The organism is Cohnella herbarum (assembly GCF_012849095.1).
Classification (GTDB): domain Bacteria; phylum Bacillota; class Bacilli; order Paenibacillales; family Paenibacillaceae; genus Cohnella; species Cohnella herbarum.
The window spans coordinates 1,326,446-1,441,788 of record NZ_CP051680.1 but is presented as its reverse complement, the minus strand read 5'-3'; the positions used below and the strand labels follow the sequence as shown (position 1 = coordinate 1,441,788).

Below are 115,343 nucleotides of genomic sequence, written 5' to 3'. Positions count from 1 at the left end.
AGGAATCGGTCGTTCAGTTGATTCTGGAGGAGGAGTAGAGATGATATACGTAAACGAAGTGGCGTATTCGTACGATAACGTTCCCGTTCTAGAAAATGTATCGTTAGAGGAGAAGGAGCCGGTGATCGCGGGGCTGTGGGGGCGCAACGGGGCTGGTAAAACAACTCTAATGAGACTGTTGGCCGGTCATCAACGGCCTCACGGCGGAACGGTTCAAGTTATGGGCTCGGCGCCTTACGGTAACCCGGCGGCAGTTCGGCATGTTTGCTATATGCAGGAGGATCATCCGTTCAGCCCGATATGGACGGTGCAGGATGCGCTTCGTTTCGGTCGATATTTTAATGCCAACTGGGATCAAGCTACGGCAGACCGCCTGGTCGAAACTTTCAGATTGGATCGCAAGAAGAGAGTTCCCAAACTGTCCAAAGGGATGAAATCTGCACTTCAGTTTATTATCGGTTTATCTAGCCACGCCGACGTCACGATACTCGATGAGCCGACGAACGGCTTGGATGCCGGGATTCGCAGGAAGCTGTATGAGGCATTAAGGGAAAGCCATGAGGATTCACCTCGTCTCATTCTGATTTCGACGCATCATATCGAAGAAGTCCAAACGCTCTGCGAATCGTTGATCGTTATGCACAAGGGCAAGTTGCTGCGTCATCAACAGATCGATGAATTCCGTGAGCAAGGCATATGGTTGGCTGGTGAACGAAGCGCGGTGACAAGCGTTATTGACGGTCATAAAGTGCTGGAGCAAAGCACGATGGGATCGAAAATCAGGGTGATGCTCGATGCCCCCTATTCGAAGCACTGGAAAGAGCAAGCGCAAGTTAAGGGACTTTCCATTGAAAAAGCGGACTTACAAAATTATTTGCTGAATATAACGGAAGATGCGGAGGTAAACATATGAACTCACAGAGCGCGGTATTCCGATTAATGTACGAGGATGTGATCTGGTATTTCGTCAAACTTATGCTTCTGTTCATTACCGTTCCGTTGACGATCGTATGGATTATCGCCGGATTGGTCTTTAATCTCGATCGAGAAACGCTAGCTGCGATATCCGGACCTGCGTACTTCTTTATCGCCGGTTTCGGGCTCTTCGGATTCAAGTCCCTCTTTCCGATAACGATCGGAATGGGAAGCACGCGCGAGCAATTTCTTAAAGCTTATTACAGCGTGGGCATAGGGGGCGTTATTTTCAGCGTCTTGTGTTTGAACGTCTGCCAATACGCGCTAGTCACGATCTATCAATGGAATTCGGTAGAAGCCGGCATTCTGCATGCCGGAAGGTTGTTTCTGGATGAGTACGATTTCTTAGACTATTTGTGGATCGATCTGATGGTAGGTATTGCAAGCTTCAGTCTTACTTTTTTCGGCAATGCCATCTTTTATCGGGTAGGGTTTATTCGCTGCGTCATCATGTTGATGATCGTAACGGTCGTAGGCATATTTCTATATTATGGAGGCGTTATTTCCGCGCTGTCTGACTCAATGTCTGACATCAAGATGAGTGCGATGGCGATCGTTTCATGCGTCGGAGCAGTGAGTCTGGCTGCTTTATTCGCCACTTATCCGATGCTGCGCCATGCGCCATTGCATCCGATGCCCAGAAAAGGATAATGAATATGTGGATGGACAGCTATCAACAATGCATAGCGTCCGGATCGGGTGAACACCGGAATTCGAGAAGCGCAAACGGCAGAGATGCCGTTTTTTGCTGTTTAGGAAACTTTACGAATCCAGAAACAAGGATAACACGGATGAACTTCACTCTCCATTTTCCTTGTAGCTGGCCCCGAACTAATGGCGTGTCGACGTAACCAGGACATAAAGCGTTCACTGTAATTCCGTAGGCGGCTGCTTCCAACGCGGCGACTTTAGATAAGCCGATCACGCCATGTTTAGCGCTGTTGTATGCCGCTTTACCGGCAAAACCGACCAATCCGTTGATGGAGGCGATATTAAGGATGCGACCATAGTTTTGTCGCTTCATGATAGGAAGCGAATGTTTGATCGCTATGAAGGGCGCCGTCAGCATGATCTTAAGCATCATTTCGAATTTATCCGTAGGAAAATCCTCGATCGGGGCAACATGCTGTAACCCTGCGATATGAAATCCGATACCCTGTGCGGTACCCGTAACGATGACAACGCGATCGGTGAATATGCTCTGTAGCTCCTTATTCATGTAGATTAATAGGATTCCAATAGAATAGAGTCGGACAAGATCAGCGGGGGCTCAGTTGCCCGTTGGATATCCTCGATCGAATACCCTTTAGCGACTTCAACAAGAAGCATTCCATTCGGCGTGATATCGATGACGGCCCGTTCCGTGATGATCCGATGCACGACTTGTTTGCCAGTCAGCGGTAAGGTGCAAGCTTTTAATAGTTTCGATTGTCCGGCTTTGTTGACATGGTCCATAATCACAACGATTCGTTTGGCTCCATGCACGAGGTCCATGGCGCCGCCCATTCCTTTGACCATCTTGCCGGGTATCATCCAGTTGGCCAAATCTCCGGATTCGGATACTTCCATTCCGCCTAGAATGGCCAGATCGATATGGCCTCCGCGAATCATGGCGAATGAATCCGAGCTACTGAAATAGGAGGCTCCCGCGATGGCGGTGACGGTTTCCTTACCCGCATTAATGAGATCCGGATCGACGAGGTCAATGGGGGGGAAAGGGCCAATGCCAAGAAGGCCGTTTTCCGATTGGAGCACAACCTGTTTATCCGGCGAAATAAAATTCGCTACTAATGTTGGAATGCCAATTCCAAGATTCACATAGTAACCGCTCTGTATTTCTTTTTCCGCGCGCCTCGCAATTCGTTCTCGAATCGACATTTGCTCACTCAACGTATCTTCACCTTTCTATAGTTAGTCGTTATATCGTCGTTAGTCGTTCAATTCGTTTCTCTTGGACGCCCACAATCAATTGATTCACATATATACCTGGCGTATGGATGGATTCCGGATCCAAATCACCGACCTCTACGAGTTGCTCCACCTCTGCAATCGTTATCTTGCCTGCGGTCGCCATAATCGGATTAAAATTGCGGGCTGTTTTGTTGAACATCAGATTTCCCATGCGATCTGCTCTAAACGCGCGTATCAGGCTGAAATCCGCGGTTAAGGCGTGTTCGAATATATATTCTTTACCGTCGAAAACGCGTGTTTCCCTTCCTTCGGCAAGCGGGGTTCCGACTCCTGCCGGCGTATAGAATGCTGGAATTCCTGCGCCGCCCGCCCTGATTCTCTCAGCTAGCGTACCTTGCGGAACCAATTCCGCTTCAATCTCGCCAGCCAATACTTGGCGTTCGAATTCCTTGTTCTCCCCGACGTAAGAGGCGATGATCCGTTTAATCTGTTTATTTCTCAACAGCAGTCCGAGTCCCCAATCGTCGACCCCGCAATTGTTGGATATAATGGTCAAGTTGCGCGTCCCTAGATCGGCCAAAGCTGCGATTAAATTTTCCGGAATGCCTACGAGACCGAAGCCACCTACCATGAGCGTTGCGCCATCAGGGATCGCGTTCACGGCATCTGTGAACGACGTCAACAGTTCTTTCATGAGAAACCGTCTCCTTTCTTAGATACGTCGAATATTAGGCGACTAACAACGCTCCACTACGGTTGCGATTCCTTGACCGCCGCCAATGCATAAGGTCGCCAAACCATATCGGGAGCCTCTACGATGTAATTCATGCAATAAAGTGATCAAGACGCGAGCCCCGCTAGCTCCGATCGGGTGACCTAATGCAATAGCTCCTCCATTGACGTTCATCCTATTCGGGTCAAAGTCGAAGCTCTTGACGTAAGCCAATGATTGGGCGGCAAAAGCTTCGTTCACCTCAAGCAGATCCATATCTTGAATGAAGAGACCTGCTTTACTGAGCGCCCTTTCTGTTGCGGGGACTGGACCTAAACCCATCATCGCGGGATCAACTCCTGCGGAAGCATGAGCGCGGATTATGGCAAGCGGTTCGATTCCCAGCGCAGTCGCTCGTCTTTCCGACATAAGAATGAGAGCTGCCGCACCGTCGTTAATGCCGGAAGAGTTGCCGGCCGTAACAAGTCCATCTGGCTTAAAAGCTGGGCGTAGTTTGGATAGGACTTCGATCGTCGTGTCCGGACGCGGACTTTCATCTCTAGTAACGGGAATTGATGCGCCTTTTCTCTGAGGAATATCTATAGGAACGATTTCATCAACAAATCGTCCTGCGCTAATGGCTTCCGTAGCTTTACGCTGGCTGTCTACTGCGTATTGATCGAGCTCTTCTCGGGTAAAACCATATTTCGCGCAGATGTTCTCCGCAGTAATCCCCATGTGGTAATCATTCGTTGCGCACCAAAGCCCATCGCGGATCATCGAGTCCGTGATAGCCTGGTCTCCCATGCGGAAACCGGAACGGGCGCCTTGCAGGAGGTAAGGGGAGGCGGTCATGTTTTCCATGCCTCCGGCTACGACAATCTCGCTTTCCCCGGTCAGGATCGCATTGAAAGCCAAATGAACGGCCTTCATTCCTGAGCCGCAAACTTTATTAATCGTCATGGCGGGGATTTCTACGGGAAGCCCGGCGGAGAGGGCGGCTTGCCTGGCGGGATTCTGACCAAGTCCCGCTTGAAGCACGTTGCCCATAATGACTTCATTGACTTGTTTAGGGTCGATCCCCGCACGACTGATCGCCTCGGCGATAGCAACTGAACCTAAGCGGACGGCAGAAACATCCTTAAATATGCCGTTAAAGCTGCCGACCGGCGTTCTTACCGCGCTGGCAATGACGACGGAATTGGCTATCATAACGTTCAAACCTCCTCAATTCTCTTCTTAAAGCTGACCAACTGATCTATGCTGTTTTTCATTTTCTCCGCTGTAGAGCTTGGATCCTCGTAACGGTAGTACCCGTATCCGCTCTTCACTCCGAGTTCTCCATCAGCCACTTTTGTCAGCAACGATTCGGGTGCAAGCGTGTTCGTACTCAGCTCGGGAAACAGGTGACCGGTAACCTTAGCCCATACATCCAGTCCGCCGAGATCCGCAATCTCGAAAGGGCCCTTGAATGCCCATCGCAGTCCGAGTCCCTCTTTAACAACGGTGTCAATCTGGCCAGGGTCGGCAATGCCATTCTCGACTAGGTACAAGGCTTCTCTTATAAGCGCGGCTTGAAGACGATTCGCAACAAAACCGGGAACATCCCTGTTCAGTACAACCGGAGTTTTGCCGCAATGAATTAATAGAGCAGTAAGCTCGTTTCCAATTTGCGGTGAAGTCGTCGGTAAAGTTACGATTTCGACCAACGGGATTAGATTAGCCGGGTTAAAAAAGTGGGTAATGACGATCCGATCCGAGAAAGGCAAATTTTCCGCCAAAGTCTGCAGAGATATGGTGGAGGTATTAGAGGCGACGATTGCGCGATCAGAGATTATTTCCGCCAACTGTCGGAACACTTCGCGCTTGATCTCCAGTTGTTCAGGGACGGCTTCTACGATCAAGTCGGCATTTGCAACCGCTTTCTCTAAATCGTTATAAAAATGAATTCTCGCATCTAATGAAGGAAATGTTCTTCCCGCCGGTTCGTACAGGGCTACCTTAAAGCCATGCTCTGCGAATAATAGCGCAATTCCGCTTCCCATGGTGCCGGATCCCAGAACAGCAATGTTTTTGATCATATTTACCTCCTCGATAAATGAGCTATCTCTATTACTAATATACACACCGCATATTTATAGGTAAAATACATATATAGAATATTATATATTCCAATTATCTATATATAAGGACGCGATAACGCGATGGATTTACGTCAGCTTAGTTATTTTCTGGAAGTGGCGAATCAGGAGAGTTTCTCTAAGGCGAGTCAAACGATTCATGTGACCCAACCTACGCTTAGCAAGATGGTAAAAAGCTTGGAGGAAGAGCTGGGCGTATTGCTAATCAATCGTTCCACGCGTCGAGTCGACCTGACCGAAGCGGGTAAAGTCGTTCAAGCTCATGCGCAAACGATCTTGAATGCTAAGCAAAATCTGTTGTCTGCCGTTGCGGATTTGACCGAAATGAGAAAAGGGCAATTTTCGTTAGGACTACCGCCAGTCATCGGAGCGAGTTTTTTCCCGAAGGTCATCTCAAAATTTCATCAGTTGCACCCGGATATCGATATCCAACTCGTCGAGGAAGGGGGCAAGCGGATTGAGCAGCTATTAATAGAGGGTTCATTAGATCTTGGGGTTGTCGTGCTTCCCGTAGACGAGGAGCTGTTCGAGGTAGTTCCGATCGTAAAGAGGCATCTAAACTTGGTCGTTCCCACATCCCATCCCCTAAGCGGGAGTAATGAGGTACGTCTATCCGAGCTTAGGAACGAATTTTTTATTCTCTTTCGCCAAGAGTTCAATTTGCACGACAGGGTGAAGGAGGCATGCATTCGGGAAGGGTTCGAGCCGCAGGTCGCATACGAAAGCTCGCAATGGGATTTTATCTACGAATTAATCCGCGCGGACGAGGGAATATCCCTACTTCCGGAAACGATATGCGCCAAATTCGATGCAGCCAATGTACATGTCATTCGTAAGATCGAACCGAACATCCATTGGGATTTAGCGATTATTTGGAAGAAAAACGGCTATGTCTCCCATGCGGCATCAGGTTGGATCGAGTTTGTTCGGAGGGAGCTAGGAACGGAGAGAGCCTGAGGGAAGCATGTATTCGAATAAAGGAGATTGATTACTCGCTTGGCGGTTTCCGCTTGAAAATCGTTTGATCAAATGCAACTCCAATAGCTACTCCAATGGCAATACCGATAGCTAGATTATCCATCATTAAGCCGATCGCAACCCCGAACGCTATACCTGAAGCCATACCGTTATATCTTCTTTTGTTATTTTTCTTTTTGTCCACCTTTGACACCCCTTGAAAGCAATAATCCTCTCATACGTAAGATTTACGGGTAGGTTTCACCCCATATTGACATGGAAAAACATCTATTATTCACGGTACCAAAACAAAGAATAAGGAGAAACCTTCCCATTGAATTAAAGCGGAGTTTTTTTTATAATATCCGTATCGTAAGAGCGAAGGAAGTGGTATGGATGGCAATTAAAGATTGTCGGAATAGATCAGCTCATGCAAAGCCTGTTTTAGAGGCGATACTTTGCATGGGCGGTCAGAACTAAAATCGCCCCGGTAAGCAATCATCGTTTCTAATACTTGGCTTTGCACCTTATCTCATTATTTAATAAATAAGGGGCTGAACCAAGATGTGTAAACCATTTATTAGAAACCATCAATATAACGTTATCAAAAAGCAAGCAGGAATTATGCAAAATGCTCTCAGAACGATAGCGGATCCTAAAGTTTTGGAATCGGTCAGATTTGGTACGGAATCCAAAATCGTTGAAATGTTTCCGGATGTTACGGACGTTCGAAAACAAATGTTGGAAGAAATATCCACTTTGAAAACGACTGAAGATTTTCAGAAATATTTGAGAGAGTTTGAACCGTATTTGTTGGAATTTCCGCAAGTAACAGCCAAGCAGATTCAGCAACTATTTCCTAAGAATAAGAAACTAAAGATACCCGATTTATCCGCAATAGACAATCGTTATTTAACCTATCTGAGTTGGAGCGATATTTCAACGAATAAAATGTTCCTGGTCTATCAACTAAACGGGCAATTCATTGGCGTAGAAGGCAAATATACGCCCACAAACAAGAAAGGCTTTTGTTTTTTATGTAATCGGCATGAAGAACTTTCCTTTTTTTCGGCGATATCCAAAAAAAGACCGGCTAATTCTTCGCCTGATTACTACAAAGCGGTTGGTAACTATTTGTGCTTAGATAGTCATGAATGTAATAAGAACATCACGGATATTGCTTCTTTAGAAAAATTTATTGATACTGTTATAAGATAGAGATTAAACGGGTTTTTTAACAGGCCGAGCCTGTCGTTGAGCAACAGCATCCTGCATGATGTCGGGATTCTTTATCTACGGATCTCTCATAGGAACGAATCAAGAGGACAGCGATTATTCGCTGTCCTCTTGGCGTCTGCGGAACCGGTGAATCTTGCGAACGGAAGATAAGAGTTCTATAGAAAGTGACATATACGCTCTAATTGCCCTTTTGTATACTGGGAAACGGAAGGCTTGGAAGCAAGAATGGATCGCGCTAAAACCATTATTGAGGAGAGGTGTCCATGATGAGCGTTTCAAAGCATGGAGGCAAAAACCATCCGTTCGCGGCGCTTGTTGCCAGAGTATTCACGGTCTTATTAGCTTTCGTATTGATCGCAGCTAACGCAGGCAACGTAAGCCGTATTTTCACGCAACCGCCAACGGCTTATGCCCAACAGGCTACACTCGAACAGACGATCAGCGATTTCGAAGGAAACGAGGAGGGCTGGATTTTCCATAACGGACCGGAATTCCCCGGAGCGACCGGCAGTTTGGTCGCGGAAACGAACGATTCCTACGAAGGAACGAAATCCGGCAAACTGACGGGAGACTTCTCCGGCGGAGGCAACTACGTCTCGATGTACCAGGATCTGCCCGACGTAGACATGCAGGAGCTTCGGTTCTGGATCAAGACGGAAGACTTGGCTTGGCTGGCGCTCCGGCTGACCGACAGCACCGGCCAGATCCATCAGCAGGAGATCGATATTACACCCGGTTCGAATTGGCAGGAGATCGTGATCACGGATCTTGCCGGCGGAAGCGGACCCGGAACGTACCACTGGGGCGGAGCGGAAGACGGCTTGTGGCACGGCCCCGCTATCCGCGTAGGCTTGAATCTCGAGTACGGGGCTTTCGTGAACGAGTCGACGACCGGAACGTTACTGGTCGACGCGGTGACCGTGACCGTCCCTGACGGCCCGGCCGGGCCGTACTACGACGACGTGATCATTAGCGATTATGAAGAGAACGGCGTGGGCTGGGCGTTCCATAACGGTCCCGAGTTCCCGGGAGCGACGGGGACTCTTACCCGGGATACGAACGAGCATCATAACGGAGCCGCCGCCGGGAAGCTGACTGGGAATTTCTCTAACGGCGGGGTCTACGTCTCGATGAACAAGGAATTGCCGGACATCGACATGGAGGAGCTCAGCTTCTGGGTGAAAACGCAGGATCTGAACGCCATCGCGCTAAGGTTGTTCGACGAGACCGGACAGATTCATCAGCAGCGAATCGAGATTCAGCCTAACGGCAACTGGCAAGAGATCGTCGTCACGCATCTCGCCGGGCTGCCCGGACCGGGCACCTACCATTGGGGCGGAGCGGAAGACGGACTGTGGCACGGTCCGGCCATCCGCATGGACGTGTTGATGGAAGCGTCGGATTTGGTAGGGACGCAAACTAGCGGAACGCTCTGGATCGACGACGTGATCGCCAATGTGCCTAGGCCGACGATCCGCATCGCGCAGGACCGTCTCGGCAATGCGTTCGGAACGGCCGAGGCGATAGCCTTCCGGGTCGATCTGGCGCAAGACGCCGATCTGGTCTGGTCGGCGACCGACTTCTGGGGCCGGCGCGTAGCGGGCGCGAGCGCGCAGACGATCGACGGTTCGGCGCAGCTTCAGGTACCGCAGCTGGGAAGCGGGTATTACCGCCTTAAAGTCGAGGCAACCTCGGGGGGACAGCCGGTCGACACGGCCGAGACGACGTTCTCCGTACTGTCTCCCGTCGACATGAGCCAGATCGCAAGTTCCTCCTTCGGGGTAGCGACTCACTTCGCGCATGGCTGGAATCCCGATATGATTCCCCTGATCGCGAACGCAGGCTCGAAAAACTACCGCGACGAGATGTATTGGAGCCGCATGGAGCCGAGCGCGGGCGTCTACGAGACGCCGGAGGACTACACGGAATATTACGAGACCGCGGCGGACAACGACTTGGAGCCGCTGATGATCTTGTCGTTCAACAACGCGAATCACGACGGAGGAGCGACGCCGTATACGAACGCCGGCAGGCAAGCGTTCGCCGACTACGGCAACGCGCTGCTGAACGATTTTCCCGCCACCAAGTGGGTGGAGGTCTATAACGAATTCAATATCATGGGCGATTACGGAGACGGACCGGCGGATAACCTGCCCTCCTACTACTACGAGTTGCTGAAGACCAGCTACCAAACGATCAAAGCCGAGAACCCGAACACGATCGTTATCGGCGGGGTAGTCGCGCACAACGACTGGAGCTGGATGGAGGAATTGTTCCAGCTCGGCGGGCTTCAATACATGGACATTCTGTCCGTGCATCCTTATAACTATCCCGTCTCTCCGGAAGGAATGGAAGCGGAGCTGAAGCAGCTCGACACCCTCGTGAAGCAGTACAACAACGGGCAATCCAAGCCGATCTGGGGAACGGAGACCGGATGGCCGACTCAATTGGACGCGAGAGGCGTGAGCGAATCCACGCAAGCGGCTAACGTCGTGCGCGCCAACGTCACCCAACTGGCGGCGGGAGTCCAGAAAGTGTACTGGTACGACTTCATGAACGACGGAACGGACCCGACCGTTAACGAACAAAATTTCGGCTTGATCCGAAACGCGAAGGATGCGCTCGGCAAGTACGCGCCCAAACCGGGATATGTCGCTTACGGCGTCATGACCCGCAAGCTGGAAGGCAAGGCGTACGATCACAAGGAGACCGTCGGAACCGATATTTACAGCTATATCTTCGGTACCGGCAGCGGCCGGCAACGCGTTCTCTGGTCTTCCGTACCGAAGCAAGTCGCGATCCAGACGAGCAGCCCTATCGTAATTACGGACGTGATGGGCGAGACGACCACCTTGAATCCGAACAACGGGTACGCGTATTTGACGGTCACGGGAGCCCCGATCTACATGAACGCAAGCTCGACTACCGTCATCGCGAACAATCGGTTTACGCTCTCCGGCGGTGAGGCCGTTAAAGGAGAACCGGCGGTTCTGACGCTGTCCGTCAATAACACGGTTCCGGGCAGCCAAGCGATCAGCGGAACCGTCGAGGTTCAGGGAACGTCGGTAGCGATCAACGTCGGAGCCGGGCAACAGCAGCAGTACCAGATCTCGGTTCCGGCCTTGAGCAACGATCAGACGCTGTTCGGAATCGTGAAGGCCGGAGGGCAAGCGATCGCGAAGCTGTCCGCCGACGTTAGACTGGTGGATCCGATCGCATTCAGCGCTAAACATGTCCTGACGGGAAGCGGGGACGCGGTCCGCATCGGGGTCGTCAACCGAAGCTCGTCGGCTTATACGCTGGACGAAGTGGACTGGGAGATCGGCAGCCAGACGGGGACTTTGAACGCGGCGTTGACCGTAGCCGCCCATTCTTCGGGCAGCTTCGACTTGCCGGTCACGGGGCTGACGGCCGGGACGCCTTACGCGACGAAGTTGTCGTTCGTGGCTAACGGATCGGTTGCTTACCGGTACGAAGGCACGTTGATCGGCCGGAATCCTTCCGCCATGAAGAACGCGCCGAACCGGACCGTTACGGTCGACGGCACGGCGGATGCCAATCCGGGCACGCGGATCGCCAATCTGGCGACCGATGGCAACAACTTGATTACGTCCTACGGCGGAAGCTCGGATCTGAACGGCGACATCTGGTTGAACTGGGATCAGAACAACGTCTATCTTACGGCTAAGATTCATGACAACGTCTTCTCGCAGACGAGTCAAGCGGGCGCGATCTGGCAAGGCGACAGCTTGCAGTTCAGCATCGCCCAAGGCACGCCGGGAGAAAGCGAATTCTGGCACGAGTTCGGAGCCGCATTGACGCCGCAGGGACCTCAAGTGTTCCGTTGGTTAGGTACGGCCGGGTATGCTTCGGGATTGGTCAGCAATGGAAACGTAGCGATTACGCGCAACGAGACCACGAAGACGACCCTGTACGAAATCGCCCTGCCGTGGACGGAATTGACGCCGGTGGCCTCGGGCGACGGCATGCTTAGCGTCTCCCTGCTCGTGAACGACAACGACGGTACGGGACGCAAGGGTTACATCGAGTGGGGAAGCGGCATCGGAGACGAGAAAGACAGCGCACTCTTCCGTTCGATCAAGCTCGTCCCGTAATCGGTATCGATCCGCGAAGTCGCAGCCCAAAGCCGGTATCCGGCTTTGGGTTGCCCTTTTAATACGATGGTTTGAGAGAAGGAGAGACTCCGATGAAACGAATGCGGATATGGTGCGGAGGCATCATCGAAGAAACGAATACTTTCAGTCCATTGAAGTGCGCGATGGACGACTTTCGCCGATTCCACTTCGCCTTGGGCGACGAAATTCTGCAAATCGGATTCGAACATGAATTGAAGGGATTTCTCGAGGCGACGGTTGCCGATTCGTCGGTCGAAGTCTTATGCGGCCTGTCGGCGAATGCCGTCTCGTCGGGAACGATGAAGGCATCGGCATGGGAAGAGTTGCTCCGAATCTTCCGAGAAAGCGCGCGATCGGCCTCGGAAGCGGACGGCGCTTATCTGGCCTTACACGGGGCGATGGCGGCGGACGGTTGCGAGGACGCCTGCGGGGCGCTGATCGAAGCATTGAGGGAGAGTCTCGGTCCGGATAAGCCGCTCGTGATCTCGCTGGATCTGCATGCGAACGTTACGCGGAAAATGGTCGAGAGGGTACAGGGCATTGTCGGCTACAGGACGTTTCCTCATACCGATCACCGAGAGACTGGGCAACGCTCAGCCCGACTGCTGTTAAGTATAGTTCGCGACGGGGCGCCGTATCCTTCGATCGCCCTACGGAAAATCCCGATGATCGTGCCTGCCGAGAACAGCCAAACGTCCAGCGGCCCGTTCGCGGAGTTGTGGGCGGAGGCGGAGAAGGGGGAGCGGCGGGGAGACGCGATCGTGACTTCGTTGTTCCCCGTGCAACCGTGGCTGGACCTGACGGACTTGGGCTGCAGCGTCGTCGTGGTCGGTCGGGACGCCGAAGCGACGTTGGCGGAGGCCGATCGGCTGGCCGAGTTGTTCTGGGCGAAGCGTCATGCGTTCTCGGTCGAGTTGCGCACCGTTCGCGAGATCGTCTCGCTTGCATCGGAGGGCGAAGGGGGAGGCAAGCCCTTCGTGATATCCGATTCCGCGGACAGCCCGGGCGCCGGATCGGCCGGAGACAGCAATTACGTGCTGAAGCAACTGCTGGCGACGAATGCGCAAGATCGTCTGAATTGCCTGCTGACTATGGTCGATGCGCCGGCGGTGGCCCGCTCGATCGAAGCGGGGGTTGGCCGATCCGTCGAGTTAGAGGTGGGCTACACGTTAACGAAGGGCAGCGCTTACGGAGCGCCGATCCGAATAGAGGGCACGGTTCGCCGCATCGGGGACGGGAAATTTCGATTCTCCGGAGGGTCCGTCAAAGGGGCGACCGGCAACATGGGGCGCTGCGCCGTGCTTCAGATCGGGCGAATCTCCCTGCTCATCTGCGAGCATCCGACCTTCACGGGCGATCCCGCGCTCTATCGTTCGATGGGGCTCGAGCCGCTGGAAGCGGATCTCGTCCTGGTGAAGTCGGCGAATCAATTCCGGGCGGAGTACGAGACTCTCACTCCGAACATCTACATTCTGGATACACCGGGAGCGAGCACCGCCGACGTCAGGCGATTGGAGTATCGGAACCTTCCGCGCCCCTTTTACCCTTTTGACGACAACTTCGAGTGGAGGAATCTATCATGACGGAACCGATCGGGAGAGAGACGGGCGACGATCGCCGCAGCCAGAAGGTGCGCAAGATCAGCTTCGAGGGCGACGCGCTGCGCATGTCGATGGATTGGACGGTCGAGGATCTGGATAAGATCCAAGTTCTCGTCGAGAGCACGGCGGGAGACAGTCATCCCAGCTCCTATCATCTGGGAGAGCTTGTCGACGAGATCGAGAAAGGCGTTTTCCAACTGGGCGGCAAACCGGCCGTCTACACGACGACGGACATTTGCGACGGCGTCGCCCAAGCGCATAACGGGATGCATTACTCCTTGCCGTCCCGCGACATGATCGCTTCGATGGTGGAGGTTCACGCGCTCGCGACGCCTTTCGACGCGATGGTGCTTTCCTCGGCCGGAGACAAGGCCGTACCTGCCCATCTGATGGCGATGGCCCGGCTGGACATCCCGGCGATCCACGTGCCGGGCGGCGCGATGGGAGCGGGACCCTGCCTGCGCTCCAACGAAGAGCTGTGGCATATGAGCGTCGAAGTGGACAAGGGCCAGATGACGAAAGAGGAATTTCTTGCTTTCCAGAGGGCTTGCTGTCCGACTTGCGGCGCCTGCCAATACATGGGGACGGCCGCTACGATGCAGGTCGTTGCCGAGGCGCTCGGGCTGGCGCTGCCGTGGTCCGCGCTCATTCCGGCGACGAACGCGGAAATTCGCCGCAACGCCCGGGCCGCGGGCCAACAAGTAATGCGGTTAGCCGAAGCGGGAATCCGGCCTTCGGATATTCTGACGATGGAAGCGTTCGAGAACGCGATCATGATCCATTCCGCCGTCGGAGGCTCGCTCAACGCGGTGATGCATATGATCGCGATCGCGAGAGAAGCGGGGATCGAGCTCGACGCGGAACGTTTCGACCGGATTCACCGTCATATTCCGGTATTGGTCGACACGAAGACGGCCGGACACTATCCGACCGAGCTGTTCTGGTATGCCGGAGGCGTCCCCGGACTGATGAACGAGCTTCGCGAGTTCCTCCATCTGGACGTCATGACGGTCACGGGCCGGACGCTCGGGGCCAATCTGGAAGACTATCGCCGAAGCGAAATGCCGAAATTCGCCGAGATGTTCCTGGCGAATTACAAGCTGAACCGGCGTGACGTCGTGTATCCCTTGAGCAAACCGCTCAAGAACGAAGGCTCGCTCGCCCTGCTGAAGGGCAGCCTCGCACCTTCGGGCGCCACGGTGAAGAAGAGCGCGGTCGCCGCCGAAATGCAGACGCATCAAGGTCCGGCCAAAGTATTCGACAGCGAGAGGGAAGCGGTGGATGCTCTGTTGGCGAAGACTATTCGTCCCGGCGACGTCGTTATCATTCGTTATCAAGGGCCGAAAGCGGTCGGAATGCCGGAGATGTTCTTCATGTCGGAGCTGATCGCTTCCGATCCCGAACTGTCCCGGACGACCGCGCTCGTCACGGATGGGAGATTCTCGGGAGCGACGCGGGGGCCGTGCGTCGGTTACTTAGGCCCCGAGGCGATCGACGGCGGACCGATCGCGCATATCGCCGACGGCGATCTCGTCCTTATCGACATTCCGAATCGGAAGATCGACATTGTCGGCATCGCGGGCGAACGGAAGTCCTCCGAAGAAGTCAAAGAGGAGTTCGAGAGGCGCCGTGCGACCTGGCAACCCCCGAGTTCTCGCATACTGGAGCGCTCAGTCAATATACGAGGCTTGCTCGTCCGGCGCTGGAAGGCGCTTCGGTCTCGCCGGGGAGGGTTCGGAGATGAGGCTGCACGGAAGAACGGCGATCGTCACCGGCGCGGCCCGGTCGATCGGGGCCGCCGTCGCCGCGAGATACGCCGCGGAAGGCGCTAACGTCGTCATCGCGGATATCGATGTCGACGAAGCGGAGCGGGTCGCGGCCTCGATCCGCGCGTTGGGCGGCGAGGCGATCGCGATCGGGACGGATGTCTCCGACAAGGGGCAAGTCGAGCGGATGGTCGAGACGACCGTCCGGCGATTCGGAACCGTCGACATTCTCGTCAACAACGCGGGCATCGATCCGAGGCGAGACTGGCTGGAGATGACCGGCGAGGAATGGGATCGCGTCATGGGCGTGAACGCGAAGTCGCAATTATTTTGCGCGCAAGCGGTATTCCCTCATATGAGGGAACGAGGACGCGGGAAGATCGTGAACGTCTCTTCGGTTACTTTTTACACCGGTCAGACCGGTTTCGTACACTACGTGGCTTCCAAGGGGGCCATTATCGGATTTACGAGGGCGCTCGCGCGCGAGGTCGGGGGGCACGGCATCACCGTGAATGGCATCGCTCCGGGAGCCGTGCTGACGGAGACGGAAGGCGAGGACGAGACGGATTACGATCCGATCGAAACCGAACGCGAGATGAAAGGCTTGCAGAGCATCGGCAGACGCCAGACGGCGGGCGACCTGGAGGGAGCCTTCGTGTTTCTGGCTTCGGAGGACAGCGATTTTATTACGGGACAGACGCTGAACGTCAACGGCGGTTGGATCCTGAATTAAGGGGCGGATGACAAATGGATATTCAAATTCGGCCGGACCGCAAGAGCGGGCCTCTGAAGAAGCTGCACGGCGTGAACAACGGACCGGTCAGCTTCGGCTCGCTGATCGACGTAACGGAACATTTTCGCAACGCGGCATTCCCGCTGATCAGACTGCATGACGTGAATTGGCCTCATGCCTGGGAAGTGGACATTCATACGATTTTCCCCGATTTCGGCCGCGACCCGGAAGATCCGGCTAGCTACGACTTCGAGAGAACGGATACGTATATCGCGTCCATTCTCGAGACGGGAGCGAAGATCGTCTACCGGCTGGGAGAAAGCATCGAGCATACCAAGAAGAAATACTACGTGCATCCGCCCGCGGATTACGAGAAATGGGCGAAAGTATGCGTGGGCATCATCCGGCATTATAACGAAGGATGGGCGAACGGCTTTCATTACGGGATTCGGTATTGGGAAATCTGGAACGAGCCGGACAATCCCGACAACCAGGTGATGTGGACGGGAACGCCCGAGCAATATTACGACCTATACCGCGTCGCCTCGCTCGCGATCAAGCGTCATGATGCGACGCTTAAGGTCGGAGGACATGCGGCCACGATGGTCAACCCTTCGTTCACCCAAGCGTTCATCGCGTATTGCCGGGAACATGTTCTTCCGCTCGACTTTTTCACGTGGCATACGTACGCAGGAGATCCGGAAGCGGTAGCGGCGAACGCGCGACTGGTGAATCGATGGCTGGAAGACGCCGGATACTTCGATATGGAGTGTCACTTGAACGAATGGGGGTTCTTCAAGTCCGCCGGGGAGCAGCTGTGGAAACCCGTGGGGGCGGAGCAGCGGCATACGACTTTCGAACGGATCAAGACCGAGGAAGGCGCTTCGTTCGCGGCGGCGCTGTTCGCTCTGCTCCAGGATTGTCCGGTGCACGAAGCCAACTACTACGACGCTCAGCCCCATAACTTGTTCTGCGGACTCTTCGACCGTTACGGCGTGCCGACCAAAGTGTACGACGTGTTCCGTAAGTTCAACGAGTTGTGCGGTTACGCGCAACGAATCGAAACGGAAATAGAAGAGGGGGCGTCCGGGGTATACGCGCTCGCCGCGACCAGCGACAGCGGAAACTCGGCGCTGTGGATCAGCAATTTCGGCGGAGAGAGCAGGGAGTACCGAATCTCTTGGCCGGGGCTCGATTCGCGGCGGGGAGAGTGGCTGCTATTGGATAAGGAGCGGCGGTTCGACGGTCTGGAAGCCTCCGCCATCGCAAGCGAAGAGGACGGCGCGGTTACTGTATTCCTGCCGAAACATTCCGTGTTGTTCGCCAAGTTCGATTAACGCCGGGGGAGCGACGCAGACATGGACGATATTGTAATCAGAGAATTGGAGCCGGGGGACGGCAAGGTTCTTGCCGATTACTTCCGGCTATTGTCCGAAGAAACGAGAGGGTTCTTCCCCGGGTATCCGTTCACGGACGAGGAATCGCTTCGAATCGCCAAGGAAGAATCCGGTCATTCGGATTTTAAACGTTATCTGGCGATCTCGGGGACCGACGGGGATGGCGGCGGGAAGCCGCGAGCGGTCGGCACCGTCTGGTTCTGGAGTTGGAATCGCGCAATCCCTTGGCTTGGCATCTCAATCGCGGACGATTATCAGGGCAGGGGATTAGGGAAAAGAATGATGAAGCATGCGATTGCCCAAGCGCGCGAGTCCGACAAGGGCGGCATTTTGCTTACGACGCATAGGGATAACTTCAGGGGGCGCGCGCTGTACGCAAGATGCGGTTTCGAAGAAATTGGCCATGACGATCGTGGAGAAATTTTGATGCTCCTTTCCTACTAGAAGAACTGCTGGAGTTAAGAAATCGATACATCCGAGCCTGAAAATTTTGTCGAATACGGGAAGCCTGACAGAGTACAATGAGGATATAGTTGTTAGAGAAAAGGAAGCGATGCCGTTGAATCTCGAAGAAAAAGTAACTTCAATCCGACTTTTTCCTAAGCTGCTCCTCAGTTTTCTGCTCGTTCTTGCTCCCCTGTACGTCATCGGAGTACAGATCAATCTATCCGGTTCCAAGAACGTTAAGCAGGAAATAGAGGACTCGTTGTCATCCCGCGCCGGTCTGTACATGGAAATGCTAGACAACGACTTGGAATCGGTCCTCTTCTCGTTACAGGACTTCATCGTCGACGACGACGCCCTTGGATTGGGAATGGCCGTCAGCATTATGTCCGATATCGAGAAGACTCAAGCGATTCTGCGCTTGAAGGAGAGAATGGACAACTTGGCTCGTTCAAGCAATTTCATCAAGGAAGCGGCGATTTTCATACCGCTTATCGACCGTACCATCTCGTCGAAAGCCGATGCGATTACAGATTTCGACCGGGAACAATTCCAAGGGTTGCTACAGGAAATCAAACCTCGCGATATGCCCTTCTTGGAGTGGAAAGATCGGCTGTTCATTCCTCTCGTCTATCCGCCGGTGTCCATGGGCAAGAATCCCGTTTTCACCGTTATGGTAGAGATTTCTAAACCGGAGCTTGATTCGACGTTAGCCCGGTTTTCGAATAAAGGCGGGGGAGTCATGCTCGTCGGCTTGTCAACGGATCGGGTTATTGCGAGCGCTTTCGATATTCCGGACGAATTATTCGAGAAACGCTCGGACTTGATGAAGGAATCGAAGAAAAACGCTTTACAGACCGTGTCGATCGAGGGCGATTCCTATTTGGTGGCACGGGAGGATTCGGACGCTTCGGAGATGAGCTTGATCATGTACGTTCCGGCCAAAAACGTAAATCCGGCTCTCCGAACCCATAGTTACTGGTTAATCGTCCTGTCGATCGCATCGGCGATCATCGTGATCGTGTTCTCTATCGGGATTTACCGAATGATTCATAGACCGCTGATTCGTCTGCTGCATTCGTTCCGCCGCATCGAGAAAGGGGAACTGAATCTGACTCTCCAATACCCGCATAAGGACGAGTTCGGTTATCTGTACGGAAGATTTAACGCGATGGCCAAGCAATTGAACATCCTGGTCCACGAGGTCTACGAACAAAAATATCGGGCGCAATTGTCCGAGTTGCGTCATCTGCAGTCGCAGATCAACCCTCATTTTCTCTATAATACTTATTTTATTTTGTACCGGATGGCGCAATTAGAAGATAACGAGAACGTCATTCGGCTTACCAAACATTTAGGGGAATATTTTCAATTTATCACTCGCGACGGCGCGGATGAAGTGCCTCTCGGGAAGGAAGCCCACCATGCCAGAACCTATATGGAAATCCAGATCATCCGTTTCTCCCGCAGAATCGAGGCAAACTTCGGAAAGGTACCGGAGGGTCTCGAGAATATGCTTGTGCCGCGACTTATCCTTCAACCCATTATTGAGAACGCATACAATCATTCGCTCGAGAAAAGACCGAAGGACGGGTGGTTGAACGTGGAGATGGACGTATACGGGGATCATCTCGTTATCTCGGTAGAAGACAACGGGCAAGAGTTGACTCCGGACAAGCTGGAGGAGATGCGAAATAAGCTTCAATCGCAAGACGAACCGGGCGAAAGCACGGGCATGCTCAACGTTCATCGCAGGCTTAAGATCAAATACGGCGAGTCGGGCGGACTTCGCCTAGGAGCAGGGGAGAGGGGCGGTTTGAAAGTGGAAATCGTGATTCCGATTCGAGAGGTGGGCCTATGAACCGACTGCTTATCGTGGACGACGAGCCATATACGGTTGACGGGTTATACGAGATGCTCTCCAATATCGAAGATTTAGAACTCGATCTCTATAGCGATTATTCCGCCGAAGATGCCATGCATCGGTTAAGCCGATCGAAAATGGACATCGTGCTCAGCGACATTCGCATGCCCGGCATGGACGGGTTGGAATTGCAGCGATGGATTCGGAACCGTTGGCCGAGATGCAAGATTATCTTTCTGACCGGCATCGGGGATATTTCCTATCTGCAGCAAGCGGTACGGGCAGGCGGGATCGATTATATTCTGAAAACGGAGGGCGATGAGGCCATCGTTCACGCGATTCGCATCGCCATCGCCGCGTTGGAAGAGGAGGCAAAGAACGATCAGTTCATGCTTCGGGCGAAAGAGCAAGTTCGTCAAGAACTGCTTCTACTAAGAAGGGAATGGTTCGCGAGCTTGACCGACTTCGCTTGTAATCCGCTCGTCTTCACGGAAACCCGTTTCCGGGAACTGGAGTTATCGGTGTCCCCGGTCGATCGCGTGCTGCTCGTGCTGGGCAGAGTGGACCGATGGCCGGAGAATACGACAACGTCGGGTAAAACGCTGCTGATCTATGCGATCCAGAACATCGCGGAAGAGTATTTGGGACAAACGCGGTTTCAGTCGATCGTGCTAAACGATTCGCAATTCGTATGGCTTATCCAACCTGGAGATTCAGAGGAGGGTCCGGGACTTGCTCGTACCTGGGAGGAGACTCTGACCTTCGCGGCGGGTACGTTGGACAGCATTCAATCCACGACGAAGGCACTTCTTCGCTTGCCGCTGTCTCTCGTTACGACCGGAGAGCCCTCAGGTTGGGAGGAAACTCACCTAACCTACAACAGGGTCAAGAAGAACCTTATTCTTGGATTCGGGACGGGCACCGAGATGTTGATTCTAAGATGCGACGCCGGTGAATCGCCGGAATATACTCACTCGCTGTCGATACGGAAGCTCGCGGAATTGGAGACGGCTCTGGAGACCGGCCGCAAGGACGAATTCAACGAAAAGCTGGATGTCGTTTTCTCTATGCTCCCGAGCGCGTTCGGACTTTACGCCCAGACGTATTATTCCGTGGCCTCATTGCTTCTCGGACATTTAACGAAAGTTTCCAACGGAATGACCGGCAACGAAGCGATCATGGCCAAGCTTATGAATCTTGGTCACCATGTTCAGAAGGATTCCGCGCTGCAAGTGCTGAAAGACGCGGCTGCAGGCTTGTTCTCCGGAAGAATGACGACGCTTGACGAACGAACGAATCGCATCGTTAACAAGCTGAATCAACACGTTCGCGAGCATCTGGACGGCGACTTGTCGCTCGATCGGCTTTCGGAGCTCGTCCATCTTAATTCATCCTACTTATCGACGATGTACAAACAATATACCGGTTTCAATTTATCGGATTATATCTCGGCTCTTCGAGTCGAGAAGGCCAAGGAAATGCTGGAGGATTCCTCTTGGAAAATTCACGAGATATCAGTGAACGTGGGCTTTGGAACGGCGGGTTATTTTACGCGTTTCTTCAAGAAATTTACCGGTCTTACGCCTCAAGAATACCGCAACGGACACGCGAAATGGACCGGCAATGAACCGGCTAATAAGTGACAAACGAAAGAGAAGCTTTCTAGAAGAAGTGAAATATACGGAGTTCCCGAGGGAGTTTATACTGAAAACGAAAATCAAAACTTATGGAAATCAGGGGAGGAAAAGCTTTGATTCAAACCTCGAAAATCAAGTTGTCTTATGCACTGCTGGCGATGACTGTCGTCCTATCCGCTTGCTCGGGAGGAAACAATGCCAAGCAAGGGAATGGGGAATCTTCGTCGCCATCTTCATCGCCTTCGGCAGTGGCATCCGCTTCAAGCGCCGCCGCTTCGCCATCTGCGACGAGCACCGAATCGGAAGCCGACCTGCAGTTCGGCAAGTACGATCCGCCAATCGAAGTGTCGACGGTTCGTTCAGTCGGCAGCGGCGTTCGGTTTCAGGAGGGTCAGTCCTGGGAGGATAACGTGTGGACGCGCAAGCTTATGGACTCCTTGGGCATCAAGCTCAAGCACCAGTGGGTCGTCAATACGGACCAAGGCACGGAGAAGATGAACATTTCCATCGCCTCCGGGAACCTTCCGGATTTCTTCTCCGTCAACGCGACGCAGCTCAACCAGCTGGTGGAAGCCGGACAGATCATGGATATGACCGATATCTATCAGAAATACGCATCGTCGGCCTTCAAAAAATATACGGAGAGCGTCACTAACGGTCTTGAGACTTCCACGTTCGACGGCAAGATGATGGCGCTTCCTACCGGATCGGCGACGAGCGACAACGCTCCCTTGCTCTGGATTCGGAGAGATTGGCTTAAGAAGCTGAATTTACCCGAGCCCAAGACGATGGCCGACGTGTTGGCCATCTCCGAAGCCTTCACGAACCAGGATCCAGACGGCAATAACAAGAAAGACTCCTACGGTCTGGCCGTGAACAAGACGCTGCTGATGTATGAAGACGGGCAGGCATTCGGCTCGTTGGAAGGCTTCTTTAACGGCTATCACGCCTATCCGCAAGGCTGGATAAAAGGCGAAGACGGCATGCTGGTCTACGGCAGCATTCAACCTGAAATGAAGCAAGCCCTTGCTGCATTGCAGCAAATGTACAAAAACGGCCAGATCGACAAAGAATTCGGAGTGAAAGGAGACGCGAAGGTGCTGGAGCTCGCCAGCGCGGGCAAGCTAGGCATGGCCTACGGTCCGATGTTCTTCTCGCTGACTCTGCTGGATAGCCGCAAGAACGATCCGAACGCCGATTGGCAGGCGTATCCGCTTGTTTCCATCGACGATAAACCGGCCTATTCCCAGACGAAGGCGAACGCGATCAGCGATTACTACGTCATCAATAAAAATGCCAAAAATCCGGAAGCGATGTTCAAGATGATCAACGTCTCCGTCGATTTGGACATCAACCCGAACGTGACCCAAGAAGAGTACCAAGCGTTGACTTACGAAGACGACATCGAGCTCTGGCAGTACTTCCCGTTCTCCGTCGTCAATCCGAACAAAAACCTGGAAGTTCACAAGAAAGTCGTCGCAGCTCTGGATAGCAAAGACACGACGGGATTGAACCAGGAGCAGGTGGACGCCTATAACAACAGCTTGGCGATGGAAGAGGGCAAAGGAGATGCGACCAATTGGGGCATGAGTAAGGTGTTCGGTAGAGAGGGCTCCTACTCGGTCATCGACAAGCTCCTGTCTGCGAATTTATTCAAACCGAGCGAATTCATTAAGTCGCCGACCGAGACGATGACGATCAAGAACGCGACGCTGCAGAAGCTGCAGATCCAGACGTTCACAAAGATCATCATGGGCGCTTCCCTGGACTCGTTCGACAAGTTCGTTGAAGATTGGAAGAAGCTCGGAGGCGATCAGATCACCGCCGAAGTTAACGAAGCGATGCAATAGAGACGAAGAGTCGACCGTCGGTCGGCAATGGAAAGGCGGGGCGGTCAAGGGATGTCCCTTGCCGCCCCGAGCTTTATCGAATGCCGGCTCGATGGGGAAGGAGAGCGGTTAGAAATGAAGATCAGATGGACTAGGAAAATAGGAAGTTTACGAACCCTTCCCTTACATCTCATGATTTTGCCTGGTTTGGCTCTAGTATTGATCTATAGCTACGGTCCCATGATCGGAATCGCCATGGCGTTCGAGAGATATATTCCGACGCGAGGGATCGCGGGCTCAGAATGGATCGGCTGGGATAACTTCCGATACCTGCTCGATATGCCGGATTCCATGGACATTCTAAGGAATACGATCATCATCTCGTTCATGAAGATCGTGGCGGGTTTGTTCGTTCCGATTATCGTAGCGCTGTTGCTAAACGAAGTGAGGAAGGAAAGTTTTAAGCGCGGAATTCAGACGATGATTTATTTGCCGCATTTCCTCTCGTGGATTATTCTTGGCGGCGTGTTGATCGACATCCTCTCACCCACGAACGGGTTCGTGAACGATATTCTGGGCTGGTTCGGGATCGAACCGATCTATTTTCTAGGCAGCAACAGTTGGTTCCGTATCGTGTTGGTTACTTCGGACGTATGGAAGGAATTTGGTTTTAATACAATCGTTTATTTGGCCGCCCTGACGGGAATCAATCCGAGCCTCTATGAGGCCGCAATCATGGACGGAGCCAATCGCTGGAAGCAGGCTTTTCACGTAACGCTGCCCGGCATGCTCCCGATTATCGTACTGCTGGCGGTTCTCAGTCTGGGCAACGTCTTGAACGCGGGCTTCGATCAAGTATTTAATCTCTACAGTCCCCAAGTGTACGAAACAGGAGATATCATCGATACTTTCGTCTATCGAGTCGGTTTGGTAGAGACGCAATACGGCGTAGCTACGGCGGCCGGGTTGTTCAAATCCGTCGTATCGTGCTTCTTCGTCATCGCGGCGTACGTGATGGCGTACCGCATCGCCAACTATAGAATTTTCTAAAGGGAGCAACAATCCTATGGTAGAACGCTACTCCCGCGGCAGAGTCGCTTTCGTCGCGTTTAACTATATCTTTTTGACCTTGATGGCTGCGATTTGCTTAATGCCATTAATTCATGTGCTGGCTGTTTCATTCAGTTCAAGCCAGGCCGCGGCAGCCGGATACGTCAAGCTGTGGCCCGTTCAGTTCACTTTCAGAAGCTACGAATTCGTAAGCAGCAAAAAAGAATTTCTCGATTCGATGTTGATCACGTTGCAACGGGTCGGCATCGGCGTGTCTCTGAACATGCTGCTCACAGTTCTTATCGCCTATCCATTATCCAAGGAGACGTCAGCTTTCCGTTCCAGAACGGTTTACGCATGGATATTCGTTTTTACGATTTTATTCGGCGGCGGACTGATCCCCTTATACATGATGGTGAAAGACACGATGATCTTGGATTCGATCTGGGCTCTCGTGCTGCCCGGAGCCGTTCCCGTCTTCAACGTTATCCTTATGCTGAATTTTTTCCGCGGGTTGCCGAAGGATTTGGAAGAAGCGGCCTATATCGACGGAGCGGGGCACCTGACCGTACTGTGGAAGATATACATCCCTCTCTCCATGGCCTCACTGGCGACAGTAACATTATTCTCGACCGTCGGCCATTGGAATGCCTGGTTCGACGGCTTGATCTTCATGAACTCTCCTGCGGATTATCCTTTGCAGAGCTATCTTCAGACGGTCGTTATCCAGCAAGATCTTAGCATGTTCTCGGTCAAGAGCATGGAACGATACTCGGAAATCAACGATCAAACGGCCAAATCGGCCCAGATCTTCCTGGGCGCGCTTCCGATATTGCTGCTATATCCATTCCTGCAGCGTTTCTTTATTAAAGGAATAGTACTGGGCAGCGTTAAAGAGTGAGGCAAGGCGAACTTCACGGATAAAACTCAAAATGGCGAGGAGTTGCAATATGGGCTTACATGTTTATGATATGAGATGCGAATATCGACGTAATCCCCTTGGTTTGGACGATCGGAAGCCTCGAATCAGTTGGAAGCTGTCGTCGGGAGCCAGAGGCTTAATGCAAACGGCTTACCGGATCCAGGTTGCCGCGGAAAGCCGTTTCGATCATCCGATATGGGATACGGGAATCGTTTCTAGCGATCATTCCGTTCTTGTTCCATACGAGGGGGCGGAACTAGCTTCGCGGACGCGATATTATTATCGGGTTCGCGTATGGGATAACGCGGAACGGGAATCGGAATGGAGCGAGACGGCGTACTGGGAGACGGCGCTGCTAGATTCCGAAGATTGGAAGGCGTCATGGATCGCGCCGGATCGCGAAGACGAAGAGCTTCCGGAAGAGATCGACTACTTGCGTAAGGAATTCCGATCTCGAGAAACCCTAACGTCGGCAAGAATCTATGCGACCGCTTTGGGTGTCTATAAGTTATACGTAAACGGTCAACCAGCCGACGATGCCGTATTAACGCCGGGCTGGACGAGTTATCGTAAGCGGCTGCAATATCAAACGTTCGATGTCACCGAGCTTATCCAGGAGGAGAACAACGCCATCGGAGTCATGCTCGGCAACGGGTGGTACGCGGGGGATCTGGGCTGGATGGACGGCCGTCGGTTCTATGGAAATCGACGTGCTTTGCTTCTTCAACTTCACTTGACTTATGAAGACGGGAGCGAGGAGATCGTCAGATCGGACGAATCCTGGACAAGCGGCTCAGGCGCGCTTCGTATGTCGGAGTTATATCATGGCGAAGTTTATGATGCGCGGTTGGAGCAGGATGATTGGCATCGTCCGGGGTTCTCGGCTAGGGGATGGCGGTCTGTTCGATTGACTAACGAGCTCCATGGAACTCTAGTCGCGCAGCAAGGGGAACCGGTAAGGATCATCCAGCAACTCGAGCCCGCTTCGATCTTCACGACCCCTCGAGGAGAAGTCGTACTCGACATAGGTCAAAATCTGGTCGGGTGGATGCGATTCAAGATCGAATCGGATGCCGGCAAGACGATTATCGTTCGGCATGCCGAGGTGCTCGATGCGGATGGCAACTTTCATACGGCCAACCTTAGAACAGCGAAACAGACCATTCATTACATTTGCAAGGGGGGCGGAGAAGAAACTTACGAGCCGATCTTCAGCTTTCAAGGATTTCGCTATGTACACGTCGAAGGCCTGACAGCCGAAGAAGCGGCAGGCCGATTCACGGCGTGCGTTCTTCACACCGATATGGAGCATACAGGCGCCTTTCGCAGTTCCGACCCCTTACTAAATCAGCTTCAATCGAATATCGTCTGGGGACAGAAGGGGAACTTCTTGGAAGTCCCGACCGATTGTCCGCAACGAGACGAGAGGTTAGGCTGGACCGGCGACGCTCAGGCGTTTGTTAGAACGGCGGCGTATAACTTCAACGTCGCTCCGTTCTTCGCGAAATGGCTAAAGGATTTAGCGGCCGATCAACGGCCGGACGGCGGCGTTCCGCACGTCGTTCCGGATTTGCCCTTCTGCGGCTACGATTCCTCCGCTTGGTCGGATGCGGCGGTTATCGTGCCTTGGACGATGTATTTGTGCTATGGAGACAAGCGATTGTTGGAAACCCAGTACGAGAGCATGAGAAGTTGGGTCGAATTTATTAGGGCGCAAGGTTCCGACGAATATTTGTGGAATACGGGCTTTCACTTCGGCGATTGGCTCGCGCTAGACGGGCCGGGCGATCAGGTCGCGGGCGCCACGACCAAGGAGTTGATCGCGACCGCTTTCTACGCTTATTCGACCGGGCTGCTCGCGGAAGCGGCGGAAGCTCTTGGCAAGTCAGACGACTTGCGGACTTACGCGAATTTACGAACGAAGATCGGCGAAGCCTTCCGGCGGGAATTCGTCACTCCGAGCGGCAGAGTCGCATGTCCGACTCAGACGGCGTACGCGCTGGCGCTCATGTTCGACCTCTTGGAAGAGAAGGACCGTCCGCGGACCGCGCAGATGCTAGCCGACCACATCCGAGAAAGCGGGGAGCAGTTGACGACTGGGTTCATCGGTACGCCATACCTATGCCACGTGCTGACCCGCTTCGGGTATAATGATCTTGCATACCGTCTTGCGCTGCGGCGGGAATACCCTTCTTGGTTATATTCCGTTACCCAGGGAGCGACGACCATCTGGGAGCATTGGGACGGCATTAAGCAAGACGGTTCCTTCTGGAAAGACGAAATGAACTCATTCAATCATTACGCCTTCGGGGCGATCGGGGATTGGCTGTACCGGGTCGTCGCGGGGATCGATACCGATCCGAGCGGGCCGGGCTACAAGAAGATCGTGATCAAGCCTCAGATCGGAGAGGGATTGACGGAAGCGGAAGCCGTGTACCAATCGCTATACGGGGAAATCCGATCCGCATGGCTTCTCGAAACAGGGGATCGTATGCAGGTCGTCGTCAAGGTGCCGCCGAATACGACGGCTGAAGTGTGGCTGCCAAATGCCGAACCGGAGTCCATACGGGAGTCGGGATTGACGATCGAACGGGTAGAAGGTATTCTAACGGTTGATTCGATCGAGACGGACGTTCGCTTAGTGATCGGATCCGGAACCTATCTATTTAAATTTGACAGAGTAAGCAACTAAAAGTTCGAGTTCGAAAAGTCCGGTATTGTAGCACCGAGGAAGGGGCGTAATTGTGATGATCGTCGGCAGTGTTCGCGAGATGTTCCGGTATCCCGTCAAATCTTTTGCGGGGGAACGGCTGGAATCGGAATGCAACATTGAACAATACGGGCTATTCGGCGATCGCCTCCATGCTTTCGTTGACGAGAAGAAGGAAGGCTGGAATAGCTTTATTACCGCGAGGGGAATCCCCGCGATGTTGAACTACCGCGCGATCATCGAGGAGAATAGCTTCGAAGAAGGGGAGCCATGCGTTGTAGTGACGGCTCCGGACGGGAAGCAATATCGTTGGGACGAAGAACTTCTTCAGGAAATACAGCGATTAGCTCGCGTGAAAATAAGCATGAAGAAATATAAGACGGGAAGCGGAGAGGGGACCGGGATCGACGACAGCCATATTCTGATCGTAACGGATCGTTCGCTTCTCCATCTCGAAGCGCTATGGGGGAAGGAGCTGGATCCGCGCCGATTCAGAGCGAATCTCATCGTATCGCTTAACGATCAAGAGGGGGGAGAAGCAGAATGGATCGGCAAGCAGTTGATCATCGGAAGCGCAGAGTTTCGGATCGATAAGGGCTGCGAGCGCTGCTCGATGATTACATTACATCCGGATTCGCTGGAACGGGATTCTTCGTTGCTGAAAGTCGTCAACAATGAATTGCAACTCACCTTCGGCGTATATGCTTCTGTCGTAAGAACGGGTGTAATCGCGATTGGGGACGAGGTTCGGATGACGAATCCGTAATATAAGCGAACAATAGGCATAGCAAACCCCATAAGCCGAGGCTAAGGAATTCATTCCTGAGCCTTGGCTTGTTATGTTGCTTCTCTTAGAAACTTTGATCCCACTCCGCATATAGCGCGCTTTTTTTTGTTTTAAGCATGCAGCAGTACAAGCTTTGTAACTGCAATGACTTTTAAGCTAATGGTAGGATAGTGGGATCATTGCGCGAATACTTCAGATATGGGATATTTGCGAAGTTCGTAGATAAAACGTTAAGTGAAAGACTCGGAGTGCAAAGGAAAAAATATGAAAAACAATATCGCCTCAATATCTTTGTTCATTTTATTGCTAGAGATCTTTTTTTGGGTGTATTCTTCGGAAATTTGGAGCACATTTTTTATTATTATGATTATTGGAATACCAATTTTTATTACAGGACTGTTTATTGGGGTTGTCCATGATATTTTGTGGATCAAGATAAGAAAATCAAATTCTTTAAAGTACGTATTCTCAAATATATACTATATAGTAGCAGGTGGATTATCTGGGTACATCTGGATCTTGTATGTGGCAAGTAAATATATTTCAAATCATTTAACATTTATCAGCACAATTATTGTAATTGCAATTATCATATGTAACATCAGATATTTAATAAATAAACTGACTCATATGAAGTTCGAAATAACTTAGTTGAAAGCAAGCCAAGATGTTGAGTCCATCACCTAACACAATATTCGGGCAGCGGGCCATGCGGCCCTTGATCTGCCCGAAGTGATTTCGAGGAAGTGAGTCAGGCAGATACATCCATTCCCCTAAGATAAGAGCTATCTAAGGGGAATGGCCGTCGCGAATACGACAACGTTAGATGAAATTATTGCAAAGAGTGGTGATGAAATGCTTTTATTTTCAGATTCAATTTCAAACATGTTCATTAGATTATATTGTGATGAATATTCAATTATTGAGTTTGAAAAAGAAGTATATTCAAATTCAACCTTAGAAACAGAATTAAAAAATGATTATTTAGATCTAATATCCTTTGATTTCAAAAGCAAGGATGCAAAGTATAGATTAAAGAAATTAATTAAGAATATATACCGAAATCATCAAAAGTACATAGAGGTAGAGATTGTTTATTGGCTTGTGATTAGAATGACAAACGATGAATATGGCCTAATAAATGGATGTGAAAGGCTTGCCAGATTAGCCAGGAACGATGAGTTTGATTACATGTTTATACCTAAAGAATATGTTGGACTAGAAAGTCTAATGGAAGATTTAGGATTTTACTATAATCCTAATGATCAAAATGATATTTGTGAAAAGACAAGATTAATTGAGGAATATAAGATACAGATTAAAGAACTCAATACAGAATTTTTACGTAAGCTAATTCGAAGAGGGCAATAACTTCATCTAACACCATATTCACGCATCGGGGCATTCGCCCCTCGGTCCGGCTGGCGCTGAAGGGGAATCGACTGGAGCGAACTCAAATTACAGGGAAGCGGAATCAACCGGACACATCCAATCCCCTAAGCTAGGAGCTATCTAAGGGGATTGGACGTCGCAAATACCAGAACGTTATATGAAAGAACCGAAGAGCTAAGGTTTATGGGCGAATGGTTAGTATCTCTTAAAGAAGAAAGTAAAGTAGTCGCGAGAGATTCCGAGCAAATGGGTAACCCCATTCGACGCCAAGGCCACTGAATAATAGTGCTTTAAAGGAAAGTCTACTGTTCTTGGCAAAAGACGACTCCTTTCATTTTTTTGAAGGAGTCGTCTTTTGTGTCTCCCAAGTTTCATTTCACAAAATAAATGTTAGTGGTGAAACCGAAGTGATGTCTTTGTAACCTTAGCTTTTCAGTGAGGCCTTCGGTTTCGCTTTGATGTCTATGGTTTGACCAAGAACATCGGCGCCCTTCTCAGCGGTAATATCGAAATGATAGATCGTTCCGCTTTTCAATTTATTGAACGTGTAGCTGACTTCTTGTCTCTTTATACTCTGTGATTTGATGGTTACCGGTTTCTCGTAAATCGGTTCACCTTTTTTATCGATTTTATACCACCATTGGATTTTATATACAGTCGGCACCTTTGTTCCTTCTAGTTTATTGAACGTCAACTGGACAGATCCGTTCCCAACAACCGTCTTGACATCAATTATGACCGGAATAATATCCGGGGTGCTGACAGCAGTGCCTACAACCGAATACTCTCCTTCTTTTATGGTGACTACACCTATAATGTATCTCGTCTTATTGGTCAATTTCGTAAAAGTATAGGTCACGATATCGGACTCGATTGTATCTGTTGAGAGAATGATTGGAGTGGGAACTTCAGATTTTCCTTCGGCTTTAATCCTTAGAGTGAATGTATCTGGAACGATGCCGGAATCTAATGTTTTTGGAAAAGAAATGGTGAGTTGAGAATCGCCTGGCGACACGATTACTTCCCATTTGGCGTTCACGCTCTCCGGCTTGCTAACGTTGTCTGTATCGGATTCAGCGAAAACCTGCGTAGTCATCGGCAATAGCATCAAGATAGCCAGCAGTAGACTGCGTGTATTGCGAAATATTTTCATTGAGATCTTCCTTTCGTGTGTAAGGATAAGTGAAGCATGACTCTAAAAGTATACATGATTCAATAGATATCTGGAAACATTTTGATGTAAATGATGTATAAGTAAATAGAGAAGGGAGCCTCACTCTCGGGAGCCACTGCTTTTTTTGGATTATGATTTATATAGGGAAAATTTTTAAAAGCTATATTAATACCTACAAAGAATGGGTTTTTAATGAGATCAAAGACATAATTCTTTCTAGGCGGATTAGGTCGGAAAGAGACATTTTCAGAACAGATCAGAAATTGATCTTATTTAAGTTGGATTAAAGAGCGGATGAGATCAAAAACGATTGATTTTATTACAAGAACTTCATATAACACTATATTCACGCTTCGGCAGACAAGCTGCCTCGGTCCGTCTGCAGTTAGAAGTGGTTTGGTGGATGCATTTGGCAGTAGCAAAGAAGCGGAATCAGCCGGATATATCCTTCCCCCTTAAGATAAGAGCTATCTAAGGGGGAAGGGCGTCGTGAATACAAGAACGTTAGACAATCATTGCAAGTAAAGGAGAAGGAAATGCATATAAGAGGAGTAATTCTAGAAGGTTATTCGAATGCGGGAAAGACTTCTGTCTTAAAGGCATTAAAACAATATCAATCCCAAGATGAAACTGCAGAAAGAAGTATAGTTATTCTTGGCGAACACTACTCTCAAGTGTTGAATAACAAACATGGAAAATATGAAAGACTTTCTCAAGAAGAGCATATTAATATACTTAAGGAACGTGTAGATATGCTAAAGCAGCTTAACAAATGGGCGGTTCAGCTTGGTCCAGCGTCTAGACAATCTAGAGGATTATTATATGTGTTCGAAAGATTCCATTTGAATCATAGAGTTGCATTTCCTGACCTGGTTAATGATGAATTAATTGAAATAGAAGACGAACTTGTTTCACTAAGTGCAAAGTGTGTACTACTAACGATCTCGCCGGAAATTGTAGAAGAAAGAATCAAAAGTAGACGACCAGAAGAATGGATTAACAAAACCGGAGAAGAAGTGAGTGCATCAATCAGTGAATTATTAGAAGTTCAAAAAAATATTAGATATCAAGCTACACTGTCAAAAGTACCGACATTAGAAATTAATACAGATAATAAAGACTGGAACAACTATGTAAGAGTTATTATGGAGGACAATGACTTCGTCTAACACCATATTCACGCATCGGGGCATCCGCCCCTCGGTCCGGCAGAAGTTGAAGCGGATTCGATTGGAGTAACTCAGATACAGGGAAGCAGATTCAGCCGGACACATCCAACCGACTAAGCGCATCACGCTCGGCGACTTCGTCGCCTTAAGTCGGTGGGACGTCGTGAACTCAAGAACGTTATCAGAAATTGATGCAAAATGAAAGGGAGATGAAGAGATGAAAGCAAAAGTAAAACAGATTGAATCGTTTATATTCCCATCACTAACCCGTATGTGTCTTCAGAATGGTATCAGAGGAACCTTGGGCTTGAGTTAAGAAATCCAGTGACAGAAGATCAAGTGCAATTAAGAGTAGGAGAGAATCAAGCGATATTTTTGATTAAGACCAAGGAGAAAACTACCCTGAACTACATTGAAGTGGGTGGGTCAGAAATGTCTGCACTTACACTTGAAGTCACAGACATAGAAGAAGTTTATAACAATATGAGAAGTAATGATGTAAGAATTGAAGGCATTAATGAAACAGAAGATTGTGGGGATTACTTTGATGTATTTGATCCTGATGGAAATAAGATATCCATTTGGGGCGGATGGAAATAACACTAGTACGACTTTTCGAAGAAGGCATCAACATCACATAAACCATATTCACGCATCGGCAGACGAGCTGCCTCGGTCCGGACCGGAGTTAGAAGTGGAATCGATGATAAAATTGGCAGTAGCAGGGAAGCTGAATCAGCCGGATGCGGATCATACGGTCCATGATCTGCATGGGGCATTTTGAAGATGATCAATAAGTCAGACAGTCAGATACATCCATTCCCCTAAGAGAAGAGCTATCTATGGACGTCGTGAATACAAGAACGTTAGACGAAATGACCTTAAAGCGAGGTAATACCAATGAGTTTTCCAATACTTGAAACCGAAAGATTAATACTTCGACAATTACGACACGAGGATGCAGTTGATTTGTTTGACTACTTCTCAAAGGATGAAGTGACTGAATTTTATGATTTGGATAGTTTCACAGAATTGAAACAAGCTGAAGAATTAATAGAAAATTGGAATGAGAAATTTAATAATTCCCTCACAATAAGATGGGGAATAGCGCTTAAATCTGAAGGTCGAATTATCGGAACATGTGGTTTTCATAAGTGGGTAAAGAAACATTTTAAGGCTGAGATTGGATATGAATTATCACCAAGATATTGGCGTCAGGGTTATATGAAAGAAGCAATAGATACAGTAATGAAATATGGATTTGAAGTCTTAGAATTAAATCGAATCGAAGCGTTGATTCACAGTGGAAATACTAGCTCCCAAAAAGTTTTGGAAAAAACAGGATTTAAGGAAGAGGGATTATTAAAGGAATATTTTTATGAGAAGAAGAGATTTATAGATGCAGTAATCTTTTCGAAACTTAAGAAGGATAATAACAACGCAAGATAGCGAATCAATGATGAAGGGCACTTCGTCTAACACCATATTCGCGCTGCGGGCCGTTGGCCCTTGATCTGCCCGAGGTATTTCGAGGTACGACAACGTTAGAAGACATTACCGAAACTTTTTTTTGAAAGTAGGAGTTCAATGAATTTAGCGGAAATCCAAATCAATAATACAATTAAAGAATATGAAGTCCCGAATTTACGAGAATCAGTAGGTTGGGAACGAAGAGATAGTGACTATCCGTTATTGTTTGAAAGAATCTTGTTCTGGGGCAGTTTAAGAGATGAAGATGAGAGTCTGATTGCTTTCGGTTACATAACAGGCCCTGGAATTGAACACGGATATCTAGAGGATGTTATTGTTCACCCAAATAACCAAGCAAGAGGCATAGGAAAGAGACTAGTTAAAGCATTGTTACAAGAAGCTGAAATACGAGGGATTTCAATTATTACAGTGACATTCCAAGAAAAACACAGATCATTTTATGAGGATTGTGGTTTCACATCATGTTCAGGTGGTGTTTGGCGAAGGGAATAACATCATTTTATATAACACCATTTCACGCATCTCGCATTCGGTTCGGACGGAGTTAGATGTGGATCGAAGAGGCATTTTAAGAGGCGAGTAAATATAAGCAGGCGAACACATCCGCACCACCTAACCGCGTTGCGACCGGTTGTTCGGACCATAAGGGAGTTGGAGGATGAGTTTTGAAGAGAAAAAGTGTTCTTTACGTAGTTACTTTACTTCTAGGCCTATTGATGATATCTGATAATCATCTTGATCATTCTTATGGAGATTACCTATTTAAGTTTATTGGCTTGTCCCCATGGACAGATAGGGATGAAACAGGGATTCATTTGCCTGCTATACTTGGGTTTTCCTTGCTACTAATTGGTGTGTCAGGAACAGTGAGAACATATCGTCCCCGATATCCAAAGATATTAAGTAGTGTTATTATAGGTTGCATTGTATTTGTTTTGATTTGTCCAATAGCAAGCGAGAAAGCTATGTTTTTACTGAAGCATAATTCTAAGGGAATCAATTCTTTAGACTTCTCAATAAAAGATAGTAAGTGCTACGTTCAGACTATTGAATCAGCTGTTAAAGCTAATTGCTCATTTACAATTTATAATTATGGAACCGAAGAGGATGTATTGATCAAACCTATATTAATAGATAGGTATCCAGATATTGAAATTGATTTTAAAGATAGTGTTGTTAGCATAGCTCCTCATAGAAAACACTTATTTAATGTTCAATTTGATGGGACGCAAAGAAACGGAACAGGACTTGCGGGGACATTGAATAAAGTCGGTATAGAACTAGAAGTTGCTGGAATAAGGAAGAAGTTTGAATAGTATTTCAATGCATATGGGGCCAGTAGAGAGGGACGATATTAGCTTGTTTATATCCCTATTATTTCGGGGTTTCTTATCGGGATATCTTGGTTTATTAGTAGCATTTATATCATTTTTAAATCACGTAGAAAGTAGTCCGAAGTGTATTATAGACCGTATTTTACTCCTCCCCTCTAAAAGGACAAAAAGCAGCCAATCAAAATGGCTGCTTTTTGTTATGCAATAAACGATAAAAATGAAAAATCGGTAAAGATGTTGACGTAGCCTCTCGTTTCCATTATGCTAATCGTAATATTTACGATTAAAGTAAATTAGTAACTGCTATTTACAGGAGGATACGACATGACAAGAAAAACGATTGGTTTATTAATGGCATTAATGGTTTCGATTGTACTGCTTGCAGCCTGCGGCAACGACAAGGCTGAGACAACGAGTCCAGCGGATCAAAGAAAGGAGCTGGTGTATGCCACTTCAAAAGATATTAACGATATGAACCCCCATCTATACACCGGCTCCTTGCCAGCTCAGGGAATGGTGTATGAGTCACTGGTTGAAAATACGGAAGATGGAATCAAGCCTTTGTTGGCCGAATCATGGAAGGTTTCCGACGATGGAAAAATATATACCTTTCATCTACGTAAAGACGTGAAATTTCATGATGGGGAGCCATTCAACGCCGAAGCCGTGAAAAAAAATATCGAAGCCGTGCAAAGCAACGCAAGCAAACATACTTGGATCAAGCTATCGACGAAGATCGCGAGTCTCCAAGCAATCGATGAGTATACGTTTGAATTGGTACTATCGGAGCCGTATTATCCGACATTGCTTGAACTGTCGATGACAAGACCTTACGTATTCATCTCTCCCAAAGATTTTATGAACGGAGGAACGAAGGATGGCGTGAACGGTTACGACGGAACGGGACCCTATAAGCTAACCGAACATAAATCCGATCAATATGCCGTATTTGAAGCCAATGAAAACTATTGGGGCGGCGCGCCGAAAGTGAGTAAGGTTACGGCAAAAGTGCTTCCTGCGGGAGAAACGACATTATTGGCCCTACAAAAGGGAGAGGTCGACTTTATATTCACCGATGATCGAGGCGCAGACAGCATTGACGTGGAAGCGATGAATAAGTTAGTCGAAACGGGTGAATATCAACTGGTTAGAAGTAAAGCCATGAATACGAAAATGATCGTGGCCAATAGCAGCCAAGCGGATAGTCCTATACATAAGACCGCTGTTCGCGAAGCAATCTGGTATTCGATTGACAGGGAAACGATCAGTAAGCAAATTTTTAACGGAACAGAAACGGAAGCCGACACCCTGTTCTCCTCTAACGTTAATTATGCCAACGTGGCGTTGAAGAAACGTGGCTATGATCTAGAAAAAGCGAAAGAGATATTGGAAGAAGCCGGATGGAAACTAGAAAAAGGCGGCGAAGTCAGAATAAAAGACGGAAGCAAATTAATGATTAAGCTTTACTATGACGTCAACTCGTCCTCCCAGAAAACGCAAGCGGAATTCATCCAAAGCACAGTAAAAAAGATAGGGATCGAGCTGAAGCTTGTCGGAGAAGAGTCTTCGTCTATTGCGAATAGAAGATCGACGGGAGATTACGAGTTGCTGTTCAATCAAACATGGGGACTCGCTTATGATCCGCAAAGCACAATCGCCGCCTTTACTTCCGAATCGGCTTATCTCCATACGACCAAGGGCATTGCAAAAGCGAATGAACTCTACGAGAAAATTAATCAGGTTATGGTGACGATGGAAGAGGCAGGTCGTAAATCTCTATATGCGGATATTCTGACAATCGTCCATGATGAAGCCGTGTTTATTCCCATCACTAATGGTAACGTCACCGTTGTAGCCCCGGAAAACTTGCATGGCATCTCGTTTAAGCAAACGCAATATGAGTTGCCATTCGAGCGATTGTACTTCGAATAGCCATGAGCAGTTATATTTTGAAAAGAATATTGATGTCAATTCCTTTGCTTATAACGATATCGTTTATTACGTTTGTCTTTATCAATCTATCTCCCATAGATCCGGTCGAAGTGGTATTGCATGCGCAAGGTGTACCGAATATAACAGCTGAATTGATCGCGGAAACGAAAGCGATGCTGGGGATGAATCAACCCTTTATGCTCCGCTATCTGAATTGGCTCGTTGCCTGCTTGCAGTTTGATTTCGGACACTCGTACGTTACGGGGAAACCGGTCTGGTCATTACTCGGTCCGGCTTTTCTCAATACGTTAAAACTAACCTCGGTTTCAGTTATCGCCATTATCGCGCTGTCGGTAGTATTAGGCGTCATCAGCGCATGGAGAGAAGGAAAAATGATGGATAAGTCGATTAGAGGCGTCTCCTTTTTCCTGACTTCCATGCCATCCTACTGGCTTGCGGCGCTAATGGTCTGGTTTCTATCCGTGAAGCTGGATTTATTGCCGACAAGTGGCATGGACTCGTTGAAGAGTTATGTTCTACCGGTCGTTGTGATCACGATCAGTTTTGCAGGCGTTTACTTCCGAATCGTTAGAAGTTCGATGATAAGCAACATGAATGAAGACTATGTATTGTACGGTAGAGCATGCGGTTTGCCAGAGAGAAAAATAACGTTACATATTTTAAGAAATTCATTGCAAGTCGCGATTTCCGTATTTGGCATGGCAATCCCTATCATCTTGGGAAGTACGGTCGTCGTGGAGAACATTTTTGCCTGGCCGGGGTTAGGAACGCTGAGCGTTAAATCCATTTTAAGCCGGGATTTCCCGATCATTCAGGCGTATGTCCTTGTACTGGCAGTAACATTTGTACTGTTTAATACGGTTTCTGACATTCTCAATGCCGCGATGAACCCCAAGTTAAGGAAGGATCTCTAAATGAAACTGCTCATTCATGTATGGAAAGATAGGTTAGCCGCTACATCGTTATTTATTATTGCGGCAACTCTTGTTGTCGGGTTATTTGCCCCCTTTTTTGCGCCTCATGATCCCGAAGCAGTCCATATGGAGCTCCGCTTTGCATCCTCATCATGGGAGTACCTATTAGGTAATGACCATCTGGGGAGATGTATGTTGTCAAGATTAATTTATGGCATCCGTCCAAGCGTGCTTTGGGTGTTGGTTGCTTTGGTTTTATCGGTAGGGATTGGAGCAATTTTAGGCTTTATCGCGGGCTATTTTAGAGGGAAAACGGATGCCTTGGTTATGAGGGTTTGCGATGTGATGCTTTCTTTCCCTGGATATGTTATGACGTTGGCCGTGATCGGCATTCTGGGCGTTGGTCTTGAGAATATAATGATCGCGTTCGTATTGATGAAATGGGCATGGTTTGCCCGCATCATCCGAACGTCTGTCATGCAATATGCCGAAGCCGACTACGTGAAGTTTTCCAAGGCGCTCGGTGTCGGCAACTTCAAAATAATGATCAGGCATATCGTTCCTGTCTCTTTTCCGGACATTGCGGTCATTTCCAGCAGCTCCTTCGGTTCAATGATTTTGCAATTATCGGGCTTTTCCTTCCTCGGTTTAGGTATTCAAGCGCCGAATGCGGAGTGGGGTATGATGTTAAATGAGGCAAGAGCAGTCATGTTTTCAAGGCCGGAACTCATGTTAGCACCCGGATTAACGATCATTATCGTCGTATCGGCTATCAACTTTTTGTCTGATTCGCTTCAAGTTGCTTTAGATCCGAAATTAATAACTTCCCGGAATAAGCGGCGAGGACAACCCTATGCAACGGCAGCGAATCTACGAGGGAAAGAGGCGGCGTAATCCATTGGAAAATATTATAGAAGTGGCAAATTTGAAGATTTGGGATAGCCGCACCGGCAACGTGATGATTCAGAATAGTTCATTTGCTGTCAAAAAGGGAAGCTGTCTGGCTATTGTTGGAGAAAGCGGGAGCGGCAAGTCGCTGACCTGCAGGGCCATTATGAGATTAAATAAAGCAGGGCTTCGACAATCCGGGGATATTCTGCTGGACGGAATGAATTTAAGCGAGCTTTCCGAAAAAGAAATGCGAAAAAAAAGAGGAAAGCAGCTATGTATGATCTTGCAAAACGGCATGCGCGCCTTTGATCCCTCTTGTGTAATTGGGGTTCATCTAAAGGAAACGCTCGCCTGCCATTTCGGCTGGAGCCGTGACGAAATCACCGCCAGAATGAAGATGGCGATGGAAAGCGTGTTGCTGAAAGACCCGATCGCTGTGATGAATCAGTATCCGCATCAATTATCTGGAGGTATGCTGCAACGGGTGATGATTGCGCTTGCCATCGTATTGGAGCCCGACATCGTGATCGCCGACGAGCCGACGACAGCGCTCGATACGATCTCGCAATTCGAGGTCGTGGAACAGTTCATCCGGTTGCGCGAAAAAATGGGCGGCTCGATGATTTTTGTTTCTCACGATTTGGGTGTTGTCCAAAAAATAGCGGATGACGTTCTGGTCATGAAAGAAGGGGACATTGTAGAAAGAGGGACAACCCGGGCCATTTTCACTGAGCCTCAGCACGAATATACCCAGTATTTAGTTTCTACAAAGCTTGCACTCCATCATCATTTCGAGATCGTTATGGGAGGCGTTAGCGTTGCTGAGCATTGATCGCGTTGAGAAATCCTATAAAAAAGGCGGAATGTTTTCCCGCGAAAGACAGAAGGTATTGAAAAACGTTAGCTTCGAATTCCGACAAGGGGAATGTTTGGGCATTATCGGAGAAAGCGGAAGCGGTAAATCTACTCTGGGACGATTGTTGTTAGGGATTGAAAAGCCAGATCGCGGAACCATTCTGTTTGAGGGAAAGAGCATAGAGGATCGCAAAGCGAGATTCGGAAATATAAGCGCCGTTTTTCAAGATTATACTTCCTCCATCAATCCGTATTATACCGTGGAGCAAGCCATGTTGGAGCCCTTGAAGCTGCAAGGAATGGTTAAACGGGAAGCTCTAAGCAAGATTGATCTGTTATTGAATCAAGTCGGGCTGAACCCGTCCTACCGAATCAAATACCCTCATGAGTTATCGGGCGGCGAGGCTCAACGAGTGTGCATAGCAAGAGCCGTTTCCTCGAAACCGAAATGTATTTTATTGGATGAAGCGGTCAGCTCATTGGATGGAACCGTTCAAATCCAGGTGCTTGAGTTACTGAAAAGCCTGCGAAAAATCTACAATATGGGCTATATTTTCATCACCCATGATATTAAGGCCGCTGCCTATATTTGCGACAGGGTCATGATCGTTAGAGACGGTCAAATCGAAGAAATAGTCGCGATTGCACAATTAAAGGACGTTCAGTCCGAGTATGCTAGAAAATTGCTGAAAATGATCATTACTTAACGATAGGCAAAAGGCGTTGTCAGAGAAAGTAGAGGAAGGAGCTAGCGTTTTGAGAGGAGCTTTGTCTTGGCCTTTTTTGCGATTATATTTATTAACGCTTTTGTATTTTAGCGCCAACTCGATTTTGAATGTCATTATTCCATTAAAAGTCGAATCTCTTGGAGCAACCAATACGACGATCGGAATTATCATGGGGGCATATCTGTTTACAACCATGCTATTTCGGCCGTGGGCAGGCCAAATGATTCACAAACACGGGCCGATTAAAGTTTTACGCACGATTCTTGTGATCAATGGCTTTGCTCTCATCTTCTACGCTTTTTCCGGTTTAGGGGGTTATTTCGCTGCCCGTATGCTACAAGGGGTTTGTACTGCGTTCTTTTCGATGGCCTTACAACTGGGCATTATAGATGCGCTTCCGGACAAGGAGCGTTCGCAAGGGATCTCGATGTATTCCTTATGTGCTTCCATGCCAGGAATTATAGGGCCCTTGCTGGCTATAGGAATGTGGCAAACAGGGGATATGAATGTTTTTACGCTAGCTATGGTCGGTATTGCCATTCTTACAGGGGTTGTGGGCTATAGCGCCAAAATGGACAAAAAAGAGATTGATCCTATCTCGGGTCAGGCGGGGCAGAGTGGGGCGATGCTGCAGTCGTTCGGCCAACTGGTCAAAAACCCGCATTTATTCAAATGCAGCGTTTTGATGCTGAGCGCTTCCCTAGTTTTTGGAGCGGCAACCACCTTCGTACCGTTATTCGCTGCGCAAATAGAAAGCGGTAATGCGGCCATTTATCTCATGCTGCAAGCGGGGACCGTAGTCATTAGCCGGTTTGTGTTGAGGAAGAAAATCCCATCTGACGGCAGGTGGCATTCTGCTTATATCATGTCGGTGATGCTTATATTAGCCGTAGCATCGCAATGCGTAAGTTATTCCGTAACGGGCGGAGCTATGTATTTTTATGTTGGCGCTTGCTTAATGGGGATCGCTCAGGCACTGCTTTATCCTACTTTGACAACCTATTTGACTTTTGTATTGCCGCAGTTGAATCGTAACGTGCTAATTGGTTTATTTATTGCCATGGCTGATTTGGGAGTTTCGCTGGGCGGGGTCATAATGGGACCGGTCGCTGACCAATTCTCTTATTCATTTATGTATAGGATTTGCGCAATCTTAAGCGCTTTGATGATGCTCTTTGCCTATGATCGACGTAAGATTTTTGTTGAGACAAGATAAGAGCCGATAACATTCAAGCTATTTTGCAAATTGTATATATCTCATCATTTCCGATATGCCATTCATTTGCTTCTCCAATTGCTCATTCAGCTTCTGAAGCGCCGCTTTGAAGGAGCGTTCAATCGTAGTTAGATCATGCGTCTCTAAAGCTTCAAGCAATTGTTTCATGCTTTCAATGAAAAAGACTGTTTTTCTTAAACTGCTTAGCACGATAATCTTTTTTAATTCCCGCGATGTAAAAACTCTATATCCGTTTTCCGGATTCCGCTTAGAACGAATAAGCTCCTCCTTTTCCCAATGTCGAATAGCGGACGGGTTAACGCCTGCTATTACGGCTACCTCCCCGATTTTCATTTCATCCGTGATCCGAACATTCCTATACATGGTGAAATCAGTTTGATGAATGAGGTTCATAATTTCCTCGACTCGTTGCTTCTCTAACTGAATGTTGTACTGTTGTAAATTGATCATCCAAAGCGCTTGTTCTACGTGCCCTTTTTTCAATAAGTTCATGACTTCGTAGGCGATAGGCAGATCGAATCCTCTGATCAAGGACCGTAAAGCAAGGAAAGCTTGAACATGCACGGGAGAATAATATCTTCTATTACTGGCTGTCCGAGGTACGTCAGGCACCAACTCGAGATTTTCATATCTTCGCAACGTCGTGGTGCTGACATGAAGTCTCTTGGCCACCTGCTTCGGCGTAAAGATTTTGTTCATCTGCGACACCTTCCTTAAAGTCAAACTCTAAAGTACTGCAACAATATTATAATAATCAATGGGCCTCCACACAAGGATTCGTAGTCTATCAAATGAAATCTTGCATGAATGTTATATGATCGAAGTTGGGATGAACAATCTAGGAGGATAACTTAATGGAAAAGGGGCATTTTGCTTTAGCGTACCGGAATCTACAACCCGGCGATTTCTTTACGTACGGCACGTATACGCAGTCTGTGGGCGGTAAAGATCAGGCTATTAAATGGCGTGTTCTTAAAAATTCAGGAAACGAGTTGTTTGTTTTGAGCGAGCATATTTTGGACTGCAAGAGGTATCACGGTAAGAGCGTGGATCTGAAGTGGCGCGATTGCATGGAAATTACTTGGGTTGACAGCGATTTGCGCGAGTGGCTGAATGATGAATTTTATAACGCCGCATTTAATGCCGCGGAAAAGCAATTAATAAAGTCGACTCATTGCACGGACAACGGAGAGGGCTGCCCGGATACGGATGACAAGGTCTTTCTGCTTAGCGTTGCCGAGATCAAAGATTTATCCGACATCCATGGCAAGGATTTGCGGCGCGCTGTCGGAACCGATTATGCCAAGACGAGAAAGTCCGATGGATGCAGCTTATATGTATATAATAAAACGAACAAAGACAACTATGTCATCCTAGACGGCGAAGAAGTCGGCTGTTCCTGGTGGTGGCTGCGAAAACAAGGAAACAAGCCTTCGCGAGCGTTTTTTGTCGGCCCGAGTCGCAGCATTCGCAGTTATGGGAATAACAGTATAGACGGTTACGGCGTGCGTCCTGCTTTAATTCTGATTCTTCCACGAGATGAGAAAACAGTGGAATATGGTGCATGAATATATATCATAAACTAGGACGGTGTCCTAAAGATACCATTGCGGCGGGTTGGCGTCGTACCGTCGGTTTTAAATCGGACGGTACGGTGGTTACTGCGGGGCATAGTGAATATGGTCAATGCGATGTGAGTGGCTGGCTTGGCATTTCAAGACACCGTCGAAATGGATGAAACCTATTTCTGTTCTCTGAAAAAGGGAAACAGCTATCATAGTCGTTTGAACCGTTGAATTGACCGTTTTAATGGCGTAGCTACCAAGTAATTGAAACATTATTTGGCTTGGTTCCGTTACTTAAATTAGTTCAACAAATGGAGGTGATTTTATGAAATTAACGATTACACCTTTAGCTCTGTTATTAGTCGTTATGCTTATTTTTTTCGGATGTAGTAAAGCTGTACCTGAACCTGATTTAGCTACAAAAAAACTTAATGAGTTATACCCTGGTGATATTCAGAAAGTTGATTACATCGAGATTCGCAGTGGCTCAACAGGTCAACTCAAATCGTTTAAGGACCAGGAGCAGATACAAGATTGGATTAATAAAGTTCGTAAACAAATATTAATTCCCGACCCCAATCAGGAAGGTAGAACTGGATTCCTATACGGGATTTCTTTGTTCGAGAATAAGGAGTTAAAGCTAGGTTTTACCAACAATAATATTTCAGGCAAATATTATCTTCATAATGAAGAATTAGTAAATGAAATTCAAGTTCTTTTCGAAAGTACACAATAGCAATACGGGAACCAACTTTTTAGCTGCATATCAAAAGACAGGGTCGAGGAGTAACTGCATTTCTGCATTTGTTTTCAGGAAGGATGCCCTCCATTTGGCAATTAAATGTATTTCTGTAGTAATTTTATCCCGTTGATTCCCTCCACGGGTTCAAGCGGCCTCAATAAATGTATTTATGCAGGTAATCTCCCTTTTCGGGTCGAGGAGAAAAAAATAAATGCACTTTTACAGGTATTTCTTGATCGGGTGTAACGGCGTCGATCCCAAGCCGACTTCTCCGCAATAAGTGCTATCGATGACTCGTGTTGGGATTTCCCCCAGGAATATCTTTACACGATATTGCTGGCGCGGGATCGAGAAGACTCAGGAGGGACTTTATCTTCCACGGTCCCGCGGTCATCGGTAGGCCGGCGCAGACGCCGGTCCTTCTCAGCTCCGATCCGGCTTTCCCGTCGGAAATGGACGGTCGCGTTAATCTCTCCGCCCAACAGCAGGATAATCGAACTCCAATACAGCCAAACGAGGAGCACGATAATGCCTCCCAGGCTGCCATACGTTTTCGCGTAGTTTCCGAATTGGTTCACATAGAAAGAAAAGAGAAGGGACGACACAACCCACCCCGCCGTCGCGAAGATCGAACCGGGTATTGCGCCGCGCCAAGATAGCTTGCGGTTCGGCATCATCCGATAGAATAGCAGGAACGATAGGAACATGGCCGCGAGCGGCACGGCGAACTTGACCGTATCCCAAAGCCACGGGAACGCCTCGGGATAGCGAAGCTTTCGAAAAAGGTATTCGCCGACGTATTTGCCCATCACAAGCGTCAGCATGCTGGACAGAACGACCACCCCTAGGGCGAGCGTTGCCGCAACGGACATCGCACGGACCTTCCAGAATGGACGCGTTTCGTCTTCGTCGTAAGCTTTGTTAAGCGCTTTGATCATGGCGTTGACGCCGTTGGAGGCGGCCCATATCGTCCCTAGCATTCCGATCGATAGCAAGGCGCCGTTCCGGTCGGCGGTCACCTCGGTCACGACTCCGCGCACAACTTCCCCGGATGCGGCGGGAAGGGCGAGCAGCAGATCGGCCATCAATTCGTCCGGATTAATCCGAGCGAATCCGATCAGGCTGACGAGGAAGATCAAGAAAGGGAAAAAGGCGAGCAGTAAGTAATAAGTCAACTGGGCTCCGAGCGAGGTTACGTCGTCCGCGCGGAATCGTGCGTACAGATCACGTGCGAAATCTAGCTTTCCTGTAGATGGTTTCATATCGCAATGCCTCCTTCGGCGCATGATCGGCCGGTCCTTTTAGACCCTTTTTACCCGCCAGCTTCATACGCGAAGCATCGCACCGATTCCAACCTGCAGCCTTCCCTAGTTTCCATCTACAGCTAACGATCAGAAAAATGTCGCATAACGGTTATTTATTATCGCTTTCTATTTTGCCTGAGTAACACATCCGCTTCATCGCACCTACAATATGAGGAGTCTAGAAATCTAAAGAGGTGAGTCAATGGCAGTCGTAAAAGCCAGGAAACAGGATATTGATATGTTGGCAAGGTTGCTTCGAGCCGAAGCTGAGACCGAAGGCGAAACGGGCATGCTCCTTGTTGGAAATGTTGGCATCAACCGGATTAGAGCGAATTGCTCCGACTTTAAAGGACTCCGGACAATTCCCCAGATGATCAACCAGCCGCATGCGTTCGAAGCATTGCAACATGGCATGTACTATCAAAACGCAAGAGATAGGGAACGCCGTCTAGCGCAACGGGCCGTGAATGGAGAGCGGAATTGGCCAGCCAAATACTCCCTATGGTATTTCCGTCCAGGCACGTTCGAAAATCCCGGTCCCTGTCCGCCAACATGGTATAATCAGCCGCAGGCAGGACGATGGAAGAAGCACTGTTTTTATGAACCGACCGCCGAAGAATGCGAAAATGTATACAATACGTTTTAATTTAATTACCACATAGAGCTCAGGATCTCTTAATCTGATTTGTCACGGCCATGTGTCGGTCGACAAGAACTCTATCTCATGAAGTGCCGCGTAAATCGCGGCTTCTTTGGGTTCAGACAGAAGTTAAAAAAAGGAAAAAACGGTGGAGCGGAGAATACGTTGTTGTCGGGATTGAAATTGAATTAACGGGAACGAGAGCACAAAATCAGGCTGCCGATTGGCGGCCTGTTTCATTACGAAATAACTCGATTCAAGCCGAAACGAAAAAAATCACTTCGCGGGGTTGACCTGGAGTCGACTCCAGCATGTAGAATGCGAAATGAAGGAGGTGATCTCGTTGTACACGATTGGTCAAGTCGTAGAGATGACGGGGTTCGGACACGATACGCTCAGGTATTACGAGAAAATCGGGCTGCTCATGCCGCAACGCAAACGGCCGAGAGGAGCGCGGGTGTTTAACGACGACGATCTCCGATTGTTGTCCGGACTGAAATGCTTGAAACGGCTGGGATTGTCTTTGGAAGAAATCAAGACGTTCACGAGCACGAAACGTTGTGTAACCGATCGCTTGTCGATGAATGACGGAGACGAAGCCGTTCTCCGAGAACGGATCGTCCTGCTGAAGGACAACTTGGTCCGGATGGAGACGCAGCGCCGCGAACTCGACGAACTGATCGATCGGACGAAAAACAACATTCGAATGTACAACGAACTGTTGGACGGGACGCCGTAAACGTTATCGAAAGTTCCGGTGTACGAGCCTCAAAAGAAGGAGATGCGAGCATGGACATTGCTATTATTGGGTCGGGACACATCGGAGGAACGTTAGGGAAAGCATGGGCGGCGAAAGGGCACATGATCTCGTTCGGTTCGCGGAATCCGCAAAGCGAACGGATGATTGCGCTGATAGAGTCGATCGGTCCAAACGCCACGGCTGCGTCCGTTAAGGAAGCGACCGCTTTCGGCGAAATTGTCGTATTGGCCGTTCCCGGCTCGGAAATCGAGCGCGTGCTGGAGGAGGCGGGAGACCTGGGACGGAAAATCGTCGTCAATGCGACGATTTTGTTCGACGGGCGGTCGGCGGACGCGGAAGTGCGGAGACTCGCGATTGGCGCTCGCGTCGTGCGGGCTTTCCATACGTCGACGTGGGAGGCGCTCGCAAACCCGCGGTTCGGCGAGGCGAACGCCACGCTCTTCATTAACGGGGAGGACGAAGAAGCCAAGCAAACCGTCTTCCTGCTGGGGGCAGAAGCCGGATTCGACATGGTGGACACGGAAGGTGCAGAAGCGATGGGCGAGATCGAGAAGGCGCTCGGTTCGTTCTGGACCGCGCTCTCGCCGCGGTTCGGCCGCGACTACGCGATCCGGGTGCTTCGAAGGGAAGAAGTGAAGTCGTCTTAAACCGAGGCCGTGAGGTACAACGGGCCGTCGCGATCGTTCGGTTGCGAGGGTCCGTTTTTGTTGCAGCGAAGCGGCACGATTTGAGCGGCTTTGTAAAGCGGGCGAGCGGTTTGGAGTTTGCTCGGAGACGGACACACCTGATCAAATAGAATAATCGTAAGGGAACCGCGTAAACCGCGGGTTTTTTATTGCCGAAAAGGCATTCTGAGTTGGCTTCGCTGGCGAAAGATTGACAAAACGATGAAACACGAGATATATTTACACAGTAATTTAGTAAATTAGTACGTATAGTTATTTAGTAAATTAGTAAGTTAGTAAACAGATAAGGGGGGTGAGGACATCGCATTCTCGCTTTGTCCGTTCTGGTCTGTCCATCCATGAACATTTTCGCGAAGTTAAAAAATTTTAGAGGATATGGGGTATTAAAATGTTTTCCAATCGTTATATTCGAACTATTATCTTCTCCCGTGTGCTGCTGCAGTTGGGAATTTGGATCCGAAATTATGCCGTATTACTTTATGTTACTGATCTGACGAATAATAATCCTGTTTATATATCGCTGATTTCGGTTGCGGAATTCGCTCCGATCTTTCTATTCGGTCTTATTGGCGGAACGTTAGCCGACCGATGGCGGCCGAAGCGGACAATGGTACGGAGCGATCTGTTGTCTTCCTTGTCCGTTGTGGCCGTACTTCTTGCCATCATGAATGGTGGATGGGTCGCACTTCTCATCGGATCGTTCGTTTCCGCCAGCCTGTCACAATTTTCTCAGCCTTCGGCCATGAAATTGTATAAGCGCCATGTGCCAGGCGAACAATTGCAGGGCGCGATGGCGATGTCCCAAACTCTTATCGCTGTCTTTATGGTTTTGGGTCCGGTCATCGGTACGTTTATTTTCATACAGTTTGGAATTAAAGTATCTCTGATCCTGACGGCAGTTCTGTTCCTAGGTTCTTCATTTATATTATCATCGCTACCTCGAGACGCGGAGGAAGCGAAGTCTGGCGATGCCGGCAGCTTCATGAAGGAGCTGAAGGCCGGGTTGCGCTATATCGGGTCCAATCAATCCTTAAAAACACTCAGCTTGACCTTCTCGGCTGTCGGATTGGCTTCAGGATTGACTCAGCCGCTACAGATCTTTCTTGTCATCGAGAAATTGGGACAGGACAAACAATTTCTGCAGTGGTTGGTTATGGCGAACGGGGCAGCCATGTTGGTTGGCGGAATAGCCATAATGGGGATAGCCAAAAAGGTGAAACCGCAGCGGTTGCTCATGTTTGGCTTGCTTGTCACCGCCGTCTGCACGATCGGAATAGGTGCGTCTACGATGATTTGGCTGACCATCGTTCTCTTGGTGACCAGCGGTTTATTTTACCCTTGTATTCAAGGCGGAATCCAGACGCTGATTGTACGGAACACAGATGGAGCATTTATTGGCCGGGTATCCGGGGCGATAACGCCTGTATTTATGGGAATGATGGTGATTGGCATGTTCATTTCCGGCTATTTGAAGGATATGCTTTCCTTACTGGCGGTGTATGCGGCAAGCGGTGGTTTGATTGTTATCGGTGCGCTTTTACTAATCCCTCTTATTATTGAGAAAAGAAGCAAAACGGAGAGAGGTCATGCATCATGACCGATGAGTTGTTATTTTCCCTGTTGAACGAACTGCTCGATACGAGTCTTGATCGCATCGCGGACGGAACGGAACTGATCCAAGATCTGTTCCTCCGTCCCGGTCGATTTAGCGGGGTCGTCGAAACCCCAATGCCATTTCGTGACGTTTCGATTGGATATAACAGGGCAATGCTCATCGGCATGTCCGCACAACGTAATAACGTAAGTCGCCCGATTTAGAGTCTCCGGGTCAATGACGTTCGAGGTATTCGATGAGATATCGACGTCAACCTCAGCCATGACTTTAACCGCTCTCGGGTTCAGCCCATGCGCTTCAAGTCCTGCGCTTTTCACTTCGTAAAGATGACTGCCGATTGCATTGAGAAATCCGTCCGCCATTTGACTCCGGCAGGAGTTGCCCGTACATAGAAAGTACACAAGCGGTTTTATCATTTTCTCAGATCTCCTTTAATTAACTACATTAATTGATAAAAATAAGCCAGAAATAAAGGCTGGTCAGCGTGATGCAGAGGACGGGGACAGTGAGAACAATACCTACTTTGAAATAATACCCCCAGCTGATTTTGACGCCTTTGGACGACAGGACATGCAGCCATAACAAAGTAGCCAAAGAACCGATCGGCGTAATTTTGGGACCCAAGTCTGAGCCGATGACATTCGCATAGATAAAAGCTTCTCGAACAAGCCCTGTTGCATGGGTACCTTGGATAGCGAGCGCATTGATCATTACCGTCGGCATATTGTTCATGGTCGAAGAGAGAAGAGCCGCGATAAATCCAGCACCAAACGTAGCCGCGAATCCCCCCTGATCTCCGACCCATTCGAACAGCTTTCCAAGTTCATCCGTAAGACCAACGTTGCGTAGGCCGTAAACCACGACGTACATGCCGATGGAAAAAACGACAATAGCCCATGGCGCGCCTTTCACGAGATTCCAGCTATGAATACATTTACTTTGCCTCGCAAATATAAGAAAGATGATCGCGGCTACTCCGGCAATAATGGAAACAGGAACATTGATAACTTCGCTCATCAAATAGGCAATCAACAATACAGCCAAAATGCCCCAAGCAATCCGAAATAATCGTTTGTCTCTAATAGCTTCCTTTGGCTGTTTTAGCTGCGCAAGGCCGTATTGCTTTGGAATGCTTTTTCTAAACATCAGGTACAAAACCAGTAAGCTTGAAGCAATTGCAAAGATCGTCGGGACGATCATACGACCGGCATATTCGGCAAATCCGATGCCAAAGAAATCCGAAGATAAGATGTTCACCAAGTTGCTAACGACGAGAGGCAGGGAGGCGGTATCCGAAATAAACCCGCTTGCCATAACATAGGGGAGAATCATTCGTTCATCGAATTTCAGAGCTCTGACCATGGACAAAACGATCGGAGTTAGAATTAGCGCAGCTCCATCGTTAGCAAAAAAAGCCGCTACCGCAGCGCTAAGCAAAATGACGTAAACGAACATTAGGTTTCCGTTGCCTTTGGCAAACCGGGCCATATGAAGCGCCGCCCATTCGAAAAACCCGATCACGTCCAAAACTAACGAAATTAATATAACGGCAACGAAAGTAAGCGTAGCGTTCCAAACGATCTGAGTAACTGCCCAAACATCATTCAAATTCACGACTCCGAAGATCAATGCAAGGATAGCGCCTACGCATGCAGACCATCCGATGTTAAGACCGCGAGGCTGCCAAATCACAAAAATCAAAGTAACGATGAAAATTCCTAAAGCAACGATCATGAACCCACCCCTAAGTTGTCCCAAATTGATGGATATTGTATGCTTGAAAAAAGTCTATCACTTAAAGTTAACTTGAAGTCAAGGGGGGATTCCCATGTTATCCATCGGGAAGGTCGCTGAAAAGAGCGGTACAACGACATCGGCAATACGGTATTATGAACAGATCGGATTGCTTCAGCCGCCACGTCGCAAGAACGGTAAGAGGGTGTATGAAGTTGAGATTTTTGGGAGGATCGACACGATAAAGCTTGCACAGAGCGCGGGGTTTCAAATCCAAGAGATCAAGCAGTTGTTGGATGGCTTTGATTCGCAAGTTGCACCTTCCGAGAGGTGGAGGCTGATGGCTTTGAGGAAACAGGACGAACTCGAAGCGAAAATCCAACAAATGACCCGTATGAAAACCATTCTGGCAAACAGCGTAAAATGCGACTGTTTGTCTTGGGAACAATGTTTTCAAGATAATATCAAGGTAAATTGAATATCTCTGAGCTAACCGGCTATCAAGATCTTGTAGCAATGAAATGAATTCTGTACGGAATCTTCGAGTTAAGCAGCGAGAACGTCAGCGATGCAATCCGTTCGTGTTGGAATGCTGTAACTCGTAGAGACGTAACATAGATAGATTGTCAAAAGCCGCCTCTAAGGAAGTTTGAGGGCGGCTTCTTTTTCATGCGTTAGACCTAATAGCCGTTACTTATTTGATTCTCTAAGTATCCAAATCGTAAATCCATTCATAACTTATTTTAGGCACTTACCCAGTAATAAGTATGAAGTGTATCGATCGAGAGGTGCAAATGATTATGGAAAACGAAACTCGGAATGGAAATATTCCGCAGCCGATAAGGAATGATGGTGCGGGTTGGTACGATTTGGGACCACGGGACGTTATGCGAGACATGGAGAACCCTGACATGCTAGTATCGCCTGTTACCGATGCCGGTTCGTTGCCCAATATGAAATTCTCGTTCTCCGACACTCATATGCAGTTAAATCATGGCGGGTGGTCGCGGGAAGTGACGGTTAGAGAGCTTCCGATCGCAACCACGATTGCCGGGGTGAATATGGCTTTAACTCCCGGCGGTGTGCGTGAGTTACATTGGCATCAGCAAGCGGAATGGGCTATCATGCTTGTGGGGCGAGCGCGCATTACATCCGTTGACCAGAATGGAAGGAACTTCATTGCTGACGTAGGTGTTGGCGACTTGTGGTACTTCCCGCCAGGAATTCCGCATTCTATTCAAGGGTTGGAAGAAGGGAGCGAATTTTTGCTTGTCTTCCCTGACGGTAATTTCTCCGACCTCAATACTTTGACTATCTCCGATTGGTTCGCACATACGCCAAAGGACGTACTATCCGCGAATTTCGGAGTGCCAACAAGCGCTTTTGCCCATATTCCGAATCATCAGCTATACATTTATCAGGGTACCGTCCCGGGTCCAATCGAAAGTCAGAAGGTTGCAGACCCGCAAGGCACCATACCCTTATCCTTTACGCATCGACTACTCGCACAGAAGCCGATTGTAACTCCGGGCGGAACCGTGCGTATAGTCGATTCCACCAACTTTCCGATTTCCACTCAAATTGCCGCATCGTTGTTGGAAATCAAACCGGGAGCAATGAGAGAAATGCATTGGCATCCCAATAATGATGAATGGCAATATTATATCTCGGGTACGGCGCGTATGACGGTATTCGCCGCCAATGGCACTGCTCGCACTTTCGATTATCGGGCTGGGGATGTCGGTTATGTACCGTTTGCTAATGGTCACTATATTCAGAATACCGGTGATAAAACCCTATGGGTTATGGAGATTTTTAAGAGTGACCGCTTCGAAGATGTTTCGCTTAGTCAGTGGATGGCGCTTACCCCTCATCAAATCGTACAGAGTAACCTTAATGTAGGACCGGAATTAATGAACGCATTGCGAAAGGAAAAATCGTTTATAGTAAAACATCCTGGCTATTCTTATTACCCACGAACGGATAGATAAATTTAACATTTAAATAACAACACAGGCTGACGAACAGACAGTCTGTGTTTCTTTCGAATGAACGTTGTGAATCGGAGGACCATTAAGCTACGAACGGGCACGTTAGCGTAACTATTGGAAGGATTCTACGTTTAATATGTAAAGTTAATTATAACAGGGGGGATTTTAAGTTAAACAGAAACAGGTTACTAAATTGAGGGTGACGGTAGTGAAAAATGTTAAATGGCTTTTCATTCTCATTGTCATTTTGTTAGTCGCATGCGAGAAAAAAGGCATTATAGACGAGATGACACCAGAGCAACCTCCAGTCATCGAAGCAACAGATCAGATGTTTACCATCGACTATTCGGCAGACGGGATGGCAAGAACGAAATTGGAGTATATTACGAATGAGAATAGAAAACTAGTCATTGATCCTAATTTTTATCAATATAACGAATTCAGACGTGGTGATGTGATCTATTACTTATCTCCTTCTCTTAGCAATAACTCTGATTCGATTCCTAAACCTCCTAAAAGTAACATCGCCAGAGTTATTGGTCTTCCTGGAGAGACAATAAAAATCAAGAAGGGTCAAATTTACATAGATGAAAAAAAACTCAACACTTTCTACGGAAAAGCATTAAGTTGGGGACTGGATGAAAAACAATATTTCAAAGTCATGAACAAACCTGGATCTGGCGTATGTGATGAAGCTTGTGAGAAAACTATGAAGGATTTTTTCAATACGAATATGGCAAGTACCCAAGTCCCCGCCAATCATCTGTTTGTGCTAGGCGATACTTGGTTTAGAAGCATTGATAGTCAATTTTTCGGTGCATTAGATCAGGGGAATGTGGTAGGTAAAGTACTCGGCTATGAACAATCAAAATAATAAGCTAACGATTATGTACCAATTATCTGGGTAAGTTACACATGAGGAGGGATGTAGCAATGACTATATTAAATTTGTCGGACAACGATTACGATAAGTTGGTTTCCGAACAAGATGCCGTCTTGGTGGAGTTTTGGGCGGAATGGTGTTCGCTCTGTAAACAAATGAAGCCGATTCTAGAGGACATCGATCAAGCTTATGCAGGTAAAGTAACGGTGGCCATGGTGGATGTAGCGACGGAAACGAAAGTGACAGAGCAAATGGGAGTCATGAGTTTACCAGCGCTGTTTATTTATAAGAAGGGGCAACTAGTCGGGAAAGTGACAGGATTCGTACCCAAAGAAACGTTAACAGGCGCCATCAATCAGCTCATCCCGTAGGAGGGCATGTCAATGGCTTATATCCCGGCAACGATTGCCTCCTTGTCAAGGGCAAGACCGGAATAATCCGGTTTGGCGTCGAGCTTATCCAACATAAGCAATCAGAATTTTGCTTCGTATAGGGTTAGGGGGTATAATGGAGCGTAAGGGGAGGGGATAAGCCATGGAAAAGGAATTAACGGTTGAATCCGCTGGACATGAACATCATCACCGCCATCAACATAGCCATCACTCCGAGAAGACCAAGATAAACCTGACCAGCCGCCTGAACCGAATTGAAGGGCAAATTCGAGGGATCAAAGGTTTAATCGAAAAAGATACGTACTGCGATGACGTCCTCAATCAAATCGCTTCGGTGCAATCAGCTCTCAACGGCGTAGGAAAATTACTTCTCGAGAACCATATGAAAAGCTGTGTCGTTGAAAAAATTCAATCGGGCGAGCATGCAGTCATCGATGAATTGCTGACGACGATAAATAAACTAATGAAATGATAATCGGAGCAAATGTGCTTATGTACATTTGCTTTTATATTATGAATTATCTTCGCTTGACACAATATAGGGTACGGGGGTATATTATATTCATGGACATTATCATTAACGACAAAGGACGTGTTTGAACTTGACTCTTCGCAAATTAGCCTTAGCAACTCCATTGGCGGTAGGTGGAACGACGTATCAACCGGAGCAATTAACCGTCATTGGTTCTATAGTTCATCCAGGCACTGCAATCGAAATGACACCATTCAAACAGCTTTACGTATTCGTGGATGAATCTAAGTTTTCAGAAGCGGAGGAAGAGTTGGCCAAGGCAGGTTTAAGAGTGTTACCAACAGGTTCTACCACAAAAAACTTGCAAGCATGCAATTTCTGTAAAGGTCATGAAGAAGCCGGTTTGTCGTTCGCGCTTCGGTTGGATGAAGCGATCTCCGGAATGGAAGTTCCGGTTCCGATAAAGATCGGGTATGCAGGTTGCGCTCTGGGAACAAGCGAACCGCTTACCAAGGACATTTCCGTTGTCAAAATGAGGGATGTATATGACCTCTATGTCGGGGGAGACGTTAAAGGAATAAAAGCAAAATTGGCCAAGTTATTTATGTCAGGAATCCGGGAGGAACGGGTCATTCCGATAATTCTAGAGATAATCGACTACTATCGGACGCATGCCAAAGGAAAAGAAAAGTTTACCAAATATATCGATCGAATCAATCTTAAGGAAGTCATTAATGGATAGTTTTTATTTTGCCCCTTTTATACATTAGGGGGGTATAGTAAGAAGATTTTGATTACAATTAACAAAATAACAAAATGAATGATATGGAGGAATTAAAAATGAAAAACGTACTGTTAAATGTTGAAGGAATGACTTGCGGTCATTGTGTTCGTACTATTGAAGGAGCAGTCCAAGCTCTCGATGCAAAAGCAACTGTTGATCTAGACGCAGGCTTGGTTGAAGTGGTATATGACGACAGTAATATCTCATTGGACGCCATTGTCGAAACGATTGAGGAACAGGGTTACGATGTGTTGAAATGAAAAAGTCACATCGTTAAGATGGAATACGACAGAGGAATAGGTGATGATTATGAGTAGTCCTAATCAAGCAGTACCAACCCAACAAGCGACACTACAGATCACTGGCATGACTTGCGCAGCATGTGCCAACCGTATAGAGAAAGGCCTGAATAAGCTGGAAGGCGTTGCACAAGCGAACGTTAACTTCGCCATGGAACAAGCATCCGTCAACTTTGACCCTTCTCAAGTCAACATGTCCCAATTGGAACAGAAAATACAAGACTTAGGATATGGTACGGTAAAGGAGTCCATTGACTTCGATATTGTAGGCATGACCTGCGCAGCATGCGCCACGCGTATCGAGAAAGGCCTTAACAAAATGAGTGGAGTAAAAGCCACTGTGAACTTAGCTTTGGAGACGGCACATGTGGAATATATTCCATCCATGACAAGTGCTGAGGATATGATCAGGAAAGTCGAACAGATCGGCTACAAAGCTAAACCGAAGAGCGAGCAGACGAAAGAAACCGATCATAAGAAAAAAGAAGTCCGCAGCCTGCAGATTCGGTTGATTGTATCGGCTATTCTCTCATTGCCGCTTCTATGGGCAATGGTTGGACATTTTTCGTTTACGTCATGGATATGGGTGCCGGAGATTTTCATGAATCCTTGGTTTCAATTGATATTAGCCACCCCGGTACAGTTCATTATCGGCAGTCGATTCTATGTCGGAGCCTACAAGGCTCTGCGCAACGGCAGTGCGAATATGGATGTATTGGTTGCGCTCGGCACATCTGCCGCTTACTTCTATAGCGTTTACTTAACAATCGAATCGTTAAATGCATCCGCGCATCATCAGGTTGAGATGTATTATGAGACGAGTGCTGTGCTGATCACATTAATCTTGTTGGGTAAATTATTCGAGACGCTGGCGAAAGGCCGGTCTTCCGAAGCGATCAAAGCATTGATGGGCTTACAAGCCAAGTCGGCTATCGTCATACGGAATGGTCAGGAAATGAGTATTCCGGTTGAAGACGTAGTAGCTGGAGATATATTCCTAGTTAAACCTGGAGAGAAAGTACCTGTCGATGGCGAAGTGCTTGAAGGGTTATCGGCAATCGACGAATCGATGCTAACCGGCGAAAGCATCCCGGTAGATAAGAAGACAGGAGATCAAGTCATCGGAGCAACGCTGAACAAAAACGGCGTGCTTAAAGTACGGGCGACCAAAGTCGGCAAAGAAACGGCGCTTTCCCAAATCATCAAAGTCGTTGAGGAAGCGCAAGGCTCGAAAGCGCCGATTCAAAGGGTAGCCGACGTGATTTCGGGGATATTCGTCCCGATCGTCGTAGGGATTGCGGTCGTCACTTTCTTGATCTGGTACTTCGCCGTCGATGCAGGCAATTTCGCAGAGGCGTTGGAGAAGGCAATTGCCGTTCTGGTTATCGCATGCCCTTGCGCGCTAGGTCTTGCTACGCCGACATCGATCATGGCCGGTTCGGGTCGATCCGCTGAACTCGGTATTTTGTTCAAAGGCGGCGAACATTTAGAATCCACGCATCGCATTAACACCATAGTATTGGATAAAACGGGAACGGTAACGAAAGGCAAGCCGGAATTGACGGATGTTCGGATTGAGCAAGGCTTTGATCGGGAACAGCTCTTGTCCTGGGTTGCCGCAGCGGAGAAAAATTCGGAGCATCCACTAGCGGAAGCGATCGTGGCTGGCATTCAAGAGCTAGGTATTTCTCTTCCGTCGACCGATTCCTTTCAAGCGATACCTGGATTTGGCGTTGAAGCTACGGTCGAAGGGAACGAATTGTTAATTGGAACCCGAAAGTTATTGGCGAAAACCAATGTGAACGCGGAGGCCGCTTTCGAGGAAATGAGCCGACTGGAGTCGGTTGGAAAAACAGCGATGCTGGTTGCGGTTAACGGAAAGTACGCGGGTATGGTAGCCGTAGCGGACACGATTAAAGATACGTCGAAGCAGGCGGTTGCCAGATTAAAGCAGCTCGGCTTGGAAGTCGTGATGATGACGGGCGACAATGAACGTACCGCTAAAGCCATTGCGAGTCAAGTTGGAATCGACCATGTGTTGGCGGAAGTGCTGCCGGACGGTAAAGCCAACGAGGTCAAGCGATTGCAAGAAAGCGGGAAAAAAGTCGCGATGGTTGGAGATGGAATTAACGATGCGCCGGCATTGGCCATTGCGGATATCGGGATGGCGATCGGAACGGGAACCGACGTGGCCATGGAAGCCGCGGATGTTACTTTAATGCGCGGGGACTTGAACAGTATTCCGGACGCGATCTCGATGAGTAAAAAAACGATGGTCAACATTAAGCAAAACTTGTTCTGGGCGCTTGCTTATAATGTGATCGGCATCCCGATCGCGGCGCTTGGATTCCTTGCACCATGGCTCGCCGGAGCAGCTATGGCTTTAAGCTCCGTCTCCGTTGTGCTGAATGCGCTACGTCTACAAAGAGCAAAAGTATAAAGTTATTGATATCATGGAGGCTAATATGAAAAGAATCTATTTGATCGGATTGCTAGCGGCACTAGTTCTTGTTGCCGCTTGCGGCAAACAAAATAAACAAGATACAGATAATCATAGTGCTCATGGAGGAAATTCTCAAGCAGCATCGCCCGCTGTATCCAGTGCCGAAGAGCACGGCGAAGCTCATGGAGAAGAACATGCCGGGGAGACGAAGAAGCTAGAGACGAATGCCGTTTGGAAATGGTCTGAAGAAAAGCCGAGATCCGGAGAGAATACCTTAATAACCGTACAAATTCAAGATACGGACGGGAAAGCCATCGAGGATTTCGATATTAATCACGAGAAGAAGCTTCATCTGATCGCGGTTAGCAAAGATTTATCTTACTTTGACCACATCCATCCGGAGTACAAAGGGAATGGGCAATTCGAAATCACGACGGCGTTCCCTTCCGGTGGTGATTATAAGTTATTCGCCGACTATATTCCTACCGGCGGATCCGCCACTACGAAGTCCGAGTGGATCAAAGTAGAAGGGCGAGCGGCTGAACAAGTTCCTATTGAGCCATCGGATGAACATTCCGTGATCGTGGACGGGGTAGAAATCTCGCTCGTCAACAATCATCCGGAAGCCGGCAAAGAAATGATGTTGAACTTCAAACTTTCGGATGCGAAGTCCAAAGAGCCGATAACGGATCTAGAGCCTTACCTAGGCGCTGTTGGGCACGTTGTGATCCTAAGCGAAGATACAGAGCAGTATTTGCATGTACACCCGATGGAGGAAAAAGCGAAAGGCCCGGATGCGAAATTCATGACGACGTTCCCGAATACCGGCGTATATAAGATCTGGGGACAATTTCAACGAAACGGTAAAACTTTTATCAGTCCCTTTGTAGTTGAAGTGAAATAAAGTAATCTTATGGCCGCGATGATGCAGACTGGAAATGACCGTTAACGGGAAGCAAGATAGTTGAATAAGGATACAACGGCAGCTGACCTGAAAATCAGCTGCCGTTTTCTTTTAAGCATAGCAAGATGAAAGAATTCAGATCTGGATCTTGTGTGTTATTTCCATATGTGTTATACATGTAATATAACAATATGTTATATATGTAATATAACAAACAACAAAAGAAGGCGGGTGGATCGATATGAAACGGCTTCATAAGGAGGGATATTCTTGTTCATTGAGCTCGATCTACAATCGGAAACCCCGATTTACGCACAACTGGTTGACCAAATCGTCGAGGGGATCGCCTCCGGTGCCTTGAAGCCGGGGGATCCGCTTCCGTCGATCCGGAACTTGGCGGAGGACTTGGGGATCAATCTCCATACCGTTAACAAAGCCTACAATTTGCTCAAGCAGGAGGGCTTTCTTCAAGTGCACCGGAAAAAGGGCGTTATCGTTCAGCCCGACGGGATGCCCGGCGTGACGGAGGCGTTCGAGGAGAAGCTCAGGCAGCAACTGCGTTCTCTTGCCGCGGCAGCTGCGGTACGAGGCATGACGGAAGAAACGTTCGCGCAGGAGAGCAGGTCGGTGTACCGGGATACCATTACCAATCGGGGAGGGGAACAGCGTTGACTGTACTGGAAACAATCATGATATCCAGCTTTTATTTGTTTATTGCGTTGTTGATCAGCATACAGGCTTATATTGGCCTGCGGACTTTGCTGTTCGGCATCGCTCTGCCGGCGGAGGCCATGCAAGATACGGCCGTCCGAGGCATTCGCAGGAATTACGTCCTGCTTACCGGCGGTTCTGCGATCTTCATCGGAGCAGCTTGCTTTATATTGACGCGTCATCAAACGACGAGTTGGAGTATCCGGTGGTGGGCGGCAGCCATCTTGCTTTTAATGATTGTGTCGGTCTTCGCAGTTCGGATCAGCCGGATGTCCGCGCAACGCCTGAAAGCGGCCAGAGGCTGGCAGGTTGCCGTGCAAACAAAGCGCGCAGCAAGTCTTATGGTCGGCCGAACGCATCGTTCAGCGTTTGGCTCTTGGTGGTATTTGGCGCATGTCGCCGTAATGGTGCTATGTATCATCTTTGCCGTTGCGAGATGGAACGAGATCCCGCAGTCAGTCGCGATACATATGGGTCCGAATGACTTTCCGGATCAGTTCACTAACAAATCCGTACGAACCGTGTTCATGATGAACATCGTGCAAGCGCTGATGATCGCGTTATTCGCCGGCTATAATCTGATGATTAGCCGTGCCAGGACATCGCTGGATCCCCAGTACCGGGATGCTTCGTTGCGTAAACAGTTGAAGCTCAAGAAAATCCATTCGATTACGGCTTGGGGGATATCTCTGCTGGGGATTGCAAACTTAGGGTTGTTGCAAGCCGTAATGTTGTACGGTTGGAAGCTTAATCTGCTCTTACGCTACAACATCTCGTTTATGGCGGCGTTCTTCTTGACGCTGATCGGCGTCTTGCTTTACCTGCGGTTCAGAGGCCTTGATCAGCACCGGGACATTCCGTCGCAGGAGGAGCGGCATTGGAAATGGCTCGGCAGCATTTACGCCAACCCCGAAGACCCAGCGTTATTCGTTCCGGATAGATACGGATTCGGATGGACGATTAATATGGCAAATCCGCGCGGTAAGATCATAGCCTCTACGACGATCGCCGTTCTGATGACCGCCATTCTCGTACCCATTTTCAATTTTCGATAATTAAGGCATTCTTCGGAGGGAGAGTTTAAATGATGGAAAGCCGATGGATAATAGGAGCTGTGCTAGCTTTGTGTCTGCTGATAACCCCTTGCGACGACAACAAGGCAGCGGCAATGGATTCACATTCGAATAAGGTTGCAATCACCTACGAAACAACCCGGAAAACGGCTAAGGAGAAGGCAGATCTCCTTACGAAAGCTTACGGCACGAATAGTGTACAGTACGCCCTTATCGATCATGGCAACATCGTTGTATCCGGCCAATCCGGCAACAATGATGAGCAAGGACAGAAGCCGCTCACGAAAGACACGATGTACGGAATCGGTTCGACAAGTAAAATGTTTACCGCGGTTGCCGTCATGCAGTTGGTCGACCAGGGGAAGATCGATCTCGATACGCCGGTCGTCCAGTATATCCCCGAGTTTACGATGAAGGATGAACGCTACAAGCAGATTACTCCACGCATGCTGCTGAATCATTCTTCCGGTCTGAACGGATCGTCGATGACGAACGCCTTTTTATTCGAAGATAACGATACTTACGCTCACGACACACTGCTGAAACAATTGGCCGGTCAGACCTTAAAGGCAGATCCGGGCGCTTATTCGGTTTACTGTAATGACGGATTTACGCTGGCCCTGATTCTGATCGAGAGAGTCGGCGGCATGGACTTTACCTCTTATATCCATCGATATATTACGGAACCTCTGGGTATGACCAATACGAAGACGCCGCTCGATTCTCCTGACACATCGAAGATGGCGGGACTCTATCATCCTACTTATACAGGACAACTTCCCAACGAGACGGCTAACGTGATCGGAGCGGGAGGCATTTATTCCACGGCGGAAGATTTGGCCCGATTCTCGCAAGTTTTCACGGGGGAAGCGGAAGAAGTCTTATCCGTCAAATCGGTTACGGCTATGGCCCAAGACGAATATAAGACGCCTTTGTGGCCTGCCGATGCGGATAACTTATTCGAATACGGTCTCGGCTGGGACAGCGTCAATCTGTATCCCTTCAGCGAATATGGGATTAAAGCGCTGACCAAAGGCGGGGACACGCTTTTCTATCACTCGGTGCTCGTTGTGCTTCCCGAACAGGAAATGGCGGTAGCTGTCGTCTCTTCTGGCGGGAGCAGTACGATCGACTGGCTTCTGGCAAACGAAATCCTGCTTCAAGCGCTGAAGGAGAATCGGACAATTGCCGAATTCAAGCCTGAGAAATCGTACGGCGCGCCGGCAAAGACTGAAATGCCGGAGTCCATGCTGCAGTATTCGGGAATCTATGGCGCGACAAGTTCAACGATAAACATCAAGATTACCGAAGGCGGCGTCATGTCCATCACTTCTGAGCTGGCACCCGGTAATCCAGCCCAGATCTACGAGTATTCGGCGGACGGCACGTTCCGGAGCGCGGATGGGAATGTGATGATCAGCTTCGTGACGGAGAAGAACGGCCGTACCTACTTATGGCTTCGCCAATACGCTTCATTGCCGGCTCTTGGACAGATCGCTATGTCGGAGTACAACGCCGAGAAGCTACAGCCTAAAGATCTTCCGTCAGAGACGAAAAAAGCATGGATTCAGCGCGACGGCAAGAAGTATTATCTGCTGAACGAGAAGTATACGTCGCTTATTTATTTGGTGTTGCCGCCCATCCAATTGAACGTGTCGAAACAATTGCCGGGGTACGTGTTGGATAAGCGAATAACGGGCCCGAATACGGCCGTCTCCGAATTGCAAATTCCGGGACAGAGTGGGCGGGATCTCTCGGGGTATACGTTTTTTATGCAGGATGGCGTTGAGTACTTGAATCTTGGCGGAAGCATCTTAGTAAACGAGGACGCCTTGAAGCCTATCTACGTCGCTAAGAAGTCAATCGTTACGATACCGTCGAGCGGATACGCCAAATGGTATACGATAAGCGACAAAAACGGGGGCAAAATCGTTAAGGTGAATATGTCCTCGAACGCCTCCTTCACCGTGTATGATGCGAAGGGAACATGCACCTACTTCAGCGTCATCGGAGGCAAGGATCAGGTCGAACTGCCCGCGGGAGGATCGATAGTTTTCGCTGGGGATGCCGGCACGAAGTTCGAGATTTCCGCGCAGTAACGACGCAATAGGCATTTCATAACTGGCCAAGAATAGTTCAATATGCAACCCTAACGAAGCTGCCGGAATGATCGGCGGCTTCGTTGCAATAACGGGCGGCTAACGCAATTGGCAAGAGAATATGACCCTGGCGTCAACAATTAATTATTAATCAACGAAACGAAGGGTGCTATACTGAAAAAAATAAGAATTTAATTTCGCTACACGGGGGGATAGAATACAATGGATTTGGAAAAAATCAGAAAAACTTAGGATGTTCTGCGCGAATATGCTCGCGACCCTAGTAAGTTAGCGTAGGAGTCATGAACATTGACCCCTAACAAGACGCGGAAATCGCGGCTTTTTCTATTTATGGGATCTATCGGAGGAATGGTTTATGAAAATTATCGTCGCCGGAGCTACTGGAGCTGTCGGACGTTTCTTGCTTCCAAAGCTGATTCGTGCAGGTCATGAAGTAATTGGAATCACGCAAAGCGAGAGTAAGAAATCCATTATCGAGAATACGGGAGCAAGAGCCTTAATCGCTGATGTCTTTGATCGCGAGGCAATACGATCAGCATTAGATGAATCTCAACCCGAGGTTGTCATTCATCAATTGACTTCTTTGAGTAATCGCAATTTTTCGGATAATACAAGGATACGCAGAGAAGGAACGCAAAATCTAGTAGATGCCGCCCTTTCGGCTGGTGTCAACCGCATCATCGCCCAAAGCATTTCGTGGGCATATGAACCGGGCAAGGGACCGGCAACCGAAGATGTATCCTTACACGTAGCAGCCGAAGAGCCCCGGAAATCGACAATTGACGGCATATTAGCATTGGAAAGTGCCGTTACAAAATTACCGCAATATGTAATTTTACGTTATGGAATGTTCTATGGTCCAGGCACTTGGTACGAGCATAATGGATTTATGGCACATCAAATTCATCAAAGACAGGTTCCTGCAACCGAAGGGGTCACTTCTTTTCTTCATGTGGAGGATGCCGCTGAAGCAGTGCTTTTCGCCTTACAATGGCCATCTGGACCCGTGAACATCGTGGACGACGAACCGGCAAGAGGAATGGACTGGCTCCCGGTTTATGCGCAAGCCATAGGAGCACCTATCCCTGAAACTCTTTCGAATAGTAACGCTTGGGAGCGAGGGGCATCGAACAAGAAAGCCCGGCAGGAATACGGCTGGAAACCGCTATACCCGACTTGGCGGACGGGATTTACCGATAGTCTGAATCAGATCTATAAGTAACTAGAACGAGGCTGCCGGCAAGTATAGGCAGCCTCGTTGCACTAACGGGAAAGAGTGTTGGAATTATGGATTAACTCTACCTACGATTAACCCATTATTCTAAAAATAGTTATTAGTCTAGCTAATAGCGGCTATTAGTCCATGCCTATAATAAGAAACTTACGTACACTGAACCATCTTAATAGGGAGGTGTGAACGTTGAGCTGTCTGGATAGAAAAAAACGGTGTAAAAAGAAAACCGTAATTGTTTGCCATCCAAAAAGAAAAAAAACGAAGCGTTGTTTGCGAGTTGTTAAAAAAATAGTTATTAAAAAAATTGTACGGGTGCCGCAAAAAGGCCAGCAATTGCTTCAAGGACTTGCAGGGGCAATTGCAGAAGCTGGACCTCAAGGACTTGCAGGAGCGCTTGGACCCCAAGGAGTAGCAGGTCTTGTAGGAGCGATTGGCACACTTGGACCTCAAGGACTTGCAGGAGCGCTTGGACCCCAAGGAGTAGCAGGCCTTGTAGGAGCGATTGGCACACTTGGACCTCAAGGATTTGCAGGAGCACTTGGGCCCCAAGGACTAGCAGGACTTGCAGGTGCGATTGGCGCACTTGGACCTGAAGGGCTTGTAGGAGCGCTTGGACCCCAAGGACTAGCAGGACTAGCAGGTGCGATTGGAGCAACTGGACTGGCAGGAGCAACGGGACCAGCGGGACCAGCGGGATCTGCTGGGATGGCAGGTGGAGTAAAAGGCTTCGCGGATTTTTTTGCTTTAATGCCTCCTAATAATGCTGCAACTGTTGCTCCCAACACGGACGTAAGTTTTCCCCAAGATGGTCCGATCAGCGGGGCTGAAATTACCCGTGTAAATGCAAGCTCGTTTAACTTGGCAACAATTGGCACTTACCAGGTTTTGTTTCAGGTAGGTGTAAACGAACCTGGCCAACTTATTTTAACGCTCAATGGCGCTGACCTTGCTTATACGGTGGTCGGGCGGGCAACAGGTACTTCTCAAATAGTAGGAATAGCTCTTGTGCAAACAACGGTCATTAATTCAGTGCTCACAGTTCGAAATCCTGCTGGTAATGCCGCGGCACTCACGATCACTCCATTAGCCGGAGGAACAAGATCGGTTTCCGCACACCTTGTTATTACACAGATTGCATAGAGGGAAAGAAATAAAGTATCTAGGTTAGATGTTTCAACTGACGGGACACGATAGCGCTATAAGTAACGAGAACGAGGCTACCGGCATGTATCGGTAGCCTCGTTGCTCTAACGGGCAGCGAAGTTGTCAACTGATAAGGTGAACGGCATCACAAATAGTATAATTTATATTGATACAATACATGGCTACTTCTCTAATAATTAATGTAGTATGGTTTTACAGTCTTAAAAATGAAAATACTATCATGGAATTTCCATAGAAAGGAGACTCAACCGTGAATGAAAAAACCTCTACATTCGTCTAACCTCGTCATTAGAAGCGCAGTTGCTGACGACTTCGACATGCTGCGGGGACGACGAGATATTGCCTTTCACGCGCGTCGCTGTTGTTGAGGGGAGGGTCGTCGGCTTTGGTTCAGCACGTCCTGTCGACGACTTCCTCGAACTCGAGGATCTGTTCACAGATCCTGATTGGATGCGCCAAGGCGCCGCGAATGCACCTCGATGTTACGAGTGCTCGACCTTGAAATCACTAGAGATAGAACTAAGATATTGTCCATCTCGAAAGATATGGTGTATGGTTAGTTTCAATATGGAAGCCCGTAATGGAGTGTGATTCGCATCCATCTTAAGTTTAGGGACATGCCCTCAAACGTAAATTGTATCTGTGCATCATTCTGTTTATCGTGGTGCCTCTCATCATAACCGGATTTTATTTGAACAACCAAGTTGCTAGCTTAACCCTAAACAAGTCAAGCGACATCGCTTTGCAGACGTTGAAACAAACGAGGCAAAATTTTGATTCCCTGCTCGCGGACACGAACGATCTCTCTCTCCGGATTCTTTCGAACGCCCAAATTCAAAAATTCGTCAAAGAGGATTACAACAAAGCGCTGGATTACGATAGATATTACAAGGACATTTTCTCGTGGTTGAATGATCTTAAAGGATCCAAAACGGTTTTCGATACGATAAGCATTATCCATGACCATAAAGTCATTTTTCAAATGGGAACTCTCGATTCCAGCGTGAATTCCGAGCATGTGAAGCGAGCTTTGGAATTAAAAGGGAAGATTTATTGGGCCGTCGAAGGGGACAAACTGTATTCCTACCGGAGAATAATGGACTTCAATAAATACGGAAACGACCTCGGCGTCGTTAAAATCAATATTTCGGAGGAGGCCGTCTATCATTTTTACAAGGGTGTAAACTCTTATGATGGATCAAATCTGTATTTGGTAGATTCCGGTGGAAAAGTTTTGTCTGCATCGTTGAAAAATAAGATCGGGCAACAATACGAGCCGTTCGATGATATGAAAATAAAGATTTCAAATCGAAGCGAAGGTTTCTTTAGCGAAAATATCGGAAACAAGAACAATATCGTTTTGTTTTATAGAATAGCTCCTACGAATTGGTTCCTCGTTCAGACGATACCGGAAAGCTCGTTTACGCCGCTGAAAACAACCATCAATACCGTGCTCCTCATCGCGATCGCGCTCTGTATTCTTTTTGGTTTTCTGTTTTCGCTTATTCAACACAGTTATTTGATTAAGCCATTGGGCAAGCTGCGGACGGAAATGGCCAAATTGAGAATGGGCAATTTCAATATTCATCTCAATACGGAATCCAAAGACGAGATCGGGGAAATCAATCAAGGATTTATCCGAATGACGCAGCAGCTCAAAGAAACGATCGATGACGTTTATATTAGCAAAATCAAACAAAGGGAAGCCGAATTAACCGCATTGCAGGCACAGATTAATCCGCATTTTTTGTACAACACTCTAGATTCCATACATTGGTTGGCCATGAAACATAGAAATTACGACGTCAGCGAGCAGATTGAAGCTCTTTCCGAAATATTCAAACACGTCCTGAATAAAGGACAGCCGATCGTCACGATCAGCGAAGAACTTGAATTCCTTGAAAATTATATGTTTATACAGAAAGCCAAGTATGGACAACGGATCCGATTAATGATTAGCGCGGACCCGACGTTAATGGACTATAAAACTCCTAAACTCATTTTGCAGCCGTTAGTCGAAAACGCTATTCTGCATGGGCTGGAAGAAAAATTGGAAGGCGGCACGATTGATGTTCGGATAGATATAATCGACCGCAATGTCCGATTCGTCGTATCGGATGACGGGATCGGGACGGATCAAAACCGGATCAACCGAATGATGAGAGACGGAGATGAAATACAAGACGTGTTTGCTTTGAAAAATATCGATGATCGAATAAAGCTGAATTACGGACGGGAGTACGGCTTGCAATTTCGCAGCCAAGAACGGGAGGGTACAGTCGTCGAAGTGCTGATTCCGATGATCATATAAGGGCGATAAGGGGTGGGAGCTATGAAATTGTTGATCGCGGATGACGACCGGCAAATTCGGGAAGGCATTAAGGATGGAATCGATTGGTTTGCCATTGGAATCGATGAAGTCATTACGGCTTCTAACGGGCTGGAGGCACTCGACATTTTCGCCGAATCTCTTCCCGAGATCGTAGTAACGGACGTTAAAATGCCCGGGATGGACGGCTTGGAATTGCTCAAGCGGGTGAAAGAAATCAGGCCGACGACAAAAGTCGTTATTTTAAGTGGGTATAACGATTTTAAGTATTTGAAGAAAGCCGTTCAACTGGACGCGGTCGATTACGAAATGAAGCCGGTCCGGGCCATTAATCTCATCCAGCTCATTAAGAAAATCAAAGAAGATATTATCCGCGAGAAGGTTTCGGAGGAAACGTTCAATAAGTATCGGGAATCGTATAAAGATCTCTTTCTGGATCAGCTTTTCAGCGGTCAAATTAACGATAGGCTGATTATTGTTGAGGGGCTAATGAAATATTATCGGTTTGATGCGAAAGGGCCTTTGGTATGCGTAAGTTTCGAATTGGACCGGGCTGCCGATGATTTGGAAAAGGGGCATCCGGCCATGGACAGGCTTCAGGAATTTCTGGAAAATCGAGATTTGGAAGCCAAGTCGCTAGCATTCAGGACGAAAGCGGGAGAAATAATCGCCCTTCTCAAATTGGAAACCTCCTCTTATCTTTATTACCGGCACATTATCCATGATATGAAGAATAGATTTACGACTTGGATTCGCGAAATGGCAGCGACGCACGGAGTTCATGCATCGGCAGGCATAAGCGCGATAGGGAGTGCGTCCGAATTCCCCGTACTACTCGCGCAAGCGCATGAAGCGCTCGCTTTGAAGCTGTATTCCGCCAAAAGCTCCGTCCATGACTACGAGGAATCGACTAAGCTTGAGAATTTGCCAATAGCGGGTCTTCTCGAGAACGAGGAGTTCAACTCTCATATTCAGTTCGCCCGGTATGACGGCCTGTCCGAAATGATCGGTATGGACTTCGATCAAATAACCGCTGAGAGGAAATACAGCCGTAGAAGTCTGCTCGCATACTGCAAAAGTTTGATTCAACTGCTCGCAATATCGTCAAGCGAACCGTCCGCGGAGCTGTCGGAATTTCTTTGGAGTAAATCCGAGCGGCTCGAAGAGAGTTCGTCTTTCCACGACGTTGGCGACTACAGGGATTTCGTGCTTTCCGTGTATAAGGAGGCTTGCGATCAATTTTTAAGGACCAAGAATGCTAACTTAAGCGCGATAATCGTTCGCGCCGAGGACTATATTCGAAAACACTATGCGCAGGAAATATCCGTTGAGAGGGTAGCGGAGTACGTAGGCAAGACACCGAATTATTTTAGCCATCTCTTTAAGAAAGAAATGGGCGTTTCGTTCCGTGAATTCGTGAACCGGCTCAGAATCTCGAAGGCGAAAGATCGGATCTATCATTCGAACGATCGCATTTACGAGATTAGCGAACAGGTCGGATTTTCGGATTACGCATACTTTACCCAAGTGTTCAGGAAGCTGGAAGGCTGTCCTCCGACAGCCCTTAGGAAGAAGCCGGCCGAGGGAACAAAGGAATAAAAATCGAAGATTAACTAAACATTTCGTAGTTTTTTAAAATAGTGGCGACCGCAAGATGACCGTATAATGTGATTTGTAACGAAGCGCGCTCGTTACGGATGCCAATACGGTTTTTTATTTTCATGAATATATCAGGAGGTCATAGAATGGCGATTTATAAAAAAGCGGCCCTATTACTGACGGTGGCCATTTGCATGACAATGTTGTTGGCTGCATGCGGCAGTTCGGATTCAGGCTCTAACGGGAGTCCGTCCGCCGGAAATGAAAATTCCTCTTCTTCGCCCGTTCAATCGAATAATCAGGAGCCTGGGGAGAAAATCAAGCTTACGCTAATGATCGCTCCCGTAGACGATCCAAATGGAAAGAAAGAAGAAGAAATGGTTGCCGAGCACTTTAAGGATAAATACGACATTACGTTTAAACCTTGGGATTCAAGCGCGGAGAAAACATTGAAAACGACGATTGCCGCCAATGAGCCGATCGACGTAGCCATGTATTGGCCGGCTGCCATGGAAACGTTCGTGGATTCCGATATGGCATTGGACTTTACTCCGTATCTGGATGAGAACGGCGCGGAATGGAGAAATACTTTCGTCGGGAATGCGTTGTCTGCGGGCGCTTATGGGGGGAAAGTATACGCGGTTCCTTACGCGGCGGTCTACCCGATACTGGAAGTGAATAAAGACATCACCGACAAAGCCGGCGTCACGTTCCCCGACGGACCTCTGAGTTGGGAAGATTTTATGGCGGCGCTGGAAACGATTCAATCGAAAACGGGAATTACTCCTCTCGGTTTGTATAAAGATTGGGGACCGTGGGTGTCGAGAAATAATCTGATTACGATTTGGCCGGACGAGGCTAAGAGGAGCGAGTTTGCGTCAGGACAAATCCCTTTTACAGATCCTCTAGTATTGAAAGCGTTCGATGCTTCGAAAGAACTGTACGACAAATACGTTTATCCGGGCAAAGGCGCTCTGTCCACGACATTGGAACAAGTTAACATCGCCTTTAAGGCGGGTAAAGTAGCGATCAAAGCAAACGTAAACATCCTTGCCGCTCAATCGGTGAAAGAATCGGGCTTGAAAAATATTCAAATCGTGAGCTGGCCGAATATGGGATTGAATTATGTATTAGGAGGATCAAATGGTTATATGATTCCGGCTAACGTCCCCCATCCGGAAGCATCCATTGAAATCGTTAAATATTTGACCAGCGCCGAGGTGCTGCAGAAACGCGTGGACACCGGAGCGCCGGTAACGATAAACGGAGTCAAATCCGACGACCCGAACTTTGCTCTGTATGCCAAAGATATTGCCAACATTCAACCCGAGGAGATTATACATCTGTCGCCGAAGATTAGCGATATTCTGAACACGAAGATGCCTGCCAACTATATTTTCAGCGGAAAATCTTCATTGGACGAATTGGAAAAGTTAAGGGTAGAAGCGACGAAATGAGCGTGCGCGAAATGAATATGGCCAAGCAAAAGCCGTTATTGAACGTTCGAACCAAATGGCTGGGGATTGCCTTTCTCGTACCGGCTCTGCTATTCATTATATTTACGATGCTCGTTCCGATCGGATGGAACGCGGTGATGTCCTTCACGACTTGGAACGGGATGGGCGACATGAAAGCCGCCGGATGGAATAATTACTTAGAGCTATTCCAAGATCCGGTTACGTTAAAAGGATTTTATTATTCGGTTTTCATTGCCGTGATCTCGACGGGGATTGCGGTATTGACGGGACTGCTGCTCGCATTGTTGATTAATAAAACGGGGCGAAGAGAGGGGGCGTTCTATCGGCTCGTTTTCTTTGCTCCGGCCATGATGCCATTTGTAGTGATCGGCTTGCTTTTCTCGTTCATTTTGAGCCCGGATACGGGTTTGTTGAACCGAATCTTTCAAGCCATCGGCCTTCAGAGCCTTGAGCATGCTTGGCTGTCGGAGCCGGGCATCGTACTCTGGACGATCGCCGTTGTAGGCGGTTGGAGGTTTTCCGGATTCGCGATGATGTTGATGTATACCGCGATCGTTACGCTTCCGGCTTCGATGTTCGAAGCCGCGAAGTTGGAAGGGATGAGCTATTATAAGCAAATTCGTCTGATTATTATTCCCCTGATCATGCCGACGATAAGTTTGGTCACTATGCTCATGCTTATTATTTCCTTTAAGACCTATGATGTCGTGTGGGCTATGACCAAGGGAGGGCCGGGCGATTTCTCCAGAACGGTGCCCGTCCGGATGCTGGATGTGGCTTTCCGTTATAACGAATTCGGTTACGCGGCTGCCATCTCGGTTATGTTGACTTTGTTGGTGTCATTGATTATCTATTTGTCTCAGAAGCTGACAAGAGGGAGCGTATATGAATATTAGAAAACTAGATTCGGGACTGCTAATTCGTCTATTCCTAGTCTCGTTTACGATCGTTAATATCTATCCGCTCTTATTTACCTTTTTTACCTCATTCAAAACTTCCGAAGAGTTTTTTGCGGATATTTGGGCGTTGCCGCAACAATGGTTGTTCGACAACTATAAGCAAGCTTTCGAGGTCGGCCGATTAGGCGAATACTTCTACAATAGCGTCGTAATCGCGCTTGTCTCACTAGTATTAGTCACCGTTATGGGGACATTCGCGGCTTACGCGCTTGCAAGACTTCATGTTCCGTTTAGCGGAGCTATCGTCGGGTTACTGCTAGTCATTCAAATTTTGCCGACGGAGTCCATGGTCTTGCCTTTGTATATGATGATGTCGAAGCTGAAACTGCTGGGCGTTACCTATGTTCCGATCACGTCCGCTTATATAGGCTGGTTGCTTCCAGGAACGATCGTCATTTTGCGCAATTTCTTTCTTTCCGTTCCGTCGGAACTGTTGGAGTCCGCGAGAATAGACGGAAGCAGTGAACTCCATACGATGTTCCGAATCGTATTTCCGTTATCGGGAGGGGCTATCGCTACTTGTACCGTATTGAATTTTTGCTTCGTATGGGGCGAACTGCTATGGGCTCAAATTTCGACGTTGACGACGGAGAAGGGGATTCCGATTACGGTTGGCCTTCTTAACTTTCAAGGTCAATACGCTACGAATTGGGGACTCATGACGGCGGCGATCTGCATGATCTTGATTCCGCTTGTTCTCCTCTTCGTTTTCCTGCAGAAATACTTTGTTCAGGGACTGACATCGGGAGCGATTAAGGGATGACAAAGAGCCTTGGGAAATGCGGAGGTGATGGTGAATGATGAATGCAGTTACGATCCCGCTGTATGATCATAACGAATATGTTCGACTAGAGGCGTATCTGTTGCATAGCTCCGATGAGTTTCAATTAGGTCGGAACCGTCCTGCCGTCATTGTTTGTCCGGGCGGCGGATATCTCTGCACATCCGACAGGGAGGCGGAGCCGGTTGCCTTGCGATTTGCCGCCCAGGGGTATCAAGTTTTCGTATTGAGGTATACGACTTATTTCAAGGAATACGTACCCGATCTTAATGAAAGACCTCCGGGAAATCCTCATTCGGTTTTTCCGCAGCCTCTATATGATCTGGCGCTCGCGTTACTTATTGTGAGGCGTGACTCCGCGAAGTGGCGCGTTGATCCAGATCGAATTACGATCGTCGGCTTCTCCGCCGGCGGTCATCTGGCCGCGTGTTTGGGTGTTCATTGGGCTGACGATTTCCTTTATGAGAGATTTAATGTTGATAGAGGGCTTTTGCGGCCTGACGCTCTAATTCTCGGTTATCCTCTCGTTGATCATTCGCTTGCGATGGAAGCGGAGAAAGATGAGCCATTCAGAGAGCTGGTCTATCAAGCCCACTTCGGACATTCCAATCCAACGCCGGAAGAACGGAAGGCTAGAAGTCCCGTTCATTTCGTGACTTCCCGAACGCCGCCCACTTTCCTATGGCACACCGCGGACGATGATCTTGTCGATGCTCGCAACTCTATGAAGTGGGCGCTCGCTCTAGCCGAGAATAAGGTTCCGTACGAACTGCATATATTCGAAAGCGGCGTTCATGGGTTGTCCTTGGCAGATGAAACCTCGGCGGCCGAAGAAGCGCATATGAATGCCAGCTGCCGCATTTGGTTTGAACTGGCCTTATCTTGGCTGAGAAGAAAGGATAAAATTCTAAGATGAATCATAGCCGATTTAGTCGGATACAAACGTTTATTGAGCAGCGTATTCAAGATCGGAAGCTGGCGGGTGCTGCATCGCTAGTTGCGCGGAATGGCCGAATTGTACATTGTAAGGTGCAGGGCTTCGCCGATGTTGAAACAGGGAAGCTATTAGAACGGGACGCGATCTTCCGGCTTGCTTCGATGACCAAGCCGATTATTGGAGTTGCCGCGATGATGCTAGTGGAAGAAGGCAAAATTAAGCTAAGCGACCCGCTCGGCAAGTTTATTCCCGAATTCGACAGAGGGATTACCATTCACCACCTGCTTACCCATAGCTGCGGATTGGGGCAAGGGCCGATCGGATTCCAAGAGATGCTTATGCCCGGGCTCGGGGATACTTTGGCCATCCATATTCCTAAGTGGGCGAAGGTGCCTCTGGATTTTCAACCGGGATCGCAAACGGGATACAGCCCAATCGCCGCCTTCGATATTCTGGGAAGAGTGATCGAGATTACTTCGGGGATACCGTTAGATCAATACTTGCATCAGTTTCTTTTTCAACCTTTGGGCATGAAAGACACCACTTTTGTACCAACGGATAAACAATGGCAGCGAGTCGTTACGATGTATGAAGGTACGGATCAGGGGCTTGTGAAGTTTAAGGACCAGAAAATATTTTTCCATCCTCGATATTTTTCCGGAGCAGCCGGTTTGTTCGGTACTCTGGATGACTATTGCCGATTCGCGCAGATGCTGGCAAACGGAGGGGAATTGGGCGGATACCGGATTCTAAGCGAGATGTCCGTGCGCATTATGGGGACAGCGCAGTTGGCGGATACAATCGAGGGTTTCCCGCGAGGGCAAGCATGGGGGCTAAGCATGCGCGTCATTACCGATCGGGCAGCAGCGGGAACCTCTCTGTCGAATGGGAGTTTCGGGTGGAGCGGGGCATGGGGAACGCATTTTTGGGTAGATCCTAAGGAGAATCTGGTCGCCTTGCTCATGATTAATCTCGCTAACGCCGGAGGGGCCGATGCGGAAACGGCTCGCGAATTCGAAGGGGCAGTTATGCGGTCATTGAATTAAGCTTTCCGAACCATGAAGAGCGCCATCCTCTCATCGAAGAGCGGGTGGCGCTCTATTTTGATTATGCTGGCTAATTCAGGAGAAGAATTTCGATGGCAGAGTTTTTGTTTGCATCTAGAATTATTATTTTTTCAGCAGGGGTTTCGGATTAATAATGCGAATTATACTACGTCGTGTAATCTAATGTCGTGACAAGGCGGCGGATTATGGACAAAAGAGGGGGTGCTTTGGAAGATTATAGAATCAAAATTGCTTCTTGGAGTTAGATAAAAAAGGAGAAAACGAAAGGACAGACCTTCAAGCTCGATAAACTGCTACGCTCATATACAGAATAAAGCGATCATTTTTTTAATATCAATTTTTCTGACTCACCATCGAGTGTTAAAGTAATAATAAATTCGTTGTTTCCATTGGGAGCGAGATTATTATTGCTGGTATTGGTCTCATATCTGTAACCAGATGTCCAGTTCCTCTGTTCAGAACCCGAAAAGTAATTTGAAGCTCCTGAAAGTTTGTATTCGAAATTATGAATGGCATCTGTTCTGTTTCCTATATATTCACATGAAATTGTACTTAGATTTTTATTGTTAATTGTAAGTGTAACTCTCCAATTATCAGAGACGCCTTTGTATATGTCGGAATTATTTGATTGATAAGCAAACACTGATGATACAAGAATAATTAATAGTAGGGCTGCAGGTAAGACGTACACTCTGTTAATTCTCATTATAAACCTCCTAGACTTCGGTAATAACTGATAATGTTTCTGGTGAGAAGACCACGCTTGATGTAATAGAGCAAACAAGCGCTATGAAATAAGTGATAGTATGGTTGCGTTAAACAATATAACTCATAAATACCAATAATGCCAAGATGTCGAAGACAAGAACATTGTCCGATTCCCGACAGACCAAAACATCGGGTACAAGATAATTAACGGGGAGATTAGTCTTATCCACAATCGAATTTGGTTAAAATCAACAGAGGTATCTATCAGGTGTTTATACTCTCTTAAGGAGTCGCGTAAATCGCGGCTTTTTTGTTTTAGGGATATAAGTTCTTTTTTAGAATGTAGGATAAGAACTTATGGTAAAAAAAGGAATTCAATATTCCATTTTGAGTAGACCGAGGTTTCATGAATATGCGATAATTGTAATTATTTAACGTCGTTGAACAAAATCTATTGAAAAAAGAGATGAGCCATTTGAAGAAGAGACTATTAACTTTGATGTGTATGATCATGATGTTTAGTAACATAACAATTGCGGTAGCTAATGAATCCATTCCTAATCCTATTGAACCTGAGTTTTCTTACGCTAGTGACTTTAGTGAAGAGGGAGTAGCAATGGTTGCCACCGGTGGAGAATGGAGTCTTAAGCTCTGGTACGATCTTTATGGTGCCAAATATGGCTTTATTGATAGGTCAGGTAAATTTATCGTTGAGCCACAATATGATTGGGCGACCGCATTCGTTGAAGGTTTTGCGAGAGTCGAAAAAGAGAAGAAAATTGGGTTTGTAGACATAACCGGCAGAGAGATTGTAAAACCGCAATATGATTGGGTAGATGATTTTAGCGAAGGTATGGCTGCAGTGGAAAAGAACGATAAGTGGGGCTTTGTTAATAAAACGGGAAAAGAAATTGTAACACCTCGATATAACAGAGTTGATTCTTTCAAAAACGGAATAGCAAAGGTGTACAACAATAACAAAGTGGGATTCATTGATAAAACCGGAAAAGAAATTGTAACCCCACAATATGGGTCGATTGAACCTTTTGCTGGCGGAATGGCTGCAGTTTACAAAAATGGGAAATGGGGATTTATCGCCCAAACGGGAAAAGAGATTATAAAACCTCAATATAATAGTGTAGGTAGTGTTGGTCGTCCTAAGGTTAACTATTTCACAGAAGGATTGGCTCTGGTAGCTAACGATCAACGAGATCGAAATCCTTTATTTATTGATAAAACGGGTAAGGTGGTCCTGAAGACTCGTTATGATTATGCGTTTGATTTTAGTAATGGATTGGCTTTGTTTAGTAAGGGTTCGAAAATTGGATTTATCGATAAAAAAGGAAAAGAAGTCATTAAGCCTCAATTTACTGACGCTCAGTCTTTCAATGAAGGTATGGCCGCAATAATGAATAAAGAGAGAAAATGGGGTTTTATTGATAAAACTGGAAAAGTAATCGTAAAGCCTCAATACGATAACGTATTTGATTTTCAAGACGGAGTCGCAATTGTTCAGAACGGTTTGAAGCAGGGGCTCGTAGATAAAACCGGAAAAGTAATCTTGAAGCCCATATATGAAAAAATTAAGCCCTTGTATGAAGGCTTGATCATGATTCAACAATCTGGAAAATGTGGCGTTGCAAACAGGAGTGGAACCGTAATTGTTAAACCTAAATATGATGATTTAAAGACTTTTAGTGAAGGACTTGCTGCTGTTGAATTAAAGGGGAAATGGGGATTTATAAACAAAAACGGAGAAATAATAATATCCCCACAGTATGCTGTTGTAAATGATTTCAAAAATGGTTTTGCACTGGTTCAAAGAGAGGAATGGAAGTACAGTTTCATCTCAAATCCGCAGAATAAACCTGCTGATTAAGGCCTTGTGAAGTTCTGGAAAAGACATCTGGCTATATGGCGGAGCATGTCTTATTACAACTTTTATCCATTTAGGACTTGTCGATGAATTTAGATTATGTGTTCACTGTCCGTGAAAGAAGAACGATTGAAACAATTAAACAAATGGTTTGAAAACGATGATCATCAAAAGATTATAGATGAGATCGTGGCATTGCCCGACACCGATATAGACTATGAACTGACGGGTCATCTGGCACGCGCTTATAACAATATGGACGAATATGATAAGGCTATTAACATGCTATTATCCGTACAAGAACAGGGGAAGGAGGATTCCCTGTGGCATTTTCGTTTGGGCTATGCTTACTACTATTCGAGAAGAATAAGGAAGCTTTGCAACAGTTTGAGATAGCGTATCAACTGAATCCAGCAGATAAGCAAGCATCCAAATTCGTGCAGATGTCCAAGACCAGTCTTGCAAGCCAGATGAATAAGGAGGGGACATCTGATAAAGTCATCACATCCACGCAAAAGTATGCGCCATCTCCGGATGCAGAATCTCTTTTACCCTTCAAATGGGTGGTTCACGCGAACTCGGTATCACTGATTTTGAGCGTGGGGAGCTATAAAAATGAGGTTTTTGCGGAACGTGCTGACGAGGGATTTGAAGGAAACGGCTATGAGTGGGGTTCTTTAGCCGCTATTTTCATCGAAGAGATCATGCCGGAGTTGGCAGCTCAGATCCAATTTGAACCTAAGGCGAGTATGTTCTGCGCTTACTCTACGGACGGCGAAGCGCTGGAGAGGTTTGCTCTAGGTTTTAAGGCTGCTTGTGAGGATGATGCCCTGATACGCGATTTATTTTCCCGTGCGGAATTGGACTAAGGAGTAGGAGACGAGCGCGAAGAGATGAAACAGGTCACCTCAGTCTGAGTATGCAAAATAAATTGGACTCCTGCGTAAAGTATCACTTAGGCAAGCGAATGAGATTTATAACGACCTGGCAGATCGGAAGATTTGCGCAATATTGTTGTTTTCCAAGAAAATTCAGATTTCCACTTGTCCCTTACGTTACGTAATGATTTATAGTGAATGTAAGAGCAGGACGAAACACGGGTCCTATTGCCGAAAAATCGTACAAGATAAATTCGAAAACAAAGGAGAAACAGACATGAGAAAACTCGTATTGTTCATGCATGTGTCGCTGGATGGGTATGCGTCGGATTCGAACGGAGGACTGGATTGGATTCCGTACAACGAGGAATTAGAGAAATACGCCGAGGAGGTCGTAGCCGAAGTCGGCTCTCCCGTATACGGACGTACGACGTATCGGATGATGGAGAGCTATTGGCCAACGGTACTGGACAATCCGAATGCGTCAAGGCACGATATGGAGCATGCCAAATGGGTGCAGGATGTTAAGAAGATCGTCATTTCCGGGACGATGGACAAGGCGGAATGGAACAATACGATGTTGATCAAGGACAATATCGCAGAGGAAATCAAGGTGCTCAAGCAGCAGCCCGGCAAAAATCTCGTTATCTTCGGCAGCCCGGGAGCGGCGAAGACGCTGCTTGAGCTCGGCCTGATCGACGAATTCCTGCTTACGATTTGTCCGGTCGTCCTGGGCGACGGAAAATCGGTGTTCGACGGCTGCGGCGAGAAAATCAGGCTCAAGCTGCTGTCCAGCCGCACGTTCAAGTCTGGCATTATCGCGGCCCGATATGAGTTGGAGAAATAGCCGTACAAGGTGTTCCGCTAAAGGGCAGTGCGAGAAGAGGGGGGCTAGCCGCCCCTCTTATTCAATTAGTTTTTGGTTTCGCGTTTCCTGAAGTGAGCGATCAACGTGAAGACATAGAGGGTCAGACTCACGGTGAACGTCAGCATCGGCCAGGTTAACAGCACGTTCCCGAAGTCGGCCTCGTTCCTCACGACGGTAAGCGACAGGATCATTCCGAGCAGCGCGAGGGGGTATACGAACTGGCCGTCGTCCTTTTGCTTCAATAGTCGCGTAAGCGCCGTATTGAGGGCGAACAGCGTGATTGTTGCTTTCATATAGGAGCCGGCCATCATCGACATGCCGATGATCGATTCCAGCCTCTCAAAGATCTCCTGGATGCTGATCAGCCGGGAAAGGATGAATAACGGATACTGGTATTCGTTCGTTAAGGGGCCAAGCGCCATGAGGATGCACAAGGAGACGCATGAAATCAGCAGCCAATTGATCAAATATCCCAGGAAAATCGGTTTGGTTGCGGTCTTCCCCTCTTTGGGACGCAAGTAAGCGAATACAAAGGCGAAGACCAGGAAGTCTCCGTAGATGAAGCCGCTCGTAAGATACGCGCTATGGAATACCGGCTTGATCCCCATTGGCAGGACGGGAAGCAAGTAGTCGAGATGGTAGTTCTCCATATTGAACACCAGGACCAAGATAATTACGCCAATCAGAAGAAAGCTGAGCAGCACGAACATGCGCGCCATGACGAGTGCTCCCGCTCTCACCGTCAAAGCGGAGATCATGGCGATGAGGCCATTGAAGATAAACACTGGTGTATCGCGCATCATCGTAGTCGTAAAAAACGCTCCGATGGAAAAGTAAATGTACGCTTGCAGCAATACCATGAAGACGATATAAGGCACCATCAACAAAACGGTAACCGGGTAGCCGATCGTCCGGATCCCGCCTTCAATTAAGGTTTCGCCAGGAAATCGCCGGTGCAGATAAAGCATGCACCCGAGAGGAAGGCATCCGAATACGCCTGATACGAGCATCGCCAGCCAAAATGCGTTGCCGGACTGCGCGAGCAAAGTGGACGGAACGAATAAAATGGTTGAGCCGGTCATATATACGACAAGCAGCACAGTCATCTGCAAGGGAGAGATCATATTGTCAGTCTTCATCGGAGCTCGCCGCCCTTTTGTCGTAGGCCTCGTTTTTCGGCGAGACTTTCAGCGAAGTATCGACAGCTTCTGCAGGTTTGGCAAAAATCAGATTGACTGCGTCTTGGATATTGGGAAACGGCTTGTTGAGGACATAGCCGCCGGCACAGTAGAGGAAATACATAATCAGCACGATGTAACAGATTCGGTCCCGCAATGAGATTTTGCTTAACCTTTTCCGGTCGGGAATCAAGACGAAGGCAAGTCCGATCAAACAACTTATCAGTTTCAGAGTCATGGATTAATCCTCCTGACTGCCGTAGGGCAATGGCTTCGTAAGTCCCGTATTGGTCATTTGAATCTCCACTTTGATCTGGAAGGTCGCTTGAGACAGCCGCTTCCCCCAAGTGCTCTTCCACTTCAACCATAAGGCGGGATGACGGCGATACAAGGCATCGCCGATATTCAAAAGATCAAGCTGACGGGCTTGCATCGAGGCGATTTCCTTCTGTAACTCCCGTTCGACATACTCGGTGATTTTTTGCTTGATACGGGTTTCATCGCTCGCTTGACGGACCTTTGAGCATCGCAGTTCTCCATATCCGCCTGTCAATAAAAGATTTATCCGGACCGCTACTGATTCGCCTTTAGGTTCGACCTTTGTAGAGCTGGATACCATCACATGTTCGAAGGTGTCTTTTTTTGCCTTTGGATTTTCTTCGCAAGGATATATCACGACTCCTCGTTCATACTCATCTCGCAGCATGAGCAAGTATTCGGCGCTCCCGGCCGGTATTCCCGGCTTGACGATGGAGTAGTCACGGAAGATGGCCACGCCATTCATCATCACGGGGTCTTTCGCTCCGCCTGACGAGGCCATATACGGCAAGACGGCGATCCCGGTCTGGCTTTTCAGGGCGATCGCGACCTGGAGCAAATTCATCTGTTTTGACATCCCCGTTATCCGTTTTGATGATTGGCTAATTTCTCGCAGCTGTTGGCCAATCGTACTCTCGATATAGGGCTTGCGATTCAAATAGTCGCTAGCTGGCCCCTTCGTAATAGCGAACTGCGCAGTTTCCCGAGGTTCGTGATCCCGAAGGAAATAGTCCAATATGCCTTTTATGTTCTGATTCTCAGCGATTTTTTCGCTGACCAGTACAATGCGAATGTGTCCCCACTGGGCGACGCGGCCGAGCTCATTGGCGATGTTTGAGATCGCTTCCGACATATTGTCGCCCTCGGTGCGGATGTTAAAACTCTCCGACGATTTAGTTGCCCCCTCAAGGCTGCCGCCAGGTTTATAAAATTGGGTCGTCAGCCGGATACGGTCATCCTCTGACAGATCGACGGCGACGGCCTGTACGAAAGCCCATTCCGTCAGTTCGTACTTATTCCAGCAGCCGGTAAGGAGCACAAGCGCTATGAAGGCCAGCGCTGTGCAGGGGGATCGGATCATCGGCTGCCTCCGGATCCGGGTCGGGCTTTCTTCAGCATGGAACGGATCGGCTGACGGAAAATCACGCTGCTCAGCATCCGGCTCCAGTCCAACGGCGTGAACCCGGTCAAGTACTCTTGGGACAGCGACTTCAGCTTGGTCAGATGAAGCAAGATAAGGAAATAGCCGATCATCAGACCGAATCCGCCTAACGTAGCGGCCAAGATCATGAGCGGAAATCGAAGGACGCGCAATGCGATCGCCAAGTTGTACTGAGGCATCGCAAAGGACGCGATTCCGGTTAGCGCGACGACGATGACCATGATCGGCGAAGCGATCTTCGCCTGGATTGCCGCCTGTCCAATGACGAGGGCACCGACGATGCTAACGGCGGAACCGATCGGACGAGGCAGTCGGATCCCAGCCTCCCGGAGCAGCTCGAAAAAAAACTCCATCAAAAGCGCTTCAACGAACGCGGGAAACGGGATTTTCTCCCGCGTGTCAAGAATGGCCAGGAGCAGTACCGTAGGGATCAGCTCGGTGTGAAACGTGGATAGCGCGACATACAGGCTGGGTAGCGTAATCGCCATGATGAAGGCGATCACCCGAAGCCAGCGGATAAGAGTCGAAAATACGGTTCTCTGATAATAGTCCTCGCTCGTGGAAAAGAAATCGATGAATAACCCCGGGCAGATCATCATGGTAGGGGAGCCTTGGACCAGCACAATGATCTTCCCAGTCAAAAGCGCGGAGGTCGCCACGTCCGGCCGTTCCGTATACCTGACTTGAGGGAAAGGGGTGAATACGGATTCCTCAACCCACTCTTCCAAGTAGGTCGTATCGAGAATCTCTTTGTCCTCAATACCGGAGAGCCGCTGCTCGAACAGCTTCAGATCCTCCGGCGGCACCGTATCGCTCAAGTACCCATATACGATATCGCGGCGGGAGTACTCACCGGCATGCAACAACTTGAACTTCAGTTTAGGCGTCTTTATCAGCGCCCGGAGCAGGCCGATGTTCGTCTTTAGATCTTCGATCGTACTGTTATGCGGACCGAAGACGACCGGCTCCATCGTTGGCTCGGAGACACTTCTCGTCTGTACTCCCGGCATCTCGCAGCCAATCGCCCGATCCCAGCCGTCCAGCAAAAAGACGACGTTACCGTCCGTGAGACTCTTCGTGACTTGCTCGATGGAGTCAAGCAGGTGGGCGGAATGGGTGGACACCCCTTGCGCTTCCCAATATCGGGCCAGCTTGTCCGGGGTCAGAGTCTTATCTAGCGCGCCGAGCAAAGGCGATAGATCTTGAATCAATGCGCTCATATATGTGGTTCGATAATTTTGAGACAAAGTATCGAGTAAAATACCGACGGAAGTATATTCCAAATCACGACCGTAACTCCATTCCTTGATCGTGAGATCGTGGCAATCGGAGAAGATCGCTTCGATGCGGGCGCGGGATTCCGTCAGGTTTGGTGATATGGGTTCATACACGCTAGGAACATTAGACATAGAAGGCAACCCTTTCCACCCAAGTCCCCATAGTATTCCAGAACTCAAGCTAATTATTCGATACCTTCCTTAGCCACATATGAATGGAATGTATAGGAACATAATAATTGCTAAAATTCATTGATTATTGTTATTCAGCTAACGGGACACGTTTGTTCAATGAAAACAGCGGCAGTCTAAGACTTATTTTTCAAGTCTTGGTCCGCCGCTGTTTAATTTTTTGGCCAGTATGATACTTAAAGTTAGAAAGCTGACGATTTTCAATCATCATAACCCCTGTTAAATCAAACTTCTCATTAAACTTTATTTTCAGTGGACAGTATAACGGAAGACCATGGAGCTCGAGCCTACGGAAGGTCGAAAGCCGATTCACAAAAACGTCAAAAATTCGCAAGGCTTGATACTGCGCGAATTTGGCTGATTCTTTCATTATTCTTTTATTGGCCGTCTTTATAATGAAATAGCAGTCGTCCAGTTGCAGAAACCTATCCGTATCCCGTTCATCCGACAAGCTTCTGCTCTCAACATCATCTTCCAACCGTTTTAGTAAAGGAGAAACATCATGAAAAATTCAGTCTTAGGCCTATTAATTGCATTATTTGCGTTCGGGACTTCACTCTCGCAGATTGGACCTGTATATGCAGCCGAGAACGATTTTACTTTTACAATCGGTTCCAACGGCGTAACGGTTAAGGACTACGGGGGCACGGATCTGAACGTGGTTATACCCGGTACGTACGAGGGGATGGAGGTAACCGAGATTGGGAGATCCGCATTTGATACGTACGGCACGGGTAAACCTAAAATTACGAGCGTCGTGATTCCGAACAGCGTGAAAGTCATTCAAACGTATGGATTCCGTTATACTAACCTCACTTCCATAGACCTTCCTGACAGCTTGTTAACGATCGGCGCCAGCGCATTCGAAAACAATCCGCTGACAACCATCGTTTTTCCGGATAGTGTGACGGCTATCGGCAACTATTCTTTTTATATGAATAGTTTGACATCGATTAAACTGTCGGAAAATTTGAAGACGATTAATGGAGGGGCTTTCGACACCAATCACATTACGAAACTGGTCATCCCGGCCGGTGTAACGAATGTCGCCAGTAGCTCATTCTATAGAAACAGCTTGACAAGCGTAACGGTGTTAGGCAATGCAACAACTTTTGGGACAAACGTATTTGCGGATAATCCGGGCAATCTGAAAATATTCGGAATTGCGAATTCACCCGCAGCCGCTTATGCGCCGAGCAACGGACATACGTTTGTGGACGGAACGGAGTTGTTTAAAGGGGTCGCTAGCGCCAAGTCGTTGTTGAAAAGTCATCATCCGGGCAATGGCGTAGGACAAGTACCGGCCAATACCTACAACGACTTGTCTGCAGCCTATGACGCAGCCATGCTTTTTATCGACGGAATAGGGAATGCAACCGTCGCCTCCGACCTGGCTGACGCCGCAATCCCACTGACTTCTTCAATCGAGGCATTCAATGCGCAAATTATCCAGGCTGGCAATCCCGCGGGGTTGGTGGCGACGATTACCTCGGCGCAGCAGGCGCTGACGGATCATCCGGAAGGCGTAAACGTGGGGCAGGCTTCGGCGGGAGACCGCAGCGCTTTGCAGAACGCGATCGCTGCAGCCCAACAAATTTTCAATCAGGCCGACAAATATCGACAGGACGAATTGGAATTGGCTGTCGCAAATTTGGAAACCGCGATAGATACTTTCGATGACATGATTATCACAGCCGGCGATCCGACAGCGCTGGGTGCGGCGTTTACCTCGGCGCAGCAGGCGCTGACGGATCATCCGGAAGGCGTAAACGTGGGGCAGGCTTCGGCCGGAACTCGCACAGCCCTGCAGACCGCGTCCAATGCTGCTCAGCAGATTCTCAATACCTCGAGCAGTTACACGCAGAATCAATTGGATACAGCCGTCGGCCAGTTAAATTTAGCGGTACAAGTCTTTAATGCCGCTGTTATTCAACCGGGCATACCGACAGCGCTGGGCGCGGCGATTACGGCGGCGCAGCAGGCGCTGTCGGATCATCCAGAAGGCGTAAACGTAGGGCAGACTTCGGCGGAAACTCGCGACGCGCTGGAAACCGCCATTGATTCGGCGCAGCAGATTCTCAATACCGCGAGCAGTTACACGCAGGATCAATTGGATACTGCCGTCGGCCAGTTAAATTCAGCGGTACAAGTCTTTAATGCCGCTGTTATTCAACCGGGCATTCCGACAGCGCTGGGCGCGGCGATTACGGCGGCGCAGCAGGCACTGACGGATCATCCGGAAGGAACGGATGTAGGACAGACTTCGGCAGACCACCGCGCTGCCCTGCAGACCGCGTCCAATGCTGCTCAGCAGATTCTCAATAACGCTAGCAGTTACACGCAGAATCAATTGGATACAGCCGTCGGCCAGTTAGATTCAGCGGTACAAGTCTTTAATGCCGCTGTTATTCAACCGGGCATTCCGACAGCGCTGGGCGCGGCGATTACGGCGGCGCAGCAGGCGCTGTCGGATCATCCGGAAGGTACGGATGTAGGACAGACTTCGGCGGAAACTCGCGATGCGCTGGAAACCGCCATTGATACGGCGCAGCAGATTGTCGATAACGCAAACAATTACACGCAGATTCAATTGGATACAGCCGTCGGCCAGTTAAATTCAGCGGTACAAGTCTTTAATGCCGCTGTTATTCAACCAGGCATACCGACAGCGCTGAGCGCGGCGATTACGGCGGCGCATCAGGCGCTGTCGGATCATACAGAAGGCGTAAACGTAGGACAGACTTCGGCGGAAACTCGCGATGCGCTGGAAACCGCCATTGATACGGCGCAGCAGATTGTCGATAACGCAAACAATTACACGCAGGATCAATTAGATACAGCCGTCGGCCAGTTAAATTCAGCTGTTCAAGTCTTTAATGCCGCTGTTATTCAACCGGGCATACCGACAGCGCTGGGTGCGGCGATTACGGCGGCGCATCAGGCAATGTCGGATCATCCGGAAGGTACGGATGTAGGACAGACTTCGGCAGACCACCGCGCTGCCCTGCAGACCGCGATAGATGCGGCACAGGCTATTGCCGACCATGCGGAAAACCAATCTCAGACTCGATTGGATGTGGCAGCTGCCAGATTGAACGAAGCTCTGGCGGAATTTGAAGCCGCTTGGGTGGGGGTGGCGCTAACCGCCTCGGCAAATGATTTGTATGGCACGAGCGACACGATTCGCTTTACGGTATTTTACGGATACGAAGTAACCGTGACGGGGACACCGGTCGTTCCGATCATGGTTGGAGACGGTTCCGTCACTCAGACGGTATATGCCCCGTATACGGGAGCGCGCGGCACGGCATTGACGAAACTTACTTTCGAATACGAAGTTCCAGCCGGGCTCGCGGATGTGGACGGCATTGAAGTTGCCGCCGCGTTGGAGCTCCCGAACGACGCCAACATCGTTCGCGCCTCCGGCGGAGCCGCCGCTTTACTGACGTACGAAGCACCGGACACAAGCGGAATACGTATCGTGGCGATACCGCCCGATGTTACCCTGACGGTCGCACCGAACGGATTGGCACGTAAAGCGATCAGCGTGACGGCAAGCGTGTACGGAGTAGCTGCGGGTAATGCGATGAAGGAGCTCCGTTGGCTGCCTGGAAGCCTTAAAGAGGCTGATTTTGCCAGCGGAACGAAAGGAACCGATATTTTGGTCGCGCCGCAATTCACCATTACTGCCAACGGCGACTATACCGTTTATGCTCGAGACGAAGCAGGCAATGAATCAGTGAAAGTCATTTCCGTCACCGGCATCTCAACATCGTCTTCGTCGGCTGTCGTCGATCGACCGATTACATCGGAGACGACCGTGAAAATAAATCCGCATGGAGGGATTACCGCTCTTGTCGATCCATCCGACATTAAACAGGTCACGCGTTCGGACGGCACGGTGATCGAACAGGTCATCCTCTCCGAACGGACGAGGGAGCGAGTGCTGGAACTCCTGAAAGATGCGAAGGAACCGTTTGTCAGCATTGAAATCGGCGATCGGGAGCAAGCGGTACAGACACGTTTTCCGGCTGACTGGATCGCGGATATGGCCAAAGCCTATCCGAATGCGATTATCGAGGTGAGGCTGAACGACTCCAGTTTCCAATTGCGGATAAGCGCGATCAATCTGACCGGTTTGGCGGAGCGTCTCGACGCGGAAGTATCGAATTTGACCGTGAGCATCATTCAGGAGCAGGCCGGCGAGGATGTTCGACAGGAGATCGATCGGATTGGCGTTTCCCAAGGCTTTGCTGTATTCGCCGACGTTATCGACTACAAGGTGACGGCGGAAGCAAACGAGCATACGTTGGAGGTGCGCGACTTCGGCGGATCGTACTTGATGCGGACCATTAAATTGGACGGAGAGAAAACGAACCGTAACCTGGTTGCCGTTCAGTATATCCCGGCAAAAGGAACCGTCGTTTTTGTTCCGGCACAGCTGGGAACCGGTCCAGACGGTACAACGGAAGCGATTCTTAACGTGCCGCATAACAGCTTGTACACAGTCGTAGATGTGCAGGCCCGAACGTTCGCCGACTTAAACGGGTATTGGGCGAAGGCGGATGTGGAGCATTTGGCGTCCAAACTGCTGGTGAACGGCGTGGCGGCCGACCGTTTCGGCCCAGAGGGAACCATTACTCGAGCGGAATTCTCGGCCTTGCTCGTTCGCGGGCTGGGGCTGTCCGTGAAGGAGAGCGCGGGCGGTGCCCGTTTTGCGGATGTCCCTGCATCCGTATGGTATTCGTCTGCAGTCGATGCGGCGGTGGCGAGCGGGCTGATGAGCGGCATCGGTGCCGACCGTTTTGCGCCTAACGACCCGATTACCCGCGAGCAAATGGCCGTGGTGATCGGCGGCGCCTTAACCTTCACCGGCCATAAAACCAGTGGCGATGGGCAAGAGGGCGGCCGCCTGGCCGCTTTCATGGATCGTGACTCCATTTCTTCATGGGCGCAAGCAGCGGTAGTCCGAGTATTGGAAACCGGCATTATTAAAGGGATGAAAGACGGACGCTTCGCGCCGACGGAGTATGCAACGAGGGCGCAGGCAGCGGTTATGCTGAAGAGGTTCCTGCAATACGTGCATTTTATCGATTAAGACAAGAGATTAAGCAAAGAAATCAGTCCAAAACTCATCGGGATACTCATTCATTAAGATAAAACGACCATTTAAGATGATTCCTGTTTATTCAGGGTCATCTTTTTTTTATTTCCAACGATAGCGGAAAGTCCGCGCCTACTTTCCTTATTGCCGTCTGTACTCATGTAAAATCCTCACTCCCAAATCAGGTTGGCTAACCACACAATCAGACTTTGCATTCCTCAAATTAGTTGTAACACAAACCGGCAAAACAAAACTGGAAACGAAAAAGTTATTCCGCAACCTAGGCGATTCGGTCATGCGAAATTCGCGGTCTCGACAAGGCAGGCAAGATTATCTAAGAGCAAAAGCCCGGTTAACGATTATTGAGAAAAAGTGGTAATTTTTTGGGAAATGTTTTTAACAATAATAGATAAATTACAGAGTCGATAGTAGACTTACGAGGAACAATAACTGAGGAGCTTGCTACTTGGCAGCTCCTCTTTAATTTGTAAAATTAACGGGCATATGAATTGAACCGAAGTTTAAATTATGCAAAAATTACGTTGATAACCCACATTTTTTTCTTCATTTTATACCCTATAATGAGTGACAGGTGGAATGAGATATTGCAGATTTCATCTAGCATCTATAACCCAAGGGGGAAAACAGAGAAGAATTATGGTTATCAATGTAAACGCTTCAAATCAAAAATAAACAACGAGGAGCAAACAAAAGATGAACTCAAAAAACAAAAAGCTTAATTATGCCTTTCGATTCCTTATTGCTGTCATGCTTATCTCATTGCTAGCCGGATGCGGCGGAGGGAATAAGGAGGAGGCCGGTGGAACGGTTCCGAATAGCGAGTCGGAAAAACTGCAGCAATCGGCTGATCCCGCTCCGAAGACGCTGAAAGTGGCTTATTTCAAAGGCGGGTACGGAGACGCCTGGTTCTTGGAATTAAAGAAAGAATTCGAGAAGGCGCATCAAGACGTCACCGTTGAACTGGAAGGCGATGCGGGCATTATGGACAAGTTGGACCCGCGCTTCGAATCCGGTAGCAATTTGCCGGACGTAGCATTCCTCATTCACTCGGACAAATGGCAGATTTGGGCAGGCAAGGGTATGTTGACCGACTTGTCCGACGTCTACAACGGGGATAGCCTCGACGGGGGCAAGTTCAAGGATACGATGAACGAGGAAGCTCGGAAATTCGCGGAGGGCAAAGATAAAATATTCGCGCTTCCTTGGTCGGACGGTCTTCTTGGCATGGTGTACAACGCGGGTATGTTCGAAGAGAACGGCTGGGAGGTACCGAAGACGTGGAGTGATTTCGCCCAGCTTGCAGACAAAATGAAGGCAAAAGGCATCGCGCCGATCGTTTACCCCGGTAAAATTCCCGGAGGGTATATGGACTTCATGGTTAAGCCGATGATTCTGCAGGCTGGAGGCTTTGATTACTTGAACGAGCTTCTGAAGATGGAATCGCCCGAGCCGCTTAATCATCCGGCGAAGAAGCAGGCGCTCGAGCAATATGAAGCGTTGTTCAAAAACGGTTGGGTGCTGAAAGGCTCTGAGGCGGTCAATCATACGGAAGCGCAAATGCTGTTCCTGTCCGGCAAGGCTGCCATGATACCGAACGGCCATTGGCTGGAGAACGAAATGAAAACATCGATTCCGAGCGGCTTCCGCATGAAAATGATGCCGGTTCCGCTTGTCGACAACGCCAAAGAAACGAACATTGCTTTCAGTATGGTTGGCGGCGATATTACGGTCATCCCGACGAAAGCGAAGGAAATGGATCTTGCTAAGGAATTCATCCGGTTTGCCGCGACGAAGCAAATGAACAAGAAATTTACCGAGTCTACCGGCGCTCTTCGTCCGTTCAAGTACGACATGGACGGAGTGAAGGTAAGCGAGTTCACCCAAAGCGTCGTGGACATCATGCAAAGCTCGACGCCGTTTACGTTCAATTCCGCTAGCCCTATGTACATGAAATTCGGGGGATTTTCCCCTCCGGCGAATTCAATGGCAACATATCGACCGGAACAAAAACCGCAGAACAGCAGTTCAATGATGATTATACTTTTGCCAAAGAAAAGTGGAACGAATACGCCGAAGAGTTGGGATTGAAAGAAGAGTTGGGATTGAAATAAGCATAACCGGCCGACCTGTATCTCATTGCAAACGCTGCCTCCAGTTCCGAAGCAGGAACTGGATGTAGCCTTATTTGGAGGATCTACTGCATGAAGCGGAAACAGAATCTGTTTATCTTTACAATGCTAGCCTACCCGGTATTGCACTTCCTTGTCTTTACCGTGTACGTCAATTATCAAACGGTCGTTTATTCCTTCCAACGCTGGAACGTCTATACAGGAAAAATCGACTGGGTAAACTTCGCCAATTACGAAAAAATATTCAACTTGATCGGAGAAGATCCGGTTTACCGATATGCTGTGCAAAATACGCTGCTGTGGATTCCGTTGAACGTCCTCGTCCTGTTGCCGCTTTCCGTCGCGATCGGTTACGTATTGTCGCAAAAAATACGATTCCATTCGTTTTACCGTGCCGTGTTCTTCTTGCCGACGATTATTTCGATCGTCATCATGACCATGGTGTTTTCATTCGCGACGAGCCCCATCATCGGAATCGTTAATCCGCTGCTCGGATGGATCGGATTGGAGGACTGGCAGCGCTCCTGGTTAGGGGAGACGGGAACGGCGCTTCCGACCGTATTTTTCTTCTGCGTATGGGCGGGAATCGGGTTTTACGCCACGATGATTATGGGAGCGATTGCGCGGATCCCGCAGGATATTTTCGAGGTGGGAAAACTGGAGGGGCTCTCGAAGAAGAGGGAGCTCGTTCAAGTAATCGTACCGATGATATGGCCGAACATATCGGCTCTTATCTTGATCGGCACAAGCTCAGCTTTTACGATCTTTCTGCAATCGAAGCTGTTGACCGGCGGGGGACCGAATTCGACGACCAATACGGTGGCGCTGCAAATTACGGTATTGATTCAGAAGGGCGATTACGGGCTTGCTTCTGCTCTTGGCATCGTGTTAATCCTCGTCGGCTTCGGGATTACTTATGCAGTCAAATACGCGCTTGATCGCAAAGAAGTCGTCGAATACTGACACAGGAGGTGAACATCATGAAAACATCCCAGCAAAAAGGCAGCGCTCTGCTGCTTCAAATCGCGCTTTTCGCTTACGCCGCGACCATTCTGTATCCGTTTTTGTGGATGGCGATCAACGCCTTCAAATCTAATCCGGAATTTTACGCGAATGTATGGTCCTGGCCGGAAAAGCTGCTCTGGTCCAATTACGGCAAGGCGTGGCAGGAAAGCGGTCTCGGCACTTATTTTTTCAACAGCTTATTCATTACGGCCGTCGGCACGTTGTTGGCCGTCTTGTTCTCGGCGATGTCCTCCTATACGGTGGCCAAATACAAGTTTACCGGAAAAGGAGTCATTTTCTTCTTCGCCGTCAGCTCGTTTCTCATCCCGCAGGTCGGATCGCTTGCCGCGCTTTATAAGCTAATGATCGACCTGAATCTATTCAACAGCCATATTGGGCTGCTGATCTTGTATTCGGGCGGTCTGAGCATGAACTTCATTATTTTATACGGTTTTTACAGAGGAATTTCTTGGGAATACGCGGAAGCGGCGTTCATGGACGGAGCGAGCCATTGGCAAATTTTCTTTCGCATCATGCTGCCGCTTAGCGGACCCAGCATTGCCGCAGTCAGCCTAGTGACGATGGTGTCTATATGGAATGATTATTTTCTTCCGTTCATGTTCCTGCAAGACGATAAGCTGTATACGATTTCCGTCGGCTTGTACGACATGATGCTGAAGCAGCAGTATGCGGCGGATTGGACGACGCTGTTCGCGGCACTAACGCTTTCCGTCATTCCGATTCTTCTCGTTTTCGTTTTATTTCAGAATAAGCTCGTTTCCGGCTTTACGACTGGCGGCTTGAAAGGATAAAGCTGCAACGGTAATGATCGTACATGCGAAAAAGGAGAGGATTCTTTTGAAAAAGCTCAAAATTGCCGCAATGTCGATTGGCTGTACGTTAGCCCTCATAACTTACTCGTTTGGTTTCAGCATGAAGACGACTTCGGCCAGCGTTGCAACGGTCCCGCCGTTCCCGATAGGCATATTCTACCCTCCGGAACCGGCGGAAACTAGCGATGCCGCATATGCCGACATCGCAAACCTAAACGCGACATTCGTCGTCGGCACCAACAACGTTGTTTCGCACGCCTCGAACGAGCGAGCGTTGCAGTATGCCGCGGCACACGGGCTGAAGCTTCTCGCTCATGACTTTGGCTTGGAACTGAAGAGCGAGCTAGCGGTGCAATCTATCGTCGGTGACGGTTGGAAGGCACGATCGGATCGCAGAATCGGGCAGACGTTCGCTTCGCCAGCATCGGGAACAGGGTGGTATATCGATCATGTCGCGCTTAAGGTGGATAAATCGACGTTGCCGAGCAACGCTAAACTGAAGCTTTGCGTTTACGATAGCCCGAGCAAAGCGATTACGGTAGGCTGCGACGCGGTAACGGGACCGCTCGACAACGATCTCGTAGAATTCCAGATCGCGCCGAATTTGAACCCGACTTATGCGTCGTATACCAATATTGTCGCGAATAACACGTATTATATGGAGCTGCAAACAAACAGTTCAAAAGAAGGTGCTTTTATTGCCGTCAGTCCGAACGATTCGTATTCGGGCGGTCAGGCTTATTTGAATGGAGCACCGCAGGCTAAAGACCTTTATTTTGAAATTCGTTATTCCCAACTAGCTTCTACATATGGCCAGGGAGGCAGAGTATCCGACGCTTATCTCGATTCGTTAGTCGGTTTTTATAAATCGCACCCGGCATTGCTCGGCTACAATCTGAAGGACGAACCGACGGTCGATCTTATGGTGCGCTTGCAGGCGGCCCAGGAACGGCTTAAAGCGAACGATCCCGCGCATATGGTTTTCGCGAATTTGCTTCCGAGCTCCGCTGAAGGCCTTTTCGGGTTTCGCCCGATGTCCGGCGAATATGTCACGCCTTTAAAGCCGCTCGGACAAACTTTTCGTACCGGACCGAATATCTCTTCTATTAATACGATTCAAATGCATTTTGACAAATCTCAAATGACGAACGGAGAAGCGCTTAAGTTGACCTTGTGGAATTCGCCGGCCAAAACGACGAAAATCGCCGAATCGACGGTTTCCTCACCCTCGACCAATTGGCCGCAGTTTTCATTGAATGCAACGGTTAGCCCGAATACCTCTTACTATATGGAATTGACGCATAACGGAGCAGGCGATCAATCCGTAGGATGGGTCATTCGCACGAATACGGGGGAGAAGTGGGAGAAGGACGGTACCGCATATGTCGGAGGCTCCCCGATCGACTCAGACTTCTGGTTCACGATTAACCAGAATATTACGCCGCACTCTTACGAGGATTACGTATACAGATGGGTTAACAAGCATCCGGATGTACTCGTGTTCGATCATTATCCTTTTCTTTCATCCGGGGCGAACCGGAGCGACTATTTTGAAAATCTTGAAATCATCCGTCGGCAAGCGTTGCTCGGCAAGATCGATTTCTGGTCGTATATACAGTCGGTCGGCATTACAGGCACCTATCGCGTGCCAAGCAAGGAAGAAATGCGCTATCAGATTTATACCAACCTTGCCTACGGCGCCAAAGGATATATTTATTTTACGTATTGGACGCCACAAAACGCCGTATGGAACGAGCCCTTCCACGATGGCATCATTTTGCCGGACGGCACGAAAAACATCTCTTATGCTTGGGCTCAGGAAATTAATGGCGAGGTACTGAAGCTAGGCCCTTCCTTAACTTCGTTGACTTCGCAGGCGGTTTACCATACGGGGACAATTCCTAATGGATCTACCGCGCTTCCTGCGAACTTCTTCTGGCAACCGACGGACAATACGCAGCCGACAGTGATCGGGTATTACGCGAATGGAAACGGGCGCAAGTACGTCATGGTCGTGAACAGGGATACGGTGAATTCGCGTACGTTGACATTCTCCTTGACGCCCAAGCCGTTATCCGTAACCGAGATATCCAAGACAACGGGGGGAGAAGACGGCACCAACTACGACAGCACGACCGGGCAATTGTTCGCCTCCTTTGCGCCCGGGGAAGGAAAGCTGTTCGCACTGCCCGCAGGGTATTGACGGCGATAAGAAATGATGAAGATCAGGGAAGAGGACCAAACATGGTCTGCCCAATGGATATGGGCGCAGAAAAAAGACGGCAGCAATCCGACTGCAAGCCGTATCGTATATTTCCGGCGTGAATTTCATCTCCCGCCTTCCCGTAAGTGCCGTTTAGTTGTCGACGTGTCGGCGAACAGCCGTTATCGTCTTTACCTCAACGGGGAATCGGTTGCCTTCGGTCCTTGCAGGGGGGACCGGTGGACGCAATATTACGAGACGGTCGATCTCTCGTCCAAGTTGAAGGAGGGCCGGAACGTACTGGCGGCCAAAGTGCTTCATTACGGGGAAGACGACACGAAGCCGTTCGCTATTATTAGCGCTCCGGCGGGGGCGTTCTTGCTTCAAGGGAACCTCTATGCGGAAGATGATTTACTGGAGGAGTTGTCTACAAACGACTCATGGCGATGTCTGCGAGATGAGGCCGTCGTATTTCAGCCGCAACCGCTCACGGTTACGGGAGGATTGGAGCGGGTGGACGGTGGACTTCTCCCGCATGGGTGGGAACGAGTCGACTATGACGATACGCGCTGGTCCCCAGTGGAGGCGACCGGAGAATCGCCTAATCCGGGCACTTACGGCATTGTAGGCGTCTGGCCCCTCGCTCCGCGACCGATTCCGCTCATGTTCGAGCGTTCCCGAAGCTTTACTCGTATGGTGCGCAGTGAGGGAATACAGGAGGACCTGCATTTACGGAATTTCGCAAGCGGCGGATCCCGGCTTGTGCTGCCCGCCCGAAGTAAAGTTTCGCTCGAGTTGGATGCGGGAGAATTGGTTAATGGCTTTTTGAGGGTAGCAACGGATGGAGGAAGGGGAAGCGAGATTCGCTTCCTCTGCTCGGAAAGCTATGTAGACAGCGAAGGACGGAAAGGCAACCGTAACGATCATGTTGGGAAAACGCTGTGCGGGGGAACCGATTCGTACCGAGTCGGCGGAGCGGATACGTTCGGGAGCGAGGAATACGAGACATTCCAGTTCCGTACGTTCCGGTTCGTACGCCTGGACATAGAGGTCGCGGAGGTGCCATTAACGCTGCGTAGTTTCGATTACCGCGAAACCGGATACCCGCTGGAAACCAAAGCTTCCTTCGAGTGTTCCGACGAGACGTTCGCTCCCATGTGGGACATCAGCGTTCGAACGCTTCAGCGGTGCATGTACGAAACTTATGTCGACTGCCCGTATTACGAGCAGCTTCAATATATTATGGATACGCGATTGCAGGCGTTGTTCACCTATTGCGTCGGCGGGGACGATCGTTTAGCGCGCAAAGCGATTGATGATTTCCACAAGTCTATGCTGCCGAACGGCTTACTGCAAAGCCGCTTTCCCTCGAACGAGACGCAGATCATCCCGGGGTTTGCGCTGCATTGGATCATGATGGTTCACGATCATTACGCTTTCTGGGGCGACGCTACGCTTGTACGGCGATACCGCCCGACCATCGACGCGGTACTGGATTGGTTCGAACGCTCGGTGACGGAAGACGAACTCGTAGGTCCTGTCCCGAATCGCTATTGGTCTTACGTCGATTGGGTTCGCGAATGGGAAGGTTCTCACGGCGTTCCCGCTCCGGGCAAGCCATTGCCGCTGACCGTATATAATTTCATGTATGCAGAGGCGCTGCATCAAGCAGCCATTCTGAACGAAGCAACTGGACGAACCGATACGGGAACGGAATACCGGAAGCGGGCGAGACGTACGATCGATGCGGTCATACGCCATTGCTGGTCGGAGGAGAGAGCGCTGTTTCAAGACGCGCCTTCGTTGGAGCAATACAGTCAGCATGCCCAGCTATGGGCGATACTCGCGAATGCCGTCGAAGGCGAGGAGGCTATGCGTTTAGCGGAAAATATGCTGGCGGACGATTCGTTAGCGAAGGTGTCCTATGCGATGGCCTTTTTCCTATTTCGAGCGGTGTCCAACGCAGGGATATACGACCGTACTTTCGGCATGTGGGAATTATGGCGGGAGCAGATCGGACTTGGTCTAACGACATGGCTGGAGGACCCGGTTACGCAGCGCAGCGATTGCCATGGTTGGGGCGCAGCGCCCCTATACGAATGCACAAGCGAATTTCTTGGCGTGAAGCCGGGAGCGCCCGGTTATGCCCGAATCGTGATCCAACCTCGAATCGGACCTTTGACTTGGGCGAAGGGTGGTGCCTCGACTCCCCATGGAGTCGTGAACGTTACGTGGGATATCGATGCGCGAAGCGGAAAATTCCGGCTGCTTGCGAGCGGGCTGCGCGGAATTCCGACGGAACTCAGGTTGCCTGACGGGACTATGCGCCGGTTCGAGGAGACGGACGAAATTAATGTCGTCGTGGAGCTTAAAGGGAAAGGATAGAGGATAGGGCTGAAAAAAATCCCGCGAGGCCTATTTTTCAGCCATTCTTCTTAAACTTTTTACGAAATTGCAAGGGCGAAATCCCTTCTTTAGTTGAGAAACAACGGGAAAAATAGGCGGTTTGCTGAAAGCCGACTTCTTCGGCGATTTTCATGATGGATAGTTCCGTCTTCATCAACAGCAGCTTCGCCTGTTCTAAGCGATATTGCATCAAGTATTCGACCGGGGTGAAGCCGAGCACATTCCGCATGCTGCGCGCAATGTAATTGGGGTGAAAGTTCAGTGCCTCGCCGAGCATGGCATTCGTTATCGGTTGCTTATAGTTCTGCTTCAGAAACGCTTCCGCTTGTTCAGCCAGCCGGACGGCCTGCGTATCGTTCACGGACTTCTGATCGCGGTGCAAATCCCTGATCAACTCGTCTAAAATGGATTGATGCTTCCACAATACCAGGGATGGGGGCTCCAGTTCAGATTGAATCAGGTGATTAAGAGCATCGAACGTTTTTCCCGGAGAAGGGATCATGCCATATTTAGGCACCGCAATGCTATACACCCGATGAAGGGGAAACTTCGTTCGAGCCGACTGCAACTGGACTAGCATATCTTTTTCGGGGGGCCGCTGATCGTCCGGAATTTCCCACCATTCGCCGGCAGGCATGAAGTGCAGCCAATAGTGATGGGTTTCCTCTTCGCAAGGCCCGGCGGAGTAATGGTGCAGATCCGGGCGGAGGATAAGCATTTGTCCGGGGCCGACTCGCCAGCTTCGTCGCTCTTCTGTGATCCGGAGTTCGCCTTTCATCACGAGCAGCATATCGAAAACGCCGATCGCGTAGCGATCGGGGTGCTCGTCTCCCGGATTATACTTATTTACTCCGCCTATCACGTAAAATGGCATAGGAGGAGCAATCATGTACAGCATCGATCCGCGCTCCATAAATGCTCTCCTTATTGAGAATTGAATAATACAAAATAGGGACTCTATGTTTTATGAAATTTTATCAGAAATGATAAGAGATTGGTAGGGTGAAATATTACAAATACCTACGTCCTGGCGCGAACGAAATCGAGCGATAGTCCGTCGTCCTTATGGAGACGAATCGGTGCATTTTTGACATTAAGCCACTTTTCAACCGTTCACGTTGGACCGACCGCTATTTGTTGAAGCCGCTGGCGATCGGCCAGCCGGAACTGGTTTACAGGAGAGAGAGAGAAGAATGAAGGACCATACTAACAGGATGACGATCGAGCATGAAGGTATGCATATCAGCTTTGCTCATACGGAAAAAGGATGGATGCAGGTAACCTTAAACCCTGCCAAGGAGCTGCGGGAGCGGGTTCCCGGTATTCCTTTTCCGAATTTCGAGTTGGCTATCGCAGGCCGTCAGTACGGTAATAATCCGGCGCTGATCAGCGGACTAACCGCACTGCCATCTGAGATGAAACTGGTGTCCCATTCCGCCGACGCCGAAGGGCTACAGCTTCAGTACCGGCACGAACAGCTGCGGCTGAAGGTACAGGTCGACATGCGGTTTATTCCGGGGGCGGCCGCGATCCGCCAGACAACGGCCGTCACCAATGAAGGGGATTCGCCGGTCGTGCTGACCCATCTGTCCTCGATGTGCATGCAGGGCGTCGCCACGGACGGGCTTCTACCTTGGTATGACAAACGCAAAATCCGCGTTCATTACTGCCGTCAGACTTGGAATGGGGAAGGCCAATGGCGCTTCGGAGATCTGGAGGAGTTGGGCTTGTACCCGACGTCGGTCCACCCGAGCACTTCGGCCGTCCACTTCTCTTCCGTCGGCAGTTGGAGCACGGGCAAGCTGCTGCCATTGATCGTGCTGGAGGACTTGGAGACGGGCAAAGCATGGTATTGTCAACTGGAGACATCCGCGAACTGGCATCTCGAGATCGGCCACCGCGGCTCTTGGAGCGACGACCGCGGCGGCTTGTTCATTCATGCGGACGGAGCCGACGAGCGGTTCGGCGGTTGGAGCAAGCAACTGCTGCCGGGCGAAAGCTATGAATCGATTCCGGCGGGATTCGGCTGCTGCGACGGCGATTTCGCCGACGCGATCAGGGAACTGACGACGTATCGCCGCTACTTGACGAAGGGGCTGTACGGGGACATGCCTACCGCGCCCGTCGTCTACAACGACTATATGAACGCGCTGTGGGGAGATCCGTCGAAAGAGAAGCTGACACCGCTTGTCGATGCGGCCGCGGCTGCGGGATGCGAATATTTCTGCATCGACGCCGGGTGGTTTAGCGAGATCGGGCTGTCATGGGGCAGCGGTCTTGGCGATTGGCAGGCGAGCCGCAACCGGTTCGGTGAGGGAGGACTTGAGTCATTCCTTGCCTATATCGCGGACAAAGGCATGAAGCCCGGCCTGTGGCTGGAGATGGAAGTGTGCGGAGACGACGCGGCTCTAGCCGCGAAGCCGGACGACTGGTTCATCCGCCGTTACGGCATTCGCGTGGGCGGGGGGCTTCGATCTTTTCTCCATTTCGGTCATCCGGACGTACAATCTTACATGCATAGCGTAATCGACCGCCTCGTGGGAATGGGCGTCCGTTACTTCAAGAACGATTACAATCTGTGCATCGGGCCGGGCGACGACACCGGATGCAAAGCGGCCGCGGAGGGCTTGCGACAGGCGATGGCGGATTTCTACCGCTTCATCGACGAAGTGAGGGTGCGCCACCCGCAAGTGATGTTGGAAAATTGCGGCTCCGGCGGCATGAGGGCGGACTACGAAGCGCTGACTCATTTTCATCTGCAAAGTTCCAGCGACCAAGAGGATTACCGCAAATATCCGTCTATCATCGGAGGCAGTCTGGCGGCGGTTCTGCCGGAGCAGCTCGGCATTTGGGCTTATCCGTATCCGCTGCTCTATACGGACCTGCCGAATCCGGAATGCATTAAGGAAACGAGCCGACTGGCGGCGATGACCGATGGGGAGCAGACGATCTTTAATATGGTAAACGGCATGTGCGGCAATCTGTATCTGTCCGGCCACCTTCATCTTGCCGATAAGACGAACCGCGTGCTGATCGCGGAGGCAGTCGAACTGTACAAGCGGGAGCGCTCGTTCATCTCGCAAGCCTATCCCTTCTGGCCGCTCGGCTTTACGAGGATCAGCGACAGGCTGAATTGGGCTGCCGTCGGGCTGGCATCGCTCGATCATTCGCGGTTACTGCTGTCCGTCTGGAGACTCGGGGACGGCGACGAATACCGGACGATTCCTTTGGTCACCTTGAACGGTCGGAGTGGAATAGGCGAACTTCAGGCGGAGATCGTGCAGTTGTATCCTTGCGAAGGTTATGAGGTTGATTGCCATTACAGTCCGAAGACGGAACAGCTGACCGTTCGAATGCCCAAACCTTATCAGGCGCGTCTTTTCGAGATTCGCTTCGCTGTGAATACCGCGGTTGCCGATACGGAAAGGCTGAAGCGGGGGAACTCTTGTATTATTTCGAATACCTAAATCCTTCCAATTCGGATCATTACGCTAACGGGCAACGATAGTTCAACCAAGACATGACGGCAGCCGCCACAGGATCGGCTGCCGTTTAATGATTCATTATTACGATTCATTCAATAAGACGAATGAGAATTTGGCTCCGCTAATTGTTTGCCCTGGCTTATCAGAAACAGCAGAAGAATATGTTGATTTACTCGAAGCAGTGTTACCAAGATGATGTATAGTTTTTTTGATTTCGGGGGATTGCCACCTGGGCAGAGCGTTTGATCGCCATCCAGCTTTTTTTAGAGGATGGTGGCAATTTTCATCTTGCCCGGAAATGAAAAATATTGGAACAGACTTCGATTCACCCTAAGCTATGAGTGCTGAGCAACGGTTTTAGGTAATGAAGGGTTTTGTATGCCTATCGATAGTGGAAACTGCGCCGATGACGAGGGCAGCAGTTTATAGCAATAACTTGACCGTTTTTGTGAAGACATCGCAAACGCCAATTTTTATAATTATGGACAAGTAAGGATATTTTAGCATCAAGGTTTAATGCTTATCGTGTAAAGCCGGAGTGCGTTTGCATTCGCATCCGGGACAGACAACGGCTGTATATTCCAGAAGGGGAGTGGGTCAAGTTGTTCAAGAGAAAATCGCTGATATTACTAACTTTGAGCAGTTTTTTGGTATTGGCGGCTTGCGGGGGAAATGCGAAGGAAAACGGAAAGGAAAACGGAAAGGCAAAGGATGAAGTAACGGAGCTCACCTGGTATTTGCATGCGCAATATGGCAGGGAATACTTCGAGAACGACGTTATCAAGCCGTTTCAAGAAAAACATCCCAATATCAAAATCAAAGCGACTTACACGAACGATCCCGAACAGCAACAAAAAGCGGAGCTTACCGCAGGGGCTGGGCCGGATATTTTGACATCGGACGGCGCGACGACAATCAGGGAATTTGCTAAAGTCGGCTACGCATTGCCGCTCGACAGCTACAGCAAGCAGTACGGTTGGGATAAAAGGTTCATTTCCTGGGCATACAATCCGATGACGGTTGATGGCAAGCTGATCGGCGTGCCGGGGAAATACGAAACCGAAGTCGTATATTACAACAAGAAGCTGTTCGCCGACAACGGCTGGGAAACGCCTAAGAACTATCAAGAATTGCTCAGCCTTTCCGAAGCGATCGCGGCAAAAAACATTATCCCGTTTGCGTTCGGTGCAAGCGATTTCAGAGCGGCGAACGAATGGTGGTTCTCGCTAGCCTACAACGCGACGCTCGGACCGGACAAGGTCAAACAGCTGTTGTCCGGCCAGATCCCTTGGAACGGAGCCGAATCCAAGCAAGCCATAGAAAAGCTCGTTGAGTTGTGGCAAAAGGGATACATTAACAACAAGCAATCCCAGGCGATCACGGGCGACGATGCGACTAATCTGTTCTTGAACGGTAAAGCCGCGATGAAGATGGAAGGTACTTGGCTTCTCGGAACTTTAACGACCAAAGGCGCCGATATGGACTGGGGAGTGTTCCCGATGCCTTCCTGGAGCGAAGGAGTGGAAACGAACCTTCCGTTGGCTTTGGGAGCAGCCTACGGCGTCAACAGCAAGTCCAAGCATCCGGAGGAAGCCGCACTGTTCCTCGACTATCTCGTGCAGCCGGAAACGGCTAAGAAAGCGATTGTCGGTTCCGGCTTCCAGCCGATCAACGGAATCGATCTGAACAGCATAGAAGGCATTGACAAGCATTACATCGAAGTTGCGGATCTTATGAACGATTATAGTCAACGCAAAGCGACGGGATATCTCTCGTGGACGTTTTGGCCGCCGCAAACTCGAGTGTACACTTACGACAACATTGAAGCGGTTTTTCTTAAAGGGCTGAAGCTCGACGCCTTCTTGGACAACATGGAGGCAGCGTTCCAGAAAGATAAGGAAGCGGGCAAGCTGTTTGAATTTGCCGAAAAATGAAATGAGGGAGGGGGAGCCCTCCCTCTATTTTTTTGAGAGGTGTTCCAGATCATGCACAGAAATTTGACCGCGCGTCTGCTGCCCTGGCTGTTCGTCTCGCCGGCGCTTCTCATTATTTTGCTGGTCGTGGCCACGCCCTCCGTCGGTACGATGATCATGTCCCTGACGGACTGGGATGGCTTTGCCAAGCCGAATTTTATCGGCCTGGACAATTTCGAACGCCTACTGAAGGATCCGGTGTTCTACTCGGCGTTGTACAACAACTTGAAATGGCTCGTTATTTTTTGCACCGTTCCAACGGCTTTCAGTTTGCTGCTCGCTATTCTCATCAGTCGGATCACCCGATTCCAGTTGCTCTACAGAGTCGGCTTCTTTTTGCCGCAAGTTTGTTCAACCGTCGTTACCGCGAAAATATGGACATGGATTTACAATCCTTATTACGGAATAAACCCCACCCTGCAATCGTGGGGCATACCGAATCCGCCGCTCTGGATAGGCGACCCGAATTACGCTTTGTACTCCGTTGCTGCCGTAGACGGGTGGCGGTATTGGGGGTTTCTGATGATCCTATTCCTGACGGCGCTGCACCAGACGGACAGAAGTCTGGAAGAAGCCGCCCAAATCGACGGCGCGCGCCGGTGGAAAATTTACACGAGCATTATTATTCCGCAACTTCGGCCGACGATTATGCTGATTGTCATGCTGACGATGATCTGGTCTTTTGCCGCGTTCGACTACGTTTACGTAATGACGGGCGGCGGTCCTGGTCATGCGACGGAGCTTATCGCCACTTATATGTACAAGGAAGCGCTGCAAAATCATGAGCCCGGTTATGCAAGCTCCATCGCATTGGCGCTAGCGCTGTTTAGCGGAATAATAATCGCCGCGTTCGGAATTTTACGGAAGAGAGGATGGGAAATGTGATGACAAACCGAAATAGGTTCTGGGGTTCGCATCTCGTTCCGCTTGTCGTGCTGATCGTCACGCTCGCCCCGATCTTTCTGTTGTTCTTGAACGCTGTGAAGCCTTCCGACGAATTTACCGCAAACCCGTTCGGTCTGCCATCCAGACTGACGCTCGAAAACATTTCAACCGCCTGGACGATGGGAGAATACGGGGAAGCTTACTGGAACAGCATTATCGTCGGCGTCTGTACTGTCCTTATCGTTTGCACCGCGGGAGGCTTGTGCGCATATGCGCTTGCCAAATTGGAATTTCGCGGAAAGTCGCTGATTATGCTGCTGCTTTTCCTCGTCTTATCCGTGCCTATGGGACTGTTCCTCGTTCCGTTGTTTTACGCATGGATTAAGTTGAACTTGATGGATACGCTGCAAGGATTAATCTTGATTTACTCGGCGATTTATTTGCCTTTCAACATTTTTCTGTTGCGGACATATCTGATCGGCATTCCGAAAGAAATTAGCGAAAGCGCGAAAATCGACGGCTGCAACGAGCTGCAAATTTTCGGGAAAATCATGCTTCCGATCGCCAAACCCGTGTTTTTGACAGTATCGCTGCTCACCGGGCTGTGGACGTGGAATGAGTTTTTTTTCGCCAACGCTTTTATCCAAAATGAGGATTTAAAGACGGTGGCCACCAAGTATTTGGTGTTCGTCGGTAATTACAGTGCGGACTGGAGCAAAATTTCCGCGGCCGGCGTCATTTCGATTTTGCCGTTCATCGTGATTTATTTTCTACTGCAGCGCAACTTTATCGAGGGCATGGCCGAAGGAAGCATTAAAGGCTAGTCTACGATCATGAAGGGAGCTTGGGCGGTGAAGCAATATTACGAATTGCCCGCTGAGCTGATCCATGTCCATGAATGGACGCCTAGCCAGCAAATCGAACCGTTTCATTGGCACTCCAATTTGGAGATCGGCTATTGCATTTCCGGAAAAGGCTGGTTTTATTTCGGGTCGAAGACGTACGAGGTGCAAGCCGGCGATATCTTTATCGTGAACAACATGGAGCCGCATATCGCGCAGTCGTCAGCTGAAGATCCGAGCCGCTATTTGTTTCTGTATTTCGATCCTTCGCTGGTAGAGGACGGAGAGAAAGAACTTCTGGCGCCTTTCGTTTACCAGCCGCAAAAATTTCAGAACAAAATTCCCGCAGGAACGGACGGCACGAAGGAAATCGGCGCATTAATGCGCTCCATCCAAAAAGAGCTTGAGCTGCGCAAAGCCGCATATCGCAGCATGGCGAGAAGCGACTTGCTCAAAATATGCATTCTGCTTCTTAGGCACTACGGTAACGAGACGTCCAGTAAGAAGTTCAACCAAGCATTTAATTTATATTTGAAACTGCAGCCTGCGCTGGCGTTCGTTAAGCAAAATTTTCGCGAAAATATTGAGTTGGCCGACGTCGCCAACCATGTCAATTTGAGCGTTTCCCGAACGGGGCACTTGTTCAAGGATGCGCTCGGCAAAGGATACAAGGAGTTTTTGCAGACGCTGCGCATTAACGAAGCGAAGAAGCTGCTGCTGAAGACGGAAATGCCGGTGACGGACATCTGCCTGCAGTGCGGTTTTCAGAGCCTGACGCCATTTTACAGGTCTTTCAAACTCATGGTAGGCCTGTCTCCCCATGAGTACAGGAACCAAAAATCCATCTTGTCTTTGCTGGACGACGAATACGAATGAAAAAAACAGAGCGACATAACGAGGAGACGTTACTGTGAACGATATAGATTTTTTTGACCGGGTTTACGGCTGTCTGATCGGACAAGCGGTCGGAGATGCTCTCGGTGCGCCGACGGAGGGGAAATCCGTTTCGGAAATCCGCGACACGTACGGTTGGATCGAAGATTTCGTGTCCGACGATCCGGCAGGCACGGACGACACCGAATACGCGATGCTGACCGCGCAAATTTTATTGAAATACGGAAACGGATTATCCGCTGAAAACATGATGAAGGAATGGAACGATACGCTCGTTGGGCAAAAAGGCGGATTTTACGGCGGCGGATTCAGCGAGATGAACGGCATCGGAAATTTGAAAAAAGGACTCGCGTTTCCGCATACCGGCTCGGACAACCATGAAAGATGGAGCGACGGGGCGGCGATGCGGATCGCCCCTGTCGGGCTTTACTGCCTTGGCGATCCGGCGGAGGCAGCCAGACTCGCAAAAATCGAAGCGCAAATCAGCCATGCCAGAGACGGCGTTTATTGCGCGCAGGCGATCGCCGCAAGCGTCGCATTCGCGGGAGTGAGCGCGGGAAGCGACTGGGAACGGGTAATCCGGACTGGCTTGGATCATATCCCGCAAGACAGCTGGACTTATCGCAAAATTAAGAGTGCCGTTGAGATCGGCCTGCGTCATTCGAATATGGAAGAAGCCGTCGTCGAACTACACGACTCCGTCTCGATCTTTTATTATCCATGGGCGGACGTCGGCCCCGAAGCGACGGCGCTAGCTTACGGCGTTTTCGCGGCGGCGCGCGGCGCGTACGTGCCGGCCGTGCTTGGCGGCGTAAACGTCGGGCGGGATTCCGACACGATCGCGGCGATGTCGGGCGCGATGGCAGGGGCATTACACGGCGCAGGCGTTATTCCCGAGCGCTGGAGACGGCAAATCAACATCATTAGAGGACATTGCATTCACGCGACGGCCGGTATCGATATCGCAGCGTTGTCGAAGCAATTGTCCGAGCGGATTGCGGGGAGTGAAAAGCATGGAGCGTAATCAATTGGCCAGCGGCGCTTATGGCGCTTTGCTCGGATTGGCGATGGGGGACGCGATCGGTTTTCCGGCGATGTATCACAGGGGCCTTAACGCGGAATGGACGCGCAGTCTTCTGTGGAAATTCAGCGCGCAAGCGGACGAAAACAGAATCAATAAATTCGCTTTGCCCTTTTCATTGACACAGGAAGAAGAAGCGTTTAATTTGTGCGGAACCGACGATACCGAATACGCGGTCGTCTCGGCTTTGATTTTATCGGAAACGGCAGGTATACCGGATTTGCGGCAATTGGAGCAAGGCTGGAATCGGCATGTTCGAGATCACGCCGACTCCATCTGGAGCGGGATTAGCGAGCGGGCGTCCATCGACAACGCTTTGAAGGGGCTGACGGCTCCCGCTACGGGCAACGACAATCCGCATCACTTCGACGACGGTGCGGTCGCCAGAGCGGTCCCCGTCGGCATCCGGTTCCATGGCCGGCCGGATATCGCTTCGCGCGTTGCGGGAGATATGGCATCCATTACGAACGCGGAGGACGGGGTGTTCGCGGCCCAAGCGATGGCGGCAAGCATTGCCGTCGCGATGAACGGCGCATCGCCTAAAGAGACCGTTGAAGCGGGGCTCGATTATGTTCCCGGCGATTCGTGGACCGGCAGAAAAATCAGACAAGCCATTACGATAGCGGAAAACGCGGGCTCCGCCATGGAGGCGATTCCGCTTTGGAATAACCTGGTCGTCAATCATATATACAATTTCGGCAATATCGCGCCAGAGACGCTGGCGGTCAGCTACGGAATACTTCTTAGCGCTGACGGTGATTTCAATCAGTGCATGCAACTGGCCGCAATGGTTCCTAAACAGGCAGACAGCATGCCTGCCATGGTCGGCGCACTGGTTGGAGCCATAAACGGCAGCAGTGCCGTTCCATCTTCCTGGATTGCTTTGCTGGATGAATTGAAGGGTATTTGCGTGCCGCATACGAAAGGGTTGTCGCTGCGTAACATTGCAGAACGGCTGTTAACGGGAGGAGAACTGTAACCTAACTTGGATCTGCATTGAATGCTTTTGGTTTTGCAAATTTCCCATCTTGTAAGTCTGTAGCTATTATGGTTATTCTGGATTATTACAACATAGAGATTGAGGGGAAACATGCAGTGTGCTAGGCAGAAGTCCAATCCTCGGAAAGCCCACTCTAGAACAATAAATTTAGTGAAACCCGATAGAGAGTAAATTAGCCAGAAAAGAGGGCTATTTTATAGAAAACAAGCGAATGGATCTACTACGATGTGGTAGATCCATTTTCTTTTACTTATAAATACTTATTGATATTCATTTATTGCTTATATATACTTGGAAAATATATTGGAATGCTTAACTAAGGAGTGCATTCAGGTGTTTCAAGAAACAAGATTATTGAAAATTCTTGATTACTTAAAACAACATCAATCAATGAGCGTTGGAGAGATATGCTCGATCTTTCAAGTATCCAGAGATACGGCGAGGAGAGATATTGTCAAATTGGTTCAAGAAGGTGTCGTTGTTCGGACGCATGGAGGGGTAGCACTTCCAGAACTTCAGAAGGTTCTCTCATCCTATCAGGATCGTCTCATTGAGGAATCCACCAATAAGAATCATATTGGTAAGCTTGGAGCTAAGCTGATTCACGATCATGAGACGGTATTCCTGGACGTATCGACAACAGTTCAATTTGTTGCCGAACATATTCAGGCGAAACAGATTACCGCTATTACACATTCGATTGATAATGTAGCCATTCTCTCTAAACGAGATGATTTGAGCATTTATGTACTTGGCGGCTATCTACACACCCAGAATCGCATATTATTTGGTCCTTCCGTCATCGATAAGATTAGTGAAATTCGAGCAGATAAGGCATATATTGGAGCAACTTCTATTCAACCAGACGGACTCTATTATCCCTATGAAGAAGATGTTCGAGTGAAGAAGGAAATGGCCAAGCAGTCGGATCAAGTAATCCTTGTTGCGGATCATTCGAAATTCGCGTCAAAATCAAGATTTAAGTTAGATATCGATTACGTGGATATAATCGTGACAGATCTATCTATTACTAGCGAAATGAGAGAAGTATTAGATCAGAAGAATATCACTCTAATTGAATGTAGTACAAATAATCCTCAGGACGGAGCCGAGTAGAGATGAACAACAAAATCATTCAAGATGTCAACGTATTGCTTCCGCATCTAATCCTACCTTCCGCTTCAGTCTGGGTCACAGATGGGAAGATCGAGCGAATTGAAACGCAAGGAGCCATGCGAATAGATGAGGGATACGAACGGATAGATGGCTATGGGATGTGGCTCATCCCTGGAATGATAGATATTCATATTCACGGTGCCAATGGGTACGATATGATGGATGGAACAGAGGCTAGCATTCAAGAAGTTTCCCGAACATGTGCTGCAACCGGATGCACCTCGTTCTTAGTGACATCCGTAAGTTCAACGATGGATGATCTGTTAAACATGATCCGCAGCGTGAAATCAGTGATCGGCCATGAGCAAGGCGCGAAGATTACCGGCATTCACTTGGAAGGGCCCTATTTGAATCCGAAGCGTAAAGGGATGCAGAATGAGAAGTATCTTCGCCATCCTGATCTCGATGAAATGAAGCATATTTTCCAAGAAGCCGGTTCGCTCATTAAAATGGTGACGATTGCTCCGGAATTACCAGGTGGATTAGAGCTGATTTCCTATTTGAAGGATCAAGGGGTAGTCATTGCTGTTGCTCATTCCGATGCCACGTACGAGGAAGCTAAGGAAGCATTTGGAGCAGGTGCGAGCCATGTGACACATTGCTTTAACGGAATGAGACCGATTCATCATCGAGACCCCGGTCTGATCGTTGCCGCATTCGAGGAACAACATGTAAGTTTACAAGCGATTGTCGACCAAGTCCATCTTCATCCTGCGATCCTCCGCCTGATGCATCGCATCAAAGGACCGGAAGGGATGGTGCTCATTACAGATGCGCTTCAAGCGATGGGGCTGGGCGATGGAGATTACTTATTTGGAGGCCACAATGTCACTGTAACCGAGGGGGTTGCAAGGCTAGCGGACGGTACTTTGGCATCTAGCACGGTGACGATGAATGAAGCGTTGCGACTATCAGTAGAGAATGGAATATCCTTCACAGATGCTGTACAGATGGCTTCAACATCGCCTGCACGTATTCTAGGTCTGTCGAACAAAGGGAAAATTGAAATCGGCTGTGATGCCGATTTTGTCCTCCTTAATGAGCGGTATGAAGTAAAATGGACGATGATTGGGGGTCAACAGATCTAACTCATTCACATATTCCTACTATTCATGTTTGAGAAATCAAGCTTTTTTCATTTTTATGCCCCAATTTTTGTGTCGAGGTAATATTTTGAACCAACTTCGAGGAGAGCGGCGAAGAATACAAGGATTAATCGTCTATTACAGCTTTTCCTTGTTCACGTAACTTTGTTAAGGATGCAACCATATGATTTATTTCTTCATCAGAATGTCTTTCCCAAGAACTTAATTCAGCTATTATTTTCAAAGGAAATTTAGACCTATAGGAACGTGTTGGGTTCCCAGGAAATCTTTTGTCAGTTAAGTTAGGGTCATTTTCAAATTCATCTAATGGCTCTACAATATAAATTCGTTCTTTTGATTTAGATGTTGCTAATTCAGCACCCCATTTAGCAGCATCTAATGTTGCAGTGAAATAAATGTAGTTAGACTTTTTATCTTGGTAATTTGATAAATGTTGGGGTTCTAACAAATCTCCAATTTTTAGTTCTGCCTTAGTACCATGAAAGAAAGGACCTTTATCTAAGACATCTTTTTTGTCATTCACATTGACACACCTCTTATTTTCGACTTGTATATAACAGCATAATATGGAAATTACAAAAAAAGTAGTCTACAAATAATTTATAAAGAGAAGTATAATGAAAGTAGAGAGAATGACATCGAACCACAGTTACTATTCAACGGAACGATGGTTCGGGGGCTTGCCAAACGGCCAGCTCCTTTTTCATTTAGCGAAACTTTAGTATTTTTTAACGACTTAAGCTTTGAGACTTATAGTTAACGAAAACGAGTAATTTGGTAGGGAGAGGGTATTATTGACGAATTTAGCTCGGGTGATCTTGATAGGGGTTTTGTTGATGTTAACTTTATCTGCCTGTACAAATAATAAAAGTGTTGACAAGGCTTCAACTACCCATGTTGAGACTGAGGACATCGATAATTCAGCGACTTCAACAGGAACAGAACAAAACGCAGTACCGAAAGAGGAAACTTCCCCTTCGAGCCAAAGCCAAAAGAATTCAAGTAAAATTGAAGAGAAGAAAGCGGTGGAAGATGCCCAGGAGTTCCTAAGGTTAATTAAGGAAAAAGATGCAGATAAATTATTGCAATTACTCAATAAGTCTGACCCTAATCGATTAGATATTGAAGGAGCGAATAAAGTCATTGAAGGCTTCGATGTAAATTTTGACATTAATTCACTATCAGTACGAATCAATGATGATGGATCTGCAATGAATCCTGTAATCGGACAATATGAATTTGTTTTGGCAGACAAGAATTTTAAGGAGCATCAGGAAGATAATTCGTTAGTCATTCGATATCAAGAAGATGGCGGAATTGTCTACCATAACCCTTACATAAGGTATTTTCCATATGCCGGGGAAATGGTCATTCAATATTTAGACCTTATTGATGAAGGGAACACGCTACAATTGGCTAGTTTTTTAAACCCCGACGATGTTAAAGTCCCAGATTGGGTTGCTGATGAGATAATTAACAATTATAAGGATTTCTTTAATTCCGAGAACATGTCGGCCCGTTATACAAGTCGTTTTACATTCGTGGTAGAGAACGGAAAAGGTAAGGAGCATGTAATTGAAGTGGGTTATGGTGATGGCAATATGAGCATAAAAGATGATTTTATACCCGATTTCTAATTAACGTGGTTAAGCTAACTAAGAACTATAGCTCAATGATGACACGACGGCAGCCGGCCATAACGATCGGCTGCCGTTGTTGTGCTTACGGGTAGAATAGTTGAAACACTGCAACCTTCATACGGTTCTGTACGTCTCATATCTAAATGGAAGATGAAGGGAATGGATTTCGATTAAGAAAATTACAGTTTTATTTGCATTTTTTTGTCTTGTATTCCTGATTGGTTGCAGTAATGAAACTACTGAGCAGAATAATGATAACCCTACTGAATACCTTAAGTCGTTTGGTTGGCATATCGAGGAAAAAATTAGCAAAAAAAAGCTAGCGACAAAAAGCCTGGATCCAAGTATCGCCGGTGTTGTTGATTTGAAGCCGTATGTGAATGAAGAAATTTATATTACAACTTACTTGCTGAATGAAAAACAAAAAACAGGAAAGAAAATGTACGCTAACATCTATCAAATTAATGAAAATATTATTGGCGGATACGGAAATTTAGAGGGTTGGGTACCTGGAGTATTTTCTTTGAAGGATAAAGAAAGGCTAATCAACGAAGGTACAATAATTAAATAATTCCTGCCAGTCAAAAGGCACAATAGAGATTAAATATGTTAAAAGCCTGACCAGTGGTTCAAAGACCATTTGTCAGGCTTTTTTGAAATTAAAACCCTTTATATTGCGGTTCCTCATTCTCTAATTGTTGGACTCTGCCTTCAACTTGCTGAAGAATCTGTCCAGTTTGCGTAGCAGCATTCGTATAGAGCGTCTTGGCTTCCTGATTCTGAGTTTCCAGAGCGAACTGCTCTAGGCTGGCTTGAACGCTTCTAAGTGAAGCTACGCATGTTTTCACTTGTGTTGCGACTGTCAATGAAATCACCCCCTGTCCACGACAGATATTAGAATGGAATGAATGGACACTCTTTATGCATCGTTCAGAAATTGGAAGAAGCCCTAACTCATAATTAGCATGAATTTGGTAAAGCCTTTTGGGATAATGCCAAAGTTGACAATAGGAGGAACACTGCAGTGCCGACCTGGATCGAAATTGTTTATCGCACGTTAATCGCGGTCATCGCTTTATTTCTATTCACGAAGGTGTTAGGTAAAAGGCAAGTATCGCAGATGTCCATGTTCGAATACATTACGGGGATTACAATCGGGAATTTGATTGGTTACATTTCTTTGGATACAGATCGAAACTGGTACTTAGGTTTACTGGCCATTTCGGTTTGGGCTTTCGTCTCTTTGGGAATCGCCTTTTTACAAATGAAAAGTAAAAAAATGCGCGATTTTATTGATAGTAAAGGCAGAGTGTTGATCAAGGATGGAAAAGTATTGGAAGATAATATGAAAAAGGAAAGGTTAACTACAGATGAATTGATGGAACAACTAAGAAAGAAAATGGCTTTTAAAGTGGCGGATGTCGAATTTGCGATTATGGAGCCAAGCGGTGATATCAGCGTGCTGTTAACTAGGGAAAACCAACCGCTTACGCCCAAACACCTTGGCATCAAAGTCGGACCTGAGCAAGAACCGCAAGCGGTTATTATGGACGGTAAAATTATGGACGAGCCACTGGCCACGATCGGATTGAGTCGGGCTTGGCTGAATACGGAATTGGAAAAACTCGGAGTTACCATTGACAATGTTTTTTTGGGTCAGGTCGACTCGTATAGCCAGTTGTATGTAGATTTGTATGACGATCAGATTAAAGTTCCCCTGCCCCAGAAGAAAGCCGTTCTATTCTCGACAATGAAGAAATGCGAGGCAGATTTAATGTTATTCGGGTTAACCACAAGGAATAAAAATGCAAAAGAAATGTACGAACGCTGCGTCACTCAAATGGAAAACATAATTCGGGATCTGGAACCCGTACTTAAGCGATAAGGAGGCCATTCCATTGGCAAACAAGACTAAGAAATTGACACCGGTTCAAATGGAATATAAAAAAATGGTTGATCATAGAGAGCCAATGAGACCGATAATAAAAAATTGCGTTCGGGCGTTTCTCGTCGGGGGTCTTATATGCTTAATAGGCCAATCCATCCAAGAGTTATTTATGCATTGGGGGGGATTTGATGAAAAAAAAGCAGTGAATCCGACCGTTGCTGTCATGATTATCCTTTCCGTGATGCTAACCGGATTTGGCGTATACGATAAAATTGCGCAGTGGGCCGGTGCGGGTACGGCCGTACCTGTCACTGGATTCGCAAACTCTATGGCTTCGGCTGCAATCGAACACCGCAGCGAAGGCTTGGTTCTGGGCGTTGGCGGTAAAATGTTCAAGCTTGCTGGTCCGGTTATCGTCTTCGGGGTCGTTGCGGCATTTATAGTGGGAATTCTGCATTTTCTCTTTAACCCAAATGCAACGGGGGGACACTAGAAGTGCTTAAGGGACATCAAAGCATGATTTTTGAAAACCGGCCAAGAATTAGATCCACAGCAACGGTCGTCGGCCCTTTCGAAGGCCAGGGGCCTCTTGCGAACGATTTCGATATTATCCATGGCGATTTAATGCTGGGGCAGGACAGTTGGGAAAAAGCGGAACGAGCTTTATTAGAGGAATCCGCGAAACTCGCGATCGAAAACGCGGGATTAACGAAAGAACAGATCAATGTACACATAGGCGGAGATTTGATGGACCAAATCATAAGCAGCAGCTTTGCAGCTAGGACTTTGGCGATTCCTTATCTGGGCGTCTTTGGAGCTTGCTCGACTTCCATGGAAAGCTTGGCAATGGCGGCAATGATGGTGGACTCACGAAATGCCAAATTTGCGCTGGCGAGCGCTTGCAGTCATAATGCGACAGCGGAAAAGCAATTCCGATATCCAACCGAATACGGTTCGCAAAAGCCGCCAACAGCGCAATTTACAGTAACAGGAGCAGGTGTTTCTGTTATTTCCCAAGAAGGCGAAGGCATGTTGGTAACATCGGCGACAATTGGCAGGGTTGTGGATATGGGAATTACCGATCCGTTTAACATGGGAGCGGCGATGGCGCCAGCGGCTGTAGATACGATCCAAGCCCATTTTCGGGACTTGGAAATAGGGCCGGGATTTTACGATCTCATTGTCACTGGGGATCTCGCTAAAGTAGGGTACAGTCTGGCCCTGGATTTGTTCGATAAACATCGGATTCCCATCGAGCAAACCGAGTATAGCGATTGCGGATTGATGATTTATGATTTCGATAAGCAATCCGTGCAAGCAGGAGCTAGCGGTTGCGGTTGCTCTGCAGTTGTTACCTACGGGCATTTACTCAATAAGATGCGCGAAGGCAAATGGAGAAGAATTCTGGTTGTAGCAACCGGAGCGTTGTTGTCCCCGATATCTTATCAACAAGGGGAAAGTATTCCATGTATCGCTCACGCGGTTTCCATTGAGAATGGAGGGAGAGCATGATCTTTTTATGGGCGTTTGTCGTCGGCGGAGCGATCTGCGTATTCGGACAAATCTGTTTTGATGTTTTTAAGCTTACCCCTGCTCATACGATGACCTTGTTGGTTGTGCTCGGGGCGATAACAGACGGCATCGGACTATACGATCCACTTATCGACTTTGCCGGTGCAGGTGCGACTATTCCGATCACCAGCTTCGGGAATGCGCTTGTTCATGGCGCATTAGAAGAACTGCAAACCGATGGTTGGATTGGGATAATTACCGGAATTTTCAAGGTCACAAGCGCGGGAATTTCGGCTGCGATCATTTTCTCGTTCCTGGCTGCATTAGTTGTCAAGCCGAAAGGTTAACACGGATGACTACTGGTGGGAAAATCAATTGCCTCTCAAATTGCTTTGTATCGCTTTTCTTGGCTTGAACAGTTTTATTACGACCGGTTTTTCCGTCGATCCAACAAAACATGATCGGAATTACTATGAGTCTCGAGGAGAGGTCGTATGGGAAGTTCCTATGGATGAGAAGTTAATTGCACTGACATTTGATGATGGGCCGAATGCAAAAACAACATCCCAAATCTTGGATTTGTTAAAAAAATACGAAGCGAAAGCGACTTTCTTTGTAGTTGGCAATCGCATCGACCGATTCCGAGAAATTGTGAAGCGTGAAGTTTTGGAAGGACATGAGGTAGCCAATCATACTTATAATCACACGCTATTCGATCGAAAAGCCGATCTGACTACCATAGCGAATGAAATTGCCAAAACCCAACAAAAGCTCACAAGCGTGACCGGTAAATCAAGCCCATGGTTTAGGCCTCCAGGCGGTTGTTTTAATGACAATGTTATAAAAATGGCCAAGCAGCAAGGTTACACTCTCGTACTATGGTCATGGCATCAAGATCCCCGGGATTGGAGTATGCCTGGGGTGGACAAAATTATAGATAAAGTATTGAAAAATGCGCGCAATGGTGACATCGTCCTGTTACATGATCATGTTTATCGGTCAACACAAACGGTGCAGGCACTTCAACAAATATTACCGGCTTTGAAAAAGCAGGGTTTTCGAATGGTTACGGTTTCGGAGCTTATGGA

At 48.6% G+C, this 115,343-nt stretch carries 102 protein-coding genes and 2 pseudogenes (2 of these 104 running past the window's edge); 85 read left to right on the top strand and 19 right to left on the bottom strand.

The genetic code is table 11. The features are described from left to right. The 3 genes in view from HH215_RS06180 to HH215_RS06170 are tightly spaced (at most 2 nt apart) and all read left to right on the top strand, a layout consistent with a single transcriptional unit that may run on beyond the window. Positions 1-38: the 3' end of a GntR family transcriptional regulator gene (locus tag HH215_RS06180; protein ID WP_169279104.1), read on the top strand. Its footprint begins 325 nt before the window's first position; the window shows 38 of its 363 coding nt (coding positions 326-363); its start codon lies beyond the left edge, outside the window; it ends in the stop codon at positions 36-38. 2 nt (positions 39-40) lie between these two features. Next, positions 41-913, top strand: coding sequence for an ABC transporter ATP-binding protein (locus HH215_RS06175; protein ID WP_169279103.1), 873 nt, complete (start codon positions 41-43; stop codon positions 911-913). Then, positions 910-1,626: a hypothetical protein gene (locus tag HH215_RS06170; RefSeq protein ID WP_169279102.1), complete on the top strand. Its 717-nt coding sequence runs from the start codon at positions 910-912 to the stop codon at positions 1,624-1,626. The genes HH215_RS06175 and HH215_RS06170 overlap by 4 nt, the downstream gene beginning before the upstream one ends. Positions 1,627-1,789: 163 nt before the next feature. On the opposite strand, the pseudogene HH215_RS06165 reads toward HH215_RS06170, so the two are convergent. The 5 genes and pseudogenes from HH215_RS06165 to HH215_RS06145 form a co-directional block, all read right to left on the bottom strand. Continuing rightward, positions 1,790-2,113 (bottom strand): annotated as a pseudogene (locus HH215_RS06165) (SDR family NAD(P)-dependent oxidoreductase); the annotation flags it as partial. Between the two features lie 86 nt (positions 2,114-2,199). Next, positions 2,200-2,853, bottom strand: a complete 654-nt coding sequence (locus HH215_RS06160; RefSeq protein WP_169284252.1) for a CoA transferase subunit B — start codon at positions 2,851-2,853, stop codon at positions 2,200-2,202. 40 nt (positions 2,854-2,893) lie between these two features. Beyond that, entirely contained in the window at positions 2,894-3,580 is a 687-nt protein-coding gene (locus HH215_RS06155; protein ID WP_169279101.1) for a CoA transferase subunit A, read from the bottom strand. A gap of 42 nt (positions 3,581-3,622) precedes the next feature. Continuing rightward, a complete protein-coding gene (locus tag HH215_RS06150) occupies positions 3,623-4,810 on the bottom strand; it encodes an acetyl-CoA C-acetyltransferase (RefSeq protein ID WP_169279100.1) in 1,188 nt (395 codons plus the stop codon). A gap of 5 nt (positions 4,811-4,815) precedes the next feature. Further along, positions 4,816-5,679 (bottom strand): 3-hydroxyacyl-CoA dehydrogenase family protein, encoded by an 864-nt coding sequence (locus HH215_RS06145; protein WP_169279099.1) that lies wholly within the window; start codon positions 5,677-5,679, stop codon positions 4,816-4,818. 123 nt (positions 5,680-5,802) lie between these two features. Between HH215_RS06145 and HH215_RS06140 the strand changes: the two genes are divergently transcribed. Next, complete coding sequence (locus HH215_RS06140) at positions 5,803-6,696, top strand: LysR family transcriptional regulator (RefSeq protein WP_169279098.1); 894 nt, start codon at positions 5,803-5,805, stop codon at positions 6,694-6,696. A gap of 31 nt (positions 6,697-6,727) precedes the next feature. Here HH215_RS06140 and HH215_RS06135 read toward each other — a convergent pair whose 3' ends face one another. Continuing rightward, positions 6,728-6,901 carry a glycine zipper domain-containing protein gene (locus tag HH215_RS06135; RefSeq protein ID WP_169279097.1) on the bottom strand — a complete coding sequence of 58 codons (174 nt, stop codon included), beginning with the start codon at positions 6,899-6,901 and terminating at the stop codon, positions 6,728-6,730. Between the two features lie 359 nt (positions 6,902-7,260). On the opposite strand from HH215_RS06135, the gene HH215_RS06130 reads away from it, so the two are divergent. The 15 genes from HH215_RS06130 (at position 7,261) to HH215_RS06060 (ending at position 30,182) form a co-directional block, all read left to right on the top strand. Beyond that, positions 7,261-7,914 (top strand): FusB/FusC family EF-G-binding protein, encoded by a 654-nt coding sequence (locus HH215_RS06130; protein WP_169279096.1) that lies wholly within the window; start codon positions 7,261-7,263, stop codon positions 7,912-7,914. Between the two features lie 284 nt (positions 7,915-8,198). Then, the gene (locus HH215_RS06125; protein ID WP_169279095.1) at positions 8,199-12,050 is read left to right on the top strand and encodes a sugar-binding protein; all 3,852 of its coding nucleotides are present in this window, start codon (positions 8,199-8,201) and stop codon (positions 12,048-12,050) included. Between the two features lie 92 nt (positions 12,051-12,142). After that, on the top strand, positions 12,143-13,654 hold the full coding sequence (locus HH215_RS06120; protein WP_169279094.1) for a M81 family metallopeptidase: 1,512 nt from the start codon (positions 12,143-12,145) through the stop codon (positions 13,652-13,654). Further along, positions 13,651-15,504 carry a dihydroxy-acid dehydratase gene (gene ilvD, locus HH215_RS06115; protein WP_217362279.1) on the top strand — a complete coding sequence of 618 codons (1,854 nt, stop codon included), beginning with the start codon at positions 13,651-13,653 and terminating at the stop codon, positions 15,502-15,504. The genes HH215_RS06120 and ilvD overlap by 4 nt, the downstream gene beginning before the upstream one ends. Then, positions 15,413-16,171 (top strand): SDR family NAD(P)-dependent oxidoreductase, encoded by a 759-nt coding sequence (locus tag HH215_RS06110; RefSeq protein WP_169279093.1) that lies wholly within the window; start codon positions 15,413-15,415, stop codon positions 16,169-16,171. The genes ilvD and HH215_RS06110 overlap by 92 nt, the downstream gene beginning before the upstream one ends. A gap of 14 nt (positions 16,172-16,185) precedes the next feature. Continuing rightward, positions 16,186-17,508, top strand: coding sequence for a GH39 family glycosyl hydrolase (locus HH215_RS06105; protein ID WP_169279092.1), 1,323 nt, complete (start codon positions 16,186-16,188; stop codon positions 17,506-17,508). Between the two features lie 21 nt (positions 17,509-17,529). After that, on the top strand, positions 17,530-18,012 hold the full coding sequence (locus HH215_RS06100; RefSeq protein ID WP_169279091.1) for a GNAT family N-acetyltransferase: 483 nt from the start codon (positions 17,530-17,532) through the stop codon (positions 18,010-18,012). A gap of 115 nt (positions 18,013-18,127) precedes the next feature. Then, complete coding sequence (locus HH215_RS06095) at positions 18,128-19,873, top strand: sensor histidine kinase (RefSeq protein WP_169279090.1); 1,746 nt, start codon at positions 18,128-18,130, stop codon at positions 19,871-19,873. After that, positions 19,870-21,519 carry a response regulator transcription factor gene (locus tag HH215_RS06090; RefSeq protein ID WP_169279089.1) on the top strand — a complete coding sequence of 550 codons (1,650 nt, stop codon included), beginning with the start codon at positions 19,870-19,872 and terminating at the stop codon, positions 21,517-21,519. Before HH215_RS06095 ends, HH215_RS06090 begins: the two co-directional genes overlap by 4 nt. Positions 21,520-21,626: 107 nt before the next feature. Then, positions 21,627-23,363 (top strand): extracellular solute-binding protein, encoded by a 1,737-nt coding sequence (locus tag HH215_RS06085; protein WP_169279088.1) that lies wholly within the window; start codon positions 21,627-21,629, stop codon positions 23,361-23,363. Between the two features lie 114 nt (positions 23,364-23,477). Then, positions 23,478-24,392 carry an ABC transporter permease gene (locus tag HH215_RS06080; protein WP_169279087.1) on the top strand — a complete coding sequence of 305 codons (915 nt, stop codon included), beginning with the start codon at positions 23,478-23,480 and terminating at the stop codon, positions 24,390-24,392. 16 nt (positions 24,393-24,408) lie between these two features. Continuing rightward, positions 24,409-25,293 carry a carbohydrate ABC transporter permease gene (locus HH215_RS06075; protein ID WP_169279086.1) on the top strand — a complete coding sequence of 295 codons (885 nt, stop codon included), beginning with the start codon at positions 24,409-24,411 and terminating at the stop codon, positions 25,291-25,293. A gap of 49 nt (positions 25,294-25,342) precedes the next feature. Continuing rightward, positions 25,343-28,006 carry a family 78 glycoside hydrolase catalytic domain gene (locus HH215_RS06070; protein WP_169279085.1) on the top strand — a complete coding sequence of 888 codons (2,664 nt, stop codon included), beginning with the start codon at positions 25,343-25,345 and terminating at the stop codon, positions 28,004-28,006. Positions 28,007-28,061: 55 nt separating this feature from the next. After that, positions 28,062-28,790: an MOSC domain-containing protein gene (locus HH215_RS06065; protein WP_254450387.1), complete on the top strand. Its 729-nt coding sequence runs from the start codon at positions 28,062-28,064 to the stop codon at positions 28,788-28,790. 819 nt (positions 28,791-29,609) lie between these two features. Next, entirely contained in the window at positions 29,610-30,182 is a 573-nt protein-coding gene (locus tag HH215_RS06060; RefSeq protein ID WP_169279084.1) for a hypothetical protein, read from the top strand. A gap of 445 nt (positions 30,183-30,627) precedes the next feature. On the opposite strand, the gene HH215_RS06055 is transcribed toward HH215_RS06060, so the two are convergent. Further along, on the bottom strand, positions 30,628-31,356 hold the full coding sequence (locus tag HH215_RS06055; RefSeq protein WP_169279083.1) for a fibronectin type III domain-containing protein: 729 nt from the start codon (positions 31,354-31,356) through the stop codon (positions 30,628-30,630). A gap of 557 nt (positions 31,357-31,913) precedes the next feature. Between HH215_RS06055 and HH215_RS06050 the strand changes: the two genes are divergently transcribed. From HH215_RS06050 to cntE, 11 genes are all read left to right on the top strand, one after another. Next, entirely contained in the window at positions 31,914-32,546 is a 633-nt protein-coding gene (locus tag HH215_RS06050) for an AAA family ATPase (protein WP_169279082.1), read from the top strand. A 273-nt stretch (positions 32,547-32,819) separates the two neighbouring features. Next, entirely contained in the window at positions 32,820-33,146 is a 327-nt protein-coding gene (locus HH215_RS06045; protein ID WP_169279081.1) for a VOC family protein, read from the top strand. Positions 33,147-33,446: 300 nt separating this feature from the next. Then, a complete protein-coding gene (locus HH215_RS06040; RefSeq protein WP_169279080.1) occupies positions 33,447-33,995 on the top strand; it encodes a GNAT family N-acetyltransferase in 549 nt (182 codons plus the stop codon). 138 nt (positions 33,996-34,133) lie between these two features. After that, positions 34,134-34,529: a GNAT family N-acetyltransferase gene (locus HH215_RS06035; protein WP_169279079.1), complete on the top strand. Its 396-nt coding sequence runs from the start codon at positions 34,134-34,136 to the stop codon at positions 34,527-34,529. Between the two features lie 173 nt (positions 34,530-34,702). Then, positions 34,703-35,353: a hypothetical protein gene (locus HH215_RS06030; RefSeq protein WP_169279078.1), complete on the top strand. Its 651-nt coding sequence runs from the start codon at positions 34,703-34,705 to the stop codon at positions 35,351-35,353. Positions 35,354-35,695: 342 nt separating this feature from the next. Continuing rightward, on the top strand, positions 35,696-37,303 hold the full coding sequence (gene cntA / locus HH215_RS06025; RefSeq protein WP_169279077.1) for a staphylopine-dependent metal ABC transporter substrate-binding lipoprotein: 1,608 nt from the start codon (positions 35,696-35,698) through the stop codon (positions 37,301-37,303). A gap of 2 nt (positions 37,304-37,305) precedes the next feature. Beyond that, the gene (opp1B, locus tag HH215_RS06020) at positions 37,306-38,238 is read left to right on the top strand and encodes a nickel/cobalt ABC transporter permease (protein ID WP_169279076.1); all 933 of its coding nucleotides are present in this window, start codon (positions 37,306-37,308) and stop codon (positions 38,236-38,238) included. Continuing rightward, positions 38,239-39,132: a staphylopine uptake ABC transporter permease subunit CntC gene (gene cntC, locus HH215_RS06015; RefSeq protein WP_169279075.1), complete on the top strand. Its 894-nt coding sequence runs from the start codon at positions 38,239-38,241 to the stop codon at positions 39,130-39,132. Positions 39,133-39,136: 4 nt separating this feature from the next. Further along, positions 39,137-39,961, top strand: coding sequence for a staphylopine uptake ABC transporter ATP-binding protein CntD (gene cntD / locus HH215_RS06010; RefSeq protein WP_445662477.1), 825 nt, complete (start codon positions 39,137-39,139; stop codon positions 39,959-39,961). Next, entirely contained in the window at positions 39,948-40,691 is a 744-nt protein-coding gene (locus tag HH215_RS06005) for an ABC transporter ATP-binding protein (protein ID WP_169279073.1), read from the top strand. Before cntD ends, HH215_RS06005 begins: the two co-directional genes overlap by 14 nt. A gap of 49 nt (positions 40,692-40,740) precedes the next feature. Continuing rightward, positions 40,741-41,928, top strand: a complete 1,188-nt coding sequence (cntE, locus tag HH215_RS06000; RefSeq protein ID WP_169279072.1) for a staphylopine family metallophore export MFS transporter CntE — start codon at positions 40,741-40,743, stop codon at positions 41,926-41,928. Between the two features lie 18 nt (positions 41,929-41,946). Here the strand turns inward: cntE and HH215_RS05995 are convergent, their stop codons facing one another. Further along, complete coding sequence (locus HH215_RS05995) at positions 41,947-42,648, bottom strand: MerR family DNA-binding transcriptional regulator (protein ID WP_169279071.1); 702 nt, start codon at positions 42,646-42,648, stop codon at positions 41,947-41,949. A 155-nt stretch (positions 42,649-42,803) separates the two neighbouring features. Here HH215_RS05995 and HH215_RS05990 point away from each other — a divergent pair, with 155 nt between their 5' ends. From HH215_RS05990 to HH215_RS05985, 3 genes are all read left to right on the top strand, one after another. Beyond that, positions 42,804-43,517 carry a DUF6273 domain-containing protein gene (locus HH215_RS05990; protein WP_169279070.1) on the top strand — a complete coding sequence of 238 codons (714 nt, stop codon included), beginning with the start codon at positions 42,804-42,806 and terminating at the stop codon, positions 43,515-43,517. Beyond that, the gene (locus HH215_RS36965; protein ID WP_375140489.1) at positions 43,514-43,687 is read left to right on the top strand and encodes an RCC1-like domain-containing protein; all 174 of its coding nucleotides are present in this window, start codon (positions 43,514-43,516) and stop codon (positions 43,685-43,687) included. Before HH215_RS05990 ends, HH215_RS36965 begins: the two co-directional genes overlap by 4 nt. Positions 43,688-43,839: 152 nt before the next feature. After that, positions 43,840-44,250 (top strand): hypothetical protein, encoded by a 411-nt coding sequence (locus tag HH215_RS05985; RefSeq protein WP_169279069.1) that lies wholly within the window; start codon positions 43,840-43,842, stop codon positions 44,248-44,250. A gap of 329 nt (positions 44,251-44,579) precedes the next feature. Here the strand turns inward: HH215_RS05985 and HH215_RS05980 are convergent, their stop codons facing one another. Further along, positions 44,580-45,518, bottom strand: a complete 939-nt coding sequence (locus HH215_RS05980) for a YihY/virulence factor BrkB family protein (protein WP_169279068.1) — start codon at positions 45,516-45,518, stop codon at positions 44,580-44,582. Positions 45,519-45,762: 244 nt separating this feature from the next. Here HH215_RS05980 and HH215_RS05975 point away from each other — a divergent pair, with 244 nt between their 5' ends. The 4 genes from HH215_RS05975 to HH215_RS05960 all read left to right on the top strand — a co-directional run bounded on the left by HH215_RS05975 (position 45,763) and on the right by HH215_RS05960 (position 49,243). Beyond that, the gene (locus HH215_RS05975; RefSeq protein WP_169279067.1) at positions 45,763-46,206 is read left to right on the top strand and encodes a cell wall hydrolase; all 444 of its coding nucleotides are present in this window, start codon (positions 45,763-45,765) and stop codon (positions 46,204-46,206) included. A 337-nt stretch (positions 46,207-46,543) separates the two neighbouring features. Then, a complete protein-coding gene (locus HH215_RS05970) occupies positions 46,544-46,939 on the top strand; it encodes a MerR family transcriptional regulator (RefSeq protein ID WP_169279066.1) in 396 nt (131 codons plus the stop codon). Positions 46,940-46,989: 50 nt separating this feature from the next. Beyond that, complete coding sequence (locus HH215_RS05965; RefSeq protein WP_169279065.1) at positions 46,990-47,607, top strand: NADPH-dependent F420 reductase; 618 nt, start codon at positions 46,990-46,992, stop codon at positions 47,605-47,607. A 427-nt stretch (positions 47,608-48,034) separates the two neighbouring features. Then, positions 48,035-49,243, top strand: a complete 1,209-nt coding sequence (locus HH215_RS05960; protein WP_169279064.1) for an MFS transporter — start codon at positions 48,035-48,037, stop codon at positions 49,241-49,243. Between the two features lie 11 nt (positions 49,244-49,254). Here HH215_RS05960 and arsC read toward each other — a convergent pair whose 3' ends face one another. Together arsC and HH215_RS05950 are read right to left on the bottom strand one after the other, a co-directional pair. Next, the gene (gene arsC, locus HH215_RS05955; RefSeq protein ID WP_169279063.1) at positions 49,255-49,677 is read right to left on the bottom strand and encodes an arsenate reductase (thioredoxin); all 423 of its coding nucleotides are present in this window, start codon (positions 49,675-49,677) and stop codon (positions 49,255-49,257) included. Between the two features lie 28 nt (positions 49,678-49,705). Next, positions 49,706-50,995 (bottom strand): arsenic transporter, encoded by a 1,290-nt coding sequence (locus HH215_RS05950; protein WP_169279062.1) that lies wholly within the window; start codon positions 50,993-50,995, stop codon positions 49,706-49,708. A 94-nt stretch (positions 50,996-51,089) separates the two neighbouring features. Between HH215_RS05950 and HH215_RS05945 the strand changes: the two genes are divergently transcribed. The 22 genes from HH215_RS05945 to HH215_RS05845 all read left to right on the top strand — a co-directional run bounded on the left by HH215_RS05945 (position 51,090) and on the right by HH215_RS05845 (position 74,594). After that, entirely contained in the window at positions 51,090-51,473 is a 384-nt protein-coding gene (locus HH215_RS05945; protein WP_169279061.1) for a MerR family transcriptional regulator, read from the top strand. 322 nt (positions 51,474-51,795) lie between these two features. Next, complete coding sequence (locus HH215_RS05940) at positions 51,796-52,986, top strand: oxalate decarboxylase family bicupin (protein ID WP_310735555.1); 1,191 nt, start codon at positions 51,796-51,798, stop codon at positions 52,984-52,986. A gap of 208 nt (positions 52,987-53,194) precedes the next feature. Further along, positions 53,195-53,860: a signal peptidase I gene (gene lepB, locus HH215_RS05935; protein ID WP_169279059.1), complete on the top strand. Its 666-nt coding sequence runs from the start codon at positions 53,195-53,197 to the stop codon at positions 53,858-53,860. A 59-nt stretch (positions 53,861-53,919) separates the two neighbouring features. Beyond that, on the top strand, positions 53,920-54,240 hold the full coding sequence (locus HH215_RS05930; protein ID WP_169279058.1) for a thioredoxin family protein: 321 nt from the start codon (positions 53,920-53,922) through the stop codon (positions 54,238-54,240). A 163-nt stretch (positions 54,241-54,403) separates the two neighbouring features. Continuing rightward, a complete protein-coding gene (locus tag HH215_RS05925) occupies positions 54,404-54,733 on the top strand; it encodes a metal-sensitive transcriptional regulator (protein ID WP_169279057.1) in 330 nt (109 codons plus the stop codon). A 130-nt stretch (positions 54,734-54,863) separates the two neighbouring features. Then, positions 54,864-55,475: a nitrite/sulfite reductase domain-containing protein gene (locus HH215_RS05920; RefSeq protein ID WP_254450385.1), complete on the top strand. Its 612-nt coding sequence runs from the start codon at positions 54,864-54,866 to the stop codon at positions 55,473-55,475. Positions 55,476-55,573: 98 nt separating this feature from the next. Continuing rightward, positions 55,574-55,777, top strand: coding sequence for a cation transporter (locus HH215_RS05915; RefSeq protein ID WP_169279056.1), 204 nt, complete (start codon positions 55,574-55,576; stop codon positions 55,775-55,777). A 49-nt stretch (positions 55,778-55,826) separates the two neighbouring features. Continuing rightward, positions 55,827-58,256, top strand: coding sequence for a heavy metal translocating P-type ATPase (locus tag HH215_RS05910; RefSeq protein WP_169279055.1), 2,430 nt, complete (start codon positions 55,827-55,829; stop codon positions 58,254-58,256). A gap of 25 nt (positions 58,257-58,281) precedes the next feature. After that, entirely contained in the window at positions 58,282-59,163 is an 882-nt protein-coding gene (locus HH215_RS05905; RefSeq protein WP_169279054.1) for a DUF8832 domain-containing protein, read from the top strand. Positions 59,164-59,433: 270 nt separating this feature from the next. After that, positions 59,434-59,835 carry a GntR family transcriptional regulator gene (locus HH215_RS05900; protein ID WP_169279053.1) on the top strand — a complete coding sequence of 134 codons (402 nt, stop codon included), beginning with the start codon at positions 59,434-59,436 and terminating at the stop codon, positions 59,833-59,835. After that, complete coding sequence (locus tag HH215_RS05895; RefSeq protein WP_169279052.1) at positions 59,832-60,929, top strand: DUF5808 domain-containing protein; 1,098 nt, start codon at positions 59,832-59,834, stop codon at positions 60,927-60,929. Before HH215_RS05900 ends, HH215_RS05895 begins: the two co-directional genes overlap by 4 nt. A 29-nt stretch (positions 60,930-60,958) precedes the next feature. Continuing rightward, on the top strand, positions 60,959-63,046 hold the full coding sequence (locus HH215_RS05890; protein WP_174887605.1) for a serine hydrolase domain-containing protein: 2,088 nt from the start codon (positions 60,959-60,961) through the stop codon (positions 63,044-63,046). Positions 63,047-63,422: 376 nt separating this feature from the next. Next, the gene (locus tag HH215_RS05885) at positions 63,423-64,289 is read left to right on the top strand and encodes an NAD-dependent epimerase/dehydratase family protein (RefSeq protein WP_169279051.1); all 867 of its coding nucleotides are present in this window, start codon (positions 63,423-63,425) and stop codon (positions 64,287-64,289) included. Positions 64,290-64,487: 198 nt separating this feature from the next. Continuing rightward, entirely contained in the window at positions 64,488-65,441 is a 954-nt protein-coding gene (locus tag HH215_RS05880; protein ID WP_169279050.1) for a collagen-like domain-containing protein, read from the top strand. Between the two features lie 324 nt (positions 65,442-65,765). Next, positions 65,766-66,056 carry a GNAT family N-acetyltransferase gene (locus HH215_RS36960; protein ID WP_375140488.1) on the top strand — a complete coding sequence of 97 codons (291 nt, stop codon included), beginning with the start codon at positions 65,766-65,768 and terminating at the stop codon, positions 66,054-66,056. Between the two features lie 100 nt (positions 66,057-66,156). Then, on the top strand, positions 66,157-67,776 hold the full coding sequence (locus HH215_RS05875) for a sensor histidine kinase (protein WP_169279049.1): 1,620 nt from the start codon (positions 66,157-66,159) through the stop codon (positions 67,774-67,776). 21 nt (positions 67,777-67,797) lie between these two features. Then, positions 67,798-69,393: a response regulator transcription factor gene (locus HH215_RS05870; RefSeq protein ID WP_169279048.1), complete on the top strand. Its 1,596-nt coding sequence runs from the start codon at positions 67,798-67,800 to the stop codon at positions 69,391-69,393. A 146-nt stretch (positions 69,394-69,539) separates the two neighbouring features. Next, positions 69,540-70,850 carry an ABC transporter substrate-binding protein gene (locus HH215_RS05865; protein ID WP_169279047.1) on the top strand — a complete coding sequence of 437 codons (1,311 nt, stop codon included), beginning with the start codon at positions 69,540-69,542 and terminating at the stop codon, positions 70,848-70,850. Next, positions 70,847-71,767 (top strand): carbohydrate ABC transporter permease, encoded by a 921-nt coding sequence (locus tag HH215_RS05860; protein ID WP_169279046.1) that lies wholly within the window; start codon positions 70,847-70,849, stop codon positions 71,765-71,767. The genes HH215_RS05865 and HH215_RS05860 overlap by 4 nt, the downstream gene beginning before the upstream one ends. Then, positions 71,757-72,593, top strand: coding sequence for a carbohydrate ABC transporter permease (locus HH215_RS05855; protein ID WP_169279045.1), 837 nt, complete (start codon positions 71,757-71,759; stop codon positions 72,591-72,593). Before HH215_RS05860 ends, HH215_RS05855 begins: the two co-directional genes overlap by 11 nt. Before the next feature lie 34 nt (positions 72,594-72,627). Next, positions 72,628-73,527: an alpha/beta hydrolase gene (locus tag HH215_RS05850; protein ID WP_217362278.1), complete on the top strand. Its 900-nt coding sequence runs from the start codon at positions 72,628-72,630 to the stop codon at positions 73,525-73,527. Then, positions 73,524-74,594 (top strand): serine hydrolase domain-containing protein, encoded by a 1,071-nt coding sequence (locus HH215_RS05845; RefSeq protein ID WP_169279044.1) that lies wholly within the window; start codon positions 73,524-73,526, stop codon positions 74,592-74,594. The genes HH215_RS05850 and HH215_RS05845 overlap by 4 nt, the downstream gene beginning before the upstream one ends. 340 nt (positions 74,595-74,934) lie before the next feature. Here HH215_RS05845 and HH215_RS05840 read toward each other — a convergent pair whose 3' ends face one another. After that, positions 74,935-75,321: a hypothetical protein gene (locus HH215_RS05840; RefSeq protein ID WP_169279043.1), complete on the bottom strand. Its 387-nt coding sequence runs from the start codon at positions 75,319-75,321 to the stop codon at positions 74,935-74,937. Positions 75,322-75,798: 477 nt separating this feature from the next. On the opposite strand from HH215_RS05840, the gene HH215_RS05835 reads away from it, so the two are divergent. The 4 genes and pseudogenes from HH215_RS05835 to HH215_RS05820 all read left to right on the top strand — a co-directional run bounded on the left by HH215_RS05835 (position 75,799) and on the right by HH215_RS05820 (position 78,924). Beyond that, positions 75,799-77,202, top strand: a complete 1,404-nt coding sequence (locus tag HH215_RS05835; protein ID WP_169279042.1) for a WG repeat-containing protein — start codon at positions 75,799-75,801, stop codon at positions 77,200-77,202. Positions 77,203-77,218: 16 nt separating this feature from the next. Continuing rightward, a pseudogene (locus HH215_RS05830) lies at positions 77,219-77,308 on the top strand (dihydrofolate reductase family protein); the annotation flags it as partial. Between the two features lie 214 nt (positions 77,309-77,522). After that, positions 77,523-78,068: an immunity 51 family protein gene (locus HH215_RS05825; RefSeq protein ID WP_254450384.1), complete on the top strand. Its 546-nt coding sequence runs from the start codon at positions 77,523-77,525 to the stop codon at positions 78,066-78,068. Between the two features lie 286 nt (positions 78,069-78,354). Continuing rightward, complete coding sequence (locus HH215_RS05820) at positions 78,355-78,924, top strand: dihydrofolate reductase family protein (protein ID WP_169279041.1); 570 nt, start codon at positions 78,355-78,357, stop codon at positions 78,922-78,924. A 65-nt stretch (positions 78,925-78,989) separates the two neighbouring features. Here the strand turns inward: HH215_RS05820 and HH215_RS05815 are convergent, their stop codons facing one another. The 4 genes from HH215_RS05815 to HH215_RS05800 are packed head-to-tail and all read right to left on the bottom strand — an operon-like array spanning position 78,990 to position 83,012. Next, positions 78,990-80,084, bottom strand: coding sequence for a GerAB/ArcD/ProY family transporter (locus HH215_RS05815; protein WP_169279040.1), 1,095 nt, complete (start codon positions 80,082-80,084; stop codon positions 78,990-78,992). Further along, the gene (locus HH215_RS05810; RefSeq protein ID WP_169279039.1) at positions 80,074-80,361 is read right to left on the bottom strand and encodes a hypothetical protein; all 288 of its coding nucleotides are present in this window, start codon (positions 80,359-80,361) and stop codon (positions 80,074-80,076) included. The genes HH215_RS05815 and HH215_RS05810 overlap by 11 nt, the downstream gene beginning before the upstream one ends. Positions 80,362-80,364: 3 nt before the next feature. Further along, positions 80,365-81,522, bottom strand: a complete 1,158-nt coding sequence (locus HH215_RS05805; RefSeq protein WP_169279038.1) for a Ger(x)C family spore germination protein — start codon at positions 81,520-81,522, stop codon at positions 80,365-80,367. Further along, the gene (locus HH215_RS05800; RefSeq protein ID WP_169279037.1) at positions 81,519-83,012 is read right to left on the bottom strand and encodes a spore germination protein; all 1,494 of its coding nucleotides are present in this window, start codon (positions 83,010-83,012) and stop codon (positions 81,519-81,521) included. The genes HH215_RS05805 and HH215_RS05800 overlap by 4 nt, the downstream gene beginning before the upstream one ends. A 562-nt stretch (positions 83,013-83,574) precedes the next feature. On the opposite strand from HH215_RS05800, the gene HH215_RS05795 reads away from it, so the two are divergent. From HH215_RS05795 to HH215_RS05770, 6 genes are all read left to right on the top strand, one after another. After that, positions 83,575-88,170: an S-layer homology domain-containing protein gene (locus HH215_RS05795; protein WP_169279036.1), complete on the top strand. Its 4,596-nt coding sequence runs from the start codon at positions 83,575-83,577 to the stop codon at positions 88,168-88,170. A 720-nt stretch (positions 88,171-88,890) separates the two neighbouring features. Beyond that, positions 88,891-90,285: an extracellular solute-binding protein gene (locus tag HH215_RS05790; RefSeq protein ID WP_169279035.1), complete on the top strand. Its 1,395-nt coding sequence runs from the start codon at positions 88,891-88,893 to the stop codon at positions 90,283-90,285. Between the two features lie 113 nt (positions 90,286-90,398). Further along, positions 90,399-91,289, top strand: a complete 891-nt coding sequence (locus HH215_RS05785; RefSeq protein WP_169279034.1) for a carbohydrate ABC transporter permease — start codon at positions 90,399-90,401, stop codon at positions 91,287-91,289. 17 nt (positions 91,290-91,306) lie between these two features. After that, positions 91,307-92,143 (top strand): carbohydrate ABC transporter permease, encoded by an 837-nt coding sequence (locus HH215_RS05780; RefSeq protein WP_169279033.1) that lies wholly within the window; start codon positions 91,307-91,309, stop codon positions 92,141-92,143. A gap of 46 nt (positions 92,144-92,189) precedes the next feature. Next, a complete protein-coding gene (locus HH215_RS05775; RefSeq protein WP_169279032.1) occupies positions 92,190-94,367 on the top strand; it encodes a hypothetical protein in 2,178 nt (725 codons plus the stop codon). A 12-nt stretch (positions 94,368-94,379) separates the two neighbouring features. Then, the gene (locus HH215_RS05770; protein ID WP_169279031.1) at positions 94,380-96,752 is read left to right on the top strand and encodes an alpha-L-rhamnosidase-related protein; all 2,373 of its coding nucleotides are present in this window, start codon (positions 94,380-94,382) and stop codon (positions 96,750-96,752) included. Between the two features lie 37 nt (positions 96,753-96,789). On the opposite strand, the gene HH215_RS05765 is transcribed toward HH215_RS05770, so the two are convergent. Continuing rightward, positions 96,790-97,686: a helix-turn-helix transcriptional regulator gene (locus tag HH215_RS05765; protein WP_169279030.1), complete on the bottom strand. Its 897-nt coding sequence runs from the start codon at positions 97,684-97,686 to the stop codon at positions 96,790-96,792. A 280-nt stretch (positions 97,687-97,966) separates the two neighbouring features. Between HH215_RS05765 and HH215_RS05760 the strand changes: the two genes are divergently transcribed. From HH215_RS05760 to nagA, 9 genes are all read left to right on the top strand, one after another. Next, positions 97,967-100,240 (top strand): glycoside hydrolase family 36 protein, encoded by a 2,274-nt coding sequence (locus HH215_RS05760; RefSeq protein WP_169279029.1) that lies wholly within the window; start codon positions 97,967-97,969, stop codon positions 100,238-100,240. A gap of 620 nt (positions 100,241-100,860) precedes the next feature. After that, a complete protein-coding gene (locus HH215_RS05755; RefSeq protein ID WP_169279028.1) occupies positions 100,861-102,192 on the top strand; it encodes an ABC transporter substrate-binding protein in 1,332 nt (443 codons plus the stop codon). Positions 102,193-102,243: 51 nt separating this feature from the next. Beyond that, a complete protein-coding gene (locus HH215_RS05750) occupies positions 102,244-103,116 on the top strand; it encodes a carbohydrate ABC transporter permease (RefSeq protein ID WP_169279027.1) in 873 nt (290 codons plus the stop codon). Beyond that, positions 103,116-103,940 carry a carbohydrate ABC transporter permease gene (locus tag HH215_RS05745; protein ID WP_254450383.1) on the top strand — a complete coding sequence of 275 codons (825 nt, stop codon included), beginning with the start codon at positions 103,116-103,118 and terminating at the stop codon, positions 103,938-103,940. The genes HH215_RS05750 and HH215_RS05745 overlap by 1 nt, the downstream gene beginning before the upstream one ends. Positions 103,941-103,967: 27 nt before the next feature. Continuing rightward, complete coding sequence (locus HH215_RS05740; protein WP_169279025.1) at positions 103,968-104,834, top strand: AraC family transcriptional regulator; 867 nt, start codon at positions 103,968-103,970, stop codon at positions 104,832-104,834. Between the two features lie 34 nt (positions 104,835-104,868). Then, the gene (locus HH215_RS05735; protein ID WP_254450382.1) at positions 104,869-105,876 is read left to right on the top strand and encodes an ADP-ribosylglycohydrolase family protein; all 1,008 of its coding nucleotides are present in this window, start codon (positions 104,869-104,871) and stop codon (positions 105,874-105,876) included. Then, a complete protein-coding gene (locus HH215_RS05730) occupies positions 105,866-106,912 on the top strand; it encodes an ADP-ribosylglycohydrolase family protein (RefSeq protein WP_169279024.1) in 1,047 nt (348 codons plus the stop codon). The genes HH215_RS05735 and HH215_RS05730 overlap by 11 nt, the downstream gene beginning before the upstream one ends. A 354-nt stretch (positions 106,913-107,266) precedes the next feature. Next, on the top strand, positions 107,267-108,049 hold the full coding sequence (locus HH215_RS05725; RefSeq protein WP_169279023.1) for a DeoR/GlpR family DNA-binding transcription regulator: 783 nt from the start codon (positions 107,267-107,269) through the stop codon (positions 108,047-108,049). A 2-nt stretch (positions 108,050-108,051) separates the two neighbouring features. Beyond that, positions 108,052-109,197, top strand: coding sequence for an N-acetylglucosamine-6-phosphate deacetylase (gene nagA / locus HH215_RS05720; RefSeq protein ID WP_169279022.1), 1,146 nt, complete (start codon positions 108,052-108,054; stop codon positions 109,195-109,197). A 124-nt stretch (positions 109,198-109,321) separates the two neighbouring features. Here the strand turns inward: nagA and arr are convergent, their stop codons facing one another. Beyond that, entirely contained in the window at positions 109,322-109,738 is a 417-nt protein-coding gene (arr, locus tag HH215_RS05715) for an NAD(+)--rifampin ADP-ribosyltransferase (RefSeq protein WP_169279021.1), read from the bottom strand. A 271-nt stretch (positions 109,739-110,009) separates the two neighbouring features. Here arr and HH215_RS05710 point away from each other — a divergent pair, with 271 nt between their 5' ends. Continuing rightward, a complete protein-coding gene (locus tag HH215_RS05710; RefSeq protein ID WP_169279020.1) occupies positions 110,010-110,852 on the top strand; it encodes a hypothetical protein in 843 nt (280 codons plus the stop codon). Positions 110,853-111,219: 367 nt separating this feature from the next. Beyond that, complete coding sequence (locus tag HH215_RS36955) at positions 111,220-111,426, top strand: hypothetical protein (RefSeq protein WP_375140487.1); 207 nt, start codon at positions 111,220-111,222, stop codon at positions 111,424-111,426. Positions 111,427-111,514: 88 nt separating this feature from the next. Here HH215_RS36955 and HH215_RS05700 read toward each other — a convergent pair whose 3' ends face one another. After that, positions 111,515-111,721 (bottom strand): DUF1657 domain-containing protein, encoded by a 207-nt coding sequence (locus HH215_RS05700; protein WP_169279019.1) that lies wholly within the window; start codon positions 111,719-111,721, stop codon positions 111,515-111,517. 158 nt (positions 111,722-111,879) lie between these two features. On the opposite strand from HH215_RS05700, the gene HH215_RS05695 reads away from it, so the two are divergent. The 5 genes in view from HH215_RS05695 to HH215_RS05675 are tightly spaced (at most 49 nt apart) and all read left to right on the top strand, a layout consistent with a single transcriptional unit that may run on beyond the window. Beyond that, positions 111,880-112,740, top strand: coding sequence for a DUF421 domain-containing protein (locus HH215_RS05695; protein WP_169279018.1), 861 nt, complete (start codon positions 111,880-111,882; stop codon positions 112,738-112,740). A gap of 49 nt (positions 112,741-112,789) precedes the next feature. Beyond that, complete coding sequence (gene spoVAC / locus HH215_RS05690; RefSeq protein ID WP_375140510.1) at positions 112,790-113,236, top strand: stage V sporulation protein AC; 447 nt, start codon at positions 112,790-112,792, stop codon at positions 113,234-113,236. Positions 113,237-113,238: 2 nt separating this feature from the next. Then, entirely contained in the window at positions 113,239-114,255 is a 1,017-nt protein-coding gene (gene spoVAD / locus HH215_RS05685; RefSeq protein WP_169279016.1) for a stage V sporulation protein AD, read from the top strand. Next, positions 114,252-114,602 carry a stage V sporulation protein AE gene (gene spoVAE, locus HH215_RS05680; RefSeq protein WP_169279015.1) on the top strand — a complete coding sequence of 117 codons (351 nt, stop codon included), beginning with the start codon at positions 114,252-114,254 and terminating at the stop codon, positions 114,600-114,602. Before spoVAD ends, spoVAE begins: the two co-directional genes overlap by 4 nt. Positions 114,603-114,630: 28 nt before the next feature. Continuing rightward, a protein-coding gene (locus HH215_RS05675) for a polysaccharide deacetylase family protein (RefSeq protein WP_254450381.1) crosses the window boundary here: on the top strand, positions 114,631-115,343 show its 5' portion. It continues 88 nt past the right edge of the window; 713 of the gene's 801 nt are visible here — the first part of the coding sequence; the start codon lies at positions 114,631-114,633; its stop codon lies beyond the right edge, outside the window.

What these genes read in the sequence shown, in the direction of transcription:
- HH215_RS06090 (WP_169279089.1), top strand. Translation starts at nt 19,870, where the DNA reads ATGAACCGACTGCTTATCGTGGACGACGAGCCATATACGGTTGACGGG.
- HH215_RS05985 (WP_169279069.1), top strand. Translation starts at nt 43,840, where the DNA reads ATGAAATTAACGATTACACCTTTAGCTCTGTTATTAGTCGTTATGCTT.
- HH215_RS05750 (WP_169279027.1), top strand. Translation starts at nt 102,244, where the DNA reads ATGCACAGAAATTTGACCGCGCGTCTGCTGCCCTGGCTGTTCGTCTCG.
- HH215_RS05960 (WP_169279064.1), top strand. Translation starts at nt 48,035, where the DNA reads ATGTTTTCCAATCGTTATATTCGAACTATTATCTTCTCCCGTGTGCTG.
- cntA (WP_169279077.1), top strand. Translation starts at nt 35,696, where the DNA reads ATGACAAGAAAAACGATTGGTTTATTAATGGCATTAATGGTTTCGATT.
- spoVAC (WP_375140510.1), top strand. Translation starts at nt 112,790, where the DNA reads ATGGAATATAAAAAAATGGTTGATCATAGAGAGCCAATGAGACCGATA.
- HH215_RS05815 (WP_169279040.1), bottom strand. Translation starts at nt 80,084, where the DNA reads ATGAAGACTGACAATATGATCTCTCCCTTGCAGATGACTGTGCTGCTT.
- HH215_RS06075 (WP_169279086.1), top strand. Translation starts at nt 24,409, where the DNA reads ATGGTAGAACGCTACTCCCGCGGCAGAGTCGCTTTCGTCGCGTTTAAC.
- HH215_RS06130 (WP_169279096.1), top strand. Translation starts at nt 7,261, where the DNA reads ATGTGTAAACCATTTATTAGAAACCATCAATATAACGTTATCAAAAAG.
- HH215_RS05890 (WP_174887605.1), top strand. Translation starts at nt 60,959, where the DNA reads ATGATGGAAAGCCGATGGATAATAGGAGCTGTGCTAGCTTTGTGTCTG.
- opp1B (WP_169279076.1), top strand. Translation starts at nt 37,306, where the DNA reads ATGAGCAGTTATATTTTGAAAAGAATATTGATGTCAATTCCTTTGCTT.
- HH215_RS05770 (WP_169279031.1), top strand. Translation starts at nt 94,380, where the DNA reads ATGATGAAGATCAGGGAAGAGGACCAAACATGGTCTGCCCAATGGATA.
- HH215_RS05885 (WP_169279051.1), top strand. Translation starts at nt 63,423, where the DNA reads ATGAAAATTATCGTCGCCGGAGCTACTGGAGCTGTCGGACGTTTCTTG.
- HH215_RS36965 (WP_375140489.1), top strand. Translation starts at nt 43,514, where the DNA reads ATGAATATATATCATAAACTAGGACGGTGTCCTAAAGATACCATTGCG.
- arsC (WP_169279063.1), bottom strand. Translation starts at nt 49,677, where the DNA reads ATGATAAAACCGCTTGTGTACTTTCTATGTACGGGCAACTCCTGCCGG.
- HH215_RS05840 (WP_169279043.1), bottom strand. Translation starts at nt 75,321, where the DNA reads ATGAGAATTAACAGAGTGTACGTCTTACCTGCAGCCCTACTATTAATT.
- HH215_RS05870 (WP_169279048.1), top strand. Translation starts at nt 67,798, where the DNA reads ATGAAATTGTTGATCGCGGATGACGACCGGCAAATTCGGGAAGGCATT.
- HH215_RS06070 (WP_169279085.1), top strand. Translation starts at nt 25,343, where the DNA reads ATGGGCTTACATGTTTATGATATGAGATGCGAATATCGACGTAATCCC.
- HH215_RS05925 (WP_169279057.1), top strand. Translation starts at nt 54,404, where the DNA reads ATGGAAAAGGAATTAACGGTTGAATCCGCTGGACATGAACATCATCAC.
- HH215_RS06140 (WP_169279098.1), top strand. Translation starts at nt 5,803, where the DNA reads ATGGATTTACGTCAGCTTAGTTATTTTCTGGAAGTGGCGAATCAGGAG.
- HH215_RS05795 (WP_169279036.1), top strand. Translation starts at nt 83,575, where the DNA reads ATGAAAAATTCAGTCTTAGGCCTATTAATTGCATTATTTGCGTTCGGG.
- nagA (WP_169279022.1), top strand. Translation starts at nt 108,052, where the DNA reads ATGAACAACAAAATCATTCAAGATGTCAACGTATTGCTTCCGCATCTA.
- HH215_RS05950 (WP_169279062.1), bottom strand. Translation starts at nt 50,995, where the DNA reads ATGATCGTTGCTTTAGGAATTTTCATCGTTACTTTGATTTTTGTGATT.
- HH215_RS06105 (WP_169279092.1), top strand. Translation starts at nt 16,186, where the DNA reads ATGGATATTCAAATTCGGCCGGACCGCAAGAGCGGGCCTCTGAAGAAG.
- HH215_RS05790 (WP_169279035.1), top strand. Translation starts at nt 88,891, where the DNA reads ATGAACTCAAAAAACAAAAAGCTTAATTATGCCTTTCGATTCCTTATT.
- HH215_RS05940 (WP_310735555.1), top strand. Translation starts at nt 51,796, where the DNA reads ATGGAAAACGAAACTCGGAATGGAAATATTCCGCAGCCGATAAGGAAT.
- HH215_RS05905 (WP_169279054.1), top strand. Translation starts at nt 58,282, where the DNA reads ATGAAAAGAATCTATTTGATCGGATTGCTAGCGGCACTAGTTCTTGTT.
- HH215_RS05910 (WP_169279055.1), top strand. Translation starts at nt 55,827, where the DNA reads ATGAGTAGTCCTAATCAAGCAGTACCAACCCAACAAGCGACACTACAG.
- HH215_RS06160 (WP_169284252.1), bottom strand. Translation starts at nt 2,853, where the DNA reads ATGTCGATTCGAGAACGAATTGCGAGGCGCGCGGAAAAAGAAATACAG.
- HH215_RS06065 (WP_254450387.1), top strand. Translation starts at nt 28,062, where the DNA reads ATGATCGTCGGCAGTGTTCGCGAGATGTTCCGGTATCCCGTCAAATCT.
- HH215_RS05785 (WP_169279034.1), top strand. Translation starts at nt 90,399, where the DNA reads ATGAAGCGGAAACAGAATCTGTTTATCTTTACAATGCTAGCCTACCCG.
- ilvD (WP_217362279.1), top strand. Translation starts at nt 13,651, where the DNA reads ATGACGGAACCGATCGGGAGAGAGACGGGCGACGATCGCCGCAGCCAG.
- HH215_RS05975 (WP_169279067.1), top strand. Translation starts at nt 45,763, where the DNA reads ATGGCAGTCGTAAAAGCCAGGAAACAGGATATTGATATGTTGGCAAGG.
- HH215_RS05745 (WP_254450383.1), top strand. Translation starts at nt 103,116, where the DNA reads ATGACAAACCGAAATAGGTTCTGGGGTTCGCATCTCGTTCCGCTTGTC.
- HH215_RS05850 (WP_217362278.1), top strand. Translation starts at nt 72,628, where the DNA reads ATGATGAATGCAGTTACGATCCCGCTGTATGATCATAACGAATATGTT.
- HH215_RS06125 (WP_169279095.1), top strand. Translation starts at nt 8,199, where the DNA reads ATGATGAGCGTTTCAAAGCATGGAGGCAAAAACCATCCGTTCGCGGCG.
- HH215_RS05930 (WP_169279058.1), top strand. Translation starts at nt 53,920, where the DNA reads ATGACTATATTAAATTTGTCGGACAACGATTACGATAAGTTGGTTTCC.
- HH215_RS05965 (WP_169279065.1), top strand. Translation starts at nt 46,990, where the DNA reads ATGGACATTGCTATTATTGGGTCGGGACACATCGGAGGAACGTTAGGG.
- HH215_RS06055 (WP_169279083.1), bottom strand. Translation starts at nt 31,356, where the DNA reads ATGAAAATATTTCGCAATACACGCAGTCTACTGCTGGCTATCTTGATG.
- HH215_RS06155 (WP_169279101.1), bottom strand. Translation starts at nt 3,580, where the DNA reads ATGAAAGAACTGTTGACGTCGTTCACAGATGCCGTGAACGCGATCCCT.
- HH215_RS06060 (WP_169279084.1), top strand. Translation starts at nt 29,610, where the DNA reads ATGGCCGTCGCGAATACGACAACGTTAGATGAAATTATTGCAAAGAGT.
- HH215_RS05945 (WP_169279061.1), top strand. Translation starts at nt 51,090, where the DNA reads ATGTTATCCATCGGGAAGGTCGCTGAAAAGAGCGGTACAACGACATCG.
- HH215_RS06120 (WP_169279094.1), top strand. Translation starts at nt 12,143, where the DNA reads ATGAAACGAATGCGGATATGGTGCGGAGGCATCATCGAAGAAACGAAT.
- spoVAE (WP_169279015.1), top strand. Translation starts at nt 114,252, where the DNA reads ATGATCTTTTTATGGGCGTTTGTCGTCGGCGGAGCGATCTGCGTATTC.
- HH215_RS05765 (WP_169279030.1), bottom strand. Translation starts at nt 97,686, where the DNA reads ATGGAGCGCGGATCGATGCTGTACATGATTGCTCCTCCTATGCCATTT.
- HH215_RS05820 (WP_169279041.1), top strand. Translation starts at nt 78,355, where the DNA reads ATGAGAAAACTCGTATTGTTCATGCATGTGTCGCTGGATGGGTATGCG.
- HH215_RS06175 (WP_169279103.1), top strand. Translation starts at nt 41, where the DNA reads ATGATATACGTAAACGAAGTGGCGTATTCGTACGATAACGTTCCCGTT.
- HH215_RS06080 (WP_169279087.1), top strand. Translation starts at nt 23,478, where the DNA reads ATGAAGATCAGATGGACTAGGAAAATAGGAAGTTTACGAACCCTTCCC.
- HH215_RS06170 (WP_169279102.1), top strand. Translation starts at nt 910, where the DNA reads ATGAACTCACAGAGCGCGGTATTCCGATTAATGTACGAGGATGTGATC.
- HH215_RS05760 (WP_169279029.1), top strand. Translation starts at nt 97,967, where the DNA reads ATGAAGGACCATACTAACAGGATGACGATCGAGCATGAAGGTATGCAT.
- HH215_RS05995 (WP_169279071.1), bottom strand. Translation starts at nt 42,648, where the DNA reads ATGAACAAAATCTTTACGCCGAAGCAGGTGGCCAAGAGACTTCATGTC.
- HH215_RS06145 (WP_169279099.1), bottom strand. Translation starts at nt 5,679, where the DNA reads ATGATCAAAAACATTGCTGTTCTGGGATCCGGCACCATGGGAAGCGGA.
- HH215_RS06035 (WP_169279079.1), top strand. Translation starts at nt 34,134, where the DNA reads ATGAATTTAGCGGAAATCCAAATCAATAATACAATTAAAGAATATGAA.
- HH215_RS06040 (WP_169279080.1), top strand. Translation starts at nt 33,447, where the DNA reads ATGAGTTTTCCAATACTTGAAACCGAAAGATTAATACTTCGACAATTA.
- HH215_RS06100 (WP_169279091.1), top strand. Translation starts at nt 17,530, where the DNA reads ATGGACGATATTGTAATCAGAGAATTGGAGCCGGGGGACGGCAAGGTT.
- HH215_RS05805 (WP_169279038.1), bottom strand. Translation starts at nt 81,522, where the DNA reads ATGATCCGATCCCCCTGCACAGCGCTGGCCTTCATAGCGCTTGTGCTC.
- HH215_RS06110 (WP_169279093.1), top strand. Translation starts at nt 15,413, where the DNA reads ATGAGGCTGCACGGAAGAACGGCGATCGTCACCGGCGCGGCCCGGTCG.
- HH215_RS05800 (WP_169279037.1), bottom strand. Translation starts at nt 83,012, where the DNA reads ATGTCTAATGTTCCTAGCGTGTATGAACCCATATCACCAAACCTGACG.
- HH215_RS05855 (WP_169279045.1), top strand. Translation starts at nt 71,757, where the DNA reads ATGAATATTAGAAAACTAGATTCGGGACTGCTAATTCGTCTATTCCTA.
- HH215_RS06050 (WP_169279082.1), top strand. Translation starts at nt 31,914, where the DNA reads ATGCATATAAGAGGAGTAATTCTAGAAGGTTATTCGAATGCGGGAAAG.
- HH215_RS05980 (WP_169279068.1), bottom strand. Translation starts at nt 45,518, where the DNA reads ATGAAACCATCTACAGGAAAGCTAGATTTCGCACGTGATCTGTACGCA.
- HH215_RS05915 (WP_169279056.1), top strand. Translation starts at nt 55,574, where the DNA reads ATGAAAAACGTACTGTTAAATGTTGAAGGAATGACTTGCGGTCATTGT.
- cntC (WP_169279075.1), top strand. Translation starts at nt 38,239, where the DNA reads ATGAAACTGCTCATTCATGTATGGAAAGATAGGTTAGCCGCTACATCG.
- HH215_RS05860 (WP_169279046.1), top strand. Translation starts at nt 70,847, where the DNA reads ATGAGCGTGCGCGAAATGAATATGGCCAAGCAAAAGCCGTTATTGAAC.
- HH215_RS05865 (WP_169279047.1), top strand. Translation starts at nt 69,540, where the DNA reads ATGGCGATTTATAAAAAAGCGGCCCTATTACTGACGGTGGCCATTTGC.
- HH215_RS05730 (WP_169279024.1), top strand. Translation starts at nt 105,866, where the DNA reads ATGGAGCGTAATCAATTGGCCAGCGGCGCTTATGGCGCTTTGCTCGGA.
- HH215_RS05845 (WP_169279044.1), top strand. Translation starts at nt 73,524, where the DNA reads ATGAATCATAGCCGATTTAGTCGGATACAAACGTTTATTGAGCAGCGT.
- HH215_RS05810 (WP_169279039.1), bottom strand. Translation starts at nt 80,361, where the DNA reads ATGACTCTGAAACTGATAAGTTGTTTGATCGGACTTGCCTTCGTCTTG.
- HH215_RS06150 (WP_169279100.1), bottom strand. Translation starts at nt 4,810, where the DNA reads ATGATAGCCAATTCCGTCGTCATTGCCAGCGCGGTAAGAACGCCGGTC.
- HH215_RS05990 (WP_169279070.1), top strand. Translation starts at nt 42,804, where the DNA reads ATGGAAAAGGGGCATTTTGCTTTAGCGTACCGGAATCTACAACCCGGC.
- HH215_RS05780 (WP_169279033.1), top strand. Translation starts at nt 91,307, where the DNA reads ATGAAAACATCCCAGCAAAAAGGCAGCGCTCTGCTGCTTCAAATCGCG.